Source organism: Streptomyces sp. NPDC058650, assembly GCF_042717315.1.
Lineage (GTDB): Bacteria > Actinomycetota > Actinomycetes > Streptomycetales > Streptomycetaceae > Streptomyces.
Genome location: NZ_JBHXRL010000003.1, coordinates 276,819 through 392,161, shown reverse-complemented (window position 1 = coordinate 392,161; position 115,343 = coordinate 276,819). Strand labels below are relative to the sequence as shown.

Here is a 115,343-nt window from a genome sequence, read left to right as displayed (position 1 = left end):
TGGTCAACGGCTTCGACGCGAACTCGCTCACGGCTTGGGGTAACCGGTTCCTCCTCGGAGCCGACGGGATCTCCTCCACCTCCACGCGGGCCACGATCTACGGCGGCGGGGGCGGTGGCGGCGACACCGGCGGTACGGCTCCGAACGGCTACCCGTACTGCGCCAACGGCTCCTCCGACCCCGACGGCGACGGCTGGGGCTGGGAGAACAACCGCTCCTGCGTCGTCCGCGGCAGCGCCGCCGACACCGGCTCCGGTGGCGGCGACACCGGCGGCACGGCTCCGAACGGCTACCCGTACTGCGCCAACGGCTCCACCGACCCCGACGGCGACGGCTGGGGCTGGGAGAACAGCCGCTCCTGCGTCGTCCGCGGCAGCGCCGCCGACCGCTGAGCGAAGGGTGCCCTCCCGTCCGTGCGGACAGGAGGGCACCCGGCTGTCGCGAGCGAAGCGGATGAGGCCGACGGCTACGGCCAGGCGGCCTGATCAACCGCCTGCGTGTCGCGCGTCAGGTTTTCCATGCCCCTCGTGCCGCGACGGTGCGGGCGTAGTCGGTGAAGTCGCGGGGCGGGCGGCCCAGCACCTTCTCCACGTCCCCGGTGACCGAGCCCAAGGCTCCCGTGCGGATGTGGCCGTACAGGTCGATGGTGAGCCGGATCCATTGCTCGGGCCTGAATGGGCTGGGTGTTGGACAAGTGCTCCGCCGGTCAGGCGTCCCAGGCACGAGGACGGTTCAGCTCTTCCCACTCGGGGCGGAGTAGCGAGAACACGGCGAGGTCATGGCGGCGGCCGCGGTGGAGGCAGGCGCTGCGGCTGACCCCTTCCTGGGTGAAACCGGACTTGGCAAGGACGGCGAGCGCGGGGGCGTTGTCGGTGTGCGTTTCCGCCGTAAGCCGATACATCGGGAGCTCGCCGAAGGCTAGGTCCACCACGGCGTCCAGGGCAGCGGTACCGTGGCCGTTCCCGCGATGTCGAGCAGCGAGCATCAGCTCGACCTGGGCCGTGCCGTTGACGATGTTCTGGCCGGTCAGTGCGATGTAGCCGACAGGGGTGCTGCCGGAAGGGTAGATGAGGAAGTCGTCGCGATCGTCGTCCTCGATGTTGCGCTCGATGCGCTCGCGCATGGCGGTGAGTGAGCGTGGCCAGATGCCTATTTGGTAGGCGGCTACGGGGTCGGATCTCCAGCTGTGCATGAGCTCGGCGTCGTCGATGTCGAGTGCTACGAGGCCGACGGACTTGGCCCGCCAGGAAAGCTCCCTTTCAGCCTCTGCGTCATGCTCGTCGACTGCAAGCCTGATGTTCTCGGTCATAGGCGGATGCTATGGGTGCCTTCGGGCCGGGACCACCGCGTTTCTCCGCTCAGTGGCCCGTCGTCATGTCTGGTCAGCGACGAGCCCGGATGATGTCTCGGCGTCGAAGCCAGGCGGGCGGCCTCCGGCGCGGCCTCGGCGTAAGCGGTGGCCGACCTGGTCCGCGGGCTGCGGAATGACGGCCCGGATCCCTCGGCGACGGAGATGCCCACGGATCGCGCGGGAAGAACAGGCGCGATCAGCGAGGACAGCCGCGGGCCGGTTTCTTGGTCTGCCGACCCCGCTTCGTGGGATCCGGATTCCGGCCATGACCGCCTCGAAGGCCGGCGCGTCACCGGCCTGGCCCGCAGTGACATGGATGGACAGAGGTCGTGCCCGGCTGTCACTGGGCCAGGTGGACCTTCGTACCCAAGCCACCACGTGAGCGTCCCAGAGCGTGGCTCAGACCGGCCGGGCGGGCGACGATCACACCGACCAGGGCGAGGACCGTGGCCAGGTTTCTCATGGAATTCCCTTTCGCTCGGAGGGAGGGAATCGCGAGAAGAACCGGGCGCGGCCGGGGCCACTCACCCGGCGGTTCATTAACCGGTTAACTTCAAGGGAGCCGTCGCGAGCACCCACCGAGTGATGCCGACGGGTTCAACCGGCCATAGAAGAAAGGGAAGTTGAGGCATCGAGAACCGAGCCCGACCCTCGTCTCTCCGTGCCGCCCACCTCGTGAAGGTAGGGTCGGGGTATCGAGGGTTCAGGATGGAGCTGGGGTGGCAGTGAAGCGGCCGACGATGACGGACATCGCGCGTCGGGCGGGTGTGTCGAAGGTCGCGGTCTCGTACGCGCTCAACGGCCAGCCCGGGGTGTCGGAGACCACGCGCGCCTCCATCAAGAGCATCGCGGAGGAGCTGGGCTGGCGCCCGAACAGCGCCGCCCGGGCTCTGACCGGCGGGCGGGCTCAGGCGGTCGGGCTCGTCGTCCGGCGGCCGGCCCGGACCCTCGGAGTGGAGCCGTTCTTCATGGAGTTCATCAGCGGTGTGGAGACCGTACTCGCCGAGCGTTCGTACGCCTTGATGCTGCAGATGGTGGCGGACCAGGAGCAGGAGATCGAGGTCTGTCGGCGCTGGTGGGGCGAGCGGCGGGTCGACGGCGTCTTCCTGATGGACCTGCAGACCGACGACGGTCGGATCCAGGCCGTCCAGGACATCGGCCTCCCCGCGGTGGCCATCGGACCACCGGACGTCTCCGGGGCCCTGCCGGCCATCTGGTCGGACGACGCCGAAAGCGTGCATGAGATCGTGCGGTACCTGGCGACGTTGGGACACCGACGGATCGCGCGGGTCGCCGGCCCCGCCGACCTCGCGCACACGGCCGTCCGTGACGCCGCGCTCCGCGACGCCTGCCGGGACGCCGGTCTCCCCCCGGCCACCGTGATCCACACCGACTACACGGGAGACGAGGGCGCGCGTGCCGCGCGAGCCCTGCTGATCGCGCCCGAGCGGCCGACGGCGATCGTTTTCGACAACGACATCATGGCGGTCGCCGCGCTCTCGGTGGCGCAGGAGCTGAACCTGACCATCCCCGTCGACCTGTCGGTCGTCGCCTGGGACGAGTCGCCGCTGACCCAGGTGGTCCGTCCGACGCTGTCGGCCGTCACCCGTGACATCCCCGCGTATGGCGCCCATTCCGCGACCGCGCTGCTCGCCGTCATCAACGGGGAGGAGGTCGGCGACATCCGCGAGGGACACGCCCGCTTCACGCCCCGGGCCAGCACCTGCCCGCCGCTGCCGAAGCCGACCCCCACCTGACACGGCCACACGCGGGCGGGGCCGGCCCGTCCCCTCGTACGGACCGTCACCTCGTACGGCCCCGCCCCTCGTACGGCCCGGCCCCTCACCACGGTCCACCCGGCTATTTGGTGGCGCCCTGGGCGAAACCGTTGTAGATCCAGCGCTGGAGCAGCAGGAAGATGATCAGTGTCGGCAGGATGACGAGGATCGCTCCGGCCGAGATCGCCTCCCAGTGCGCTCCGAAGGGCCCCTTGAAGCGGAACAGCGCTGTGGAAATCGTGCCGAGGTCCTCGGAGTGCATGTAGAGGAAGGGAATGTAGAAGTCGTTGTAGGTGGTGATTCCCTTGATGATGACGACGGTGGCGATCGCCGGCTTGAGCAGCGGGAAAATGATCTTCCGGTAGATCGTGAAGGCGTTGGCGCCGTCGAGCCGCGCCGCCTCGTCCAGCGACGTGGGAATGCCGCGGATGAACTGCAGGAAGACGTACACGGAGACGATGTCCGTACCCATGTAGAGCAGGATCGGGGCCCAGCGGGTGTCGATCAGGCCGAAGCCGTTCATGACCTGGAAGGTCGCGACCTGAGTGGTGACGGCGGGGACGAGCGTCGCGACGAGGAAGAGGGCCATGACGAGCTTCTTCGCCCGGAAGTCGAAGCGGTCCACGGCGTAGGCCGTCATCGAGCCGATGATCACCGTGCCGCCGATGGAGAAGAACAGGATGAAGGCGGTGTTCCCGAAGGCCATGAGCATGTTGCCGTCGGTGAACGCGGTGACGTAGTTGTCGAGGTTGAACCAGTTTCCCGGCAACGAGAGTGCACCGCCGTCGTCGAGCTCCTGCGATGTCTTGAGGGAGGTGAGGAAGACGACGGTCAGCGGCAGCAGGACGACCACGGCGGCGGCGAGCAGCGACACATAGGTCAGCACGGTCCCGAGGGGGAGGCGACGCCGCTGCCGGGAGACGCGGGCGGGAGCCGGGTCCGCGGTGCGGTCGGGGACCGGGGCGGTGCGGTCGGGGACCGGGGCGGTGCGGCCGGGGACCGGAGCGGTGCGGTCGGGGGTCATACGAGGTCCACCTTGTCGTCGGGCACGAGGCGGCGCTGGATCCAGGTGATCAGGAGGATGATCAGGAGCAGCACCACGGCGGCGGCCGAGGCCAGGCCGGTCTTGTTGAACTGGAAGGCGAGCTTGATCGTCTGGATGACGAAGGTCTGGGTGCCGGTCGCACCGCCGGTCATGATGTAGGGGATCTCGAAGACGGACAGGGAGCCGGAGATCGCGAGGATGACGCTGAGGCTGATGACGGGCTTGATGCTCGGGGCGATGATGTGCCGGAACTGCCTCCATCTGCTCGCACCGTCCAGCTGGGCCGCCTCGTAGAGCTCGCCGGGGATGGACTGGATGGCGCCGAGGAAGAGGACGAAGTTCAGTCCGGTGAAGCGCCAGACCGAGACGCCGGCGAGCGAGACGTTGGCGGAGGTCGGATCGCCGAGCCACGGGTGGTCGGTGCTGACCCCGAGCCAGGCCAGTACGGAGTCGAGGGTGCCGCCGTCCTGGAAGAAGTACAGGAAGACGAAGCCGATCGCCACGCCGTTGACGAGGTAGGGGAAGAAGAGGATCCCCTTGAAGAAGTTCCTGAACCGCAGGTCGAAACTGAGGAGCACGGCGAAGTACAGCGCGACCGCGATCTGCACCACGGACGCCGCCAGGTAGTAGCCGCTGACGAAGAAGACCCGGAAGAGCTCGGGGCGCGTGAAGATCTGTACGTAGTTGTCGAAACCGACGTTCTCCCGGTCCGGACTCACCCCGTCCCAGTCGGTGAAGCTGTACGAGATCATGCTCGCCACGGGGACGTACGTGAACGTGATCAGCAGCGCGAGCGGGCCCGCCAGGAAGAGCCAGGGCGTGATCCGGCGGAGTGGTGATCGTCGCCAGGAACGCGGCGGTCCCGCCGCGGGGGCTCGGCGCCGGCGCGACGGCCGGAGTCCTCTGCGCGAACTGCTTCCCTCGTCTGTCTTGTCCGTGGCGGATCGCCGGGTCATCGCGGCGCCTCCGGGGGCGGTGTCGGTTGTCTGGGTCATGTCGGCCTTTCGTGTCCGCGGCTGCGGGAGGTCCAGGGAGCCCCGGCCGGTGTCGTACGGCCGGGGCCCACTCCACCGGTCCGTCAGGAACCGGTGGTCTTCGCCGCCTCGTCCCACCGTTTGTTCAGGTCGGCGAAGAAGTCCTCGGCGCTGCCCCGCGCCGCGCCCCGCGCGGTGTCGATCAGCTTCTGCCGGTAGTCGGGCTTGTTCAGACCGATCTCCGCCGCGTCGTCGATGTCGTTGACCGCCGCCGTCTTCGACTCGGAACGGTCGAAGAAGATGACATCGTTGTCAACGTAATCCTTGAGCGTGCCCGGCATGGGAGCGGACTTGACCGCGGACACCACACCCTCCTTCTCCGGGAAGCCGGACTTCTCGGTGAACCAGTCGACCCAGGCGCGCGCCGCGGGCTTGTTCCCGGAGTAGGCGCTCACGGCCTGCTGGTAGTCGGAGACGAGGGCCGCGCAGAACTTGCCGTCCTTCTGGACGGGGAACGGCATGAAGCCGATGTCCTCCGCCTTGAGACCGGCGTCCTTCGCCGCGCCCTGCATCTGCGTGATCGACCAGGAGCCCAGCATCATCGTGGCGATCTTGCCCTCCGCGAGCAGGGCCTTGGAGGTCTCCCAGTTGGTGGTGGTGGGGTCCTTCTCCGAGAGCCCCTGCTTGGCGATGTCGTAGAGCAGGGTGTCGATGGTGCGGAGCTCGCCGCCGTCCTTCCAGGGCGAGACCGGCCCGGCGAGCTTGTTGCTCGCGTCCGCGTCACAGCCGACCGAGCCGTTGTTGGCGGTCCACTGGACCAGCGGCCAGCCGTCCTTGAAGTTCGTGTAGTACGGGGTCGCCCCCGTCTTCTCCTTGATCGCCTTCAGCCCCGCGAGGAACTCCCGCGGCGTCTTCGGCCACTCGGTGATGCCGGCCTTCCTCCACAGCGCCTTGTTGTAGACGAAACCGTTGGCGGTGCCGAACTGGGCGATGCCGTAGACCTTGCCGTCCACCTCGGCCTTGTCGCTGAAGCGGTACTTCGACGACAGCTCGGCGGTGGTGCCGAGGGGTGCGAAGAACTTGGGGTAGTCGTTCTTGGCCACCGCGGCGGGGATGAGGAGGACGTCACCGTACTCCTTGGTGTTCATCCGGATCTTCACCTCGCCCTCGTAGTCGGTGATGCCGTCGAACGACACCTTGACCTTGGGGTAGATCTTGTTGAACTCGGCGGCGTAGGCCTTCATGACCCCCTTCTGGACGAGGTCGGTCCGCTGCGTGAGGACCTTGATCTCGCCCGAGACCTCCTTCGGGTCGGACGGAGCGGCCGCCGTCTCCCCCGTGGCGACCGCGCCTCCCCCGCTGCACGCCGACAGGACCAGCATCGCGGCGGCCAGCACAGCGCCCGAGAGCACCGGCGTCTTCTTGTTCCCCATCGCCAACTCCTTCAAAGTCACGGCTCAGGTCATCGGTGGGATGTCGGCACTATGTCAGCCGTTCGTGAACCGGTAAAGTGCTCATTTCCAGCGTGATGCTCAATCGTTACCACGGCCCGCCGGGCATCAAGATCTGAGGAAGCCGCGCGTGCGGCTTGACACTCGCCGTTGAGCTCTGGAGCTTGACCGGTTCATGGACAGTTAAGTAAATGTACGACTAGCTTGTCGGCCCGTATACGCATCCCGCCCCCCTGCCAGGCGATTGGAGCCGCACACAATGAAGGACGTCACAGAACTGCACGAAGGCTGGAGCCTGCGCCACGAGGACGCACGGCTCCCCGCCCAGGTGCCCGGCTGTGTCCACACCGACCTGCTCGACGCCGGGGTGATACCCGACCCGTTCCTCGGCCTCGGCGAGACCGAGATCGCGTGGGTGGGGCGGCGGGCCTGGTCGTACGTCACCGACCTCGCCCACGACAGCGGGCACGAGCGGTCCGAGCTGGTCTTCGAGGGCCTGGACACCGCCGCCGAGGTACTGGTCGACGGCGAGTCGCTCGGCTCCACACGGAACATGCACCGCGTCCACCGCTTCGACGTGACCGGGCGGACCGGTCCGCTGGAGGTGCTCTTCACCTCGGCGTACGACGAGGCCGAACGGGTCCGCGCCCTCACCGGCGACCGGCCCAACGTCTACCCCGAGCCCTTCCAGTACATCCGCAAGATGGCCTGCTCGTTCGGCTGGGACTGGGGTCCCACCGTCGTGACGGCCGGCATGTGGCGCCCGGTCCGCCTGGAGCACTGGTCGACCGCGCGGCTCGCCGAGGTCCGCCCGCTGGTCACGGTCGACGGCACGGTCGACGGCACGACCGGCGGCGTCGAGCTCCGCGTGCGCGCCGCACGCACCGAGACCGGAACCGGCCGCCGACTGACCCTCCGAGCCACCGTCGGGGGCTCGACCGCGGAGACGTCGTTCGAAGGCGAGGAGACGGTGCTGCGCCTGGAGGTCTCCGAGCCGGAGCTGTGGTGGCCACGCGGGTACGGCACGCAGCCGCTGTACGGGCTCGATGTGACGCTCCTCGACGAGGACGGCGCCCCGCTCGACCACTGGTCGCGGCGGATCGGCTTCCGTACGGTCGAGGTCGACCGGTCCGCCGACGAGCGCGGCACCGGCTTCACCTTCGTCGTCAACGGCGTGCGGATCTTCGCGCGCGGCGTCAACTGGATCCCGGACGACGTCCTGCCCTCCCGGGTCACTCCCGACCACTACCGCACCCGCCTCACCCAGGCCGCCGAGGCCAACATCGACCTGGTCCGCGTCTGGGGCGGCGGCATCTACGAGGACGACGCGTTCTACGACGTCTGCGACGAGCTCGGCCTCATGGTCTGGCAGGACTTCCTCTTCGCCTGCGCCGCCTACCCGGAAGAACAGCCACTGCGCGGCGAGGTCGAGGCGGAGGCGCGTGACAACGTTGTCCGCCTGATGCCGCACCCCAGCCTGGTCCTCTGGAACGGCAACAACGAGAACCTCTGGGGCTTCCGCGACTGGGAGTGGGAAGCGCCCCTCGCCGGTGACTCCTGGGGCGAGGGGTACTACCTCGGGATCCTGCCCCGGATCGTCGCCGAGCTGGACCCGACCCGCCCGTACACCGCGGGCAGCCCCTGGTCCGGCTCCTGGGACCACCACCCCAACGACCCCCGCCACGGCACCCACCACTCCTGGGAGGTGTGGAACCGCCAGGACTACGCCGAGTACCGGGCCGACGTGCCCAGGTTCTGCGCCGAGTTCGGATGGCAGGCCCCGCCCGCCCTCGCGACACTGCGGCGCGCCCTCCCCGGTGAGGAGCTCGCCCCGGACTCCCCCGGCATGCTCCACCACCAGAAGGCCGAGGACGGCAACGGCAAGCTCGACCGCGGCATCGAGCGCCACTTCGGCTTGCCGGAGAACGACTTCGACCGCTGGCACTACCTCGCCCAGGTCGTCCAGGCCCGGGCCGTCGCGGCGGGCATCGAGCACTGGCGCGCCCACTGGCCGGTCTGCGCGGGCACAGTCGTGTGGCAGCTCAACGACTGCTGGCCGGTGAGCTCCTGGGCCGCGATCGACGGCGACGGCCGCCTCAAGCCGCTCTACCACGAGCTGCGCCGGGTCTACGCCGACCGCGTCCTCAGCCTCGTACCCGACGGGGAAGGCCCGGTCCTCGCTCTCGACAACCAGTCCGGCACCGCCTGGAAGACCGCGGTCACCCTGCGCCGGCTCGACGCGGACGGCACGGTGCTCAAGGAGGCCGCGCTCGACCTGGAAGCGGAGGCGCGAACGGTCGTACGGCTGGTCGTCCCTTCCTCGCTCCTCCCCGAGAGCGGCTCGTCGAAGGAGCTCCTCGTAGCGGACGCGGACGGGCTGCGGGCCGTGTATCTCCCCGTGTACGACAAGGAGTTCGCGTACCCGGAACCCGTGTACGACGTGCTGATCGAGCCGCGCGCCGAAAGCGGTGCGGTGGACGTGGTCGTCACCGCACGGACCCTGGTACGGGACCTGCTCCTCCAGGCCGACCGTCTCGCCCCGACAGCCGGCGCCGACCTCGGCCTGGTCACGCTGCTGCCCGGCGAGGAGGCCCGCATCACCGTCACCGGATGGACGGGCACCGACCCGGAGGCCGTCCGGGCGGCCCTGTTCAGCGTGGGAGCGGTGTGAGCGCCTCAGCCCCTCGCGTCCCCGGCCCGCGCGTCACGATCAATGACGTCGCCGCGCGGGCGGGGGTCTCCAAAGGAGCTGTCTCCATCGCCTTCAACAACCGTTCGGGAGTGTCCCCTTCGACCCGGGATCGCATCTTCGAGGCCGCCAGGGAGCTCGGCTGGAGCCCGCATCAGGCTGCGCGCAACCTCTCCGGACGCCGGGCGGGCATCATGGGTCTCGCGCTCTGCCGACCTGCTCGGCTCCTCGGACTCGAACCGTTCTACATGGAGTTCATCTCCGGCATCGAGGACGTCCTCGCCGGACGCTCCTGCTCCCTGCTGCTCCGCCTCGTCCGCGACCTGGACGAGGAGACCGCCCTGTACCAGGAGTGGTGGCGCAGCCGGACCGTCGCCGGGGCGATCCTGGTGGACTTCCGCCAGGACGACTCCCGGATCCCTCCGCTGCGGGCCCTCGGCATGCCCGCCGTCGCGGTCGGGCATCCGTCGCTGACCGGCGGGTTCCCGTCCGTCTGGACGGACGACGCCTCGGCGGCGGCCGAGGCGGTGCGGTACCTGGCGGCGCTCGGCCACCAGCGGATCGCCCGCGTGGGCGGCCTCTCGGGGCTCGGCCACAGCGGGATCCGGGCTGCGGCCTTCGAGGCCACCATGGCGGAACTGGGTCTGGACGGGCGCCGCCAGGTGTCGACCGGCTTCGCGGGTGAGGAGGGGGCACGGGCGACCCGCAGTCTCCTGATGTCTCCGGACCGGCCGACGGCGATCGTGTACGACAACGACATCATGGCCGTCGCCGGGGCCGCGGTGGCCGCGGAGATGGGGCTGTCGGTCCCCGACGACGTCTCCCTGCTGGCCTGGGACGACTCGCAGTTGTGCCGGCTGACGCACCCTCCGCTGTCGGCGATGAGCCATGACGTCCACCAGTTCGGCGAGGTGGTCGCCCGAACCCTGTTCGGGGTGATCGAGGGCACTCACGAGGGCGCCTTCCAGGTGCCCACGCCGTCCCTGACGCCTCGGGGGTCCACGGGGCCGCCACGCCGTGCGTAGCCGGTTCCGTCACGACGATGAGGGGCTGCCTCCCCGTGGGGGAGGCAGCCCCTCATCGTCATGATCCCTTCACCGGGTGCGGCAAGGGGTCAGCCCTTGACGCAGGAGACGCCGTCGAGGCTGAAGGAGGTGGGCACCGCACCGGCCCCCGTCACGTTGACGCCGAAGCTCACGGCACCTCCGACCGGGATGTCCTCGGTCCAGGACTGACTGGCGGCGCGGACCCGCCGGCCGTCCTGGGCGACGGTGGCGTTCCAAGCGGAGTTCACCGTGCGGCCGTTCGGGAGGTCGAAGCCGAGCTTCCACCCCTTGACCGGCTGCTCGCCGGTGTTGCGGACGGTGACGTCGGCGTTGAAGCCGGTGCCCCAGTCGTCGAGACGGTAGGCGACGGCGCAGCCGCGCCGGTAGACACCGGCCTCGTGCGAGGTCCGGCGGATGCCGTCCGGACCGTTGAACAGCCGCTCGCCCCAGGCCGTGAGCTGCGTCGCGTCGAAGTCCCGTCGCGAGGTCGAGGTACTCGACGCCCCCGCCGTTACCGCTCCAGGACCAGCCCAGGTAGCCGATGTCCAGCCTGCGCGCGGTGGCCATGATGGCGTCCTCGTCGGGGTTGCCGTCGGAGTGGTCGTATCCGAACTCGCCGACGAGGATCGGGAGTCCGCGGTCGGCGAAGCTGCCGAGGTACTCCTCGACCTCGGCGGCGGTGTCGTAGACGCCGTACATGTGGATCGAGAAGAGGGTGTTGCGGTCGGGGTCCGAGGCGAAGACGGCGGGCGCGTTCTCGCGCATGGTGTTCGACCAGTCCTGGCCCCAGTTGGGGGCGTCCACCATCAGGGTGTGGTCGAAGCCGGCCGCGCGCAGCCGCCCGATCGCGTCCTTGGTGTCCTGCGTCCAGGCGGTGTAGCCGGCGTTGCCGTGCGGCTCGTTGCCCAGGTTGACGATGACGTACTTCTCCTGGCCCTTGAGGGCGCTCGCCACCTCCAGCCAGTAGTCGACGGCCTCGGAGAGCGAGGCGGCACCGCCCTGCTCTCCGTAGCCGGTGGTGTCGTGCGCCTCCAGGACACAGACCAGACGGTTGGCCTTGCACTGGGCGACGACGGTCGCCACGTCCGCCGCGTCGTTCTTGGTCCAGCGGGTGCCGGTACTGAGCACCACCCGGGCCGAGTTGGCTCCGAGTGCCTTGATGTCGGACAGGGACTGCTCCGTCCGGCCGGTGTACCAGGTGTGGGCGTGGTTGACGCCCCGGAGGACGAAGTCCTTGCCGGTGGCGTCGACGAGCCGTCCGTCCACGACACGGAAGCCGTCGGAGCGGTCGGCGGCGTGGGCCGTGACGGGGACGGAGGTGATCGTGGCCGCGAGAGCGAGCGTCGTCGCTGCCGAGAAGACCCGTGTCCTGTTCATGTGGTGCTCCCAACTCGGTGCCGCGTCGAGGGCCCGGAGGCGTCGGCGCGGCCATGCCTGACATGGAGTGAGATCGCGGCCTGTCGGGGTCGGTGTGCCCCCGGGCGGGCCCACGGGTGGTGGGCAGACCGCCGCCGGGCCCCACTGCTCGGCGTATTGCTGCGGCTCGTTCCGAGCAGTGGGGGTGACCGCCGGCGGTCAGGTCAACGCCTTTGGTCGATCAGCGTGTGTTCCTGCCGGTTCCTGGCGGCCGAGTTGAGGCTAGATGCCTGAATGGCTGATAACAATAGCCACAACATAACCGGTTAAGGTTAGTTCTGGTTTTGTTGTCGCCGACATGATCACCCGACGGCGCCGGCAGTCCCCGTCGTGGCACGGAAGGCGATGCCGACGCCCTGTAGGGCGGCTTCGGCACCTGCGGGCAGGTACACGGACTGGCCTGCTCCGATACTGAGCGCCTCACCGTCAGAGGAAACGGCGACGGCGCCTTCGGTGCAGAGAACGATCTGCGGGGCGTCGAGCAGCAGGGGCCTCGGCGGCTCTCCGGCCCTGACGGCGTACCGCGACAGGCGGAAGTCGTCGACCGGGGCCGGATACACCCCCTCACCCCCGTCCTCGCGGGGCGTGAGGACGCGTGTCGGCAGCGCGCCGAAGCGGACGACGCGGACGAGCTCGTCCGCGTCGACGTGCTTGGAAGTGAGTCCACACCGCAGGACGTTGTCGGAACTCGCCATGATCTCCACGCCGAGACCGGAGAGATATGCGTGAGGAACGCCGGCGCCGAGGAACAGCGCTTCGCCAGGGAACAGTTCGACGTAGCGGAGCATGAGCGCGGACAGCAGGCCGGGGTCGTCCGGATGGGCGCGTGCGACGGCGGCGTACGCGTCGACGTCGGAGGAGGCGTCGACACCGGCCCCGCCCGAGCCGGCGGCCGCCACCAGCGCCTGCGCGACGGCGTCCAGCAGCCCCGGGATCGGGCGGAGAAACGCGCGGAACACCTCGGCGAGGGCTTGCGCCTCGGGGACGACGCGCAGCGTTTCGGCGTACGGCCGCAGGGCCGGAACCTTCAGGGAGTCGAGGAGATCGGCGCAGTCCTCAGGAGTCCGGAATCCGCACAACCCGCGGAAGGGGGTGAGGGCAACGATCATCTCGGGCTTGTGCTGGGCGTCACGATAGTTGCGGTGCGGCGCATCCGCGGGCACCCCGAGAGCGTTCTCGCGCGCGTACCCGGCCTGCGCCTGGGCGAGGTCGGGATGCACCTGCACGGAGAGCGGCGCGTCGGCGGCCAGCAGCTTGACCAGGAAAGGGAGGCGGGGGCCGAACCGGCGCATCGTGGCCGCTCCGAGCTCGGGCTCCGGGGCCTCGGAGATGACCTGGTCCAGAGGGACGGCTCCCTCGCCCCTCACGACCCGGGACGGTGCTGCCGGATGGGCACCCATCCAGAGTTCGGCCTGGGGCGCGCCGGTGGGCGACAGGCCCATGAGCTCGGGCAGCAGCGTGGTGGAGCCCCAGTCGTAGGGCTGGACGGTGTTCTGAAGAAGATCCACGTACTTTTCCTGGGACGCGTACGGATGAAAGGGAAGGAACGCGACGCCGCCGCGACACAACGACTCCCCGCGACCGCACGCGTGCGGCGGGCCGGGACGTGACGACTGCCCGGCACCGCGATCCGGCGGGGGCGCCGGCGGCAGCCGACCGTCAGATGGCCGTCCGGCCCGTCGTGCAGATGACCGTCCGACCCGTCGTGCCTGCTCCCGCACGCGTCAGGCCGGTCGCGGCGGCACCGGCGGCAGCCGCGCCGATCAGTCCGGCGTCGAGAGCCAGTCGGGCGGGCACGACAGGCACGTCACGCGTGAAGTCGAGCACGGCGTACGACTTCAGGTGCTGCCGCAGCGGGGCGAACAGCGTCTCGCCCGCCTGGGAGACACCTCCGCCGATGACGACCAGGTCGAGCTCCAGGAGCGCCGAGGTCGCCGCGATGGCGGCCGCCAGGGCGCGGCCGGCCCGATCGAACGCCGCGAGGGCCCTCGGGTCACCCGCACGCGCCGAAATCTCGACCTCGCCGGCGGTGGCCGGGCGGCCGACCGGGGGGATCCAGCCGGATTCCAGCGCATGCGCCGCGATCGCCGTGCCGCTGGCGTACCGCTCGACGCACCCCCGGGCTCCGCATGGACACACGGGTCCGTTCTGGTCCACGGTGATGTGCCCGATATGACCGGCGTTCCCCGTCGTCCCCTTGTGAACGGAGCCGCCGAGGATCAGACCGCCGCCCACGCCGGTCGAGACGACCATGCAGAGGGCATTCGACACGCCCTTCGCCGCGCCGATCCAGTGTTCCGCCGCCGTCATCGCGACCGCGTCACCGATGAGCGTCGGCCTGATGCCCCGCGGAACCGCAGGATGGCGACTTACCCCCTCCACCAGAGGAAAGGCACGCCACGCAGGTATGTTCACCGGGCTCACCGTGCCCGCGACCGTGTCCACGGGCCCGGCGCTCCCGATACCGAGGCATGACAGCGAGGCCCACTCGGGATGCGCCGCCAAGTCGTCCACGACCGAGGCGACCGCGGCCATCAAGGCATCGGCGGACTCGCGTGCGGGAGTCGGCCGCTGCGACCGCACCACCACGCGCCCCTCGGCATCGACGAGGGCCCCGGCGATCTTCGTACCCCCGATGTCCAGTGCTCCGTACACCATCACGCCAACCTCTCCGAACCGACCGTCACGTGAAGCAACACTGTGCCCCGCTGATGACAACGTTGTCCAGAGACTAACGGACCCGGTTAAGTTCCCGATCTCGGGCTCACTGCGACACCCCACCTCGGATGGCATATTGATAATGAGACCCGTTTTCATATAGCGTGCGCAGCGCCCTTCCCACCCATGCCAGGAGAGACTGATGGCCGTTCCCAAGCGGAAGATGTCCCGCAGCAACACCCGCCACCGCCGCGCCCAGTGGAAGGCAGCGACCCTCAGCTGGTGCCGATCACGGTCGACGGATCGGTGTACCAGGTGCCGCAGCGCCTGGTGAAGGCATACGAACGCGGCCTGATCCGCCCCGAGGGCTGAGCGGCTGATGACGACGCACGACCGACTGCCCGTGACCGTGCTGTCCGGGTTCCTCGGCGCGGGAAAGACCACGCTGCTCAACCACGTCCTCGGCAATCGCGAGGGCCTGCGGGTCGCGGTCATCGTCAACGACATGAGCGAGATCAACATCGACGCCGCGCTCGTCCGCGGTGGCGAAGCGGAGCTGTCGCGCACCGAGGAACGCCTGGTCGAGATGACCAACGGATGCATCTGCTGCACCCTGCGCGACGACCTCCTCGAGGAGGTCGACCGGCTCGCCCGCGAGGGCCGCTTCGACTACCTGCTCATCGAGTCCAGCGGCATCTCGGAGCCCATGCCGGTCGCCGCGACGTTCTCCTTCCCCCGCGACGACGGCGCCACCCTCGGCGACCTCGCCCGCCTCGACACCATGGTCACGGTCGTGGACGCCGCGAACGTCCTGCCCGAACTCGCGGGCGGCGACGAGCTCGCCGCCCGCGGCCTCGACCAGTACGAGGACGACGAGCGAACCGTCAGCGATCTCCTCATGGACCAGATCGAGTTCGCGGACGTCATCGTCCTCAACAAGCTCGACCTGGTCGGGCCGAACCAGGCGGCACGGCTGCGTGCCACCCTCACCCGCCTCAACCCCGACGCCCGGATCGTGCCCGCGGTCCGGGGACAGGTGGCCATCGAACAGGTCCTGGGCACCGGACTGTTCGACGTCGAACGGGCGCAGCAGGCCCCCGGCTGGGTCAAGGAACTCAACGGCGACCACGTCCCCGAGACCGAGGAGTACGGCGTCTCCTCCATGGTCTTCCGCTCTGACCTTCCGTTCCACCCTGGCCGACTGTGGACCTTCGTCACCAAGGGCCTCGACAGCGGCACCTTCGGCCACATCCTGCGCTCCAAGGGCTTCTTCCGGCTCGCCAGCCGCCCCCGCGTGACCGGCCTGTGGTCACAGGCCGGGGCGGTGGCCCGCTTCGAGCCCTCGGGCGCCGTCGGCGCGGACACCGCCCAGGGCCAGGAACTGGTCTTCATCGGTACCGGTCTGCGCCCCAATGCACTGCGGGCGGCCCTTGAGGCCTGCCTGCTCGGCCCGGGCGAAGTCGCCCCCGCCGAGGACGACTTCCCGGCCTGGGAGACATACGGAATCGACGACGCCTGCGAGCACGATCCGGCCGTCGGCGCGGTGGCCTGAAGCTTCCGGGTCGACGGTGGTCGCAGCCACGACATCATCCGACCCGGTTCGTCTCCGGCCCGGTCCCCCGCGGGGGACCGGGCCGGACTGCGTGGTCAGCACCTCGGTCGGCCGCGCAGGAACCGGTACCGGCACTGAGATGGCGGGCACCGGCCCGCCAACGTCACCAAGCGGCTCGCCGTCGACGCCTCCTACCTCGTCATCCGAGGGCAGGGCACGGACCCGACGCACGGCGCCCGCATCGTCTTCAGCCCGGACACCGCGACCCGCTATGACACCCTCTACGAGGGAAGCCGCTGGAACCAGGACACGATGCGCCACGAGTGTCCGGGCAAGCTCGGGTCGATCATCGGCACCGGCGTCCTGTGGGTGGGCGCCGCGAACAGCGTGAACTTCTATGCAAGCCAGCAGATCGACATCGAGGCCGCGCAGGAGAAGTACCCGTCGAACCTGCACATGCGCCTGCAGGTCTTCACCATCTCCTCGGTCGACGCCGACGGTCACACCGTGACCATCGACAGGCCTCTGGAGTTCGACGTGCCGGTCAACTCGATCTCCGACGGCTCAGCGCCTGTCCGTGATGGCTACCTCAATCCCTACCCCAGCAAGGTCACCCCGCTCAGGATGATCACGGACGTGGGCTTCGAGGACCTCACCTTCACTCAGCGACTCGACGGGATGCCCAAGCTCGACGGCGGAACCTACCAGGCCGATCCGAACTGCACGGTCCAGGCACCGACCTGCCCCGTCCACAACTACGGCAACCTCGCCCCTGAGTACTCGATGCACGGCTTCGTCTTCAAGTGGGCCGCGAACTCCTGGGTCCGAGGGGTCCGAGGCGAAATGACCGGCTCCCATCCCATCGTCACCGAGGTCGCCAAGAACCTCCAGATCGAGAACAACACCTTCGACGGCTCCTGGAACAAGGGCAAGGGCGGCAACGGCTACCTGCGCGGCTCACGCGTCTGGGATTCCCTCTACGCCTTCAACACCACCCGCAACCTGCGCCACTTCACCTTCCAGTGGTCTTCTTCGGGCAACTTCGCCGTCGCGAACGACTTCGACTCCGACCTCAACCTGCACGGCGGATGGGAACGCCGCAACCTCTTCGACAACAACGTCGTCCACGTCCCCTTGGCACACGCCTCCAAGAGCTGCGCCGTCAACTGCGGGGGCGAGGGAGGCGTCAGCGACAGGGGAACCTGGTGGCCGATCTACTGGAGCGCCGGCAACAAGGCGGTCAAGTGGTCCGGATCCAGCGGCCCTCAGAACGCCTTCTACAACAACCTGCTGTCCAAGCAGACGACGGCGTCCGGCCCCTACGTCCCCTACCAGCCCTACTCCACCTTCGGGCGGGTCTACCAGTTCGGGTCCGACGCGGCCAATCCCACCCGGTTCAGGCACCTCGCCTCCGGCGGCGTCGCCATCAACGACTGGGCCGAGATGGAGAACCGCATCTATACCGGCGGAAACGGTGTGGACAACTCCTACGAGGCAGCAACTGATTGCTTGACGGAAGGAGGTGGCCCTCCAGGCGCGGAGGGCCACCTCTCGGTCGGTTCACCGGCGTGCGGCCGTCACGCCGGGCGGTGGTGCGACGGTGTCGCTACGGGGCGACCTTGAGCAGCTTGTTCGCGGTGCCGGCGGAGGGGTTCTTGATGGCGTCCGCGGTGGCCGCCCCGGTCAGCGCGGCGGCGGTGTCGGCGGGCGTCGCGGACGGGTTGGCCGCCAGGTACAGGACGGCGGCGCCCGCCACGTGCGGGGCGGCCATGGATGTGCCGGAGATCGTCTTGGTGCCGGTGTCGCTGTCGTTCCAGGCGGAGGTGATGTCCGAGCCGGGCGCGTACAGGTCGATCACCGCGCCGAAGTTCGAGAAGTCCGACTGCTGGTCGTCCTTGGTGCTGGACGCCACGGTGAGTGCTTCCGGCACCCGGGACGGCGAGCCCTGCCCGGCGTCGGAGGACTCGTTGCCGGCCGCGACCGCGAAGGTCACGCCGGAGTCGACGGCCCGCTTGACCGCCGCGTCCAGCGCCTCGTCGGCGCCGCCGCCGAGGCTCATGTTCGCGACCGAGGGCCCGGAGTGGTTCTGGGTGACCCAGTCGATGCCCGCCACGACCTGCTCGGTGGTGCCGGAGCCGTTGTCGTCCAGGACGCGAACGGCGACGACCTTGGACTTCTTGGCGACGCCGTGGGAGGTGCCGGCGATGGTGCCCGCGACGTGGGTGCCGTGACCGTTGCCGTCGTCGGCGGTGTTGTCGCCGTCCACGGCGTCGAAGCCGTGGACGGCCCGGCCGCCGAAGTCCTGGTGCGAGATCCGTACGCCGGTGTCGATGACGTAGGCGGTCACGCCCTCGCCGCCGTTGTCGGGGTAGGTGTACTTCTGGTCGCCCTCCGCGTCGGCCTGGTCGATCCGGTCCAGGCCCCAGGACGGGGGCTTCTCCTGCGTCTCGTTGATGCTGAACCGCTTGTTCTGGACGACCGTCCCGACGGCCGGATCGGCGGCGAGGCGCTTGGCCTCCTCGACGCTGAGGCCGGACGCGGAGAAGCCGTTGACCTCGGAGCCGTAGGAGCGCACGAGTGTGCCGCCGTACTTCTTCGCGAGGTCCGCCTTGTTCGCGGTTGCGTCGAGGATGACGACGAAGCTGCCGGCGACGGCGCCCGGGGCGCCGAGACCGTGCACGGTCCCTTCGGCCGGGGCGGCCGCTCCGGCGATGTTGCTCGCGAACAGCGCCGCAGCGGCAGCGCCTGCCACACCAGTGGCTATGGCCGCGTTACGAAGACCGTGGGATCGTTTGTGAGTTGCCATGAAAGGGGTCTCTCCTCGTGTTGACGTGTGGGGCGTCAAACGTTCGAGAGAACCCTGTGCGGATTGGCAGGAGCAAATCAAGAGCGAACCCGGGGGTCGGGCTTATTCAACAAGGTTTCTTAATGATCTCTCCGCATCGTCTCCACACCGCACACGTCGTCTGGCGAACTCCCGTCTGAAATGGGCACGTTCTCGCTCCGCCGCACGACGGCGGGCCAGGTCCTTGTCGCACGATGACAGCAGGGCTTCACGCCTCCGGGCTGTTGCCGGACGGCTCCGAGGATTTCGGCACCGCGAGATGCCGACGCGGGCCGTCTTGATGGTGGCGACGGAACCGGCACCGAGGCGTTGCCGAACCGGTGCCTGGTTACGAGGACTTCGCATGAGACTGCCGGTCTCTGGGGAACGATCCCCTGGCCGGCGACCTGCCGTCGGACGTCCAGGACCTAGGGTCTGTCGTTTGGATCAGGCCGGATCAGGGAGCGGCGTCTGGTGGCGTGCATCGCAAGGCGGAGGAGGGAGTCGACGCGGAGCGTCGGCGAGTGACGACAACGCGGCGAGGCGCGGTGCCAGGCGCCGCGAGCCCGGCATGATCCAAACGACAGGCCCTAGGATGCCTGGGTTCGATCGTGCGGGACATCGGGGGTACGTGGCATGAGCGGTTACGGCAGCGGTGGGTACGGTGACCCGGCGGACAGCAGCGGCGCGCACCTACCTCAGGGACACACCCAGACTCCTCCGGTCCCCCCGGGGGGACATCCGCACGCCCAAGCCGGTCCGCCGCCGGGGTACCCGTATGCGCAATCCAGCCCTCCGCCGGGGCACCCGTACGCCCAACCCGGTCCGCCACCGGGGCACCCGTACGCCCAACCCGGCCCTCCGCCCGGATACCCGTACGCACAATCCGGTCCGCCGCCGGGATACCCGTACGCACAATCCGGTCCGCCGCCGGGATACCCGTACGCCCAACCCGGCCCTCCGCCCGGATACCCGTACTCGCCGACCTACACACCGGTCCCGCCGCCGCGCCCAGCACCCTCGCGGGCCCGGAACATCCTGCGCGGCCTCTACAACCCCCTGTACGCCGCCCGGCGGACCTTCCGTCCCTCACGCCCCGAGATCGTCAACGATCGGAAGATCCGCAAGCTCCAGTTGTGGCGGACCGGGCTGGGACTCGTCGCCTGGGTGGGTTTGATGCTCACCTACAACGCCATCGCGAGCGCCGATGACGTCCAGGGCGTGGCGAGCGAACGCCTCGACCAGAGCTGGTCCAGCGTGCTGGTTCTCGTCTGCACCTTCCCCGTAGTGGTCGGCGCCTTCGTGGCGGCCGCACGGGGCGGCCTGCGCCGGGTGTACCTGCGCCGGGCTCTGCGCCCCTTCGGCTCGGTACTGGCCATCATGGCGTCCATGGGCACCTCCGCCCTCGCCATGGCCCCGGAGTCGGCGGGACTGCGGGACGCCGTGGGGCTTCCCGGCAGGATCATCATCGTCGTGCTGTGCCTGTGGTCGATCGGCTTCGCGCTCTACGGCATCGGACTGTCGTTGATGCACGTGTTCCGCACCGCCGACATCCACGAAGTGCTACCCCCGATCCTCGCCGGCGTCCTGGTGTGGGAGATGGCCCTCCTGGATGTGATCACCGAAACCTACGCCCAGGTCCCGACGGGTGCCCGGATGATCTTCATCCTCGGCGCCCCCGTCACGGTGACGACCCTGTCGTGCTGGGAGCTGTACCGGCTGCGGCGCAACCACGGACTCACGCTCCGAACGGCCCTGCGCCGCTGACACGCTCCCGCCGTGCGCGTTCACACCGTCCCCGTACCAGCACCACCGAGATCGGCGGTTCTCCCCGGGCGGAGCGCGAGGGAAACCGCGGTCGGCCCCGAGCGCGTGGAACCGGTCGATACGCCCGCCGCCGGCCAGCCGACCGCTGAGCGGAGAAGGAACCCGTCCTGACCGCCCTGTCATCGGCCCCAGGCTCGACGGCGGAGGATCCGACGTCGAGTCTGGACCAGCTGACTACCTGGGGTTGACGGCGAGGCTGTCGCAGGGCCGGCACGCGGAGGCTCGCCGGTGCTCGCCCCGTACGTCGCGACGGGGTGCTGGAAGGCGACCGAGACCATGGCCGAGCAGAAAGCCGACGGACTGCTGGCTGCCCGAACCCAGGCAGGAGGCTGCTGCGGCACCTCGTCGGGCAGCCTCCACAGCGTCGACCCCTTCCATGCCGTCGGCCTGCTCGCAACAATGCGCGAACGCCATGGCCACGTCGGCGACGCCGTCGCCGTCGACGGCGCCCAAGGATGCAGCACGAGTACCGCGGGGGCCGAGGCCGGTGTGCCGGCGCGTGGGCCGTCAGCCAGGCTTCCGCAGAGCCCGGGAGAGGCGTTCGCCGACCGTGCGATCCATGCCCGCTGCGGAGTCGATGCCCAAGGCGGCCGCCAGGTCGCGGACGTGCAGGTCGGCCAGGGCCTCGGTGAGTTCGGCGAAAGCGTCCGCGGCGGCCCGGCCTCGGCGGACGCCCGCGGCAACGGCGGTGGCCCCGACCAGGGCGGCCGGCCACCACCACACGCCCAGCACCAGATATCCCGCTCCCCAGGCACACAGGCGCGCCGCCGCGCCGAACCGTACGCGGGCGGCGTGCAGTTCGGCGCGGGTGCCGTCGGCGGCGAGGAGCCAGAGGTGGGGCCAGGCCGCCGCCAGGTCCAGGCGGTACACGCGCCAGAGCCGTTGCCCGGGTGCGGCAAGCCGGTCGCCCATGCCGAAGGGGTGGCGCGGCGCGGCGGCCGCGATACGGCCGCGGTCGGCGAAGTGGCTCTCCGCGAGGCCGGCGAGCCGGTCGGCGTCGTCCGCCCGGGCGATACGGGCCCGGCCGGCCGTGACCAGCGCGGTGCGGAACGCGGCGTCGGCGGCGCGCCAGCGGCGCAGCCGACGGTCGGCGAGGCGCCGCAGCAGGGGCCCGCGGGGCTCGGCACACCAGAGGAGTTCCACTCCGGTGCCGAGAGTCTGGGCGGCCGTACCGATCGCGGCCGCGCCGAGCAGCACCCCCAGCGCCACGAGAGCGATGGTGCCGGCGCTCCGGGACGCGGGGGAAGCGGCCAGCGTGTCGAGCCAGGTCCGCAACTTCCCTACGTCGGACCAGTGTTCGTGCCCCAGCACCATCGCCGTGGTGACGGCGGCGATGAAGAACAGTCCGGGCAGCGCCAAGAGCGTCAGCCACCGCTCGGCGATCCGGCCCCCCAGCGCGCTGAGGAAGGCGCTGGTCACCGGAGAGGCACCACTGTCAGCGGCCGGCCGAGGATGCCGCAGGCGGGCTGATCCGGGGCGTCGGCGTCCGGTGCCTCCACGCGCCCGCACCGACCCGAGGGACAGGCCAGGACGTACAGAGCGGGATGCCCCGGCCCGGCCACCGGCAGACTTTGGAAGCCTGGGGCGGGGAGCGGGGGCGTCGTGCGGTACGAGCCGAGCCCGGCACTGTGTCCCGCGGCCAGCAGTAGTTCTTCCAACTCATCGAGGTGATCGTCGAGTTGCTGGGGAGAACGGCCCTCGCGCAGGGCGGAGACGATGGCCTCGACGAGCCGCGCCCCCTGCTCGCCCAGAGCGCCGAGCTCCGGCGAGGACGAGGGGTCCGTGAGCCGGCGGCAGAGCTCCCCGAGCCGCGCGTCGCCTGCGCCCGCCCCGTCGGCCGTGTTCGCCACGCTCCCGCTCCCCTCGGACTCCGGTTGCCACTTCGTGGTGATTGTACGGGCGGACCTCGGCGATCCGGTGCCTCCTTGGCTATCGTGAACACGGGCCGCAATCGTGGAAGATGCACGGTCCGGGGCGGCGTCAACCGGGGGTGGTCGTGGTGAGCGCGGCAGATGCGAGGGCAACCGGAGGATCCGGCGCACAGTCCTGTGCTGATCAACTGCTTCTGCGCCATCAGGCGACGGGCGACCGCGGGGCGCTCGACGAGGCCATCCGGTCGTACCGCCAGGAGCTCGCGGTCACGCCGCCCGGCGACGCCTCCGTGCCGGGCCGTGCCGGCAATCTCCTGATCGCCCTGTACTTCCGGTGGCAACTGACGGGTGAAACGGACGATTTGGCCGCCTTGATCGCCCTCGGCCATGAACGGGTGTCCGTCGATCGCGTCCGCCCCCAGGACGTGATCCTCCTCGCCCTGGCGTACCGTCAGCGCTTCGACCTCCACGGGCAGGCGAGCGATCTCGACCAGGCGGTCGAGCTGTTCGACCGGGCGGCCGACCTGCCCCAGGACGCCGAGACCGGCGCGCAGACGCTGGGTTCGCTGGGCGAGGCCCTGCAGGAGCGGCAGAGGAACCGCGTGCGCGGTGTCCTCGAGGACCCCGGGACGGGAGACGAGACGGATCTCGAGCGGGCGACGAGCGCCTTACGGGACGCACTGGAGATCCTGCCGCCCGGTTCGCCCGACCGGCCCGGCTACCGCAACAACCTCGCCACGGCGCTGCACAGCGCCTATCAGCACAGCGGCGACACCGCCGCCCTGCGCGAGGCCCTGGACCTGTGGCGGGCCGTTCTGCGCGAGAGCCCGCCGCGCAGCGAGGTGCGCCGGCTCGCGCTGGGGAACCTCTCCCAGGGCCTTCGCCAGTGGCACGAACACGACGCCGACGAGGCGGACCGGGCGGAGATGCTGGACGTGCACCGTACCGCCCTGGCCGAGACCCCTGCCGGCCACCCGGGCCGCCCCGAGCGGCTCGCCGGTCTGGGTGTCGCCCTGCGTCTGGCCGCCGAAGGCGACGGCGACCCCGCGTTGCTGCGTGAGTCCGCGCAACTGCTCCGCGAGGCCCTGCCGCTGTACGCCGCCGGTGCCCCCGAGCGGGCCACCAGGATGAACAGCCTCGGCAACACCCTGCACCGGCTGGCCCAGGCGACCGGGGACGAAGCGGTGCTCGACGAGGCGATCGCCGTCCTGCGGTCCGCCCTGGCCCAGCAGCGGCCGGGCACCGGCCCGTACTCCGACACCCTGGCGAACCTCGCCGTCACCCTGCGGGAGCGCGCGTTGCAGACGGACGATCTGGGGTCCCTGCGGGAGGCCACCCGGCTGGCCCGGGACGCGCTCGACGCGGCTCCGGCCTCCCCCGCCGCGCAGGTCGTACGCCTCGCCAACCTCGGCGTGGTCCTGCAGAGCTGGCACGACGTGACCGGCGACACGACCGCCGCCGACGAGGCGATCCGTGCGTCCCGCCAGGCCCTGGCACTGGCGCCGCAGAGCGGACTGGTCCGCGCGGACCGGCTGAACCACCTGGCCAACGCCCTGCGCGCGCGGTTCGCGGGGAGCGCCGACGTCACGGACCTCGACGAGGCGGTCGCCCTGCTGGAAGAGGCCACCGAGCACGCGCCGTACGGCGATCCGACGCTGGCGCTCGTGCTCTCCAACCTCGGATCCGCCCGTCTGACACTGCACCACCACGGCACCGGCGACGGGCTGCTGGAGCAGGCGGTCAGCGACCTGGGTCGCGCCGTCTGGTCCGCCCCGGCGGGCGGCTCGGCCCACGGCTTCTATCTGCGGGCGTACGGCGACGCGTTACGTGCCCTGCATCACCAGGACGGCGACCCGGGGGTGCTGCGGGCCGCCGAGGACGCATACCGGCAGGCCGCCGGTACGAAGGCCATGCCCGCCTACGAGCGAGTTCTCGCGGCCTGGGACTGGGGAGCCGCCGCGGCGGCCGGCCTCCGCTGGGACGAGGCACTGCGCGGTCATGAAGTGGCCCTGGACCTCCTGCCGTTCGCCGCTTCCGGTCGGCTGGCCCGCAGCGACCAGGAGCGCGGCCTGTCACGGGTGCGGGGTCTTGCCGCCGAGGCCGCCGCGTGCGCGGTCAACGCAGGGCGTCCAGAACGCGCGGTGTCACTCCTGGAGCAGGGCCGGGGTGTCCTGTTGGGGCGGGCCATGGCCACCCGGGACGGGCTCGGCCGGCTGCGCGGCGCCCATCCGGGTCTCGCCGAGCGGTTCGTCTCGATCCGCGACCGGCTCGACGCGCTGGAGGCCGTGGACGTGGCGGAAACGGCCCTGGGCCGGCTGGCGCCCACCAACGCGGACCAGCGGCACACGCTGGCGAGCCACCTGCAAGAGCTGGTGGCGGAGATCCACGAAGAGCCGGGCTTCTCCGACTTCCTCGCCGCGCCGGACGAGAGCGCCCTTCTCGCGTGCGCGGAACACGGCCCGGTGGTACTCGCCTACTGCAGCGGCTACCGCAGCGACGCCCTCGTCCTGCGTCCGGGGGGCGTCCTGCTCGTACCGCTGCCGCGGGCCACGCCGGGCGCGGTCGGTGAACAGGCGGACCGGCTCCAGCGCGCGCTCGCCGACGCGATGGACCCCACCCGCGACAAGGCCGCCCAGCGGACCGTCGCCGAGGTACTGGCATGGACGTGGGACCACGTCACCGGCCCCGTGCTCGACCGGCTCGGGCTGTCCGATACTCCCCGGACGGGGGACGAGCTGCCCCGGCTGTGGTGGTCGCCGGGCGGGCCTCTGGCCGCCCTGCCCCTGCACGCGGCGGGTCACCACGGCGATGGTGCCGGTGCCGTGCCGCAGCGGGAAGGTGGTGGGCCCGGGGCAGGGCCACGGACCGTCATGGACCGGGTGGTCTCCTCCTACACGCCGACCGTCAGGGCTCTCCGGTACGCCCGAGGCCGGGCCGCCGCCCCGCGGCCGTCCGGCCGGCTCCTCGCCGTGGCGCTCCCCGACACCCCGGGAGCCCGGCCGCTCGGCGGGGCGCGACGTGAGGTGGAGGCGCTGCGCGCGCTGCTGCCGACCGATGTGCTGTCCGGGGAAGCGGCCACCTTCGACCAGGTCATGGCCGCCCTGCCGGATCACCCTTGCGTCCACTTCGCCTGCCACGGAGTCAGTGAGCCCACCGACCCCTCGGCAGGCCGGCTGCTCGTGCACGACCATGCGACGCGGCCGTTGACGGTCCGGCAGATCGCCCGGCTCGACCTGCCGGCCGCGCGACTCGCGGTGCTCTCGGCCTGCGAGACGGCTCGCGCCGACGGGGACCTGGCCGACGAGTCCATCCACATCACCTCCGCGTTCCAGCTCGCGGGATATCCCCACGCCGTCGGCACGCTCTGGCCGGTGCACGACGCCGTGGCCGTCCGTGTCACGCGCCTCCTCTACCGGGGGCTGCGTACCGACGGCGGCGACGGCGTGCCGACGCTGGACGACAGCCGGACGGCGGCCGCGCTGCACCACGCGGTCCGGGAGTGCCGCGCCGCGTTCGCCGCCAGCCCGAGCCTGTGGGCCGCCCACGTACACGCGGGTGCCTGAGGCGCTCACACGGACGAGAGGAGACAGTCGCGATGAGCCGGTGGTGGCGGCGCAAGGCCGCACAGGGGGACACGGAGAACGGCGCGGACGTCACGGCCGACACGGCGGGACCGTCCGGACAGAGCCAGAGCCGCGAACAGGAACAACAACAGCAACAGCAACAGGAGGAGGATCGGGCCTGGCGGCCGATCGGCGGGCACATCACCATCACGGAGGTGACGGAGGGCAGTCCGCAAGAGGAGATCGCGCGGATCGAGATCTCCCCCGAGGAGTGGCACACCATGCGCGCCCGGGCCGTCGTTGAACAATTGGGCCCCGAGCACCCGGACGCGCTCAACGCGGTACGCGATCTGGCTCGAGTGCTCGGATCGACCCCCGGACGCGGCGAGGAGGCGGTGACGTACTACCAGCAGGTGGCCCGAGGCCAGTGGACCGTCCTCGGCCCCCGCCACGAGGAGACCCTGCGCACCTCCGCCGAACTCGCCGACGTGCTTCACCAGACCGGACAGCTGCAACTCGCCGAATCGGCCTGGCGCGACACCTTCCGCGGCCAGTCGGACACTCTTGGACGCGATCACCCCGACACCCTGCGCAGCGCGGCCGGGCTGGCCGCCGTCCTGGAGGACCTCAGGCGCGCTCCCGAAGCCGAACCGCTACAGCGGGACGTGCTGGAGCGGCGCACCAAGCTGCTCGGGCCCGACCATCCGGACGTGCTGACCGCCGCCAACTCCCATGCTGCCTCGCTGCTCAAGTGCGGCCGGCACAAGGAGTCCGAGCGGGCGCTGCGCAGGCTCGTGCCCCGGCTGGAGCAGCGTTACGGGTCCGACCACGAGCGCACCGCGGCAGCCCGGGCCAATCTCGGTGCCGTACTCGTCCGGTTGGGCCGCCACACCGAGGCGGAGGCGCAACTCCGAGCCGTCATCCGGTCCTTCGAGGCGACCGTGGGACCCCACCACGAAAACACCCTCGCCGCGCGCAACAACCTGGCGGCCGTCCTGCACGCCATGGAGCGTTACGCAGACGCCGTCCCCGTCCTGCGGGACGTACTGACCGGCCGGGTCGCCCTGAACGGCGAGGACCACCCGACCACCGTGTCGACCAGGGACAACCTCGCCAACGTGCTGATCGACGTGGGACGGCACGCCGAGGCGGCCGCACTCCTCGACCGCTGCGTCCGCGACTACCGGCGCATCTACGGCCCGGGGCACCCCCGCGAGCAGACCGCCCAGGAGAAACTGGCCTGGCTGCGGGACGACGCCCGGTAGGGCGACACCGGACGGCCCGACACCCGGTGTCCGCCCAGATCCTCGGCTGAGGTGGTACGGCACAGCCCACGCGCCCGTTCAGGGGCCTGGGTCTTGGCTGGACGTCGCACCACACGACGGCCGGCCCCGAGCAGGCGGTTGCTCACTGAGTGCAGCGGCCCGGCCATCGTCAGGTCCTGTCCGTTGGATCGGAAGACCACCGAGTACGAGGTGACGCTCACCGCCTCGTCGAACCGGGCACACCCCGTCGGCGAGGCCGGTCGTACGGGTCACGGTGTCCGAGGCCGCTGATAGCGTGCCGCTTTCCGGCGGATCGATCTTGAAAGGGCAGCACTCGTGCAGGAAGTGGCGCATCACGACGTGAGCGAGGGGCGCATGGCCCAAGCGCTCGACGACATCGAGGGGCGGGCCTTCGGGCGGTGGCACAGCATGCGTTACGGCAGCTTCCGCCTCGACCGGCTGCGGGAGATGGCCGACGAGCTGCTCGATCACGTCGCCGCTCGCGCGCTGACGGAACCCGGGCTCGACGAAGCCTCGCGCCTCGCGCTGCTGACGGCCGCGGAGTGCTCGTTGGGCGTGATCAGCCTCGGCTGTTACCCCAACGGCGACCAGGAGATCACGTTCCCCCTCGTCCGCGAGGAGCTGACCAGCGAGAAGATGGCGTTCCAGGACGTCGTCGACGAGGCTCCCACGGCCCGTACATGGCTGGACACGTTCGCAGCCGTCGTGGTCAGCGGACTGGTGTGGGACTGGCAGCGGGTCACGGGACTGGTACTGCGCGGTGGCTTCGCCCGCGCGATCCGCGACGGAGTGCCGTACTCGAAGCTGACCTCGACGTCGGAGCCGGCCGACCTGGCCGCGATGGAGGCGCTCTGCCCCTACCTGACCGAGGCGAGCGGGCACCTGCCCCGCGACTGGCCGACCGTGCCGCTGCGCAAGCCGGACCCGCAGGAGCGAGCCGACGCCGCCGAGCGACTCGACGCAGCCGCAGTGACGCTGACGCCGGATCAGCGACTGCTGCGCGTCCTGCTCGACGACGACCGGCACGCCTTCGAGCAGGCCCTGGCGGCCCGGCTCGTCGTCCACCGCGAGAACGTGGGCACGGACCCAGCCCCGCGCACACTGCTCCCGCTCGACGCCCTCGCCCTGGCGGCACTCGCCGTCCAGGTACACGGATGGGAACTGGACGTCCGCTCCGCGTACCTGCCGCACGGCATCGTGGGCCGCTCGGACGCCCTCCGGCGCGCCGCGGACGCGGGTGAGAACAACCTCGGCTACTGGTACGCGAAGTAGGCGGGGGGCAAAGGCCGTCGGAGCCAGGCTCACAGCCAGACGCCGATCAGCAGGGCGCCTCTCATCAGGGGCGCCCTTCGTCGTGCTGAAGGGCGCCGCCGCCTCGTCGAGCGCTGCCCAACTCGCCCCGCGTCGACGCTGAGGCGGGATGGTCGGCAGTCCGCGTCTCAGCCGTCCGGGACGATCCGGTGCTCCGCGGGCACCAACAGGGCCCGCCGCCACAGACAGGCGATGCCCGCCCGGTCCGCCAGAGACTCCTGACAACCCCTACACGTGACAATGCCACGCCCCACCGACATGCCAGGACCGGACGATCGAACCCCCCGCCCGGCGTGAGTCCGATCACCTTGCCCGCGATCTTTTTGAACATGTACGTTCAAACGGCGGTCGCCGGGGTGGGTCTACTGGCCGCAATTCCAAGGAACGTTCCTTGTCCTAGGTCGAGTTCAGTCTCCAGAGGGGGTCGGGGGCATGATCGTCCTCGCGTCGGCTCGTGCGCGCGTCAAGAGCTTGCTGGTGACCTTGGTCATCGTGTTGCCGACGCTGGGGGTGGTACCGCCGGGGTGGGCCACGGAAGCGGGATCACAGGCAAGTGCCGACTCCGCGGTGAAGGGCCCCGAGCACCCCGAGGGCACGTCGTTCAACCCGAACCAGATCAAGGACATCAAGGCGGCCGACCCCGGCTCCGGGGTGAACCTGATCGAGGCTCCCTCGGCCAACAACATTGGTGACGCGCGGTTGTCGTACCCGCTGGAAGTGCCGAAGGGCCGCGCGGGCCTGGAGCCGAAGCTGGCCGTCACCTACAACTCGTCGGGGACGAACGGGTGGCTCGGCGTCGGGTGGGACGTCGTCACACCGGTGGTCACGGTCGACACCCGGTGGGGTGTGCCGCGCTACGACGCGGGGCTGGAGACCGAGACCTACCTCCTCAATGGTGAGCAGCTGACCCCGGTGGCGCACCGGAGCGCGTTGCGGGCGCGCACTGCGGAGAAGGTGTTCCACTCCCGGGTGGAGGGCCGGTTCGACCGGATCGTGCGCCATGGCGACAGCCCCGCGAACTACTGGTGGGAGGTCACCGACAAGCGGGGTGTCCGCACGCTCTTCGGCGGCACGGCCGACAGCACGCTGGCCGACGGCACGGGCCGCGTCGCCACCTGGGCGGCGCGGGAGGTCCGCGACGGCAGCGACAACGTCCTGCGCTACCGGTACGCCAAGGTGGCCGACGGCGGCACGGCGGACTCCGCGGCGCCGGGCAGCGAGCTGTACCCGCAGAAGATCACCTACACCGGCCGCGGCGACACCGACGGCAGGTACTCGGTGACGTTCGTCCGGGACCGTGAGCGCGGCGAGCCCCGCCGGGCGGACGTGCGGATCGACGCCAGGTACGGGTTCAAGAAGGTCACCGCCGACCTGCTGCGGCGCGTCGAGGTCAAGCTGGACGACCAGCTGATCCGCGCCTACGAACTGAACTACCGGACCGGCGCGTTCGCCAAGACGCTGCTCACCTCGGTGTCGCAGTTCAGCGAGAGCAACGAGCTGTTCAACACCCACACGTTCGACTACTTCGACGACGTGCGCGACCAGTCGGGCAACTACAACGCCTTCGCCACCGCGGCGGGTTGGTCGGTGCCGGATGACGACCTGGGGGTGAACATCCGCGAAGGCGAGGCCAGCGCGATCTCGGCGAACACGTCGGCCGGCTTCGGCGCGCACCTGTTCGCGGGCTACAACGTGCAGGGGCTGCCGACCAAGGAGGGTGCCGTCGGGTTGAAGGTCGGGTTCAGCGCGGGCCAGTCCGACGGCCTGTCGACGCTGACCGATGTGAACGGCGACAACCTGCCGGACAAGGTGTTCCGCAAGAACAACGACGTGTTCTACCGGCCCAATCTGGCCAAACCTGGTGGTGAGCCGAAGTTCGGCGACACGCCGATCAAGCTCACCAACCTCCCGGGAATCTCGACCGAGCGCACCCTGTCCGGCACCATCGGCGTCGAGTCGTACGTCCTCACCACCTCGGCCCAGCTGGACTTCGTGGGCACCACGACCACCTCGGACCGGTTCTTCAGCGACGTCAACGGCGACGGCATCACCGACCTGGTGAACAACGGCGGCGTGCTGTTCGGCTACCTGGACGCGAACGGGCAACCCGCCTACAGCGCGGACTCCACCCGCACCCCGGCGCCGATCGGGGGCGGCGCGGTGACCGGCCAGATCGTCGGAGACCAGACCGCGCAGTTCAACCAGCAGGTGGACAACTCGCCGCTCCTTGACACGGTGCGCCGCTGGGTCGCGCCGTTCGACGGCAACGTCCGCGTGGACGGCAGCGTGCAGCTGACCCAGGACCCCTCCCCGGCACGGGAGGCCTACACCAAGGCCGACGGCGTGCGGGTCACCATCCAGCACAAGGACGCCGAACTCTGGGCGCAGCGGATCGGCCCCGATGACCACACCGAGTTCGCCCCGGGCAATGTGGCGTCGATTCCGGTGAAGAAGGGCGACGCGCTCTACTTCCGCACACAGTCCATTCTGGACGGCACGTACGACACCGTGGCGTGGGACCCGGCGATCACCTACACCGACCTGCCGGCCGGCACGGACGCGAACGGGTTGGCGAACACCGTGTTCCGCGCGTCGGCCGACTTCACCTACGGTGGCAGGCCGTCCTTGGTGACCGTGCCGGTGAACGGCACGTTGCGGCTGACCGGTGACGTGGTCAAGTCCAAGGCGACCTCGGACGACGTGACCGTCGTGATCGAGAAGGGCAACGGCGTCCACCCCGGCGCGGAGGTGTTCCGCAAGGTCCTGCCCGCCGCGTCGACCGGCACCACCGCGATCGACGTGAGCATTCCGGTCAGCATGTTCGAGAAGATGTCGTGGAAGCTGAAGACCGACTCGCCGATCGACGCCTCGGCGGTGAGCTGGGCGCCGAAGGCGCACTACACGGCCGCGCAGGGGGTCGAGTCGGTCGTCGACGCCAAGGGCGATCCCACGCTGGTGATCACCCCGCCGTACGACATGACCATGTTCCCGGCGGACACCCTCACCGCGCCGCAGCAGTCCTACAAGGCGACCAAGACCGGCCAGATGAAGGTGCGGCCGAAGGTGTCCCTCAACTTCGGGCTCCTCGGTGACGCCAAAATCGCGCTCACGGTGAAGAAGCGCGGCGGGCAGCTGATCGGCAAACGGATCTTCCAGGCCAAGGACACCTACTTCGGTGGCCCGAACCTGGACCTGACCGTGCCGGTCACCGCCGGCGACGAGCTCTACTTCGACTACTCCACGACGGAGACCGGACTGCTCGGCCTGCTCGTCTCGCAGTCCGCGTCGGTCACCTATGACGTGACCTCCAGCTGGCCGACCTTCACCCCGGCGCCCAGCGCCATGCACGCTTCCGTCGGGCAGGGCGCCTTCGCCCAGCCCTACCGCGGCTGGGGTGTGATCGGCTACCAGGGCAACCGCGACCGCGCCACCCAACCGCTCAAGCAGGCCGAACTCACGCTGGACCAGAGCTTCAAGGACGCGCTTCCCAAGGAGCCCAAGGAGGCGGACGTCGCGCCTTTCGCCGCGAAACCCCGGCTCGCCATGCCGCGCCTCGCGGTGTTCGCCCCCGTTCCCGCCAAGGGCGGCTGGGCCGCTCAGGACGAGTCCTCCTGGATCACCTCCGCGATGGCGACCAGTTCCCGCCTCGGCGCGGACACCATCGACATCGTCACCGACGCGGACGTGGCGGGCGACCGGGCGGTGATGCGCCGCGGTGTCACCGGCCAGGTGTCGGCCACCCTCGCGGCGGGCCCGTTCGGCGGCACCGTGGTCGGCGGGATCACCGCGGGTTCGGTGGACTACCTCGACCTCAACGGCGACGGCTACCCCGACGTCGTGGGCGCCAAGGAGATCCAGTTCTCCGACATGACCGGCGCGCTCGGCGCCACGCGCGGCACCCTCGGCGGCAACGTCCGCGAGGCGGACAACGTCTCCGGCAACGTGTCGCTCTCCGCGGGCAGCGAGACCGCCACCATCGCCAGCGCCCTGGGCATGGCCGCGCCCGACGCGGGCACCAGCGCCGACACCGCCACCACCGGCGCGGTCCAGCCGTCGCTCGGCATCGGCGGCAGCCTCGGCGGCGGCGAGTCCGACGCCCGCGTCGACCTGATCGACATCAACGGGGACGGGTTGCCGGACAAGGTGTTCGGCAACGGCGACGCCCAACTGAACCTCGGCTACTCCTTCGCCGCCCGCGAACCCTGGGCGGCCGGACCGATCAACGACGCGTCCACCCGCAACGTCGGCGTCAACCTCGGGTTCAACGTCGACCGCTACGGCTTCGCGGGCGGCGTCTCCGCCGAGCTGGGAACCTCGTTCACCAACGCGAGCATGACGGACGTCAACGGCGACGGCCTCACCGACCGGGTGTTCACCGACGGGGCCAACCCGATCAAGGTCGCGGTCAACACCGGCACCGGCTTCACCGCGCCCGCCCCCTTCCGCGGCAGCTTCCCCGACATCGCCGTCGACAAGAACGCCAGTCTCGGCGCGGGCGTCTACTTCACCGTCGGCCTGCCCACTCCCGTCGGCGTCTTCGTCTTCAACCCCGGCGCCAGCGCGTCCACCGGCATCAGCCGGGCAGAGACCACCCTGCGCGACGTCAACGGCGACGGCCTCACCGACCACGTCAAGTCGACCCGCGACAACGAGATGCTGGTCGCCACCAACAAGACCGGGCGCACCAACCTCCTGCGCACGGTGTCGCGCCCGATGGGCGCGCGGATCGACCTGGACTACACCCGTACGGGCAACACCCAGGCCATGCCCGAAAGCCGCTGGGTCCTGTCCCGCACCACCGTGTTCGACGGTCGGACCGGCGACGGAGCCGACAGGCAACTCACGACCTACCGCTACGAGAACGGCACGTACGACCGGTCGGAGCGCGAGTTCCGCGGTTTCGGCAAGGTCGTCTCGGAGGTCCGCGATCCCGGTGCGGACGATGCCCTCTACCGGTCGGTGACCGACGCGTACAGGACCGACAGCGTCTACACCAGGGGCCTGCTCGCCCGCACTCTCACCACCGACGGCGCGGGCCGCCCGTTCACCGAGACCGTCAACACCTACCGGCTCCACGACATCGCCACGGGCACGGCGGCCGATCCGGCGAGCACCACCGCGGCGGTGTTCCCGAAGCTGACCCGGGTGGACAAGAAGTTCCACGAGGGTGCGCAGGAACCCGCGAAGACCACGCACACCGTGATGACCTATGACGAGCACGGCAACCTGACGGGATCGTTCGACGCCGGGGACGACGGCATCGAAGACGACGTCCAGACCGACTTCGAGTACACCGCGTCGGACCAGGTGTGCCGGGACCGCAACCTCGTCGGGGTGGCCAGGTCCGTGTCCCAGCGCGCGACCGCGACGGACACCCCGCTCCGGTATCGCGAGGCCACGGTGGACTGTGCGACCGGGGCGCTGCGGCAGATCCGGGAGTACGCGACCCAGACCGACATCGCGGTCACGGACCTGGAGTACCACCCGGACGGGAACCTGCGGTCGGTGACCCGTCCGGCGAACGAGTCCGGTCAGCGGTACAAGCTGGAGTACGGCTACGACACCGTCGTCGGCGTACACGTCGAGTCCGTCGTGGACAGTTTCGGGTACCGGTCGACCACGACGCACAACCTGAAGTACGGCCTGCCGGAGCGGAGCACCGACCAGAACGACCAGCCGCTGTCGAGGTCGTACGACAGCGTCGGCCGGCTGGACTCGGTGACCGGACCGTACGAGGCGGGCAGCGACCGGGTCACGATCGACTTCGAGTACCACCCCGAGGCGGTGGTCCCGTACGCCACGACGAAGAACCTGGACCGGGACGCGGGCGGCGCGCGGGCGGACACCATCGACACCGTCACGTTCGGCGATGGTCTGAAGCGGGTGCTGCAGACCAAGAAGGACGCGTCGGTCGCCGCGTCGCCGGGGACGGCGCCGCAGCCGGTGATGACGGTGTCCGGGCGGCTGACGTTCGACTTCCTCGGCCGCACGACGGAGAAGTACTACCCGGTGACCGAGCCCAAGGGCGCGGCGAACACGACGTTCAACGCCGCCTTCGACACGGTGGCCCCGACGAAGGACTCGTTCGACGTCCTGGACCGGCCGGTCAGGACGGTGCGGCCGGACGGGACCAGCACGACCAACGCGTACGGATTCGGGTCGGACCGGGCGGGTGTGACGCGGTTCGAGAACACGGTGACCGATGCCGACGGCAAGCAGCGCCGCATCTACGCCGGCATCCGCGACACGACAGCGGCGGTGAAGGAGTTCAGCGGTTCGACGGCTGTCTGGACCAGCTACGCGCACGACCCGCTCAACCGGATCACGGCGATCACCGACGACAAGAACAACGTCACCCGCGCCGAGTACGACGGCCTCGGGCGGCGCACGGTGTACGACAACCCGGACGCGGGTCGGACCGAGACGCGCTACGACCTGGCCGGCAACGTCACGGCGAAGACCACCGCGAACCTGCGGGCCGTGAGCCGGACCATCGAGTACGACTACGACTACTCGCGGGTGAAGGCCGTCCGGTACCCGACGTTCCCGGCCAACGACGTCACCTACTCCTACGGCGCCCCGGGCGCGGCGGACAACGCCGCGTCGCGAATCACCGAGGTCCGGGACGCGGCCGGGACGATCACTCGCGGCTACGGGCCGCTGGGTGAGCTGACCAGGGAGACGCGCACGATCAGCGCCATCAGCGGGTCACCACGCACCTACACGACCGCGTGGCGCTACGACGCGTTCAACCGCGTGCTGCAACTGACCTACCCCGACAGCGAGGTGCTCACCTACGGCTACGACTCCGGTGGCCAGGTCACGCGGGCGACCGGGGTCAAGGGCGGGACGGACTACACGTACCTGGAGCGCCTGGACTACGACAAGTTCGGCCAGAAGACCCTCCAGGAGACCGGCAACGGGGTGCGCACCACCTACACGTACGACGCCGAGGACCGCAGGCTGGCGACGCTGAAGTCCGAGGCAGCCACCGGGCCGGCGTTCCAGGACATGAGCTACACCTACGACGACGCGGGCAACGTCACGTCGCTGGCGAACTCCGCGCCGCGGAACGCGGTGATCGGCGGTCCGAGCTCCCAGTCCTACGGCTATGACGACCTGAACCGGCTGACGTCGGCGTCCGGGCAGTACACGGACAGGAACGACAAGGTCAACAAGTACACCCTGACGCTGGGCTACGACTCCATCAACAACACGACGAGCAAGTCCCAGCTCCACGAGATCACCGGCGGAGTCCCCGCCTTCCCGGTCGGCACCGGGTCCCCCGGACCGATCGAACCGGTCGACGACCCGTCGAACCCGGCCGACGTGCAGGACAGGACGAGCTACGACTACGGCTACACGTACGACGGTGACAAGCCGCACGCACCGAGTCGGGTCGGCCCCATCACCCAGGCCTACGACGCCAACGGCAACCTCACCGCCACGGTGAACACCGCCGCGGCGGGCAAGCGCAGGCAGTACGTGTGGGACGAGGAGAACCGCCTCGCCTGCAACCAGGACACCACGGCCTCGACGGTCGAGCAGAGTCCCGCGGGCTGCGAGGGCGCCACCGCGTCCTACGTGTACGACGCGGCGGGCCGGCGTGTGGTCAAGAAGGGCGAAAGCCTGTCGCTGTACCCCAACCTGAACTACAGCGAGCGGGACGGCACCGGGTACAAGCACGTCTTCATCGGCGAGAGCCGCCTGACGACCAAGACCGTCGCGGACGGAGTCGAGAACACGCGGTCGTTCTTCCACACCGACCACCTCGGGTCGTCCGGGTACGTCACGGACGCCTCGGGCGCGGTGACCGAGCACCTGGAGTACTTCGCGTTCGGGGAGACCTGGGTGGAGGAACGGGCCGGGCAGGCGGACACGCCGTACCAGTTCACCGGCAAGGAACTCGACAGCGAGACGGGCCTCAACTACCACGGCGCCCGCTACTACAACCCGCGCACCCAGCTGTGGGCGAGCGCCGACCCGGCCCTGCCGGAGTACCTCGACACCAAGCTCGCGGGCGGGATCTCCGAACCCCGCAACCTCGCCGCCTACACGTACGCGCACAACAACCCCGTCAAGCTGGTCGACCCGACCGGACGGGCGCCCGAAACGCCCTACGAGAACATCAAGAACTACATGGCCCAGGAGATGTGGGGCAACTCCCGCTCCGAGCAGGTACAGGAGATGAGGTCCCTCAACATGGACCCCAGCCGGGCACGCTGGCTCAAGCCGGGCTACTGGGGCAACAAGAAGGAAGCGGCGAGCATGTGGAAGGAACTCGTCAAGACCGGCGGCCCCTGGGACCACAAGGGCGAGATCAGGGCGAGGAACGGGGACAAGGCGTTCGACTGGACCGACATCACCGGGTCAGCCGAGAAGACCGGGTACGACCTCCAGATCCGGGACGACTTCTGGTCCAACGCCCACTACGGCTACGTGGGCACGGCGGCGGGGTTCGGCCGCCAGATATTGCAGGGGGCCGCGCTCGCGGTCGACCTGTGGGAAAATCAGGATCTTTCCAAGGCGGACATCGAGGCCATCGGGTTCGGTATCGACCTGTTCAACCAATACGGGTACGACGTGACCCCCGAGATCCTCCACGCCGAGATCCTGCGCAACTGGGAGATCATGGAGGTCATGGGAGTGGTCCGGAAGCGGCCGTAACACCTGTCGGTGGGCGTGAACCACGCCCAGGGGCGGCCGGCACTCCCCGGCCGCCCCGTCGCCTCTCCGGCACCGCTCAGCGGAGCAACGGGATGATGTCGGAGCCGTAGGCGTCGATCGTGCCCTCCCGGTTGTCGTGCCCAGCCACCACACCTGACGTCGGCTCATCGCCTTCCGGGCTTCCTTCCTCCCGAGTCGGCCGTTCCGGGCCTGTCGGGGTGGTGTGCGGCGGACTCTGGGCTCGCAGGGCCGCGACTTCGCCCCGTAGCTCGGTCAGTTCCCGGTGCAGTGCCTGGATTGCGACGACGGCCACCCCGTTGGCGTCGGTGCAGCAGATCGTCCTGTCGTTCTCACCCACCCCGAACGCTTTCCACCAGTCCTGCGCCATGGGTCCCAGGTGGCGTACGTGCGGAGGGTCCCAGTGATACCGCCACGTGCTGACCGGCAGCCGTACCACCTGTTCCAGCACCTGGTAGCCGTTGACCGGATCGCTGCCGCACACCGCCCCCGACACGGCCCCCGACGCCAGGCCGGCCGCGGAGGCATCCTGCCGCAGACGCCTCCTGACCAGGGCCGGCATCCACATCCTGGCCAGGATCCCTCTCAACCGCCGGCCGCTCATCGCTCCCATACCACCGCGGTGACCTCGGTCTTGAGCGCACGATCCGAGAAGAGCAGGCTGCCACCACCACCGCGGTTGGCGGGGTGGTCCACCGGCAGCTGGACGAGACCGTTCCCCAGCCCGCTGCTGTAAGCGGTCTCACCAACCGCCGTGATGTCGTGGTCTTTGTTGATCATCGTGGTGTCGTACGCGCCATTTCCGACCGCCAGAACGTTCGTGCTCGCCACGGCCGGAACGCTCAAGGCGCCGGTGCAGGTAGCCGCCGTGGCCGACAGCACCAGCAGACGACGGGTAACGCGCTTCGTGGACATGGAGGATCCTTCCTGCCGGGACGCCGAATGCGTCCGCGACACCCCTAACGGCCTAACGCCCCGAAAGGTACGTGGCCTTCCGCACTCGTCCCCGCGGGTTCTCTGGGGCAAGAGTGGAGGCCTGGTAACGCGAACCACCGCCGGGGCCGACGTCCACCGGTCGACGGCTTCTTGCATCGCGAGACGACCGGTCGATGTGCTGTCCGCCACGCTCCGCGCCGGTGCCTCCTGCGGACTCCGCCACCCCACCTGCTTGGCCAACCGACAGAGGCGGGCTGCCTGGGCTGAGCTGCTGTCGGGGCAACCGGAGCGGGCCGCCGAACACGCGGCCGAGGAGACGGCGCGCGCTACTCGGGCCGGCGAGCGCCTCTCGGAAGCCGAGGCACGCACGGTGCACGCCGCCGCTCTCGTGGCCCTGGGCCGACGGCGGGAAGCCGAGGAGGAGTTCGACAGGGCCGCGGGCCTCTGGGCGAGACTCCACTACGCGGACGGTGTCCTCAGAGTTGCCCAGGCCCGCAGCCTGCGGTTCCGTCCATAGCGGCTCGGATACGCCGCAGGACAGTGGAGGGCGACGTCCGCGGAGCCGGCGGACGCGTACGCAGGCTCAGCCCGCCAGCCCACTGATCGCGTCGCCGATGTACTTGGCGCCGAGGACGATCAGGACGGTGGTCATGATGGCCGCGTTGTGGGCGGCCATCCATGCCTTCCACTCACCGAGCACCTTCGCCGACTTCTGGCCGCCGAGGAGGTAGACGCCGAGCGGCAGCAGGGTGCACAGGGACGCGATCAGCACCATCAGGACGGCGGCGACCGTCTTCCCGCCGGTCGAAGCGGTGCTGGAGGCGATGGAGACGGCACCGCCGACCGCGAGGACCAGGTTCTTGGGGTTGGCGACGGCGAGCGCGGCGGCGAGTCCGGCCGATTTGCCCGGGGTGAAGGTGTCGATCGCCTTCATCCAGCCCGGCGGCTCGGCCGCGCGCCCCTCCCTCGGCCGGTCCTTCCACTGCTTGACGCCCATGAGCAGGAACAGCACGCCGAGCCCCAGCTTCAGCCACAGCGTCCAGGAGGCCGGGCCGTCGTCGTCGCCGGAGGCGTCGCCGCCCGAGCCTGCCAGGACGACGACCGTGACGAGCACCGCGAGCGAGACGACCCAGCCCGCCGTGAACGCGATGCCGTTGCCCCGGCCCTTGGGGGTGGCCAGCATGAGGATCACGGCGATCAGCGGCAGGGGGCTGATGGCGATGCCGACCGCGGAGGCGAGCATCTGTCCAACGGCGTCTCCCACGGCGGCCTCAGCCCTTCGCCACGATGGGCGGCAGCTGGTAGGTGCCGTCGAGGACGGTCTGCCCGGGTGTGTAGAGGCGGATCATGGGCCGGAAGTCCCCCTCCGGGGCGGGCAGCCAGTTCGCCGCCTCGGCCGGATCCTCGGGCCGCTCCCGCTGGATGACGACGGTCAGCGAGCCGTCCTCGCCGTATACGAGGCCGGGGGTGCGGTCGCCGAGCGAGTAGCGGCCGGCCGGGTTGGCGACGAGGTAGTAGTCGGGGGTGTCGTACATGGTCACCGACCAGAACGACTCGACGGGCGGCAGCTGTTCGAACCGCAGCGTGTAGGACCGGGAGCCGTTGAGCTGCTTGCCGTCGGCGTCGGTGAAGGTGTGCGCGTACACCGCCTCGTAGCCGTGGTTGCCCCACAGCGCGGCGCGCGCTGCAGCGGCCCGTACGAGGTAGGACGCCTGTCGGTCGGCGATCTTCCACTGCGGCGAGTCGATCGTCCCGATGCCGAGGTGGTCGAGGTTGTAGTCGAACAGGTGCGGGTCCGTCTCCCAGGCGCCCGGCGGACGTTCACCGTCGGCGGGCGGATTCGACGCGGCCTCGACCCGCGCCTTGCCGGCCGCGAGTCCCTCGGTGAGGGCCTTGACGAGGGCGGGGTCGGCGTTCACGTACGGCGAGGGGCCTTCTTCGAGGAGGCCCAGCGGCTGGAAGCGTTCCTGGTAGTCCTGGTCGGGGCCGGCGGGCGGGTAGTCCGCCATCCAGACGCGCAGCTGCTCGTAGAAGCGCAGCTCCTCGGGCACGTCGGGGTCCGGCGCGGGCAGGCCGGTGCGGTGGGGGGCCGCGTCGAGCGGGGTGAGCGTGAGTCGCTGTTGCAGGGCGTGGACCCGGGGCATGTCGTCGGGGCCGTCGCAGGCGTTGCGGCCGACGATGGAGATCACGGCGGTCGGGGCGTCGATCACTCCGCGCACCCCGTCGGGTGCGGTGCCGGACCAGCCGGGCGGGACGACGAGCCAGTCGCCTTCTTCCGTGCCGGTGGCGCGCTTTCCGAGGTACGCGAAGTTGTTGCTCCACACGTCCACGAACTGCAGGACGTAGTACGCGCCGGCGGTGTCCGGGACGTGGAGCAGGACCGGGCCGCCGGAGAGGTCGACCTGGGCGATGGAGTACACGGTGTCGTTGTTCACGGACACGAAGTGGGCGTCGGGGGTCGCCAGTTTGGTGGAGTGCCCGAACCGGTTGAACGGGGTGGGCGGCAGCGAGCCGAACCCCTCGTGCATGAACGCGGAGATCATCGACACGTCGAAGACGAGGGGATAGCCGTAGACGTACGCGTCGGCGGCCAGGGCCGGAAGGTCATTGCTGTGGGTCACGTACGGCTCCTTCAGCCTTCGTCGACGCTCAGGGCGGGCAGGGTCCAGGCGCCGTCGAGGACCGAGGACTCGGGGCCGTACACGCGGATGGCGATGGTGAAGGGCCCGTCGGGGGCCGGCAGCCAGTTCGCCGCCTGCTTCGGATCGGAAGGGCGGTCCTTGCGCACGTAGAGGGTGAGGCCACCGTCGTCGTCATACACGAGCCCCGGGGTGCGGTCGCCGATCGAATAGCGGTCGATCTCGTTGGCGACGAGCAGCCGCTCGGGCAGTCGGTACATCGTCGCGGACCAGAAGTAGCGGGCCGGCGGCAGCGCGCCAGGGGCGAAGCGGATGACGTGGTCGTGCGTGGAGGCGTCGGGCGGCCGGTTGCCCCGGTCGTCCTGGAGCCAGCCGGCGTACCACGCCTCCGCCGCCGGCAGGCCGTACAGACCCTTGTCGACGCCGACCGCCCGGGTCAGGTAGTCGGTGCCGTGCTCGGCACGGGTCCCGAACCAGTGCCTGGAGTCGGCGGCGTCCTTCTTCGCCTCCTCCAGGCGGGCCCGGGCGTCCGCGATGCCCCGCTCGACCGCGGTACGGATCTCGGGCTTCAGAGCGGCGGGCTCGAACTCGCCGCCGCCCGTCACGCCGAGCGCGGCGAGCCGGTCCCGCAGCTCCCGCTCGCTGCCGAGGACGGGGAAGAACTGGAGCAGGAAGTCGAGAAGGGTGAAGAACTCGACGGTGCCGAGGTCCTCCTCCCGCCAGACCGGCCACACCGGCTCGTCGACCGGGTGCGGTGCGGCGGTGTCGGTGAACTCCGACAGCGGGCGGAGCCGGTACTGCTCCTGGATCGCCCGCAGGGCGGGTACGTCGTCGGGCCCGGCCAGGTACGTACGGCCCAGGATCCCTAGGAGGAACGTCTCCGCGCGCAGCACCCCCGCGATGCCCTCGGGGACGACGCCGTCCCAGCCGGGCCCGGCGACCAGGTAGTCGCCCGCCCCCGAGCCGGTCGTACGGGCTCCGATGTAGCCGACGTACGAGGTGTCCAGGTCGTGCAGCGGCAGGACGTGGTACCGGTCCATGGCCGGCACCGAGATCACGTAGGGCTCGGCGCGCAGGTCCAGCCAGGCCCACGAGTACGGGGTGTCGTTGTTCGGGGTCACCACGTCGGTGTTGGCCGGGGTGAACGGCTCCGAGTAGTGGCGGAAACGGCCGAAGCCCCCCACGTACCGAGGGTCGTCGGAGTCGATCGCCTGCGGATACATCGTCCGGTAGTTCTCCAGGAGCGCGAACCCCCATACCCAGCCCTCGGCCGCGGTCCTCCGCGCCTCCTCGACGGTCAACTCCGGCACGTCGGCCTCCTCGCCCATAGCGCGCATTTCGCTCCAAAGTGTCACGCTCCCTCAAGCAGCGCATCCGCGGGCACCGCCAAGATCGGAATCTCGTCGAGCGCCCTGTACCGCCGACCTGCCGATGGGCTGGCGGGCCGAAGGTGTCGACCGCGGATCCCCGGAGGAACGTTCCATGCCGCAGCCGACTTCACGTCCCTCCCCGGGTGTACGACCACGGTCGGTTCCTTCCGAGGAAGGGGACGCTCGGCCACGTCATGGCTGCCCGGCGAGCGACTTCGACCACGTCAAGGACGAGACCCTGAACGCGCCGGTTCGGGCGCATCACCAGCCCGTCGTCGGTACCTCACGGACACCTGGGTGAAACCCTCACGCAGCCCTGCCGCGACCGCAGCCGGGCCGGCCCTGTGGTGTTCGGCCGACAGGTGGCGCGCAGCGCTGAGGCTGCTGGCGCTGAGAATGCGGCGCGGTTTTGAGACCCTACGGCTCCGCCCCGCGCCCCTTCTCGGCGGACTCCCTCCCGAGTCTCCGATGGCCGCCATCTCGCCGTCGTCACCCCCGGCTTCGCCGCGCTCGCTCCTCGGTCGCGGCCAGGGCTTGGTCCAGGGCGCCGAAGAGGTCGGGGGTAGCGGGGACGATGCCGTCGGCTCCGAGGAGGTCGGCGAGGCCGGACCGTTCCAGGAGTCGTACCAGCGGGGGCTGGACGCCGCACAGGACCAGATGGCCGCCCTGGTCGGAGAGCTTCCCGGCGTACCGTTCGAGGAGTTTGAGCATCGCGGAGGACGGCACGTCGGGCAGGGCCCGTACGACGAGGATCAGGACCGCCCCGCGGGCTCCGTCCACGCCCGGGAGCCTGCTCTCGATCCGGGGCAGTTCGGCGAAGAACGACGAGCCCGCGTAGTCGAGGACGGTGACCGAGCCGGGGGTGAGGGCCGTGGGCGGTTCGGCGGTCTCCCAGCGGCCGTTCTTCCCCCGTACGAGGGCGACGAGCCGGACCTGGCGGGCGGCCTGGACGCAGTACAGCAGGAGAGAGAGGACGGCGCCGAGGACGATGGCCTGCTGGAGGGGGAGCTGGGTGCTGGCGAGGAAGGTGAGGACCATCGCTCCCGCCGACATCCACGAGGTACGGAACACCAGCACGATGTCGCGACGCTTGCCCCAGATCAGTTCGCCACCCACGACCAGGATCAGACCGCCGATGACGGGCATGGGGATGTGTTCGGCGAGTGGGGCGCACACGAGGACGACGAGGGCCAGGAAGACGCCGGAGATGATGCCGGCCCACCGGGTGCGCGCTCCGGCGGAGACGGCGACGCCAGTGCGGGACATCGACCCGCCCGAAGGCAGAGACTGGAACAGTCCGCCGGCGAGGTTGGCGTAGCCCTGGGAGCGGAAGTCGCCGTTGATGTCCGTGCGCGAGCCGTCCGGGTTGGGCATGGAGGGCGCGATCCCTGCGGCCTGTGCGAGCGCGACGAGGGCCACCGAGACGGCGCCCCAGGCGAGGTCGGGGACGGCGGACAGGTCAGGTGCGGTGAGCGAGGGCAGGGCGGACGGGATCGCGGCGATGCCCTTGACGAGTTCCACGTCGACCGACAGGAGCGCGACGGCGACGCTGACGGCGACCATCGCGATGAGAAGGGCGACCGGTTCAAGTCGTTTCACCGCGCGGGCGAGGGCCCAGACGACGATCGTGGCGAGGGCGGTGAGCGTGGCGGCTGCCTTCCAGTCGCCGATGTGCCACAGCCAGTCCCCCAGTTGGTGGAGCTTGTTGTGGCCCTGGGGCGCGTAGCCGGTCGCGTCCTTCAGGACACCGGTGATGATCTGGAGCGCGATGCCGGTGGAGAAACCGGTCATCACGGCGTTCGAGACGAAGCTCATCACCGCGCCGAGCCGCAGCACGCCCATCAGCAGCATGACCACGCCGACCATCACGGTCAGGACCGCGACGTTGCCGGCGTCCTTCGGGTCCAGGCCCGCGTCGGACAGGACGCTCTGCGAGGTGAGCGCGATCGCGCTGGTCAGGGTGGTGACCATGAGGACCGTACGGGAGGTGAGCGAGCCGACGACCGCGGGCACCACGCCTGCGTAGAGTCCCGCGACCGGGTTGAAACCCGCGATCGCCGCGTACGCCATCCCCTCCGGGATCGAGAAGAGCCCCGTCACCGCGCCGGCACCGAGGTCGGACGCCTTTGGGCCTCCCAGCCGTCTCGGCCACGCGCGCAACCCCGCACCCCTCTCCTCTGCTCCCCGTGAACTTCGAGCTTGCTCGCGCATATGGATGAGCACCACGCGGGTGCGGCCATACGGGTGAGCGTGCTCGCCCACCACCAGCGAGGGTGCGCCGCGAGCACTGTTCAGCCGTTCGGGTGAGCGGCGGCCGGAGGCCGTCCGTGGGCGCGGGCCGTCCCCGGGCGCGCGACCACGCGCCCTGCCGCCGCTGTCAGGCGTGGCAGGGCGCTTTTCAGTGGCTGACGGGGACCCCGGTGGCCGGGGCCTCCGGGACGCCGAGTCGCTGGGCGTCCCTTTCCGGGCGCATGAAGAGGGCCGCCAGGAGGCCGGTGACCAGCAGCAGGGCCGCCGTGACGAGCCAGCCGTTCTGGTAGCCGATCGTGGCTGTCGACGCGCTGTCCACGATCCAGCCGAGGGCCAGGGGCGAGACGATCCCGCCCAGCGCGAAGACCGCGACCAGTGCGCCGAGGACGACACCGCGCTGGGAGGGCGGCGTGATCCGGGCGATGGCCGTCTGTGCGACGGTGATCATGACCAGGGCGAGGGCCATCGGGCCGAACATCATCGGGACCTTGATCCAGAGCACGTCGACGGTGGCGAACACGGTCACCGCGAGCGACGAGGCCACCAGCAGCAGCCCGGCACCGGCGCCGGCGGGCAGTCTTCCTCCCGTGGCGCGCCGGGCGGCCCGGCGAGCCAGCAGCCCGTGCGCCAGGAGGACCGCGCCGTTGGCGACGGCACCCCCGCCGACCGCGGTACTGGCCTGCTTGAGGTCCCAGCCGACAGCCGTCTGGAGGTAGTCCGGCAGCCAGGTGAGCTTGGCGCTCATCACCCAGTAGGCCGCGAACGCTCCCAGGGCCGCCGCGATGAACGTGCCGGAGAGGAACACGGACCGCAGTGGTACCTCCGGGGACCCGGGTCCGGCGTTCCCAGTGCGCGCCTGACGGCCCACGGGCGGGGCCAGTGGCCCCTCCTTGCCCTTCACCGTCCACACCGCCGCCCACAGCAGCCCGGCGATCCCCGCCGCTCCGAAGGCCCATCGCCAGCCGAAGTGGGAGATCACCGCCCCCAGGGTCGGCGCCGCCACCGCGACTCCCGCGGCCGCGCCCACCATGAGGATCGCGGTCGGCAGGGTGCGCTCCCGCTGCTCGAACCAGCCGTGCACGTGATGGACCGCCACGGGCGCCGCGGGCCCCTCGGCGAAGCCGAGCAGCACGCGCGTCGCGATCAGCGTCCCGAAGCCCGCCGCTGCCCAGAGCATCGGCAGCTGGGCGACCGACCACAGCAGGCCCATCACCAGGAGCAGCACCGAGGTGCGCACCTTGCGCGTCAGAAACGACACGCCGAGGGCGGAGAGGGAGAAGAGGCTGAAGAACGCGGCCTGGGCGGTGCCGAACTCCTGGCGGCTGAGACCGAACTCCTTCATGATCTCCGGGCCGGCCAGCCCCAGGACGGCCTTGTCAGCGAAGTTCACCAGCATGAAGGCCAGCAGCAGCCAGGTGGTCGTCCACGCCTGCCGGCCGGCAGGCGGCACGGTCTCCGGACCGGTGTGCCGCGCTGGGGCATTCTTCGTCTCCACGGTCATGCCCCTTGCTGTGCGTCGCCGTCGTCCAGGGGTGCGCCGCATCCGCAGCTGTCGTCGTCGACGACGCCCACGCTGATGGCTCCCGCGGCCCGCCGCCGCCCCTCGTCGCTGCGGGTCAGTTCGGTGGCGACGTCCGTGCCCTCGGCGACGGCGGCGGATTCGGCCGCCGCCCAGTTGAAGACGCCGCGCGCCATCGTCGAGGTCTCCCGCGCGGCCCGGCGGGCGAAGACCTCGGCCCGGATCCTGGCGACCTCGCGGTCGGCCGGTGCGGCCAGCGCGGCGGTCTCGGCGAGGTGCGCCGCCAGGCGCAGTTCCCCGCGGCCGAGCAGCTGCTCGGCCCGGTCCGCCAGCGCCCGCGCGCCGCCCGCCGCGTCGGCGAGTTCGGCGGCGAGCGCCGCCTCGGGGGCGGGCTTGAGGTTCGCCGGGTTCTGGTCGTACCAGCCGCCCCACAACCGCCAGAGGTTGCGTACGACGAACTCCGGCTCGTCGTACGCCGGGTGAAGGTACGGCTTCTCCAGGAGGCCCGGCGGAACCTTCACCCCGTGCAGCACCTCGTCGAGGCGTGCGCCGGCGTTCATCAGGTCGCGCGTCTGGTCGCACAGGGACTCCAGGAGCTCCGCCGTGTCGCCGAGTGCCTGGCGGATGCGGTCGGAGCCGAGGATCGGCACACCGTGCCCGGGGAGCAGCACCTCGGCGCCCAGCTCCTGCATGTCGCGCAGCGCTCGCGCCCACTCCACCGGATAGCGCTGGACCTTCTGCGGGTTGCCCGCGTTGGGCGAGTTCCAGATGAACAGGTCACCGGTGCACAGGGTGCGCAGTTCCGGGATCCAGACGTACGTGTGGTCGTCCGTCTCCCCGCGCGCGTGCACCAGCTCGAAGGTCAGCTCTCCCCGGCGCACGGTGAGCCGGTCCCGGTAGGTCGTGTCCGGGTAGCGGTACTCCGTCGGCCACTGGAGGGACGGGACGCCGAACTGGCGCCGGTTGATCCACGTGTTGTACCCGGCGGTCGCCCGGTAGCGGTCGAAGCGCGCTGCCAGCGCCTCGTGCGCGAAGACCTCGGGGCGGCGCGTCCCGGCGTCGGCCGCCTCCTTGTCGAACGGCGCCACGCCGAAGACGTGATCCACGTGGCCGTGGGTGTAGACGACGGCGCTCACCGGATCCGCCGAGTGGTCGCGCACGGACTGGTGCAGTTGGGCCGCCGTACGGAAGTCGCCCGAATCGACCAGTACCAGGCCGTCACCGGTGTCGAACACCGCCACGTTCGCGAAGGCAGGGAAGAACGCGGTCCGTTCGCCGACCGCTACGAGACCGCCGCTCGCGAACTCACCCGTGAAGTGAGCCAGCAGCGTCTCCTCGCCGGACCAGACGCGGTCCGCGTATGCCATGTAGCCGCTGGAATTGTGTTCTGTCATAGCGTCCGGCTCCTAGCGATCGCGCGTGGGCCGCCGTCCTGCCCGCTGTGGCGGCCCGCTGATGTGCGTAGAGTCTGCGTCGGAGGCGGACGGAGGGACATCCGTCGTCCTCACAGTCGAAAGCGACGGACCTTGTGATCTGTCACAGGACGAAGGGAGAGCTGGTGCCGAGCGTCCCTACGCCCGGGCGCCACGGGGCGTATCCGGCGCTGTCTCCAGCAGCGCAGGCTCTGGCCGCGCGCTGCGAGAGCCACGTCAACGAGCTCGCCCGCCACATGGCTCGCGACGCGTTCGAACGGCTGCCGGGCTACTCCGACCTCCCCGCCGACGTGAAGGACGTGGAAGTCGCCGCGACGGTCCGCACCGGCCTACGCCTCTTCCTGCGCCGCGTACAGGATCCCCAGGGGCGTGCCGGGGACTACAGCACCTTCCGCGAACGCGCCGCCCAACGCGCCGAGGAAGGCATGCCCCTGCACACGCTGCTGCGCAGCCACTCCACGGCCGTCTACGTCCTGTGGCAGGCCCTCCGGGACGAGGCCACCGACGAAGAGGCAGGCGCGCTCATCGAGCTCGTCGACTTCCTCCTGCGCAGCCACGAAGCCGTCATCGGCGCCGTGGCCGAGACCTACCTCGTCGAGCAGGCCACGCTGTCAGCGGAACGTCACGAGCATCACCGCTCCCTGGTGCGCGGCCTGCTGGACGGCTCGATGTCTCCCCAGCGTGCTTTCCAGGAGCTGGGCCTCGAAGGCCCTTGTCTCGTCGTGCACCTGCATCTGCCTCGGGAGGAGGGGCCGGCGACCACGAGCGTCGCGGACCGCCGCTTGGTCCGCCGCGTGCAGGCCGCCGTGGACCGCAGTCTGGGCACTGAGTCCGTGTCGCTGCTCGGCGTGGACGGCGGCCATGTGGTCGTTCCCCAGCAGGCCGACGACAGGGACGGCATCCGTACCTGCGAGGAGCTGCGCACCTCGCTGAGGCAGCTGTGCGGCGACGGCGTCAGACTGGCCGCGGTCACCGCTGCCACCGCCCAGGACGTCCCAGCCGCCGCCCGCACCGCCGTCGAGATCGTCCGGATCGCCCGCGCCTGCGGCCGTCCCCCGGGGTTCCACCTCATGCACGACGTCCTGCTGGAGTACCACCTCTCCCGGCACGACGAGAGCAGCGACCGCATCGCCGCCCTGCTGGACCCCATCGAGGACCGCCCCGACCTCATCGACACCCTGCGCGTCCACCTCGAACACCGGCACGACCGGCGCAGCACCGCACGCCACCTCGGCCTGCACCCCAACACCGTGGACAACCGACTCGCCAGAATCAGCGAACTCACCGGCCTCGACACCGGCTCCGCGCGTGGAAACGCCCTTGCACTGGCCGCCTTGCTGTTGCGTGGCAACGCACCGGGGTGACCGCCGCACGACAGTGACAGTCGGCGGTCCCTGGGGTGGGTGTGGTGGTTGCCCCCCACGTATGACGCCGACCTCAAGGCCATCAGGGTGCCGCGCGGCCGAAGGGCCTTCCGCATCGCGCGGACAGGCCAGGGGGCGCGGGACCGTGGTTCCCGGTCGGCACATGGCATTGCCGACCACCCCCGCCGTTCGTCATCGTCATCGTCATCGTCCGAGCAGGGCCCGGGCAATCGCGTCGGAGATCGGCTGGGCCGTGTGGTCCTCGTAGAAGCTGTACGCGGGGCTGGGGTTGACCTCGAAGCAGAAGAACTCGCCGTCGTCCGTGAGGACGAGGTCGATGCCGGCGAGGGCGAGGCCCAGCCCGGTGGCGAGGTCCGCGCAGCGCAGCGCCAGTTCGGGGGGCGGGGTCCACGGCGTGAGGTCGGCGCGGCCGCCGTACCGGCCGGCGTAGCGGTAGTCCACCTGGTCGGTCTCGATGCGGGTGGCGAAGACCTCGCCCGCGACGACGTGCACGCGGATGTTCACGCCGGGGACGTAGCGCTGGAACTGGACGGGGCACGAGCGGATCCGCGGGAGCCTGGCGGCGGCCTCGTCGTCGAGGGGCCGTACGATCGAGCGCACCGCGCTGATCGACTTGTAGACGACCCTGCCGTACCGGTCCCGAAAGGCCAGGGCGGAGTCGGGGTCGTCGGTGACGAGGGTCTCCGGGACGCGGAACCCGGCACGGCGGATCAACTGGGCCTGGTAGGGCTTGGAGCGGTTGGTCGCCGTCGCGGAGGCGCGGTTCATCACGCGTCCCGGCGCGATCTCGATCCAGGTGCCGAGGGCCTCGTGCCAGGCCTGGCAGTGCCTCAGCGTCTCCTCGCCCGCGCCCCGCGCCTCCGGCAGCAGCCGCCAGTCCATGAGCCGGGTGTAGATGCCGGTGACGTCGGAACACGGGACGGTCCGGCCGTCGCATCGCAGGTGCCCGCGCACGTCCGTGCCGTCGACGCGGACGTCGATCGGGGTGTCCGCGAAGCGGCGCTGGTGCAGCACGGCGTGCGGCAGGCCCCGGCGTCGCAGCGCGTCGGTGACGAGGGCGATCGGGCGCTCGCTCGCGATGCCGCAGACGATGATCACCGGGGCCTCGCCAGCAGCCGGGTCAGGTACGAGTGGAGGCCGTCGAGCATCGGGGCGCCCGCGATCCGCAGGTCGGGCAGGAGCGTCGCCCCTGCGAACCGCGCGCCGTGCCGGGCGTGTGCGTCGGGCCTCAGGTGGATGCCCAGGAGGTCGGCTCCCGCGCTGCGGGCGAGGCGGAGGCAGGCCGGGGAGAGGCCGTCGAGCGCTTCGCCGTCGTGGACGCCGTAGACGTCGTCGCCGAGGACGAGCAGGGTGCGGGTGGGCCGCCGGTCCGTGGACCGTTCGTGTGCGGTGTCGTCTGTCAGCCTCAGCGACGACACCGCCAGCCCCGCAGCGGCGGCGAGCACGGTCCACTCGGCGGGCGAGCGGAGGGTACCGGACAGGCCGAGGGGACTGGGGCGGTTCACCGTCACGGGAGCGAGGCACTGGAGCCAGCTGAGCACGAGCGCGTCCCACTCGGCCGCCGCGTAGGACGTGTCGGCCGGGGAGGCGAAGCGGAGGTGGTCCAGGGGTGCGTAGGTGAGCCGGTTGAGCACGCCGTGGACGGCGTCGCTCGCGAGGCTGCGGGCGCCGGGCAGGGTGAGCTCGAAGCTCGCCCGCTCGTGGCCGGGAGCCTCGTCGCCCGTGCGGGCTTCCTCGAACCTGTCCCGCCGCTCGTCCCGGCCCTTCCCCTCGCCCCGGCCCTGCCCCTCGCCCCGTTCCTCGATCCGGTGCGTGGACCGTACGGTGCGGGTCAGCGTCCCGGCATCGACGACCTCCACCGGGTCGAGCCCCCGTTCGCGCAGCCCGGCGGCGGCCCAGTGGGCCGCCCGGTCCCCGGCGTCGCACAGCACCAGCCACATGACGACCGCCTCCACGCTACGGCGCCGGGTCCTCGTGGACGAGTGCGCTCGTCGACACGTCGGGGCGCAGCTCCGGCGGGATGAAGTGCACGTGCGGGGAGGCGGCACCGGTCCAGGCGACGAGCGGTGCGAGGGGCGTGGGGAAGAGGTCGCCGACCATCATCAGCTCGTCCGGCGTGTCCTTCCCCTCCTTGTCCTTGTGTTCCTTCCCCTCCTTGTCCTTATTTTCCTTCTCCTTCTCCTTCTCCTTGCCGAGCTTCTCGGAGACGCTGAGGTGGAGCGTCCGCTCCTCCTCGTCGCGGGTGTTGGCCTCCAGGGTGAAGTCGGTGAAGCGATGCGTGTGTCCGGCATCGAAGGGGATGAACTCGATGGGAGGGACCTTGATGGTGAGGTGCCCGCAACCGTTGGGCGGGACGGTCGGCGTCACCTCGTCCAGGAGGAAGCCGTCGCCCAGGTCGGCGCCCGCCGCGGTGTCGATGATCAGGTCTCCCGTGCCGACGTTGGCCACGTTCACCACGATGTCGTCGGGGGGTACTCCCTGGACTTGGAGCCGTGTGTGGGAGCGTGGCATGAGGAGCCGCGGTTGATGGGTGTCCTCCTCGAGGTCCGACACGACCCAGACGAAGGAGAGCTCCTTGTCCGCGTTGTTCGTGAGCCGCACGTGCCACGGCAGGGCGGACGGCTTGGTGATGTCCAGCCTCACGAGGAACATGTCCCTGGGTTCGGGGGTCCAGCACGCCGTGCCGACCGGGGTCAGGGAGTCGTCTTGGATCGTCACGGTTTCGGGGTTGCGGGGCACGGTGGCGAACTTGCCCACCCCCACCCGCAGTTCGATGGTCGGGTCCGCTTCCCCGGGCGGTTCGCAGTTCCGTCCCGAGGCGATGACGCAAAGGAACACGCCCGTCTTCGCAGCGCCCACCTTGAAGGCGACCGGAGCACTGGGAGGCGGTCCCGCGGCGAGTCGCAGCGGCCCTTCCTCGGGGAACATCTGGAAGACCGGGTCGACCATGGTCACCACACTCCAAGGGGGACGATGTCGGCGTAGACCAGCCGCCCCGGGCCCTCGACGGCGGATCCCGTCTCGTTCGTGGCGGGCGGATGCGTCTCGTACTCCTGGACGACGATGCGCTGGGGGCGGTCCCCGGTGGCGGGGAGGTCGAGGTCACGGGCCTCACCGAGGGGCCCGGAGGTCCGGAAGACGGTGCTCCAGCCCGCGCCGCCGCCCGCGGTCGGGTCGGAGCCCACCTGGAGTTCGGTACGGACGACGTTCGACCGGGGGCCGGCCGGGCCGAGGCCTTCGACGAGCACGGTGGCCCGTCCCGTCGTGCGGGTGACGACGAGGCGTCGGTGGGGCGGGAGCTGGACGGGCTCCGTCCGCACCGAGGGGGACAAGGTGGGCACCCCGTCGACGGTGTGGGCCTGGTAGCGGGACAGGGCCAGCCGGACGAAGGGGAAGTAGGAGGCGGTGACGAGCGGGGACAGGTCGATGTCGGCGTACCAGCGGTCGGCGTCCTCGTCGAAGCGGACGGGGTACGCGATCACGTCGAGCGCGCGTTCCAGCTCCGGCAGGTCCGCCCGGTCGCCGCGCGGTGCGACGACGTCGCTCTGGCTGAGGACCGGGGGCGGGGCGCCGGTGGTCCAGATCGGGTCGCGGCCCGCGACGCTGACGTACCGCAGCACGTCGGCTGGGGCGGACGGTCCGGGCCAGGTGAGGACGGCGAGGCGTTCGTCGTCGCCGGAGACGTACCAGGGACGTTCGAGCAGGACCCGCAGGCCGCCTCCGTACCGCCACCGGGTGAGCGACTTCTGGCCGTCGTGCGAACGGGACCAGCGGAACGTCGGCACGGCGTGGAGGACCTTGGGCGCGGGCGGTCGGGCGGAGCTCGGCACGTCCGTGACCTCCAGGACACCCTCGCTCAGGCAGGCCTGGGAGTCTGCGGCGGTGGCGCGAGGGAAGCAGGCCTGGAAGCGGGAGACGGCGGTGGCGCGGTACGTGACGTGTCGGCGGCGGGTGTCGCCGAACTCCTGGCGGATCGTGGGGAACGCCTCGTGCTGGGGGGCGCGCTGGATGTCGTACGGGCCGAGGAACGCGGTCTGCCGGCGCTCGGCCGGCTTCTGCGGCGGGAGGTCCTCGTGGTCGTTCCACTCGGCGCGCAGGTCGAGGCGGCCGGTGCTGGCGATGTGGATGCGCAGGTCGTCGGTGCGCAGGACGGCGCTGGTGTCTCCGGTGGTCCGGCGGGCGGCGAGCAGGCCGGAGGGGATCGCCAGGGGGCGCTGCACGGCGTGGACGAGCGTGACGGTGCGCGGCGGTGTGACGAGGCGGTTGCGGCCCTCGACGATGGGCGCGAACGCGGAGGGGTCGGTGGGGTCGATGCCCAGCCAGGTGACCATGCCGAACAGCTGGACGCTGCGGGTGCCGGGGCAGGAGGGGATGTCGAAGGTGACCTCTTCGGCGGGGCCGAGCGCGACGGTGAAGGTGCGCTGGTCCGGGGAGCGGGTGAGGGTGCAGCCGCCGGGGCCACCGACGAGGCGGAGCGAGATCGGCGCGTACGCCGGCCAGGTGCCCTGCCACGCGCCGGTTCTCTTGTCGCCCACGACCGTTCCGTACTTTCCGGATTCGGGGTCGACGGGCCTGCGGCGTGGGTTCAGGGCGAGGTGCGAGGTGGCCGGGTCGGGGAGCCAGGGCAGGGAGACACCCGTCTCGGGGAGGACGACGTACGGGGCGGGCACGGTGGAGCCGGTCTCCGTTCCCACGACCTTCGCGCCGGCGATGTCGGCGACGGAACGGTCGGCTCGCTTGGCGACCTCGAAGAACTCCTTCACCTTCGCGGTCGGTACGTCGGGGCCGAGGGCGGCGTCGAAGGTGCGCTCGTGCTGGAGGGCCAGTTCGAGGGAGCACGCGGGGGCGAGGAGGTGGCGGAGGTCGAAGGCACGGTGGCCGTGGGCCGCGGCGTACGCCTCCACCGTCGTGTCGCGGTCGCTGCGGATGACCATCAGGTCCAGGGTCTCGCCGTCGGCCAGTTCGCGGGTGGGGACGAGTTCCGGGGGCGGGAGGGGCTCGAAGCGGTGGTGCCGGAAGACATTCGTCCGTTCCTCTTCGGGTCCGGTCTCGTCGGGGCGCAGTCCGCCCCCGGCGAGGTCGGCGATCCGGACGCGGAGGCGGTAGTCGCGGCCGAACCGCAGGCGGGGCAGCGATCCCGGGTCGGTTTCGACGACCGCGTCGAAGGGGGGCGGGTCGGCCGCCACCGGCATCTCGTCCCCCGTGTCGACGATCCGCTCGGGTCGCTCCACGACGGGGCTCCAGCCGTCGAAGCGCAACACGATCTGGTGGAGGTACAGGGCGTCCAGCGCGCCGGCTCCGGTCGTCGACGCTTCGGGGCGTACGAATCCCTCCTCGAGGAGGCCGGCGGGGCCGCTGCCGTCGGACGCGTCGTGCCCGATCGTCACGTCGCCGATCTTGTAGCGGACGCGCCTGCGGCAGAGGGGGAACCACTGCCTCCTGGCCACGTCGAAGACGTCCACCCGGTAGCCGCCGAGCAGAGAATCCGCCGTCACCGGCTGGGAGGTGAGGCCGGCGGCCGTGGCTCGTTGGGCGGCCCGCCGGAGCTGCCTGCCGTGTTCCTGTACGCGGTCCCGCTCGACGAGGGCGAAGCCCATCGACCGCAGGGCGGGCAGCGCGCCGACGTCGGCCCGGTCCTGCGAGGCCGTCCGGGCGCGGTCCGACTCGGCGACGCCGACCATGCGCAAGGCGGCGCCGTCGACGTCGAACGGCATCACCTCGTACCGCGCGGCGGTGTCGGAACCGGTGGGCGACGCCACGCCGGCTCCGGCCAGGGGCAGCATGCCGCGCTTGAGTTCGGTGGCCGCCGGTCCCGGCAGTGACGCGGTGACGAAGCGCTTCCCCTCCAGGAGGTAGGCGGTCTTCGGAGACAGGTCGTCCTGGGTGGCGTGGGACCAGCCGGGCGGCACGGAGCCGTCGGGATTCGGCCAGCGCGGGACGACGCGCAGCTCCTGCGCGCCGCCGGCTTCGGTCAGCGGAACCGTCTCCACTGCCAGGTCGATCAGCAGTCCGAGCGCGCGGAGGAGCAGCGGATGGTCGGCGAGGCGGGAGACGGTCTCGTGGAACTCGTGCACGGGCGCGACGGTGGGCGGCGGCAGCACCGTGAACGCGTCGGAGTCGCGCTGGTAGAAGGCGTACGCCTGGGCGATCGCCGACCGGGGTGCGGACGGGTCGTCCTCCGCCGTGCCGCCCAGAGGCACGAGTCGTGCCTGCCACATCGCGGTCACCCGGCTCAGCGCGGCCCGCAGCTCTGGATCGGTCTCGGGGACCCCGCCGTCGTGGTCGAGGTGGACGCGGGCCGTGGCCGTGTACGCCTCGCGTACCTCGGTGGCGGCCTCGGCGGCCGGGAACTCGCGGACGTCCCGTTCGTCGTAGGAGGTCGTCCGGTACGGGGTCACCGGCGAGTCACCGGTGAACAGGGCTTGCCATGCGGAGAGTTGGCGGGCGGTGGTGAAGCGGACCTCTTTCTGCTCGATGGTGAGGTGCGGGACCTGGTGGGAGACGACGGGCTGCGTTCCTCGGAAGACGTCGAACCGGAGGGCGGCGAGCCGTTCGGGCCAGGTCTGCATGCCGAAGTCCGACAGCTTCCGGTCTCCCGGGGGACCCAGCAGCCGGGGGGTGAGGAGGACGGACAGCAGGGCCATCGGGGTGGAATGTCCCGGGACGAGGGCGACCCGCCCGGCCGGGATCGGGGTCCAGACGAACTGTCGCCGCAGGTCGGAGACCAGCATGGGTCACTCCTTCGCGAAGGCCCGGCAGTACGTCTGCCACGGGAACGAGGAGCCCTGGGAGCCGAGCGCGGCCTCGACGGTCGAGGCCGACAGGGCCGCGTCCTCGGAGGGCTGCCGTGCCTCCACGGACGTCAGGGCGTCCCGGGGGTCGGCGGCGAGGCTGGGGCCCTTGAAGCTCTTGTGGCATTCGAGGGTGACGGAGGTGGACCAGAAGGTGAGGTCGACGGTGATCACGAGCCGGGCGGAGCCGTGCAGCTCGTTGCGCTCCACGTCGTAGGTGAGGCTGAGCGTCAGCTCCACGGAGACCCGGATCAGGCCCAGGACGGAGACGCTGCCGCCGATCCGCAGATAGCCCGTGATCTCGATCGTGCTGCCCTTCTTGACGAAGACGACACCGCCGAAGACGTGGACCTCGCCGGCCGCGATGCCGAAGTTCATGGCGACGCTGGCGCCGAACTCGATGCCGCCGACGAACCGCTGCAGTCCCCCGTCGGGTTCTCCGGCGCTCACTCCGAGCTCCAGATAGCCGCCGCCTCCGAAGCCGCTGACGGTGACGAGGAACGGCCGTTCTCGGGTGGCGAAGGCGAAGTCGATCTCGATGGGCCGCTGTTCGAGGGAGAGAGTGAGGCCGGTGCGGATGGCCAGGTTCTGCACGGTGAAGACGCCCATGGCGAGGGTGGGCACGGCGATCGTGTAGGTGGCCCTGATCTGGACCGCCGAGGTCTCGACGCGCGGTCCGCCGCGGCCCTCCTGTGGGATCTTCTCCGCCAGCGTCTTGACGAAGTTCAGCTTCCCGGCGAGCCGTGCGTCCGCGAGCTCGAAGGTCAAGGAGGGGGTCTCTCCGGAGTTGCCGGTGAAGCGGACCTTCTTGAAGGAGAGGACGACGAGGGCGGAGGCGCGGGTCGGGATCTCCAGCGTGAAGTCCGTGACCTCACCGGTCGTGCGCAGCCGGGGCCGACCGGCGACGAACTCGGAGAGGACCTCCAGGAAGACCGTGGAGGTGGGCGTCTTGGGGTGGAAGGGTTCGACCTCCGTCGTCAGCTTCTCGCTCCACGTCAGCTTCGCGGACGGCGCGCCGACCACATCGGACCACGTGATCTGCGGGCGCGAGGTGATGACGGACACGATGCGGCGGAGCGAGATGACGCCGAAGAGTCTGGCATCCTCGGCGAACATGTCCTGCGGTCTCGGCGGGAAGGGGCCGCCGGCGATCGGTCCGGCCAGCCGGGAGATCTCGGTGACGGCCATGTTCGGCGCGGCCACCATGCCCGTACGCGCCCCGGACGCGGCGAAGTCGATGACCTTCGGCTCCAGGAGGGCGAGCAGGACCTCGGGCCGCTGGCCGCCCGTGGCCGTCAGGAACGCCTTCGAGAACTCGGCCGGCACCGTCGGCGACGATCCGATCAGCTGGCGCACCGCCGGCAGCGCGACCTCCATGCGGGTGACGCGGGGGTGGAATCCGACGCCGTTCGCGGCGAGGGCGGCGCCGGTGCCGCCGAAGGACATCGACCGCACTTCCTGGACCGCGCCTTCGAGCGGCTGGGTGGCGGTCTTCATGGCGAGCGCGATCCTGCGGCCGATCTCTCGCGTGGGTTGTCCCGTGGCGCGCTGGACGCCCGAGCGCGGTCCGCGGGCGTACTCGGCGTCGTGAGAGGCGGCGTGGGAGGTGCCGACGGCCGCGTCGTCGACGAACAGCATCGGCAGCCGGAAGTCGACGACCTCCCGGTCCGCCCGCGCGCGTACGGTGAACTCGACGGTGGCTCCCGACCGCGTGGGCCAGAACGCCTTGCCGGGCAGCCACACCGCCGCGTCCAGGTCCGTCAGCTGCCGGGGCTCGACGGACACCTCCTGGAAGGGGAAGGCACGCTCGTACGCCTTTCCGGCGCCGTCGCCGATCCCGTAATGCCGTGTCGGCTCGGTGACGATCAGCGTGCGCGTCGTGCGGAGCGCCGCCACGGCCGGGTGCTGCCGGTCGAACCGGCGCTCGGTGACCTCGACGAAGGCGGCCCGGTGTCCGAAGGGGAAGAGCGCGCCGCGGGTGAGGACGCGGACGTAGTAGTCGCGGCCCATCGCGGTCTGGTGGGTCCAGTCGAGTGTGGGCCATGAGGCGGAGGCGTCGAACCAGGCGCCGAACGCGCTGAGGATGAGCCGGTCGACCGTCACGGGCGGATCGGCGGACTGCACTCCGAGGGCGGCGATCGTCGCCGTGTGGTGGCCGAGCGGGGTGGCGAGGGCCGGCTCGTCCGGGAGGGCCTTGACGGGCCTCACCCGCAGCGCGTCGGCCCCGTCGGGGCGCGTGATCCGGCTGTGCCACAGCTCGGTGGTGCCGTTGTGGCCGACGGCGGGCAGGGCGTGGTGCGTGCAGTGGGCGCCGTTCGGCAGCTGCAGGAGCAGCCGCCAGGGCAGTTCGAGGCGGGCGCTGTCCGCTCCCGCGGTCTCGGGCGTCGCGACCAGGGGCAGTTTGCGCATGGCGGTCAGTACGCCGTCGACGGTGAGCGGTACGGCCTCCTGGCCGATGGCGAAGGCCAGCCGTGAGGGTCCCGCGATCCGCGCCTGACTGGTCGTGCCCGTCTCGGAGACGGTCTCGGCGATGTGCTGCGGTGGGAACTCCACGATGAGCCGGGCGTCGGACCGGGCGGCGACGAATTCCACCACGCCGTCGGCGCGGACTCGTTCGCGCAGTCCGCTCCCGCGGACGGTCAGTGCGACGAGGTCGTCGGGGCGCAGCGCCTGGTAGGTCCGCACGTCGGCCCAGATGTCGACGAGCCGCCAGTCGGACCAGGTGCGGTCGAGCTGCCGGTGCATCAGGGCCGTACCGGCCCAGACGGCGAACACGTGGGTGGACCCGGCCTCGTCGTGGGCGGCGGCGATGTGGGGGGCGGTCGTGTCGTCGGTGGTGAGGTCGCCGCCGAGGTCCTCCCATGCGGTGCTCTCCGTCCACGTGCGGTGCCACAGTCTGTGACCGGCGACGGCGAAGAGGTCACGTTCCGTCGTGGCGAAGGCGGTAGGGCGAGGGTCGACGTCGGAACGTCGACCCTCGGAGAGCTGCCTGCGGAGGAGCGTCCACTGCTCTTCCGTCGGGAGCGGGTCGGTCGCCGCGGGCCGCGCGGCGAGCGGGTCGGGCGACGTCCACGGGGTCCAGCCGTGGCCGGCCGCGTCACCGAGGACATCGTCGACGGCATCGCCGACGACATCACCGGCTCCGCCGCCCGCCTCGGCACCGGCGGCGTCCCCGGCCTCGGCACCGGCCTCTTCGAGGCCCGTGTCGAGGGCTCCGTCACGGGCCGCCGCGAAGAGCCTGTGCTTCGTCCCGCGACCGCTGTCCAGGGCGAGGAGCTCGATCCGGCCGGGGCCGGAACGCACGGCGGTCAGCCAGCCGGTGTGCTCCGGCGCTCCGGGCGAAGGCCACGGCCGGCCGAGCGAGTGCCACGCGCCCCAGCGGCCTCGGAGCGCGTCGGGGGGCGTCGTGCGCGCCCTGTGCCATACGCCGCCGTCACCGTCGCCGACGAACAGGTCAAGGCGGCCGGGGGCGGCCGAACAGGCGGTGAGCGCGCTCACCGTGGAGCCCAGCATGGGACGTCACCTCATACGGCGGTCACAGCGTCTGGTAGGCGGGCTTCCCGGACCCCTGCACCTCCCGGATCGGTTTGGCGGACGCCGGCGCGGCGCCGAGCGGGGAGTCGGCGGCCATGCGGCCGTAGAACCACTGCACGAGGTCGATGTAGTAGTCCCACGGGAAGTACGGACCCGGGTCGGTGTGGCTGTTGTTGGGCACGTTGTAGTGTCCGCCGAAGCCCGTGAACCAGTCGCGCTCGTTCGGGGCGAGCGGCACCTCGACCGGGATGGCGTACGTGTGGCACAAGTACGCCGACAGCTCCGCCGAGGACTCCATCATCTCCGTGGTCCAGTCTTGGGGGCCGGTCGCGCCTGTGTACCCGTACTCGTGCTCGATGCCGATGTAGCGGGTGTTTCCTCCCTTGCAGTGCCAGGCCGTGTACCGCCCGTCCCGTGGGCCGTTGGTGTCGGGGTCGGGCAGCGGGACCATCTGGATGCGCCGGCCGTTCCTGGCGACGATGAAGTGCGCCGAGACCTTGGACGCGGGGTTCTGGAAGTGGCCGATGGCTCCCTCGTACTTGCCCTGGGTGTAGTGGACGACGATGCCCCGCGGGACCAGCGGACCGTACGCGTCACGGTTCGGACTGTTCGTGTACGGAATACCGAGGCTCCGCAGGTTGCCCAGGTCCTGATGGAAGGCCAGACCCGATTGCTCGGGCGCCTCGCCGTCCGTCTGCACGGCGTACGTCGACACCTCCCCGCAATTCGGGCAGGTGAACTGCATGTTCTTGATGGTCATGTCGCTCTCCGGAGACTGATCCGGCTCAGGGAGATTCCCTCCACACAGGGGAGGAGAACGATCGTTGATGTGACAACTTCTCAGCCGTGACGGACGATTCCTGTCCGCACTGAGCTGTCTCCTTCCATACTCGTACGCATTCGGCAACCGCTCAACCGGGGAGCCGTGAGCGAGCGCGCGGGGGACGAGACCGCACCGCATGAGCGAACGATCCGGTGAGTACGGGACGGTGTTCCGGACGGCCGCCGGCCTGGTGCGCGGCAGGGAAGCCGACGCCGGCGGTGTCGTCGCCGTTCCCGGAGTCCCTTACGTCGCCCTGCCGTTCGGCGTCCGGCGCTTCGTCGAGCCGCAGCCCTCGCGGGCCTGGGAGGGGTCCGCGACGGTACGGCGTTCGGGCCCGTAGCCCCGCAGTCGGCGGAGCTTCCCGGGGCGCCACGCGGGCGCCCCGCGGACGAGGACATACTCAGCGTTAACGCATGGCCCCTAGGTGTACGGAGTGTGACGAACTGCCGGTTTCCTTCCGGATCCACGATGGGGCCAGCACCTTCGGGTCCGCCGCGCAGCCCGACGACGACGGCGCCGCGCCTTGCACGTACCGCACTCGTCGTCGTCGGCAGCAACTGCCGTGTGGGGCACGAGGGTTACGGGCACGTGCTCGGCGCCGTCCCGACAACCGCGGGCTGCTCGACCAGGCGGCCGCGCTGTCCCGGGTCCAGGAGAACATCGCGGCGTGCGGCGGCGACCCCACGAACGTCACCCTCGCCGGGCACTCCTCCGGCGGCAGCGCGGTGGTCTGCCCGACGGCCATGGAGCGGACGCGGGGGCTGTTCCGTCGTGCGCCGACGATCCGGTGGCCCCGATCCACGCCCACGCGCCGACGGTCTTCCAGCCCGTCGTGGACGACGAGGCGCTGCCGACTGATCCGCTGACCCCGCTCGGCTCGGGAGCGGCGCGGGACTTCGAGCTGCCGGTGTGCCAGGCGGCGGAGGAACAGTAGTTCCTCCCCACGGTCGGAGCCGTTCGGGAGGTCGCCCCAGAGGCGGCGCTCGCGGAGTTCACGCAGGCGCCGCGGCTCCCCGCCCGCCTGGTCGACGGCTGCGCCGGGACGATGCCGGACGCCCCCGGTCCTCGACCGGTACCTGGCGCCCTTCGGCGACGCGCAGTTCGGCGAGTACACCACCCGGCTCGTGCCCTTCCCGCCGATCTGAGCGCCCAAGTCCGCCCGCCGGCCGCATCGCACCCCCACCGAAGGGCCGGCGCCGCAGTGCGGCGCAGGCCCATCCCCCGCGCCGCACTCCCCAGTTGTGTGTGGCTATTCGGGAGATCGTACGACTCGAACCAGTCTCCACGGACGGCTATCCGATCCACTGGACCAGTGCAGATGTCGAAGTTCAACGCAGCGTAGTCAGCGCCAAGTCAGCACGGGAGTCAACACCGCACCACCGAAACGTGCGGGTTCAGTGCAGCCCGGACACCCCCTCTCCCGGCCCCTCTCGGGTGACGGCAGGGCCGACATCACCGCCCGCGACAAGGCCGGCGTCCTCTGGCTCTACAAGGGCACGGGCGACTACAAGGCGCCGTTCGCGGGCCGTACGAAGATCGGCGGCGGGTGGAACGTCTACGACCGGCTGCTGTCCCTCGGCGACAGCGACGCCGACGGCAAGGTGGACCTGCTGGCCCGGAAGACGACGGGCGAGCTGCTCCGGTACTCGGGCACGGGTAACGCGGCGCGGCCGTTCACTGACCGGTTTCCTTCGTCTCGCGTACGGCGGTACGAATGACCAGCAGGGCGAGTACGACGGTCACGCCGGCAATGCCGGGGCCATGCCCTGTTCATTCATCCGGAGCTGCCGGGCCGCGCGCCGGACTGGTAGATGTCGGGGATTCCGTCCGCGTCGTCGTCGCGTTCTTCGTCTTCCCACAGCTGCTTGTAGATGCGGTTGCGGCGGCGCAGGAGGACGGCGGCGAGCGCTGCGGCGATGAGGGAGCCGACGAGGACGGCGGCCTTGATGTGTTCGGCCTGAGCCGGTTCGGGGAAGGCGAGTTCGCCGATGAGGAGGGCGACGGTGAAGCCGATGCCGGCCAGGGTGGCGAGGCCGAAGACGTCGGCCCAGGCGAGGTCGGGATTGAGCTCGGCGCGGGTGAAGCGCGCGGCGAGGTAGGTGCCCAGGAAGATGCCGAGGATCTTGCCGGCGACGAGGCCGATGACGACGCCGAGGGGTTCGGGGTCGGTGAAGACATGGCCGAGCGCGCTACCCGAGACGCTGACTCCGGCGGCGAAGAGGGCGAACAGCGGGACCGCGATGCCGGCGGACACCGGGTGCAGCAGATGCGAGGCACGGGCTGCGGGTGACGTCTTCTCGCCCTTGTCACGGGTGGTGCGCAGGATCAGGCCCATGGCGACGCCGGCGACGGTGGCGTGGACACCGGAGTTGTACATCAGCGCCCAGGTCGCGAGGCCGAGCGGTACGTACCACCACCAGCCTCGTACCCGGAAGCGCTGGAGCAGGTAAAAGACGACGAGCCCGGCGAAGGCTGCGCCCAGGGCCCAGAAGTTGAGGTCCGAGGTGAAGAAGACGGCGATGATGAGGATGGCGCCGAGGTCGTCGACGACCGCGAGGGTCAGCAGGAACGCGCGCAGCGCGGAGGGCAGGTGGGTGCTGAGGACGGCCAGGACCGCGAGCGCGAAGGCGATGTCCGTGGCCATCGGCACGGCCCAGCCTTCCATGCTGCCGTCGCCGATCGTGACGGTGAGCGCGTAGAGGGCGGCTGGGACGGCCATGCCGCAGAGGGCGGCGACGACGGGCAGCGCGGCGGTGGCGGGGGTGCGCAGTTCGCCGACGACGAACTCGCGTTTCAGCTCGATGCCGGCGACAAGGAAGAAGACGGCGAGCAGGCCGTCGGCGGTCCAGTGGCCGACGGAGAGGTCGAGGCCGAGGGCGGGTATGCCGAAGTGGAAGTCGCGCACGGACTCGTACGCCGCACTCCACGGGCTGTTCGCCCAGGCGAGCGCGACGACAGCCGCGGCGAGGAGGACGAGCCCTCCCACGGTTTCCGTGCGGAGGGCTTCGGTGATCGCCTGCCGTTCGGACCAGGGCAGCAGGCCGAGGATCACCTTGCGTGGGCGTGACTGCGTCATGGGGGGAAGGCCTCCGGGGCGGTTGGCGAGCGGGCACACTGCCCCTCGGACGCCGACCAGACTTCCCGGCACACCAGCGCGTCGCATTGACGCGTTCTTTACACCCTATCGGGCACCGGGGAACGTCGCCAGGGCGTCTCTCAGCTGCCGAGACGGGGTGAAGGGCCCTGCTTCTCACCAAGGCGCGAGGTGAGGGCAGGGCCCTTCGGGAGCCGGGCCGCCGGGGGCGGTCAGACGGTGGTCTTCACCGGCTCCTGGTCGGTGTTCTCGTCCGTGTCGAGGCCGGCGTCACGCCGCTTCACGAAGGCGAGGAAGGTGTTCAGCTCGCGCTTGACGACGGGGGCGAGGAGGTAGAGGCCGATGATGTTGATGACGGCGAGCATGAAGAGCACCGCGTCGGCCATGTCGATCAGCGTCTGCAGGGTGAGCAGGGAGCCCGCGACCGCGAAGAGGGTGTAGAGGACCTTGAAGGTCAGCTCGCTGGTCCTGCTGCGGCCGAAGAGGTGGGTCCAGGCCTTCATGCAGTAGTAGCCCCAGGTCAGCACCGTGGAGATCGCGAACAGCATCACCGCGACGGTGAGGATGTACGGGAACCAGGGCATGACCGTGCCGAAGGCGTCGGAGGTGATGGTGACGCCGCCGATGGACTCGCCGCCGTTACGGAGCTCGACATAGCTGGCGGGGTTGGCGATGACGATGGTCAGGGCGGTCATGGTGCAGATGACGACCGTGTCGATGAACGGCTCCAGCAGGGCGACCAGGCCCTCGCTCGCGGGGTGCTTGGTCTTTACCGCGGAGTGGGCGATCGGGGCGGAGCCCAGGCCGGCCTCGTTGGAGAACGCGGCCCGCTTGAAGCCGATGATCAGCGCGCCCAGGACACCGCCTGCGACGCCTTCGGGGTTGAAGGCGCCCTCGATGATCGTGGAGATCGCGGAGGGGACGGCGGAGGCGTTGACGGCGATGACGACGAGGCAGGCGGCGATGTAGATGCCGGCCATCGCGGGCACGAGCTTGCTGGTGACGGAGGCGATGGAACGGATGCCGCCGAGGAGCACGATGCCCACGAGGGCCGCGATCAGGATCCCGAAGAACAGCGCGCCGGCCGAGGAGCCCAGGGCGCCGTCCTCGCCGCCGGTGACGGAGACGAGCTGCGCGTAGGACTGGTTGACCTGGAAGAGGTTGCCGCCGAAGAGGCCGAAGAACAGGATCATGAAGGACGCGAGGACGGCGAGGACCTTGCCGAGGGTCTTGCCGTTCTTGCCGAAGCGCTCGGCCAGGCCCTTGGGGAGGTAGTGCATGGGGCCGCCGGAGACGGTGCCGTCGGCGTGCACCTCGCGGTACTTCACGCCGAGCGTGACCTCGACGAACTTGGTGGCCATGCCGAGCAGGCCGCACAGGATCATCCAGAACGTGGCGCCCGGGCCGCCGATGGAGACCGCGACGGCCACACCGGCGATGTTGCCGAGTCCGACGGTGCCGGAGACGGCGGCGGTCAGCGCCTGGAAGTGGTTGACCTCGCCGGCCGACCCCTTCTCGTCGTACTTGCCGCGCACGACGTCCACGGCGAGCCGGAACTTGCGCAGCTGGACGAAGCCGAACCAGCCGGTGAAGACCAGACCAGCGACGACGAGCCAGGCGACGATCAGCGGGAGCTGGGTGCCGCCGACGGGCACGGAGTAGAAGACGATCTCGCCGAGCCAGGTGGCTATCGGCTCGAAGAAACCGCTGACCGCCTTGTCGACGGACTGGGTGAGGGAATCGAGTGACACGGTGGGGGACCTCGGAAGCGCAGGACCGGCGCGCGGGAGGCAGCGCCAGTGGGGGTGCGGTCTTTGAGCGAACGCCGTTGTCCGGTCGGCGAGCCGAGGGATCGACGTCCGTGGACGCGGAGCGTGATCATCTCGGTCGGGCTGCCGGTACGTGCCCGGCATCCCGCAGGAAGGGCGAGGGGTGGTGCCATCTGCGGAGTTGCGCATTCCTACCACAGCAGCCCACCCCCACCACGTGACGCACATCACCTTACTTACGGTGATCTACGAAAAGCGCAGGAGCCGTGACGCGACCGTTATCCGGACAGACTTATCCGTTCACCGTGCACTTATTCCCCTGGTCAGGAGCTCGCGACAGGACACTCCTGTCGCCTGGCGGGATGCGGCGGCAGCGGCTCCATCGACCCCCTACCCGCCCTCCGGTCCCCGCGGTGCCTGACGGCCGGCGGTGAAGGGATGCGTGTCGGCATCGGCTTCGGCCGCGTCGGCAAGTGCCTCGGCAGCGGCTTCCGCTGCCTTCGCCGCGTCGTCCGCCGCCTGGGTGGCGGCCCTGTCCTCCGTGGACGTCTCCCGGGTGGCCGGCGACTGGGGCAGCACCTCGTTGAAGGCGCGTGACACCCCTTGCAGCGCGGAGGTGACCTCGCTGGGGATCACCCAGAAGGTGCTGCCCGCGCCCTGGGCGAGCTGGGGCAGCATCTGCATGTACTGGTAGGCGAGGAGCTTGGGGTCCGGGTCGTTGCGGTGCACGGCTTGGAAGACCTCGTCGATGGCTCGGGACTGCCCCTCGGCCTTGAGGATCTCGGCGGTGCGGTTGCCTTCCGCCCGGAGCACGGCGGCCTGCTTGTCCCCCTCGGCAGTCAGGATCTGCGACTGCCGCTGCCCCTCCGCTCCCAGGATCGCCGCCCGCTTGTCGCGCTCGGCACGCATCTGCTTCTCCATCGCGTCCTTGATGGACTGCGGCGGGTCGATGGCCTTGATCTCCACCCGGTTGACCCTCAGTCCCCACTTGCCGGTCGCCTCGTCGAGCACGCCACGGAGCTGGTTGTTGATGGTGTCGCGGGAGGTGAGGGTCTTCTCCAGGTCCATGGAGCCCACGACGTTGCGCAAGGTGGTGACGGTGAGCTGTTCGACGCCCTGCAGGAAGTCGGCGATCTCGTAGGCGGCGGCTCGTGGATCGGTGACCTGGAAGTACAGGACGGTGTCGATCTCGACGACCAGGTTGTCCTCGGTGATGACCGGTTGCGGCCTGAACGAGACCACCTGTTCCCTCAGGTCGATCACCGGATAGACGCGGTCGACGTAGGGGATGACGAGGTTGAGGCCCGGCCTCAGGGTGCGCCGGTAGCGGCCGAGGCGTTCGACGTTGCGGGCCCGGGCCTGCGGCACGATGCGTACCGCCCGTACCACGGTGAACACCGCGAGCGCCGCGAGGATCAGACCGGCTATGAGCAGTCCCGGCACGTCCATGACTCACTCCCGGGGATAGACGACGGCGGTGGCGCCATCGATTTCCATGACGTCGACGGTCGCCCCCGGAGGTATCACCAGCGTCTCGTCGTAGGCGCGGGCCGTCCACTCCTCGCCACCGATGCGGACTCTGCCGCCCAGCCCCGTCACTTCCGACACGACATGGGCGGAGCGGCCCACCAGCGCGTCCGTGCCGAATCGCTCGGCCTGCGGCTTGAGCAGATGGCGCACGGCGACGGGCCGCACGAACAACAGGCTGACCCCGGCAAGAGCGGTGAAGACCACGAGCTGCAAGGGCGGCGAGAGCCCCAGTGCGGCGGTTCCCGCAGTGACCGCCGCGGCGACGCCGAGGATCCCGAGCGCGGCAGTGAGGGTGAAGATCTCCGCCACCGCCAGCGCCCCTGCGGCGATCAACCAGATCAGCCATAGGTCCATGGCCCTCTCCCGGCAGGTACGACTCCACGCAGGACCGAAAATTGCGCCCTTTTGGCGTTTCTACCCCTTTTCGCGAGGGAGCACGCTCAGGCCGGCTCGTCCGCCCACTCCGAGCGCGTTTGGAGGGGGTCGGCCTGCCTCAGCGTTCCCGGTTCTGCCGGTACGTCCTGAGGGCGGGGTTGACGAACAGGTGCACATGACCGCACGACCAGCAGATCAGCCCGGTCGCCGACTCGTTCGCCCACGCCATGTTGAAGAACTCCATCCCCGTGCTGTTCAACAGCACCTCCCGCTTCCGGAACCCGTCGTTGCCACACACCAGGCAGAGGATCGGGTGCTCCCCGATCGCCGCGTGCAAGGGCTTGGCCATTGCTGTCTCGACCCTTCCTGTGTCAGTTCTGGCGGTGGTCGGGAGCGGTGACGTCAGCGGGGTGTGCCGCGTGCCGTCCTGCGGGCCGCGCGAGGAGGTAGCGCGGATCAGTGGCACGGGTGATCGCCGCTTCGACGGCGGTGATGCGGTCGGCCAGTAGGCCGAGGGCGGCGACCGCCCGGGCGAGGGGGTCGTCGGCGGAGCCGCCGAGTGCCTGCGTACGCGTGTGGGCGGCCGATACCTCCGTCCAACGAGCGGCCTGTGTCGGGGTGAGGGTGCCACGGAGTTCGGCGAGCTTGAGGAGGTTGGCCTCGGCTTCGGTGGTGAGGGTCTGGGCCTCTGCCGTGTAGTGGTCGTCGATGACGGCGGCGAGCTCGGCGTCGTTCATGGCCGGTGAGATACGGGCCGCAATCTTGTTCATGGTGCGGTACGACCCCTGGAGCCGGAAGGGCGGTTCGGTGCGGGCCTCGTCGGCGGTGGCAGCCGAGGCGATGTACGCCTCGTTGACGGCGAGCACGGTCTCGCGGGCGGTCTGGAGGTGGCGGAGGACGGCGAGGACCTGGTCGAACTCGGCGGGGGCGTAGGGGTGGGCGAGCCGGTCACGGCGCGCTGTCGGGTCGCCTGCCGCCAGCCTGGCCAGGAGCTCCAGGTCGGTGCGGTCGCGGCCGGCGAGCGGGGCGAGGACGCGGTGGGAGGTGAGGGCGTTCTCGACGAAGCTGAGTGCGAAGGCGTCCTCCTTGCCGGTCAGTACGTCGCCGAGGTTCCACACGTCGGCCCGGTTGGCGAGCATGTCCGGTACGCGGAAGGCCTGTCCTGACTCGGTGTAGGGGTTTCCGGCCATGCAGACGGCGAAGCGCTTGCCCCGCAGGTCGTGCCCGTTCAGGGTCCGGGTGGCGTCGCAGAGGGGGATGAACTTCTGCAGGAACTCCGGTGAGGTGTGCTGGATGTCGTCGACGTACAGCAGGACGTTGTTGGCCGCTGCCAGGGCGAAGGCGATCTTCTCCAGTTCCCGGCGGGCGGTCGCGTCGGGCGCCTCGGCGGGGTCGAGGGAGGTCGTCCGGTGTCCGAGGGCGGGTCCGTCGATCTTGACGAGGAGCAGGCCGAGGCGGTCGGCGACGTACTCGATGAGCGTGGTCTTGCCGTAGCCGGGCGGGGAGAGGAGCAGCAGCAGGCCGTGGGAGTCAGTGCGCTTGGCGTCTCCGGCCGCGCCGAACTGTTTGGCGAGGTTGTCGCCGATGAGGGGGAGGTAGACCTCGTCGACGAGCCGGTTGCGGACGAAGGACGACATGACTCGTGGGCGGTACTCGTCGAGGCGGAGCCGGGCGCGCTCGGTGGCGACGAGTTCCGCGCGCTGCCGCTGGTAGGCACGGAAGGCGGGCACGTCCTGGGACACGAAGATCCGCGTCCTGGCCAGGAAGTCGTCGAGCCTCAGCTCCAGTGCTCGCGCCCGCACGCGGGGGTGGCTGCCGAGGAGGCCGATGACCGTCGTCGTGGTCGGGGCCGCGACCTCGTAGCGGTCGAGTCCGGTGCAGAGTTCGACGGCGACGGCCTCGGCGAGCACGCCCTCGTCGGGCCGTGCCCCGGAGGCCGACGCGTAGGAGGTGAGCCATGCCTCGACGAGCTGTCGCCGCGCGCCCGGCTCCGTGAGGGAGGTGAGGGCGTCGTCGTACGCGGAGGTGCCGACAGCGCGCCGGAACTTGTCGAGCAGAGTCCGCGCTGCCTCCGAGACTGCGAAGCCCGGTGGACCTGAGGCGAGTTCCGCGATCAGGTAGCCGGCGGAGGTCGGGTCGCCGATCTCCTCGGCCAGCTCTTGCCGCAGGCCGTCGAGAGCCGACTCGGTGCCGAAGAGGTCACGGGCCCGGGTCAGAGCGACGGCACGGTGGGTCCACTGGTCGCGGGCGTCGGCCGCGGCGGAGTGGGCCCAGAAGATCTGGGCAGCCGCACGCGCCGCACCTGGGAACCTCAGCAGCCCGGCCCCTTCGCCGAGGACCAGTACCGCTTTCAGGATCATCGCCGCGTCGTGGTCATGGACGCCCCGCTCGTACCCCTCGTCATAGGCGGCCTCTGCCGCTTCCCGTGCGAGCGCGGACAGGTCCTGGCCCGCCAGACCGTCCGCGCCGTGCTCGGACAGCAGTCGTGCGGCCAGGTGTTCGGACCGGTAGACCTCCGGCGATTCGGAGGGCAGGGTCCGGTCCCAGAACGGGCGGGTCGCGGCGAACTCCGGGTCGGTGACGGGCACGCGGTAGTCGGTTCCCGTCAGGGCCAGGGCGAGGGTGTCCTCGTACGGGACGAGGGTCAGCTCAGGGGTCTGCCTGTTGACGGCGAACCGGTGCCGGCCGAGCCGGATGGTGTCGCCGCCGTCGGAGAACAGCTCGGTGCGGTCCCGCAGCGCGCGCCCGGCCTCCTGGCGGGCGGCGCCGAGCCTGCCCTCCAGCTCCTCCGCCCGTACCTGGTGGCCGAGTTCCCGCAGCTCCTCGGCGATGCGCCGGACCTTGGTCACCATGGGGTCGGAGGCGAAGTACGTGTGCACCTCGTCCAGGCCGGTCAGCGTCGTTGTCCGCCGGACGATCGCCTCCAGGACCCGGCCCGCCGAGCCGGCGAGCTGCTCGGCGCGGCGGGCGTGGGCGTCCTGGAGGGACTGCTTGCGGGCGGTGAAAGCGTCGTAGATCTCGGTGCGCTTCTCTGCGATGTCGGCGAGGAAGCCGTCGTGTTCGGCGAAGCGGGACTCCACATTCTCCAGTTGGAGGAGGAGTCGGCCGAGCTGGTCGTCGCAGTGGTCGGGGGTGTCGGCCGCGGCCAGTGCTCCGGTGACGGCCTGGCCGAGCAAGGCGGACTCGGCTGCGAACTCATCCCGGCCCTCTTGGTCGAGGAGCTCGGCGCGACGGGCGACGAGGAGGGCGCGGGCGCGGTTCAGCGCGCCCATGACGTCGGCGATGCGCGTCAGGATCGAGGTGCGTACGGTGGCGTCGCCGATGTCGAGACCGGCGATGATCTCGCTGAGGGTGCGCAGGCCGGCGGTGTGCGTGTCGAGCCGTTCTGCGACCGGGCCCGTCTCGGCGACGGTGGTGACGGCCCCTGCCTCCCCCGCCAGCCGTTCCGCCTCGGTGTGGTGGGCGGTGAAGGCGTCCTCGCGCTGGAGGAAGGCGACGGCCCGCCGGGCGGCCGAGATGATGTCGGCCTCGATGTCCCGGGCGAGGATGTCGATGGCGTCCGTGTCGGCGTAGCGCATCTCCTTCAGGGTCACCAGGTGGCCTTGTGCCTGGCGGAGTTCGGTGATCCGGGAGATCCACTCCTCGGCTGTGGCGGGCGCCTCGCCCCGGACGCGCCTGACCAGTCCACCGATCCGCTGCGTGGACTCCGCGAGTGCCTCTGCGGCCTGCCGGGTGAGGGTCGTCACGGTCTCGAACTCGTCGAGGACCTGCGCGGCGGTGGCCCGGAGCTCGGTCAGCGGAGCGCTCAGGTCTCCGGCTTCCGGGTCACCGAGCCAGTGGTGGACGTCGCCTGCTCTCCCGCAGGCGGCGACGAGTGCCTCGTACACCTCGCCTGCGGGGGTCAGCTCGGTCGCCTGACGGGCGATCGACAGGCAGTCGGCGATCCCCCGGACGAGATCCGCGTTGCCGATACGAGCCAGCGGACCGTCCCCCACGGGAGCCACGTGGGTGTCGGAGACGTACGGCGTCCGCCAGATCTGCACCGGGTGGACCCGGCCGGGCTCACCCGGCTCTCCGCGCAACACGGCCATCGTCCCGTCGTCGAGCAGCGCGTACCCACGGCAGGCGACCGGATTCGCGATCTCCTTGCGGATCAGGTTGTACGGAAGGAGCAGGCTGTGGCCCTCCGCCTGGGCGTGGAAGACGAAGAGGGAATCCTCCCCGTCCGGGGAGCGCACCACCCGGTCGAAGGCCAGCCCCGACGTGTCGGCCCCGAAGGTCTTCACCGCACCGGAGGACAGGCAGTAGCCACCGGGGAACACGATCCCCTCGTCCTCGGGCAGCCGCAGACACGCCTGCCCGATGCCGTCCAGTCTGACCACGGTCCCGGTAAGCGCGTTGAAGACGAGGTGGCGCTTGACCTCTTCCTTGTACGGGCGGACGCGCACCAGGATCAGGGCGCCCACGACCGCGTACGCGACCTCGGCGTCGGCCAGTGCCTGGAGCGGCTCGTCGACCGGCTCCACGTACACGCCCTCGGCCGTCTCGGCGTCGTTCTCCGTCTTGACGGTGAGCGTCCCGCCGACCGTGGAGACGAAGAGGCGGCCGCCGAGTGAGATGTGCGGGTGCCTGCCCTGGACGTGGTCGTCGCGGGTCGTCTCCACCCAGTCGACATCGCGCGAGGGCGGAAAGACATGGTCGCGTTCTCCCAGGGCGTCGAGGAACCGCGTCTCGCCGGACGGCCCGACCGACCAGCGCAGGACGCGGATGTCGTCGGCCTTCCGCCCGGTCCGGAAGACGGCGAGGAGCCGGCCCTCCACGCGCCTCAGCCGGAGCAGGCGCGCGCCTCGGAAGTACCGGTGCAGCGCCGAGAACTCCCGTACGAAACCGGGGTCGTCGAGGAGGCCGGGCACCGCGTCCTCGGACAGCGGGTTCAGGTCCCGGTCGTGAAGGGTGAAGACGTCGGCGACCGACGGCTCGGCGCTCCCCGCGGAGGCCGGGTGGGAGCCGAACAACAGGACGCCGTCCCCGACAGCGGCGACGTCCAGCAGTACCCCGGCACCCTCGGTACGGACGCTGCCGGTGCCGGTGAGAGACAGTCCACCGGAACCGAAGGCGGCGGTACGGGCGGTGTTGAGCGCCTCGGCGCGCCCGGCCAGTTCCCTGGCCTGCGCCGAGAGGCGGTCGCGCAGCACCGCGTACGTGTCCTGGTCGATTCCGGTGCTCATGTCGATCCGCTCCTTGTCCCGTGATGGATGCGGGTCCGGCGCCGACAACCCCCGTATGCCGGCACCGGACCCGCTGTGACCGCTCCCCCCGGGGCGGTCAGTTCGTGACCGCGCCGTTCAGCGCGGCGGTCTCGGCCGGGGCCGCGGTGGCAGGGCCTGGTACGGGCGCGTCGAGCACGCCGGACTTCATGACCTTCGCCAGCAGGGCGGAGACGCTGAGGTTCTGGACGTCGCCGCTGGAGAGCGAGCCGAGCACCTTGGTGAGGTCCTCGGTGAAGGAACCCTCGCCGTTCAGCCAGGGCCCGGCGAGTGCCTGCGCGGTCTGGGAGTGGTCCATGAAGCCGTCGACGGACTTGCCGAGGGCGATCGACTGCACGAGCCGGTCGAGGAAGACCGACTCCCCGCCGACGATGTTGATGTCGGCGTGCTCCAGACCGGTGGCGAGCACGGTGGCCTGCGCCTCGGCCACCTGGCGCTGCACGTCGAGGCCGGCGAGCCGGATCTCCTTCTCCGCCTCCAGGCGGAGCCGGTACTCCTCGTGGGTGCGGGAGGCCTCGTCGAGCGCGGCCATCGCCGCCGCCTTCTCCGTCAGACCGGCGGCCTCGGCCTTCAGCTTCTCGCCGATCGCGGTCGCCTCGGCAAGCGCCTTCTCCCGGGTGCCGACGGCCTCGGCACGCAGTCGTGCCTCGGTGGCCTCGGCCTCCGCGCGACCCGTCTTCTCGATCGCGTCGGCCTCCTTCTCCCGGACCTGCACTGCCGCGAGCCCCTCGGCGGCAACTTCCGCCTGTACTCCCTCCGCGAGGCGGATCTTGGCGCGGGCGTCCAGATCCGCGGCCTTGTTGCGGGCCTCTGCGAGCGTGAGTTCCTCGGCGGCGCGGTGCACGGCGGTCTGCTCGGCCGCCTCAGCCGCCTTGATGTCCTTGACCAGCTTCTCCTGCGCCTCCGCCTCGGCGGCGATGACGATCGCCTGCCGGGTGCGCTCGGCCTCCTCGACCGTACGGAGCCGCTTGATGGACTCCTCCTGCTCGGCGACCGTCCGGTCCACCGCGATCCGCTCGCGGATCACCTCGGCGATGTCCCGGCGCTCGGCCTCGACCTCCTTCTCGGCGGAGATCCGGGTCAGTTCGGTCTCCCGGTCGCGGGCGATGACTTCGAGGAGACGGTCCTTCTCGATCCGCTCGTTCTCGACGGCGATGACCCGCTCGCGGTTCTTCTGGGCAACCGCGACCTCACGGGCCTGGTTCTCACGCTGGATCCCGAGCTGCTCCTCGGTCTTGAGGAAGGCGCTCTGTGCCCGCAGCCGCTCCTCCTCGACGACCCGAGCGGTCTCGGCCTCCTCCCGGGCCCGTACGGTGTCGACCTCGCGCTTCTGCTTGATCTCCGCGTCGGCCTGGCGCCGCTCCAGCTCCAGGATCGCCTCGCGGGCGTCGACGTTCTGCCGGGTGATCTCCTTCTGCTCGTGCTGACGGAACTCGTTCGTCCGGACGTTCTCGACCGCGGTCAGCTCGGTGATCTTGCGGATGCCCTGGGCGTCGAGGATGTTGCCGGGGTCGAGCTGGGCGAGCGGAGTCTGCTCCAGGTAGTCGATGGCCGCGTCCTCCAGGCTGTAGCCGTTGAGGTCGATGCCGATGATCTCGATGATCCGGAAGCGGAGCTCCTCGCGCTTGGTGTAGAGGTCGGTGAAGTCGAGCTGCTTGCCGACGGTCTTGAGCGCCTCGGAGAACTTGGCGTTGAACAGCTCCTGCAGCGTCTCCTTGTCGCTGGCGCGGGCGGTGCCAATGGCCTGCGCGACCTTGATGACGTCCTCGACGGTCTTGTTGACCCGGACGAAGAACGAGATCCGGATGTCGGCGCGGATGTTGTCCCGGCAGATCAGACCGTCGCGGCCCGTCCGGGAGATCTCGATGGTCTTCACCGAGATGTCCATGACCTCGGCCTTGTGCAGGACGGGCAGGACGACCTGCCCGGTGAAGGTGACGTCGACCTTCCGCATCTTGGAGACGATCAGCGCCTTGCCCTGCTCCACCTTGCGGAACAGCCGGCTGACCGCGAAGAGCAGCGTGAGGGTGACGAGCAGGACAACGGCGACGAGCACGCCGATGCCCACGGTGATGGCATCCATGAGAAACCCCGTGTCGATGGAAGAAGCAGGAGCCGCAGCTCGGGCGGTGTGATGGGAGGGCGAGCCCCGAATGGCGGGCAGGCCCGAAAGGAGTGCTACCTGCGTCGCCGTGTGCGTACAGGCGCGCGGTGCTGTCCGAAGGCGGCGGCTCGGTGCAGCTCGGGTGGCCCCGGCGGACCGGGGACGTCCTGCCGGGACGGCCCGGGTTCATCGGGGAACAGCTTCGCCAGCGGCCGCACGAGTCGCCGGGTCACCCACCATGACGTGACGGGAGCGAGTACGAACAGGGCGAGCGAGAGCGCAGCGAACAGGGGACGCGGCCCATCGAAGAGGCCGAGGAGTACGGATCCGGTGACGCTCACGATCCAGCCGGCCACGATGAACACGGAGGCCGCCACCGAGACAGGTACCCGGCCGAAGCGCAGAGCCTCCGTGTCCACGTCGCCGTCGAAACAGTCGCGCCTCAGGGCACCGAACAGCACCAGCAGCCAGTACATCGCCACGGCGAGCACGGCCGCGCTGAACGACAGCGAGGGGAAGCCGAAGGCGGCGTTCAGGAACTCCCCCATGGCTATCCCCCTGACACGTCTCGGTTTCCGCTTCCCGGCATCATGGCCACGGCCGTGTCCTCCGGTGGAGCCATCCTGAAGCAGAAGCCCCCTCTTCTGCATTGCCGTAACCAGGCAGTCTTTGACGTCTTCTTGATGCCGGTTGCAGGCCCCGGCGGATGGCGTGTCAGTCTTGGCCTCCGCGCGTCGAAGGGCCCTGTGGGTTCCGTACCCTGCCATGCTCGATGTCCCGTATGAGCTCGACGAGCATGTTGCCTGGCTGCTGTACGAGCGCCGCCGGGCCCGCATGAAGCCCCGACCGGGCGGGGGCGAGAGCGCCGCGGCGAGAGCTGTGGGGGGCGACCAGTCGCCGGCCCCGTCGCCCGCTACACGATCCGGATCGACGTCGCCCCCTGCTCCGGCGGCCCTGAACGCTCCCGAACCGCTGTCGGGCCCGCCCTCTGGTCCGGAGCGAACTCGCGTTCACCGCGACCTGCCTCGGAGGGTGGTGGTGTCACCGGGGGCGAGCCGGTCGCCCGACTCGTCCCACGGGACACCATCGAGGATCGAAGGCCTATGAACTGCTGCCTCGAACAGAGCAGTTCGAGAGCGGGAACGGCACCGGCGGGCAGCCTCTCAAGCTGCCCGTAGACCGTGGTCTCGGCGAAGAGAATGCCGCGTTCTACCGCAGGATCCCCACGTCGGGTGGCGGGACGACCTTCGCCACAGGGGCCGTACGTCGTCCAGCCATACGCGGTAGACGCTGTCGAACCAGCCGTCTGTCAGCTCGGTCGGCGTCCGAGGCCGGACCCCCCCAGCAGGCTGTCCCTCGCACGTGGGCAGCCCAGATCACCTCAGCCTACTCGGCGTGTCTGTCCGTTACCGCCTTCAGGGCGGCCGCCGCTTGGGTCACCTCCTCCGGCGTCTTCACAACGAGCCGGGCGTCTCGCGCCGTGCGGATGGCGTCGGAGAGTTCTCCGGCGTCGGGGCTGGGCGGCGTGGTGGACGTCACCCGGTCCAGGACGATCTGCGCCTCCGCGATCGCCACGTCGATGGGCGTGGTGTTCGCCGCATACGTGATCTCGACCGTGCGGAGCCCGTCGAGTACGCAACTGTTCCGCATGAACATGCGCCAGAGGAGGCCGCTTCGGTGGTTCTCGATCGACACCAGGGCGGCGCCCTTGTCGAGTGCGAACTCCTCGTCCGAGACCCACTCGGGCTCCTCGAAGTTCAGCGCGTTCAGGAACCCGTACGTCCCCCACGTCTCGGGGTAGTTGTAGTAGCAGTTGTTCAGCACGCGGGTGACCGCCTCGGGGTCCATAGCGAGTGACCCGCCGGCGCCGTCCGGGGAGACCGTGCCGTCGTTCTCGTGGCTGGCGTTGGCGTACCCGGAGGGCGGCGCGCCGACCTTCGAGCTGTACTTTCCGGTCGGTGTCATACACGCGCTCATACCCCACATGTCGGGGCCGAACGTCTGGAACCCGTGCTCCCGGGCGGCGTACTCCTTGTGCGTCTTGGTGGCCAGGACGGCGTTTCTCCACCAGTCGACGCCCTCCCTGTCCTTCGAGTGGCGGAGGTCGGCGAAGATCTCCGCGAACTGGTACGTGAACAGCGATCCGAACCAGGTGTTGATGAGAGGCGGGTAGGTTTCGCCGTAGGCGGCCTCGTGTCGCTCGAAGTCGTAGAACATCTCCTTGCCGACCGCGTGGCCCGGTGTCGGCGAGCCGGCGCCGAGCACGTACATCAGCTTGGCTTCGGACGAGAACGTCCAGTGGTACTTGAAGCCGGCGATGTTGTCGAAGTAGCTCATGTAGTACTGGTTCTTGCTCGCGTCGACGAACGAGGCCCAGTTGATTCTGCTGTAGAGCTCGTCGGCCTTCGCCTTGACCTCGCCACCGAAGTACTCGCCGGCGACGATCACGCCGTTGAGCATGAGCTGTGTGTCGATGAGGCCGACTTCGCTCCGGCCCGCGTCCTCCCAGCACCACACCGCGCCGCTGTTGCGGTCGTAGTAGTGGTACAGAACGCCGAACCGGTGCTCCAGTCGAAGCAGCGTGTTCAGTGTCGCGAGCGCGCGCGCCTCGGCCTCCGCGCGTGACTTCCACCCTCGTTCGGCACCGACGACCAGCGCCGCCAGGCCGAACCCGGTACCAGAGGTACTGGTGGGCTCAGGAGCGGTCGGATTGGTGGGATCGTGCCTGCTGGTCGCCTCACTGACGAGGCCGAAGCCTCTGCTCCCCTGCTGGGTGTTGGCCAGCTCCCAGAAGTAGTCGAAGCTCTTCCTCGCCTCGCGCTCGAGCACCGTCTCGGCTCGGAGCGGGGCGTACGGTTCGTACTCACCGCAGCGGACGCGGCGCGGGTCAAGACGGGCACCCGGGTCTCGGTCGAGCTCCCGGACGGCACGCGGGCACCGGGCAAGGTGTCCTCGGTCGGCAGGACCGCCACGACGGGTGACGATCCACAGGACCGCACCCCGAAGATCGACCTCACCGTCTCCTTCGACAACCCGAAGAAGATCAAGGGCGTCAATCAGGCACCGGTGGTCGTCCACCTCACCGGAGAGACCCACAGAAACGTTCTCTCCGTCCCCGTCACCGCGCTGCTCGCCCTGCCGGGCGGCGGCTTCGGCGTCCAGGTCGTGGAGAACGGCACGACCAGGGACGTCGACGTCGAACTCGGGATGTTCGGGCAGGGCCGCGTCGAGATCAGCGGCAGCGGGCTCCGCGAGGGCATGAAGGTCGGGGTGCCGTCACCATGAGCACGGTCGTACGGCTCCACGGAGTCACCAAGGAGTACGCGGGCGGCGTACGCGCCCTCGACGCGGTGGACCTGCACGTCGGCGAGGGGGAACTGCTCGGTATCGTCGGCCCGTCCGGCTCCGGCAAGTCCACGCTGCTGCACATCGTCGGCACCCTGGACCGGCCCAGCGCCGGGACGGTCGAGATCGCCGGCCACGACGTGGCCTCACTCACCGACCGGCGGCTGTCGGCCCTGCGTGCCCGCCACATCGGCTTCGTCTTCCAGGCCTTCCACCTGGTGCCCGGGGTCGGCGCGCTGGAGAACGTCGCCGAGGGGCTGCTGTACTCGGGACTCCCCCGGTCCCGGCGCCGGACGATGGCCGCCGAGGCGCTCGCCCGGGTCGGGCTCGCCGACCGGATGACGCACCGGCCGCACGAGCTGTCCGGCGGGCAGAAACAGCGCGTCGCCATCGCGCGCGCGGTGGTCGGGGAACCCGATCTGCTGCTGGCGGACGAGCCGACCGGCGCACTGGACTCGGCGTCGGGGGAGGCGGTGATGGGCCTGCTGCACGACCTCAACGCTCAGGGAGCGACGATCGCGGTCATCACCCACGACACGGAGATCGCGGAACGGCTGCCCCGGCAGGTCCGCATCCGTGACGGCAGGATCGTGGCGGACACGGCGCTCGGAAGGGTCGCCGTCTGATGCCGCGCGCACGCAGGCCGCTGAGGGCCGCGCGGCTCGGGCCCCGCGACGTCCTCCACGTCGGCTCGGCCGGGCTGCGGAGCCGCCCCGTGCGAGTGGTGCTGTCGGCGCTCGGCATCGCCATCGGGATCGCGACGATGATCGCCGTGGTGGGCATCTCGGCGTCCAGCAAGGAACAGCTGATGCGCCGGCTCCACACGCTCGGGACGAACATGCTGGTCGCCAAACCGGGCAAGGACATGTTCGGCGGCGAGGAGATCAGACTCCCGAAGGACGCGGTGGGCATGGTCCGCCGGATCCACGGTGTCGAGGACGTCGGCGCGACCGGGGAGCTCCCGCACTCGGTCCGGCGCTCCGAGAAGGTACCCAAGGGCGATACCGGCGGCATCGCGGTGAAGGCCGCCACGGAGGGGATGCTCGACGTGCTGCGCGGCAGCATGGCCGCCGGCACCTGGCTGAACAGCGCCAACAGTCGTTATCCGTCCGTCGTCCTCGGCCATGTGGCGGCCGAGCGCCTCGGCATCACCGAGCCGGGCCGACAGGTCTGGATCGACGACCGGTACTTCACCGTGGTCGGCATCCTCGACCCGCTGCCGCTCTCGCCGGAGATCGAGCGCTCGGCCCTGCTGGGCTGGGAGGGCGCCCGGAAGGTGCTCGGCTTCGACGGGCATCCGACGGCGGTGTACGAGCGGTCCACGGACGCCTCCGTACGCACGGTGCAGAAGCTGCTCGCCCCGACGATCGACCCGCGCAATCCGCACCACGTGGCGGTCGGGGACCCGTCCTCCGCCCTCCAGGCGAAGGCGGCGACCGAGGGGGCCTTCTCCTCGCTGCTGCTCGGCCTCGGCGGGATCGCGCTCCTGGTGGGCGGTGTCGGTGTCGCCAACACCATGATCATCTCGGTGCTCGAACGCCGCCACGAGATCGGTCTTCGGCGCTCCCTCGGCGCGACCAGGGGCCAGATCAGGATCCAGTTCGTGACCGAGTCCCTGATGCTGTCTGGTCTCGGCGGCCTGGCGGGTGCGGCCTTGGGCGGGGCAGCGACGGGTGTGTACGCGTCGACGGGCGGGTTGCCCTGGGTGGTGCCGCCGTGGGCGGTGGGCGGCGGCATGGGGGCGACGCTGGTGATCGGTACGGTGGCTGGCCTGTATCCGGCGGTACGGGCGTCCCGCCTGTCGCCGACGCTGGCGCTCCAGGCGTAGGGGCGCTCGGCGTAACCCGCCCCGCCTCCGGAACTGCCTCCCGGAGGCGGGGCGGCGCCGTCGCCCCCACCCACCTCGGAGCAAGAAGATCTGAGCGCACTTCCCGGGTGCTGCACTCGAGTTCAGGGCACAACGACATGCACCTCCCGGTGCGAAGGCCCGCGGCTACTTCTTCCAACGAACCCGCCGCAGGCCGACATTGATCTCGGGAGGCACAGCATCGGGGACTTGTCCGGCCGATCATGTGACTACTCCGTGTCCGGGTCGTTCCCGCGGGCAGAGAGCGGGGCGATCCGAGTGCGCCCGACACCTTCCACCAGGGCACGGGCGGGGCCCTGATGCTCGACAGCGGCACGGCCTCGGCCCCGCTCGTGGCGGTGCTGACGGCCGCCGGGCTGCCGGTCTAGCCGCGCGACGACATGCTGCTGGTCCAGCACGCCAAGCTGCTGATGAACCTCAACAACGCGGTGAACGCGCTGTCCGGCCTCCCGCTGCGGGAACAACTGAGCGCGCGCCCGTAGCGGGCGTGCCTCACTCTGTGCCAGGAGGAGGCGCTGGCGGCGTTCGCCGCGGCAGGAGTCCGCCCGGCTCGGTCCCGGCCCGGCCCGGCTCATGCCACGGATTCCGCGCCTGCCCGACGTCCTATTACGTCGCATCGCCGCGGCAAGCCTCCGGGTGGACGTGCATGCGCGGTCCTCGATGTGGGACGACCTGGAGCACGGGCGGGCGACGGAGATCTGCGGCCTCCAGGGCGAGGTCGTGGCCATGGCGGAACGGCACGGCCTGACGGCACCGGTGAACGCGCGGCTCATGGCCCTGGTTCACGAGGCAGCCCGCGTTCCCCTGCCCGATGTCCCTGCGTAAGGGGCGGCGGTCCTGGACTGGCGAAGTGGCCAGGAGCCCTGCTCGCCCCTGACCGGCGCTGACACCGGCACCTCGGGTTCAACGATGCGAACGGCCGCTTCTACCGGCTGTCTCAGCACCGCTGCCCTGAGCCACTGCGCACCGGCGACGCGAGCCTGCTGCGTCCCAGCGACGTCGACGCGATCATCAAACTCTCCCTACGCTGGGCTTTCCGATCACCGGATCGTCGATCCTCAGGCGTCGGCGTTGTCACACCGGGAGCGGCGAAGCGACATCAGATCGCCCGTTCAGCCGGGCGGGCACGTCGCCGTCACTCGAAGACGATCATGGTGGTGGGAGGGCCGGGGACCGGTGGGGGCTGGCGCAGTTCGCCGCTGATCAGTGCGTCGCCCAGTGCATGTTTCACCGCGATGACCGCTTCGCCGCGGTAGTCCGGGAAGCGCGGCGTGGCGAGGACGAGGAGCGAGCCGTTCGGAAGTGGTTCGACGGCGTGGAAGGCCATGGAGGATTCGAGGGCGCGTCGACCGCCGAGGGCTTGGGCGATGTCGGCGGAGATGATGCCGAGCCAGGAGTAACCCCGGAGTCGGGAGCGCCACAGAGGGGTGTTGATGCTGGGAACGCGGCCGGGGCCGCGGGTGTAGCGCTCCAGTTCCGTGGCGCCGCCCGCGTGCTCGTACGAGGTGTGGGCGAAGACGATGTCGAAGCAGTGGGCGGCCCAGCGGATCGTGTCCAGGAGCCGGGTGTGGGCGGCGGGTGCGGTTGACGGGGTGGTGAGCTCGGCTTCGTCGACCGTGTAGAGGAGCTTGACGTAGTCCGGCAGGTCCTCGTCGAAGGTGACCCAGAGGCTGATGCGACGGGTCTCCTGGCCGGTGTGGGGGTCGACCGTTCCGATCCGTGCGCCGGCGGATTCGGGAGAGCGGGCGAGGTGGTCCCTCAGCCAGGGGAGGGCGGCGGCGGTGTAGGGGTTGTAGAGGACGTCGAAGGTGTCCGCCGGGGAGACGTCGAGGAAGCCGAAGACTCCGGTGCGCTGGGCGGCGGCCGATGCGGAGATCTTCTTGGACCCCGCCGCGGAGACGCGCGGGGTGGCCGGCAGAGCGGGAAGGAGCCCGTCCGTGTCGGCGGTGGAGACGCCTTCGGTGAGCCACTGGAAGGCGATGTCGGCCCTTCGGGAAGGGTCGGGCTCGTGGACGGTCAATTCCACGCAAAGGTTGTGGCTCAGGCCTGCGTTCATCGACGCGAATGCGTCCATCGGGGCGTCCTCCATGCTCTTCGTTCGCTCGGGAGTATAGGTCGCACGCCGAGGCGGGCCGCCCCCGTGGGGGCGGCCCGCCTCGTAACCGGGTGGTGTCGTCAGGGAATGGGGTCGGCGACGATCCTGCCGGCGACATAGAGGAAGGTCAGGGCGACCGCGCCCCAGCCGATGGTCTTCGTCTGCTCGGGTGTGGGCTGCCAGGCCTGGATCGGGATGGGGGCCCAGACGGGGACGGGCTCCATTCCCGGGGGAGCCTTCTTGCTCTGGTTCCGGGTCCACCAGCCGACGACGCCCTTGTATTCCGCTCCGGCGCGGTTGGTGTTGGGACGGCTACGGGTGGACTGGGCGACGAGCATGAGGCGTGGGTCGATGGGGTCGACGGTGGCGACCTGCGGGAGTTCCCAGCCCTTGTGGACGGTTCGACCGAACGTCTTCTTCTGCTCGATCTTGTTCAAGGTGTTGACGTAGCGGTCGAGCTGGGCGGGGCCGGCCTCCTCGGCCGTCTTGGCGGACTTCACTTCCCAGATGTAGATGTCCTCGTTGAAGTACATGACGATGTCCGCGAAGCCGTCCCCCTTGGGGCCCGCGCCGGGAATGTGGACCTCGGTCTCGACGCGCACCTCGGGGTTCTTGGCCCAGAGGGCCCTCAGGAAGGCGGCCATGGCCTGTACGGCCGCGTCGTGGCGGAGCTTGTCGGCGGCCATCTCCGCGCCGGTGCGCCCCTTGGTGGGCTTGTCCGTCGTGCCGGTCCCCTGCCCGGTGCTGCCGGTACTGCCGGTACTGCCGGTGCTGCCGGTGCTGCCGGTGCTTCCGCCGCCCTGGCTGGCGCCTGGGTTCTGTCCGTACCCGTCGCAGATGTCCTTCGGGCAGAGCCCGGTGGGGTCGGACTCGGCGATGGGGCTGTTCCCCGCGTAGGCGTAGCCGTTGATCTGGAGCGGGTCGTTCATCTCCATGACCGGGTCGACGGAGACGAACCGGCCGGTGCTCTGGTCGTACTCGCGGGCACCCAGGTGGGTGAGGCCGGTGGCGGTGTCGTCGACGCCGACGCCGAGGTAGCCGCGCTTGTTGGGCCACGAGGACGGCTTGGTGCCACGGGATTCGCCGTAGGGCTTGGACTCCCGCCGGGTGACCGTCTGCGCGCCGGTGAGCTCGACGGCCGTGTGGGCCGTTCCGAGGTTGTCGGTGATCAGGACGGTGAGTTTGTGCCCGGTGGTGGCACCGTTGAGTGCGGTGCGCACCACGTTGGGGGCGCCGGTCTGGTTGTAGAGGCGGGAAGCCCGGGTCACCTTGCCGGTTGCGTCGGTGGTGACCTCGGTCTCGCCCAGGTACAGGGTCGCGCCCGTGGGGGAGGACTCCAGGAGGCGGTTGCCCTCGGGGTCGTAGACGTAGGTGGTCTTGCCTGCGCCGGTGGTGGCCGTGGCGAGCCGGTTCTCCTGGGTCCAGGTCAGGTCCTGGGAGCCGGAGGGGAGATCCCGGTCCGTGGTGTTGCCGGCGCTGTCGTAGACGTAGGTGCTGCCCGTTCCCGTCGGCGTGGTGACGATCCGCTGGAGGGTGTGGGGCTGAGCGATGGTGGCGGGCCCGGTGCCGTTGCCGGTGACGGTCCTGCCGTAGGTGTAGGCGGAGGTCGTGTCGGTGGCGCCGTGTTCGACGAGGGAGGCCCGGTTGCCGAGCCAGTCGTAGGTGAACGACTGCCAGTAGGAGGCACCGCCGGAGGCGACCGTGCCGGACGCCGGTGCGGCGGAGGCCAGGGTCGAGGTCAGCGAGGCGTCGGGGCTGCCGCTCGTGTCGGCCGCGGTGTCGGCCGCGTCCGCGCCGCCCGCGCCGCTGGCTTCGCCGTCGGTGCGCGGGCCCCACACCGTACCGGCTGCGGACTTGCAGCCGACGCCTTTGCCGGTGACCGCGATGTTCGAGGTCCAGGCGTTGACCAGTTGGCCGAGGCGGTCGTAGGTGAAGCACTGGGTGTCCCAGGTGGATCCCGACGCGCCGGTGAGTTCCCGGGCGTGGGAGGAGACCAGCCCGGCGGAGTCGTACGAGTAGCGGCTGTCCGCGATGCGGTGCGGGCCGCTGGTCTCGCGGTCGGTGACGCTCCGTTCCAGACGTCCGGTGTGCTCGTCGATGAAGTTGGTCGACCAGACGCGTCCCGGCTGTGCGCCGCTGACCACACGGAGCGGCTCGCCGAAGGGCGAGTAGGTGACGTCGGAGGTGTACCAGTCCTGGCCGGAGGTGGACTCCTCGAGTCCGTCGCCGTCGTAGCGTGTGACGACCCTCTCCGCGGCGAGGCCGCCCACCGCGGGGAGCGTCACCGCCAGCCGCTTGCCGGTGGGCGTGTACTCGTAGCCGTAGGTGTAGGTGCCGGACAGGCCCTTGGTGGCAGTGGTGTCCGGGATGACGAACTGCTTCCCGGTGGGCCGGTATTCGGTGTCGTAGCCCGTGACGCGGCTGGTGTAGGTGGTCGCCCCCTGGTACTGGACGGAGGCGGCGGGCTTGCCGACGGCGCCGGCCACCGTGTCGTAGGTGAACTCCTTCACCAGGGTGGCCTGGGCCGGGGCCTGGGCCGGGGTCGTGGTGGCATTACCCTCGCGTACGAAGGTGGTCCGGCCGAGCACGTCGTACTCGGTGAAGATCGATTTCGCCGTGGCCTCGTTCGTGCTCTTCACACGCCGGCCGGCGTCGTCGTACTCGAAGAGGGAGGTGCCGGAGTCCGGGTCGGTCTGCGAGACGAGCTGACCGCGCGCGTCGTAGGTGTAGGTCCACGCGTTGCCCGCGGGGTCGGTCACCTTGTTGCGGTTGCCTCGGGCGTCGTAGCCGTACGAGGTGACACGCTTGGCGGTACCGGCGGCGTCGGTGTAACTGCGGACCGAGGAGACGCGGCCCAGGGCGTCGGTGTACGTGTCCGTCACCGGCACCGTGGAACCGGGCTTGTCGACCTTGGTGTAGTTGTCGCCGTAGGTCGTGTAGGTGGCGTACTTGAAGGTGGAGCCGAAGTACGTGGAGACCTGGACCGGCCGTTCCATGCCGTCGTAGCGCGTGCGGGTCTTGCTCGGCACGACGCTGTCGGACCTGGGCTCGAAGAGCGCCGTGGTGGGGCTGCCCTTGGCCAGGTACTTCCCGCTCTTCTCCTCGACGAGGCTGTGGTCGTTGTAGAACGTGTCCACGACGATGCGCCCCGGGCCGAAGGCGTCCTCCTGGGACTGCACCTCGCGTCCGAGCCCGTCGTACAGCGTGACCTGCTTGTGGTAGGTGCCGTCGTCCTGGAGCGTCTCGGTGGTGACGGCGGCGGGCTTGGTCGCGCTGCTCGTGGCCACGGCCGGCTGGTAGCCGAACTTCACGCTCGGCGTCTGGTTCCCGGAGGAGCGCGAGGGAATCCATCCGGCGGTCAGTCGTCCCAGCGCGTCGTACTGACGCCGCGTGACGCGGCCGTTGGTGTCGGTCACGGTCAGCGGCAGCGCGCGGCCGGGGTCGAAGGTGGTGGTGGTCGTGAACTGCCGGCCGCCGACCGTCTGGACCGACGTGGTGGCGGTCACGGGGCCGCCGTCCGCCGGGGTGAACCGGGTCTCGACGGTGCCCTCTCCGGGCTTGGCCACCGTGCGCAGTCGCCCCAGGGCGTCGTACGTGCTCGTGGTGACCAGCGCACAGCAGTTGCCCGCGCCGTCGTTGACCGCGGTCGAGGTGGCCAGACCCTTGACCGGGGTGGCTCCGAAGGCCAGGTGGTCGTAACTGCTGCGGGTGACGCTGACGACCTCGGTCGCCGGGTCGGCGGTGGCGTGACCGGTGCACGGCGTGGCCGTGGTCCTCGTCTGGGACGGGAGTCCGATGAGCCACGCACTGGTGTTGTGCACGTAGGAGTAGGTGGTGCAGCGCTGCTCGCTCAGAGTCTCGCCGGTGCCGTTGGGCTTGACCACCGAGGTCTCCGACCGCGTCGGGAGCCCGTAGGTGGTGTCGACGTCGGTCGTGGTGCGCACGCTCTGCCAGGAGGCGCCGACCGTCTGGACGGTGTCGGTGCGTGCCGTTCCGGTCCGGTACGCCTTCAGCGGTTCGAGCGCCGTCCCGTCCTCGCCCTCGCGGGGGCGCGAGGCCGTCTCCTTCACCCAGGGGAAGGTCAGGACGCGCTTGACGACCCGGCCGGCGGTGCGATCGTAGGAGAGGGTCTCGGCGGTCTGCCCGGCGAACGGGCGGGCGTCGTCCGCGGCGAGGGTGTACTTGCCCGCGGAGTCCTTGACGGCGCCGCCGACGCCGAGGAAGTACCGGGTGGTGGAGGTGGACTGGGCCTGCGGGTCACCCACCTTGATGTTGTTCTTCTTGCCCTTGACGGTGGTGACTTCGCGGTAGCCGCGCCAGTCGCTGTACGTCCTCAGCGAGGGCTTGGTGAACTCGTCGTCACTCTGGCTCCACGCCGGTTCCTTGTACGAGTACTGGGTGTAGACCGGCACGCCGTGCGTGGTGACCTTGTCGGTCTCGACGACGCTCGCGACGATGTACTTGTTGAACCAGGCCTTGGCCGGCTTCTTCTCGTCGCCGTCCGGGGACCAGCGCACGGGGAAGCAGGTCCCGTTGGCGCTTCCCTTGTCCGTCGCGGGTTCGGCCGCGCAGCCTCCCGTGTACTTGACCTCGATGTCCCCGCCCTCTTCGGTGGAGACCACGCCGATGCGGGGACGCGTGAAGCCGGGGCGATGCGGGTCGCCCGCCACGAGGTTGGGCAGCTGGCGGTCGCGCAGCCTGCTCTGCAGGGGGTCGCGGGGGCCCACCTGGTACTGCGCGAAGCTCACGCCGTCGGACGACTCCGGCGTGCCGGTGGTGTCCCCCGGCCCGAAGCCGCGACGGGTGATGGAGTTGAGCCACAGGCCCGGGGAGGTGTCGTACCACTCGGCGGGGAAGGACTGGTGGAGCGTGTACGTGTCCACCTTGCCGAGTCCGGTCTGGCCCGGACGCTCCGACTTGGTGGTGATGGACTCCAGGCGGCGCTGGGTCCAGAAGGAGGGGAACGGCGGGCAGAGGTCGGAGCCGGACTTGCAGTTGAGGTTTCCGGGCGTGTCCCACCAGGGGCGGTAGGCGCCGGGGTCGTCGGTCTTGTCGAAGTTCGTCGCGGCGCACAACTCGACGGACTGCAGGCAGCGCTGCTGCGTGGCGAACTCGACCACGCCCGCGGGCTTGGTGAGGTCGGCGAGCCGCAGACCGTACTCGATGCTGGAGGCGTAGGCGTAGCGGGAGTAGCGCTCGGGCGTCTTGAACTTCTTGCGGACCGCGTAGTAGTTGGTCTCCTGGGTCCAGTTGACCACCATGACGTTGCCGTGCACGTCGACGATCCGGTCGAGACCCCAGCGCCAGGCCTGCTGCTTGCCGGCGCCGCACCGCGAGTCGGCGAAGGCCGTGGCATGGCACGGTTCACCGGGGTGGTTGCCGAAGACCGGCACGGTGGAGACGGAGTTGGTGTCCGCGTGACCCGCACCGACCTTGTTCAGGCCGAAGTGGTAGGCAGTGCCGTCGACGGTGGTGACGACCCAGTACTCGCCGTTGTCGTCGCCGTTGGTACCACCGGTCTTGAGCTCGATGCGCGTGCCGTCGTCGGTGGCCGGACGGTAGGTGTCGGCGTCGACGCGGACCAGTTCGGTGGTCGAGCCGTTCAGGGACATGACGGCGTTGTACGAGACCCAGCACAGGTCGGACGTCTTGTTGTCCGATCCCACGTTGTTCGGCTTGCCCGCTGCCATGTCCTTCGTGTCGTCCTGACACGAACGGTAGCGGCGCTCGATGTGGCCGGGCTCGTAGTTCCAGCCCTCGCCGATCCACGAGGCCTGGGGCGAGGTGACGGCCGTCCGGCCGTCCACCGTCTGGGAGTTGTAGTCGAGCGAGATCTTCGGCGTGGGGCCGGCGGGCGCGATCGGCACGGCGATCGGGTACGACCAGGTGAACGCCCCGGAGGCACCGGTGGTGGCCCACTTGCCGCTGGCGGCGAGCGGGCTCGCCTTGAACGTTCCGCCCGCGCCGTCACCCGAGTCGACCACACCGACGGCGGCCTTGTCGCCCGCCGGGTCGGCCGCTGCCGAGGTGCTCATCAGCTGCGTCGAGACCCCGCCGGCGGCCGGGGCCTCGACGGTCGCGGCAGCGGCGTCGATGGTCGCGGTGGCCGTCTCGGAGTCGGTGTCGTTCTCGGTCGCCAGCTCGGTGTACGCCTGGCACTCCTCGAGCTCCGGGGTGCTGAGGTAACAGTCCGGGAACTGGACGAACTTCAGCCGGGAGGCCCAGTCGGCCCCGTAGAGATTCTTGAAGGCGGAGTAGTCGAGCCGGACGTCGACCGGGACGGAGCCGCCCGCCGGCGTGTCGATCTCCAGGAGGACTCCGTTCACCCCCTGGGCCAGCGCACCCGCGTGGGAGTCGATCGAAACGCTCCAGGTGCCGGCGGGTGCCGCCTGGCCCTCGGCCTGCCCCAGCCCGACGGGCAGGTCCTCGACCGGTGTGACGGTGCCGCCGCCGGCCGCCATGGCAGCCGGTGCGGAGGTGGCGAAGGTGACCTGGCCGGTGTCGGCGCGCGGCGCGACCGAGGTCCCCGCAGGCGCCTCGGCCTGATCGGCCGGGACCTCGACCTTGAGACGGTCCAGGCGCTTCTCGAGGCTCTTGCCCTCCAGCGGAAGGTCCTGCTGGAGGCTCTCCAACTGCACGGCTTCCCTGCCGACTTCGACTCTCGCGGGATCCGGAGGAAGCGCGAGAGCGGGGGCAGGCAACAGCCCTGTGAACAGTGCCGCACCCAGGAGTGCGGCAACGCCTCTTCGGGTGGAACGCAGGCGCGCACGCCTCAGACGACCAGACACGGTGAAGGTCCCCCCGGACCACATTGGGCGGGACCCGAGCTGGACCACGCGTGACGGCAGATGGCGCAGATTCTGTGGCCTCCCTATGAAGATCCGCCACACAACAGGGGGTGGTGTGGTGATCATCACCGCGCATAGGTGGCGCACCCTCCCAGAGCGACCCCAACGCGACTCTTGAACCTATTCAGATGGCGCGTAACTTCCGCTCACTAAAGGGGTATTCAGGCTTAATTACCTAGATTCCCTCCTCAACTCCCTTCATTTCATGCGGTGTTGTCGTGTTTTGCGGAGCCACAAACAGGCCATGCTGTGCCGGAGGGCTCTGTTCCGTCGGTTCGGACGGCTCACCACACCCTTGTGCGCGCCGCGTGCCCTCCCGCGGCCGGGTCGGCGGGCGGGGTGACGGGCACGTCTCGATGGGCCATGATCTGCACGCTGCCCACCCCGCCATGCCCTGCCCACACCCCCGTCGTCGTTCGCCGGCGGTGTCATGGCCGGTGCCGCAGCGCACCGGCGCGACCGTGCTGCCGGCACGAGGGGGAAGGGGAGCAGTCCCGTATGAAGGGCATCTGGCGCCGACGACCTGGGCGTCGCACCATCGCCGCGGCCGTGGCCACCGCCATCGCCGCGACCGGCATCACCTGGGCCGGTCTCGGCGGTGGCGAGGACGGCCACCCCGACGCATCGCCGCCACGGCCCGTGGTCAAGGAGGTCACGACGGCCGTGGCGATGAGCCGGGCCGCCCGCACCGGCAAGCCGGTCGAGATCACCGAGCTGCGCACCCCGAGTTCCAGTACGTTCGCCCGCCCTGACCGGCTGCTTGAGCGACGCCAGTACGTCTCGCCGATCCGCGCGAAGGTCAACGGCTCGTGGAAGCCGATCGACACCACCCTGCGCCGGACCGACGCGGGCTGGGAGCCGGCCGCCACCAACACCCACATGGTGTTCTCGGCGGGAACCGCCCACACCGCGGGCCACGACGACCGGGCCTCGCGCGTGGTCCGGCGGGTCTCCCTCGTACGGGGTGCCCTCGCGCGAGCGGAGGACACGCCCAGCCCGCTGGCCTCCCTCGACATAGGCGAGGGCATCGTGCAGCTGACGTGGCCCGGACCGATCCCCACTCCCATCGTCGACGGTTCGCGCATCCTCTACCCGGAGATCCTGCCGGGCGCCGACCTGGTGCTGACCGCCGACGACGGCGGGTTCGCCCAGCTGCTGGTGGTCAAGAACCGGCAGGCCGCCGCCGACCCGCGCGTCGCCCAGCTCACCTACGGCCTGACGTCGCCGACGCTGCTCTTCCGCGTCGACCCGCTCTCCGACATCGTGTCGGCCGAGAACAAGAACGGCGACGAGGTCGCCTTCTCCCCCTCGCCCCTGATGTGGGACAGCTCGGGTCAGCCCGCGGTCACCGACGGCCAGGTCGGGGCGAGTTCGCAGCCGACCGCCCCGGAGGCGCCCCCTACCTCCACGCCGAGCACCGAGCCGGAACCCACCGCGACGGCCACGACCGAGGTCGACGTCGAGTCCGATGAGCAGACCGACGCCGAGTCCGAGGTCCTGCCCACCGTCTCCGAGGAGCCGGCGCCCACCGTCTCGGAGCCGACGCTTCCGCCGGTCCCCACCGAGCCCACGCCCGCACCCTCCCAGAGCGGCTCCGCCGCCACGCTCGCGCTCCCCTCGCTCGACGGTCCCGGCCCGGACACCCGCGGCGCCCTGGTCGAGGCCGACCTCGCCGCAGACCAGTGGACCTTGACGCCCGACCCGGACTTCCTGACCGATCCGGCCACCGTCTACCCCGTGTTCATCGACCCCTCGGTGACCAAGCACACGCAGAACTGGACCACCGCTTACAGCCGTCACCCCCAGGCCACGTTCTACAACGGGCGCAACTTCAACAAGGGCGGTACGCACGAGGCACGCGTCGGGTTCGAATCCGACTCCTGGGGCACCTCCCGGTCCTTCTTCACCGTCGACTTCGACCCCTCGCTGCGGGGAACGGTCATCTCCAGCGCGAAGCTGCGCCTGCTGGAGACGTACTCCTGGTCGTGCAGCGCGCGCCAGATGACCGTGCACCTCTCCGGGAAGATCAGCTCGAAGACGAACTGGAAGAACGCCCCGAAGCTGCACGACGGGAACCAGATCGCCGCGCGCAGTTTCGCCCACGGCTACAAGTCCGGGTGCCGCGACGCGTACGAGACCTTCGACGTGAAGAAGACCGCTCAGCAGGCCGCCGACGGCAGCTGGAACAGCATCACCTTCGGGCTTCGCGCGGGCAACGAGAAGTCCCAGTACGCCTGGAAGAAGTTCCAGGCCAACGGTGAGAACGGTCCCGTCCTGGTCCTCGTCTACAACCGCAAGCCGACGCCGCCGACCAACCTCGATCTCGGCCCGGAAGCCAAGTGCACGACGACTCCGCCGTACGTCCGCATGGGCTCCGGCACCGTGTACTTCACTGCGAAGGCCACCGACAAGGACTCCAACCTCAAGGAACTCGACTTCGACCTGTGGCCGACCGGCCAGTGGGACACCACCAAGGACCTTCTCAAGGGTGCCGGCACCGTTTCCGTCGGCGGCAGCACGTCGGAGGCCCTTCGCACCACGCCCGCGTTCTCCACGACCAACCTCACCAACAACACGCTCTATTCATGGCGGGTCAGGGCCGTCGACGCCGCGAACGCCACCTCCTCTTACTCCCCCGCCAATACGCCCTGCCGCTTCGTCCTCGACACCGCGGCCCCGAAGCCTCCCAAGGTGCGCTCGGACGTCTTCCCGAACGCCGACGTCAAGGAGAACGGCTTCGCCAATGACGCCGAGGACAGCATCTGGAGCACCGTCAAGTTCGGCTCCCCCGGCACCTTCTACCTCCGGGCGCTGAACAGCGACGTCGTCAAGTACGAGTACAGCTTCAACAACGCCGCCTACAACTTCTCCAAGGCCCGCACCGCCGGTACGTCGCCCAGCGTCGAGACCGCCGTCACCGACCTCAAGCCGCCCACCGCCGGCCCGAACGTCCTCTTCGTGCGCACCATCGACCAGGCGGGCAACGTTTCCGAGGCGACCAAGTACTTCTTCTACGTCACCCCGCGCGACGAGGCCGACACACCGGGCGACTTCACCGGTGACAAGCTCCCCGACCTCATGGTCGTCACAGAGGGCGGCAACCTCGCCCTCTACCCCTCCCTCGGTCAGACCGCGGACATCACCAAGCCCGGCGGCAAGCTCGGCTACTCCATGTCCGGTGCCTATCGCGGCAACCCTGACAAGGACCCCAACGGTGACACCCTGCCCGCCTATGTGGCCGCGCCCAACGGCCACTTCAAGAACAACCCGCTGATCACCCACAATGGCGACATCTACGGCGCCGACGGTCTCCAGGACCTCGTGGTCCGGCTCGGCGACAAACTGTGGGTCTATCCCGGTGACGGATACGGGGCAGTCAACATCGACGAACGCCGGGAGATCCTGCTGCCGGCCAACGCGCCCAGCCCCAGCACGTTCACCCAGATCATGTCGGCCGGCGACATGACAGGCGACGGCAGAGCCGACTTCCTCGTCACGGCCGGCGACGTGCTGTGGGCCTTCACCGGGTACCACGGCGCCACCGTCCAGCAGGCCCAGCAGATCGCCTCCACCCCGTGGAACACCCAGGACATCGTCACCGTCCTCGACGTCGACGGTGACGCGGTGACCGACCTCGTCTTCCGCCAGGACTCCGGACGCCTCCTCCTCCGCAAGGGCAAGCCCGCCGGTGGCGGCGTGGACCTTGCCTCTCTCGCCACGGCGGCAGCCTCCAAGGACGGAACCGACACCGTCTACGGCTCCGCCGGCTGGTCCAGCACCAGCATCCCGCGCCTCATCGGCACCCCCGACGTGACGGGCGACGGAATCCCCGACGTCTGGACCGTCCCCGCCAACGGCAGCGTCCGGCTCTACGCGGGCGCCAGGACCGTACTCCCCGGCTCCGGCACGGAGATCATGTCGCCGAGGAACTACTGGCAGACCCGCCTCGCAATCGGCTGACAACAGATCCCCGCCGGCCCTTGCCCGACGAGTAGGCCGTCGCCCCAAAGGGCGGCGGCCTACTCGCTGCTCTGGCTCCGTCCAAGATGCAACCCGCCGGCGACCATCGCACACCCATCGGAACCCCGTCTGTCGCAGATGCCGGGTTCAACGCTGCGTAGTCAGCACCAAGTCAGCACGGGAGAGGTCGGCAGGGGTACTGACATGGGACTTCAGTCAGCACCAAACCAGCACGGGAGTCGGCACCGCACCACCAAAACGTGCCCGATCAATGCAACCCGGACAGCCCCTCTCCCGGCCCCTCTCGGGCATTCGGCAGGGTCGCGACAGCAGGCCATGGAGGCCGGGCGCACACGGCACACCCGAACTATGGTGTCCCACCACATACGACCCTGACCTGCGCCTTCCTACGGTATGGCGACACCGAATCGTCCCCGCACTTGCCTGGAAGTGGTGCACATGGCCGCCGCAACACCCTCCCCGACGCCACCCAACTCCCTCAAGAGGATCGTCGCCGCCAGTCTCATCGGGACCACCATCGAGTGGTACGACTTCTTCTTGTACGGGTCCGCCGCGGCGCTCGTGTTCAACAAGCTGTTCTTCCCCGAGTCCGATCCGCTGGTCGGGACCCTGCTGTCCTTCCTGACGTACGCCGTCGGGTTCGCCGCCCGGCCGCTCGGGGCGCTGGTGTTCGGGCACTACGGGGACCGGCTCGGGCGGAAGAAGCTGCTCGTGCTGAGCCTGCTTCTGATGGGTGGGGCGACGTTCGCCATCGGGCTTCTGCCGACCCACGCGACCGTCGGCTCCGCCGCTCCGGTGCTGCTGACCGTCCTGCGCCTCGTGCAGGGGTTCGCGCTCGGGGGTGAGTGGGGCGGGGCCGTGCTCCTCGTGTCCGAGCACGGGGACGCGAAGCGGCGCGGGTTCTGGGCCTCGTGGCCGCAGACCGGCGCGCCGGCCGGGCAGTTGCTCGCGACCGGTGTGCTGTCCGCGCTCACCGCGCTGCTCTCGGACGCCGCCTTCGTCTCCTGGGGCTGGCGCATTCCCTTCCTGCTCTCCGGTGTCCTCGTGATCGTCGGCCTCTGGATCCGGCTCTCCGTCGACGAGTCGCCCGTCTTCAAGGCCGCCCTCGCCGCCGCCGAGGAGCGCAAGGCGGTCGGCGGACAGGTCGAGAAGATGCCGCTGGTCGCGGTCCTGCGCCACCACTGGCGGGACGTGCTCATCGCCATGGGCGCCCGCATGGCCGAGAACATCTCGTACTACGTCATCACCGCGTTCATCCTCGTCTACGCGACGACCCAGGTCGGCCTCTCCAAGCAGACCGCCCTCAACGCCGTCCTCATCGGTTCCGCCGTCCACTTCGCGGTGATCCCGCTCTGGGGCGCGCTCTCCGACCGGCTCGGCCGCCGCCCCGTGTACCTGATCGGCGCGATCGGTGTCGGCGCCTGGATGTTCCCGTTCTTCGCGCTCATCGACCGGGGCACGTTCGGTTCCCTGCTGCTCGCCGTGTCCGTCGGCCTGGTACTCCACGGGGCGATGTACGCGCCGCAGGCCGCCTTCTTCACCGAGATGTTCGCGACCCGGATGCGCTACTCCGGCGCCTCCATCGGCGCCCAGTTCTCCTCCGTGGCCGCCGGCGCACCGGCGCCGCTCATCGCGACCGCGCTGCTCGCCGACTACGGCGACTCGACCCCGATCGCCCTGTACGTGATCGCCGCCGCGCTGCTCACGGTCGTCGCCATCGCCTGTGCCAAGGAGACCCGCGACCGCGATCTCGGCGACATCGCGGAGCGGACCCCCCGGGAGCCCCGCGTCGGTGCCGACGTCTGACGGATATCGAACGTCGAAGAGCCTCGTGCCCCGCTCGCTCCTGGCGGGGCACGAGGCTCTTCGCTCGTCACTTCCCCGGGACCGCCGCCGCGAGCGCGTGCAGGCGCAGGGCCAGCTGGATCTCCAGGGCGCGGGCCGGGGACTGCCAGTCGGGGCCGAGGAGCCGGCCGACCCGTTCCAGGCGCTGGGCCACCGTGTTGACGTGGACGTGGAGCTCGTCCTTGGTACGGGCGGGACTCATGCCGCTCGCGAAGTACGCGTCCAGGGTGCGGACGAGATCGGTGCCGCGGCGGCGGTCGTAGGCGACGACCTGGCCCACGGTCCGGTCGACGAAGCCGTCGATGTCCCGGCTGTCCGCGAGAAGCAGCCCGAGGAAGCCCAGATCCTCGGCGGCCGCGCCCTGGCCGGAGCGGTGCAGGAGCCGGAGCGCGTCGAGGCAGCGGCGGGCCTCCTCGTACGCGACGGCGACCTGGTCCGGGTGGTCGAGGGGTGCTCGTACGGGGGCGGAGGCGCCGACGGTGACCGGCTCGCGCAGGGTGCCACCGAGGTGACGGGCCGTCTGGCGGGCCAGGTCGGCGGCGCTCTCGCCGGGGCCGAGCGGCAGCAGCAGGACCGTACCTCCGTCGCGGGCGGAGGCGAGTCCGTGCCGGGTGGCGGCGAGGTGCGAGGCGGCCGCCCCGAGGCGCCGCCGGTCGGCGCTCTCCCGGCGGTCGGCGTCGGTGTCGGCCGCGCCGCCCGCCCGGTCGACCCGGGCGGCGAGCACGACGTGGGGCGCGTCGCTGTCGGCACGGAGCCGGGCGGCGCGCTCGCGCAGCAGGCGGCGGTCGCGGTCGGGGGCGTCGAGGAGGTCGTCGAGGAGTTCGCCCCGTACGCGCTGTTCGGCCTCGCCCGCCGAGCGGCGGGCGAGCAGCAGCAGGGAGGTGACGAGCGCCGCCCGCTCCAGGGTCCGCTGGTCGACGGGGTCGAGGTCGGGCCGGCCGCTGAGCACGAGGGCGCCCAGGCTCTCGCCGCCTGCGGAGACGGTGGCCACCCAGTCGTCGCCCTCGCGGACGGCGTGGCCCTCCGCGCGGCGGACCGATCCGGCGTCCGCCTCGGTGAACTCGACGGCGCCGCCGAGGACCTCGGAGACCGCGTCGGCCACGTCGTGGACGCCGCCGCCGTGCAGGACGAGCTCGGAGAGCCGGTCGTGGACCTCGGAGGCCCGCTCGATGACACCGCTGTGCTCGCGGATGATGTCGTTGGCCCGCTCCAGCTCCGCCAGGGCCGAACGCGTCTCGGCGAGGAGGTTGGCCGTGTCGATGGCGACGGCGGCGTGCGCGGCGAAGGAGCCGAGCAGCGCGACCTGTTCCCGTTCGAAGACCCTGGCCCTGCGGTCGGCGGCGAAGAGGACGCCGATGACCTGGCTGCCGAGGCTGAGCGGCACGCCGAGGATGGCGACGAGGCCCTCGTCCCGTACGGCCGTGTCGATCGTTCGGGTGTGCTGGAAGCGCGCGTCGTCGAAGTAGTCGTCCGTGACGTACGGGCGGGCGGTCTGGGCGACGAGCCCGCCGAGTCCCTCGCCCATGCCCAGCCGCAGCTGCTGGAAGCGCGCGGAGACGGAGCCCTCGGTGACCCTCATGTAGGTGTCGCCCGCGGACTGGTCGTTGAGGCTCAGATAGGCGACCTCGGTGCCGAGGAGCGAGCGGGCGCGCTGGACGATGGCGCGCAGCACGGCGTCGAGGTCGCGGAGTCCCGCGAGGTCGTGGGCGGTCGCGAAGAGCGCGGACAGCTCCGCCTCGCGGCGCCGCCGCCCCTCCAGCTCGGCCCGGACGCGCAGGGCGAGCAGCTTGGCCTCTTCCAGCTCGGCCAGCGCCTCGGGGCCCGCGCCGCTCGCACGGGCGAGCAGCACGGGCCGGTCGTAGGCCTCCGTCGCGGCTCCCCGGGCGAGGAGTTCCAGGTAGGAGACGTGTTCGTGGGACATGGACACAGGGATACCTGCCGAACGTGTGGTCGCACCACCCCTGTGGACAACCTTCACCGCGGCATCCGCAGGGGCGTTCCTCAGTGGGCGGTCCAGCCGCCGTCGAGGGTGAGCGAGGTGCCGGTGATGAACGAGGCCTGCGGGGTGCAGAGGTAGAGGACGGCCTCGGCGACCTCCGCCGGTTCGATGAGCCGCTTGAGCGCCGAGTCCTTGAGCAGGATCTCGGCGAGGACCCGCTCCTCGGGGATGCCGTGGGCGGTGGCCTGGTCGGCGACCTGCCGCTCGACGAGCGGGGTGCGTACGTAGCCGGGGTTGACGCAGTTGGAGGTGACGCCGTGCGGGGCGCCTTCGAGGGCGGCGGTCTTCGAGAGGCCTTCCAGGCCGTGTTTGGCGGCCACATAGGCGGACTTGAAGGCGGAGGCGCGCAGCCCGTGGACGGAGGACAGGTTGACGATCCGGCCCCAGCCCTGGGCGTACATGTGCGGCAGCGCGCCCCGGATGAGGCGGAAGGGTGCCTCCAGCATGACCGTGAGCACGGTGTGGAAGACGTCCGGCGGAAAGTCCTCGATGGGGCGGACGAGCTGGAGTCCCGCGTTGTTCACGAGGATGTCGGCCCCCGCGGCGGCGCCCTCGGCCGCGTCCAGGTCGGTGAGGTCGAGGAGCCGGGGTTCGACGCTCCCGGGGAGGCGGGCGGCCTCGCCCGCCAGGGTCTCCAGGCCCTCGGCCGCCCGGTCGACGGCTCTGACCCGGGCCCCGGCGGCGGCGAGCCGCAGCGCACAGGCACGCCCGATGCCGCTGGCCGCGCCGGTGACGAGCGCGGTGCGGCCGATGAGGTCGAGGGCAACGACCCCGGGCAGGGGGGAGGGGGAGGCGGAGACCGAGACGGATCCGGACTCGGGCTCGGACTCGAACTCGGACTCGGAGCCGAGGGCGGTGATGGGGGCGCTCATGCTCCGCACCCTATGAACCGGCCACTCCCCCACCCATGTGGTCTCCGCCCATAGTTCAGCCAGTCTCTGTGGTGCGGAACCATGCGGGGTCGTCGGCGAGCGCCTTCTCGATCCGGAGGTACGAGAAGCGCTTCATCTCCGGCAGGTCGTCCACCGCGAACCAGCCGACCTCGGTCGACTCGTCGTCGTTGACCCGGGCCTCTCCCCCCACGGCACGGCAGCGGAAGGCGACGTCCATGTACTGGCAGGTGTCGCCGTTGGGGTAGACGACGGGCTTGCGCAGGGTCTCCACGAGGAGGATCCGCTCCGGCACACAGTGCACGGCGGTCTCCTCGTACACCTCGCGCACCGCGCAGTCGGCGGGCTGCTCGCCGGGCTCGACGATGCCGCCGATGACCGCCCACATCCCGTTGTCCGACCGCCGGCCGAGCAGGACCCGGCCCAGGTCGTCGAAGACGACGGCGCTCACCCCCGGCAGAAAGAGGAGCTGGTGTCCGGCCGTCTCGCGCAGCGTACGGATGAAGTCAGGGGTAGCCATGACGCCGACCCTAGATCATCGGATCATCCGCGATCCGAGACCGGCGCCGGGCGCGTACGGAGCGGAGCGCCGACCAGCCGAGGCCGGCGGCCGCGAGTGCCACGAGCAGGGCCTCGGGCAGGGTGCCCATGCGGGTCGCCGGGGTGAGCGAGGAGCGCAGCGGCACCTTCTCGACCAGGACGTCGGGGGTGAACATCTTCGTCTGCGCGACGATCTCGCCGTCGGGGCGGATCACCGCGCTGACCCCGCTGGTGACGGGCACGACGACCGACCGGCTGTGCTCGACGGCCCGCACCCGGGACATGGCGAGCTGCTGGTAGGTCATCTCGCTGCGGCCGAAGGTGGCGTTGTTGCTGGGGACGGTGATGAGCTGGGCGCCGTGGGTGACGGTGTCGCGCACGGCCCAGTCGAAGGCCGCCTCGTAGCAGGTGGCGAGGCCGACCTTGGTCCCGGCGAGGTCGAAGACGCCGACCTTCGAACCGGGGCCGAAGTCGCGGCTGACCCGGTCGACGTTGCTGTTGAAGAGCCGGACGAAGGACCGCATCGGGATGTACTCGCCGAAGGGCTGGACGTGCCGCTTGTCGTACGTGGCCACGGGGCCGCGCTCCGGGTCCCATTCGATGAGGGTGTTACGGAGCTTGCCGGTCGGCGGGGAGACGACCGCGCCGATCACCGTGGGCACCCCGACGGCCCGGACGGCGCCGTCGATGACGTCGGCCGCGTCGGGGTTCGCGTACGGGTCGATGTCCGAGGAGTTCTCCGGCCACAGGACGAAGTCGGGCTGCGGCTCGCGGCCCGCCTTGACGGCCTCGGCGAGCTCGCGGGTCCGGGCGGCGTGGTTGTCGAGGACAGCGCGGCGCTGGGAGTTGAAGTCGAGGCCGAGGCGGGGCACGTTGCCCTGGACGGCGGCGACGATGGCTGTGCCGTCCTCGGCCGTGTCGTCGACGAGCGGCAGCGCGGCGACCGCGCCGGTGACCGGAAGGAGCACGGAGAGCGCGGCGACGGCGAGCGGGCCGCGGGGGACGGTGCCGGTGGCGCGAGCGGCGCGGAACCGCCGGTACGCCTCGTACAGACCGAATCCGCACAGGGCGACCGCGAAGCCGAGCACGGGGGTGCCGCCGACGGCGGCGAGCGGCAGGAAGACGCCGTCCGCCTGCCCGAAGGCGATCTTGCCCCAGGGGAAGCCGCCGAAGGGCACGCGCGCGCGTGCCGCCTCCCCGAGGACCCACACCCCGGCCGCGAAGAAAGGCCACCACGGAAGCCGGGAGACGGCCGCGATGCCGAGGCCGGCGGCGGCGACGAACAGCGCCTCGATCGCGGCGAGGGCGACCCACGGCACCGGGCCGACCTCCGCACCGGTCCAGACGAGCAGCGGGAGCATGAAGCCGAGACCGGCCAGATAGCCGATTCCGAACCCGGCGCGGAGGCGGCGGCCCCGCAGGGTCCAGCCGAGCAGCGCGAAGGCGGGCAGGGCGAGCCACCACAGGGGGCGCGGCGGGAAGCTCAGGAAGAGCAGGAGCCCGGACAGCAGAGCCGTCGCGGGCCGCACGAACCGTCGCAGCGGGGAACCCGGCGCGGGCGAGCCGTCGGCTCCGGACGCGGGGGTGGGTGCGGGGGTGTCGGTGGTGGTGGCGCTCACCTTGCGGAGTCTACGGGGCGTCCCTGTCGACACCGAGGCAGGTGCGGGCCCGGTGACCGGGTCGTCCCCTCGCCGGCCGGCGGGTGGCCGGCACCGGGGCTCAGACGCCCGTCGCGGCGGGCGGACCCGGCGGGGCCGGGTGGCGGAGGCGGTCGCGGATGACCCTGACCGCGGACTCGGCGTCGTCGACCGTGACCGTGAACGTACGGCCGTCACCGAGGCGCAGGACCAGGCCCTCGCCCCGCCGGACGATCACCGCCGTGCCCTTCTCCGGACGCCAGCGGTAGCCCCAGCCGCCCCACTGGCGCGGCGTCACGCTCGGGGCGAAGTCGGCGCCGACGACGTGGGAGAGGGGGATGCGCCGGCGCGGCAGGCCGATGTGGCCGCAGCGGACCTCCATGGCGCGGTCGTCGACCCTGACGGCCACGTGCACGAAGGCGAGCGTGCCGAAGAGGACGAGGAGTCCGGCCGCCACGCAGCCGATCACCGCCATGAGGAGGGCCGCGATGCCGGAGGTCCAGGCCGACTCGACGGCGATCGTGATGCCCAGGGCCATGCAGGCGGCGCCCGCCGCGGCCGCCAGCCACTGGAGGCGGTTGGTGGCGCGGCCGGTCCAGACAGCGGGTGTCCGCTTGTCGGCGCGCTGGTCCCGGGGGTACTGCCTCATGTCAGGAAGCGTACCCAGCGTCGCGGGAAACAGCGCGCCGGAGCGCGCTCGCTCCCTCACGGTCAGTGAGCGGGTGCGGTGGCCCCGAGGAGGCGGCTTTCGGCGTAGCCGAGGGCGGTGGCGGGGAGCTGTCCGGGCCGGCCGCTGAGCAGGACGGAGAGGCCGCCGGTGGGGTCCGCGTCGGGCGCGGGCTCGGCGCCGATCCGGCGCAGCGCCTGCGCGGCGACGGCGTCGGCGGAGCCGTGGAAGACGATCGGCGGCAGCCCGGCCCGGCCGCGCGCCTCCAGGGCGGCGAGGATGCGCTCCTCGACGAGCTCGTAGTGGGTGCAGCCGAGGACGACGGCGCGGACGTCCGCCGGGGTGAGGGCGGCGGCCGCGGCGACGGCCCGGTCCACGGCGTCCCGGTCGGCGTGCTCCACGGCGTCGGCGAGCCCCGGGCAGGGCACCTCGGTGACCTCGGCGCCGTCCGCGAACTCGCGGATGAGTCCGCGCTGGTAGGCGCTGCCGGTGGTCGCCGGGGTGGCCCAGATCGCGACCTTGCCGCCACCGGCGGCGGCGGGCTTGATGGCGGGGACGGTGCCGATGACGGGGATCTGCGGTTCGAGTGCGGCGCGCAGGGTGGGCAGGGCGTGCACGGTGGCGGTGTTGCAGGCCACGATGAGCGCTTCCGGCCCGTGCTCGGCGGCGGCGAGGGCGACCGCGAGGGCGCGCCCGGTGAGGTCCTCGGTGGTACGCGGACCCCACGGCATGCCGTCGGGGTCGTTGGAGAGGAGCAGATCGGCGTCCGGCCGCAGCCGGCGCACCGCGGCTGCCGCCGGGAGCAGGCCGATTCCGGAATCCATGAGCGCGATCTTCACCCGGTCACCCTAGCCGATGGGCCTCGCACACCCGGCGATCTGGGGCAGACTGCGGCGAATGAGCATCTTCGCCTGGTTCGCGATCGCTTCCCTGGCCGTCTGGTTCTGGCTGCTGCTCGGCCAGGGCTTCTTCTGGCGGACGGACCAGCGTCTGCCGCCGGTCGACGAAGGCCGGGGGGTGCGCGCCGGGGGCGGGTGGCCGCGGGTGGTCGTCGTCGTACCGGCGCGGGACGAGGCCGAGGTGCTGCCCCTGAGCCTGCCGTCGTTGCTGGCGCAGGACTATCCCGGCGAGGCCGAGGTGATCCTCGTCGACGACGGGAGCACGGACGGCACCGGCCGACTCGCCGCCGAACTGGCGGAGCGAGCCGAGCGGGCCGAGCCGGTCGAGCGGGCCGAGCCAGTCGAGCGGGCCGAGCCGGTCGAGCGGGCCGAGCCGGTCGAGCGGGCCGAGCCGGTCGAGCGGGCCGAGCGGGCCGAGCCAGTCGAGCGAGCCGAGCCGGTCGAGCGGGCCGAGCCGGTCGAGCAGGCCGAGCCGGTCATCTCCGGCGAGCGCGCGGCGGCCGTCGGGCCGGGCTCGCGGGCCAAGCCCGCCGAGCGGTGCGGTGGGCTGCCGTTGACCGTCGTGTCGCCGGGCGAGCCGGAGCCCGGCTGGACGGGGAAGCTGTGGGCGCTGCGGCACGGTATCGCCCTGGCACGCGCGCGTGAGCCGGAGTTCCTGCTCCTGACGGACGCGGACATCGCCCATGAGCCGGACAGCCTGCGGCTGCTCGTCGCGGCGGCGCGGGCGAACGACCTGGACCTGGTCTCGCAGATGGCCCGGCTGCGCGTCGCGAGCCCGTGGGAGCGGCTGGTCGTGCCCGCGTTCGTCTACTTCTTCGCGCAGCTCTACCCCTTCCGCTGGATCAACCGGGCGCGGCCCCGCGCGACCGCCGCCGCGGGCGGCTGCGTGCTGCTGCGGACGGAGACGGCGGTGGCGGCCGGCGTGCCGGAGGCGATCCGGCGGGCGGTGATCGACGACGTGTCGCTGGCGCGGGCGGTACGGCGCGCGGGCGGGCGGGTCTGGCTGGGGCTCGCGGAGCGGGTCGACAGCATCCGCCCCTACCCGGGCCTCGGCGAGCTGTGGCGGATGGTGTCGCGGAGCGCGTACGCGCAGCTGCGGTACAGCCCGCTGGTGCTCGCGGGGACGGTGGCGGGTCTCGTGGTGGTCTATCTGGTGCCGCCGGTGGCCCTGGCGGCGGGCGCGGTGACGCGGGACGCGGCGGCGGCGTGGGCCGGGGGTGCGGCCTGGGCGGTGATGGCGGGGACGTACGTGCCGATGCTGCGCTACTACCGGCAGCCGCTCTGGCTCGCGCCCCTGCTCCCCTTCACCGCGTTCCTCTATCTCCTGATGACCGTGGACTCCGCCGTGCAGCACTACCGCGGCCGGGGGGCGGCGTGGAAGGGACGCACGTACGCCGGCAATTACGTTTCCCGACACGGGGAGTAGCGCCGTCAATTCGGCGCGTGCGCATCGCCCCCGGTTCCCTCGGATTGACGCCTAAGCATGCCCATGATCACTTCCTCCACGTCTTCCCGGCACCATTTCTTTATCCGCTCTTCACGCCGGGGTACGCCGGGGGCCTCGCGGGGCCGGAACCCGCCGGTAACCCCCTCCGAACTCGGCTTTTACACGATCTTGGTGCTGCGCGCCGCCCGTTTTTGTCACGTTCGCTCGGATTGGGGATCCACCTGTTCACGAAGCCCGTCAAACAACCCTCTAATCAGGCTCCCCATCCAGCACATCGTGGGCTTAACTTATGTGCCATGACCTCCCCCCGCTCCACCTATGGAGGCGGTTACCACACCGCGCCGTCCTTCCCGGACACCCCGATCTACGACTCCCTGGTCGCGGAGCGGGGCACGCCTCAGATCGCCCCGATCCGAGTGCCCGCCGCCTACGACACCGGCAGCTTCCCCGGAAGCGGTTCCTATCTGCCGGCGCTCCCCGCGGCCCTGCCCGCCCTTCCGGCGGCGCCCACCCCGCACCCCGCCCCCGCCTACGGCGGTGGGTACGGCTATCCGCAGCCCTCCCCGCAGATGGCCCCCGCACCGCTCCAGCACGCCCCCACCCCGTACATCCCGCAGCAGCCGGTCGCCCCGCGCGGCTACCAGGGCGGCGGGTACCCGCAGCAGCCCCGCCCGGCCGCCTCGGGGTACGAGGCGATGCGCCCGGCGGCCCCGCGGCCCGTACCGGCTCCGGCGCCCGTCCCGGCCCCGGCACCGGCGATGTATCAGGACCCCTACAACCGTCCCTACCAGGGCGGCGGTTACTGACCGGGGCGGAGGCGACCGCCGAGGGCACCGGCCGACGAGGTCCGGAGCGGCTGGCAGGATGACGGTATGTCCACACCTGTACTCCGCTCCCTCCACGTCCACCCGGTGAAGGCCATGCGCGCGCTGGCCCCCTCGGAGGCCGAGGTGGAGCCCTGGGGGCTCGCCGGGGACCGTCGCTGGGCCGTCGTCGACGCCGCGAGCAAGGTCGTGACCCAACGCCGTCACCCCCGGATGGCGTTGGCCACGGCGGAGCTCCTGGCGGACGGCGGCGTCGCGCTGTCCGCGCCCGGCCGGCGGACGCTGACGGTCGAGGTGCCGTCCCCCACGGCCACGGTGACGATGGAGATCTTCGACAAGTACGTGGAGGCGGTCCCGGCCGGTGACGAGGCGGCCGCCTGGCTCTCCGCGCACCTGGAGACGGACGCCCGGCTCGTCCACATGGACGCGCCCGAGCACCGGCGGCCGGTCGACCCCGCGTACGCGCTGCCCGGCGAGACGGTGAGCTTCGCGGACGGCTATCCGCTCCTCGCCGCCACGACGGCCTCGCTCGACGCGCTGAACTCCCTCATCGAGGACGGCGACCGCGCCCACGAGGGGCCCTTGCCGATGAACCGGTTCCGCCCGAACCTCGTGATCGAGGGGACCGACCCGTGGGCGGAGGACGGCTGGACCCGGCTGGCCGTCGGCGCGGTCACCTTCCGCGTCGCCCGGCCCTGCGGGCGCTGCGTCGTCACCACGACGAACCAGTTCACCGCCGAGCGGGGCAAGGAGCCGCTGCGCTCCCTCGCCCTGCACCGCAAGCGCGACGGCCGCGTCATCTTCGGCCAGAACCTCGTCCCCGAGCACCGCGGCACGGTCCGGGTCGGCGACCTCGTGAAGATCCTCGACTGAGACGCCGCCGGGACTCCGCCGTCCCGAGCGGCCCGGCAGGCGGGGAACGCTCACCCGGGGCACACTCGTCGGAACAGCGGCGAACGACGAGGGGGTCCCCAGGTGCGCGCAGCCACCGGTGTCTGGCGCTGGCGCCGCAATCCCCTGCGCCGGACCACGGATCTGGTCGAGGCGTGGGTCGCCTTCACGGCCGCCGCGCTCCTCTGCCTCCTCGTGCCCCTGGCCGGCTGGGCCGCGGGCTCGTCCGCGCACGGTTCGCTCCAGCGCGCGGTCCGCGCGCAAGCGGAGCAGCGACTGCCGACGACGGCCCGGGTCGTGCGCCTCGCGGACGGATCCGCGAGCGGCCCCCGTACGACCGAGACCGCCGGGGAGGAGCGGCTGCGCCGGTCCGTGGTGGCGCGCTGGACCGCCCCGGACGGCACGGCCCGGACGGGAACGGTGCCCACGGCGCGGCGGCTCTCCACGCCGGGCGACGCCTTCACCCTCTGGACCGACCGGGACGGGCGCCCGGTGGCGCCGCCGATGCCGGCGGGCACGGCCCGCGCGCACGCGACCATCGCCGGTCTGATGGCCGCGCTCCTCACCGGCCTGCTCGTGGAGACCGTCCGCCGTCTCGCCGTACGCCGCCTCGTCCTGCGGCGGTACGCGAGCCTCGACCGCGCGTGGGCCTCGGCAGGCCCCGACTGGGGCCGCGCGGACACCGGCAGCTGACCCGTACCCCCTCCCCCGTACCCCGTAGTGGTGAGCCCTCACGACCCGTCAGCCCTCAGGGGGTGTCGAGCCGATCAGGCCGGGCTCGCGGGGTCTGGCACCGCGCCTCGCCGCGTTGCCGTCACTCGCCATGACTCCCTCCTCCACCGTGCGATCCGCGGCACCGGACCCCACTCCCTGATCCGGCCTGATCGGCTCGACACCCCCTACCCATCGCGCGCGCTACGGTGGGGCATCGGAACAGCGGCGAGGCATCAGGCGGGGGCAGGGCACACCCATGGCACAGGGCACGGTCCAGGTGACGCACACCGGCACATCGCGGTGGCGGCGCCGCACGGGTGAGTACGCCTCTCTCGCCGCCGCCCTGGAGGCCGCGAGCGACGGGGACGTCCTCACCGTCGCGCCCGGCACCTACCGGGAGAACCTGGTCGTGCGGCGGGCCGTCACCCTGCGCGGCCCCGAGGCGTCGCTCGGCTCGGTGCGGATCGCGCCGCCGGACGGAGTGGCGCTGACGGTCCGCGCCTCCGTCACCGTCCAGGACCTGCACATCGAGGGGCAGGACGTCGCCGCGCCCGCGCTGCTCGTCGAGGACGGCACGCCCGAGCTGCTCGACCTGCGGATCATGACGCGCTCGGCCGCCGGGATCGAGGTGCGGGGCGCCGCCCGCCCGACGGTCCGCCGCTGCACGATCGACAACCCGGCCGGGGTCGGCATCGCGGTGGTCGACGGCGCGGGCGGGGTGTTCGAGGAGTGCGAGGTGGTCTCCGCCGGGCAGGCGGGCATCTCGGTGCGCGGCGGGGCGCATCCGCGTCTGGAGCGCTGCCGCGTGCACCACGCCTCCGGCGCCGGGATCGCCGTCACCGGCGAGGGCAGCGGCCTTGAGGGCGTCGGCTGCGAGGTGTACGAGATCAAGGGCGCCGGTATCCAGATCGCGGCGCGCGCCACCGCACACCTCACCGACTCGTCGGTGCACCGCACGTCGGCTGACGGCATCACCCTCGACACGGACGCGGTCCTCACACTCTCCGACTGCGACATCCACGACGTCCCGGAGAACGCGGTCGACCTGCGCTCGCGCTCGGTGCTGACCCTGACCCGGTCGACGGTCCGCCGGTTCGGCCGCAACGGTCTGTCGGTGTGGGACCCGGGCACGCGCGTGGACGCCAACCAGTGCGAGATCCACGACAGTACGGGCGACTACCCGGCGGTGTGGGTGAGCGACGGCGCGACCGTCGTCCTCGACGCCTGCCGGGTGCACGACGTGCCGGACGCGCTGTTCGTCCTCGACCGCGGTTCGCGCGTGGACGTGGTCGACAGCGACCTGTCGCAGGTGCGCAACACGGCGGTGTCGGTGAGCGACGGGGCGACGGCCCAGCTCGACGACTGCCGGATCCGGGAGGCCTCCACGGGCGCCTGGTTCCGGGACCACGGCAGCGGCGGCACCCTGGCGGGGTGCACGATCGACGCCGTGCAGACCGGGGTCATCGTCACCAAGGGCGCCGACCCCACGATCGACCGGTGCACGGTCACCTCGCCCGCCGAGGCCGGTTTCTACGTGTCGGCCGAGGGCCGCGGCACCTTCCACGGCTGCCGGGTCACGGGCAGCGGCGGATACGGGTTCCACGTGACGGACGGCTGCCGGACGAGCCTGCGCAAGTGCCGTACGGAGCGGTGCGCGCGCGGCGGGTACGAGTTCCCGGAGGAGGGCGCGGTCGCGGAGGACTGCACCAGCGACGAGAGCGCGGTCCGCTCCTCCGTGCCCGACGGCGGCGCCGCCCTGACGGCCACGCAGTCCGCGGGGCTCCTCGGGTCGGTTCCCGTGCCCCGTACCCAGCCGGCCGCCGCCCCGGCGCCGGTGGTTCCGGTGCCCGAGGCCTGCTCCTCGCAGGACGTCCTCGGCGAACTGGACGCCCTGGTGGGCCTGGAGAGCGTGAAGCACGAGGTGCGGACGCTCACCAACATGATCGAGGTGGGGCGTCGGCGTCAGGAGGCGGGCCTCAAGGCGGCCTCGGTCCGCCGCCATCTGGTCTTCACCGGCAACCCCGGCACCGGCAAGACGACCGTGGCCCGGCTCTACGGCGAGATCCTCGCCTCCCTCGGCGTCCTGGAGCGGGGCCACCTGGTGGAGGTTTCCCGGGTGGACCTGGTCGGCGAGCACATCGGCTCGACCGCGATCCGTACGCAGGAGGCCTTCGACCGGGCGCGCGGCGGCGTGCTGTTCGTCGACGAGGCCTACGCGCTGTCGCCGGAGGACTCGGGGCGGGACTTCGGCCGCGAGGCGATCGACACGCTCGTGAAGCTGATGGAGGACCACCGGGACGCGGTGGTCGTCATCGTCGCCGGGTACACGGCGGAGATGGAGCGCTTCCTCACCGTCAACCCCGGTGTGGCGTCCCGCTTCTCACGGACCATCAGCTTCGGCGACTACGCGCCGGACGAGCTCCTGCGGATCGTGGGGCAGCAGGCCGACGAGCACGAGTACCGCCTCGTACCGGGCACGGACGAGGCGCTGCTCACCTACTTCACGAAGCTGCCCAAGGGTCCGGCCTTCGGCAACGGCCGTACGGCGCGGCAGACGTTCGAGTCGATGGTGGAGCGGCACGCGGGCCGGGTCGCCGCGCTCGCCGAGCCGAGCACGGACGACCTGACCCTGCTCTATCCCGAGGACCTTCCCGAACTCCCCTGACGATCTTGACGGTCGCCGGCGTTCGGCCCACGCTGGCGGGGCAGGGCAGGCAGCAGCTGGTCGAGGAGCGCGGAGCGCCGCTGGGCGAACGCCGGGTCGGCCTGGTAGTCGGAGTGGCCCAGGATCGGTTCCGGCAGCGGGTGTTCACGGGTGCGGCCGTACGCGACGGGGTCGAGCAGGACGTCTTCGTCGACGGCCGGCCGGTCCGCCTCCGCGGGGACGCGGACGGGGCCGCCGATGGGGTCGGTGGCGCGGTGGAGGTTGCTCCAGCAGTGGACCGTGCGGTGGAGGGACCGGAGCGCCTCGGGGCCGAAGTAGGCGGGGAACCAGCGCCCGTAGAGCCGCTCCAGGGGTGAGCCGTAGGTCAGGAGCGCGACCCGGCCGCGGGTGGCGGGCGGGAGCTGCCAGACGGCGGCCGCGGCGAGGACGCTGCCCTGGGAGTGGCCGGAGATGACGAGCCGGCCGCCGGTGCCGCGGGTCCAGGAGCTCATGCGCCAGGTGAGGTCGGGGACGGCCCGTTCGGCGTAGCAGGGCGGGGCGAAGGGGTGGGCGGCGCGCGGCCAGAAGGTGCCGACGTCCCAGAGGATGCCGATGGTGCGACGGGCCGAGGCGTCCTTGTAGGCGCGGCGGCCCCAGGTGACGAAGAGCAGGAAGCCGAAGCCGATCATCCAGGAGCCGAGGGCCTGGGCGGCGGAGGCGGTGGAGGCGATCGCGGGGTGGGCGCCGTCGAAGGCCCGGCCGGGGACGTTTCCGCTGGCCCAGGCTCCGGCGACGGACGCGGCCCCGAGGAGCAGGGTCGCGCCGGAGACGACGCCGACGAGGACGGGCGCGGAGTCGGTGAGCGCCGCGCGGGCCCGGCCGGACGCGATCTGTCCCGTGCGGACCGGGTCCGGTTCGCACGCGGCGCCGTAGTCGGCCTCGACGGCGGTCCGCAGCCGCCGCGCGTCGAGCACGGTCCGTGCGGCGAGGAGGGCGGCGGGCACGAGCAGCAGCAGGAGCAGCACGGGGATCACGGACGCCTGCCAGCTGAGCAGCACGGGCGGGCCGATCCGGGGTCCGTGCGCCCCGCCGGGGCCGTCGAGCCAGTCGGCGACGCGCTGGGCGACGCCTCCGGACATGACGCCGGCGAGGGCGCAGGCGAGCATGGCGACGGCGGGGCCGCCGAGTCCGCGCAGCGCGGTGCCCGGGTCCCTGCGGGGGCGCTGGAGGAGCAGGGCGACCACGCCGAGGGCGACGACCAGGCCGCCCTGGGCGACGGTGAGGGCGCCGAAGGCGGCGTCCCCGGGGAGGGTCCCGCGGGAGACCCAGCCGGGGCGGGGCCGGCAGGCGTGCACGGCGGTGAGGACGAGCAGGGCGAGGGCGGAGCCGGGCAGCCAGGACACGAGGGCGCGCTCGACGCGCAGGTCGAGGCGCCGCTCGCTGCGGCCCCGACGGCAGACGACCCACAGGACGACGGCGCCGAGGGCGACGAGGCCGGCCTGGAGAGCGAGGCCGAAGGCCGCGCGCTCCCCCGTGTCGTGGCGGGCGGTGACGGTGGCGAGGGCCGCGGCGACGGTGAGGAACCCGGCGGCGGTGTGCGCGCCCCGGAGCCGGGCGACGAGGCGCCGCCCGTACCAGAATCCGGGACGGCCGAGGGCGGGGCGGGGCTCGGCGGGGGTGGGGCTCGGGGGGCCGGTCTCCTCCTGGTCGGCGGTCTCCGTGTCGGCGTGAGCGCCGGTGCGGGCGGCGGCTCGCGTCTCGGCTTGCGTCTGGGCTCGCGTCTCGGCTCGCGTCTCGGCCTTCGGCTCCGGCGCGGGGGCGTCGTAGCCGGTGGGCGGGCGCTGGGCCTCGTACGCGCTCCAGGTCCGGTGAGACAGGTACCAGAGCAGACCGACGAGCGCCGTCGGCACGACCGCGGCGAGGGCGAGTCGGCGCCCCGGCGCGGACCACCAGCCGCCGCGGTCGGCGGCGAGGAAGCCGAGCCAGGAGTACGCGTCGGAACAGGCCGCGGTGCCGGCGCACTGCCAGGCCGTCAGATCGAGCGCGACCTCGCAGGCAGCGGCGGTGAGGAGCACGGTGAGGGTGAGGGCGACGAGCCGGACGAGGACCCCGTACAGCCGGACGAGTCCGGGCCGGCCCTGGGCGGGCGGGCGCATCCAGTGGGCGAGGTTGGCCACCATGAAGGGCAGGAGCAGCAGCCACAGCGCGCGGCTGCCGTCGCCGGAGGTGAGGTTGGACCAGCAGTACGCCTCAGGTACCGGCCGCGCGGCGTACCGCTCGGGGTGCTCATCGGCGTCGAGGTCCTCGGTCCGCCGGTACACGGCGGCGGTCCGGTCGCCGGTGACGCGTACGGTCCTGGGGTCGTCGAGCATGGACTGCGGGGTGGCTCCGCCGACTCCGTGGACGAGGAGTTCGAGCGCCGCGCCCCCGGTCTCCGGGGCGGGTGTGGCAGGGGACACTTAGGGGACTTCCTCTCTGAGTGGGAGGATGCGACGTCGGAAACAGGATCGCGGACGGCCGTGCGACCGCGCACGGTCTCTCACCGAATCCGACACTGATCCCCTCGTCCCCTGCGGAAGGACCGGCCCCGGCGGTGACTGACAACCAGAACCTCCTCGCGGAGCAGCGGCGCGCCCTGATCCTCGACGAGGTCCGGCGGCGCGGCGGTGTACGGGTCAACGAGCTGACCCGTCGGCTGAACGTCTCGGACATGACGATCCGCCGCGACCTGGACGCCCTCGCCCGGCAGGGCATGCTGGCGAAGGTGCACGGCGGGGCCGTGCCGGTGGTCGAGGCGAGCACCCATGAGCCGGGCTTTGAAGCCAAGTCGGTGCTCGAACCGAGCGCCAAGGACGAGATCGCGCGGGCCGCGGCGGCCCTGGTCGCGCCGGGCACGGCGATCGCCCTGTCCGGCGGGACGACGACGTACGCGCTGGCCCGGCATCTGCTCGACGTCCCGGATCTGACGGTGGTGACCAACTCGGTGCGGGTCGCGGACGTGTTCCACGAGGCGCAACTGGCCGGCGGTGGGGGCGAGGTGCGCCGCGGGGCGGCGACCGTCGTCCTCACGGGCGGGGTACGCACGCCGTCCGACGCGCTGGTCGGGGCGGTGGCGGACCGGGCGGTCCGCTCGCTCCACTTCGACCTGCTGTTCCTCGGGGTGCACGGCATCTCGGTCGAGGCCGGCCTGTCGACGCCGAACCTCGCGGAGGCGGAGACGAACCGCTGTCTGATGCGGTCGGCGCGCCGGGTGGTGGTGGTCGCCGACCACACCAAGTGGGGGACGGTGGGCCTGAGTTCCTTCGCCGACCTGGGTGAGGTCGACACCTGGGTGACGGACCGCGGCCTGGGCGAGGGGGTACGCGGCGAGGTGGCCGAGCACCTGCCGGGGCTCGTGGTGGCGGGCGAGGAACCGGCGTGACCCTGTTCCGGGTCGAGCGGACCGTACCGCTGGCACCGGACGAGGCGTGGCGGCGGCTGACGGACTGGCCGGCCCACGGCCGCCAGGTGCCGCTGACCCGGACGAGGGTCCTCACGCCGGGGCTGAACGGGGCGGGGACGCGGTTCACGGCCCGGACCGGGATCGGCCGGCTGGCCTTCGACGACCCGATGCGGGTCGTGCGCTGGGAGCCGCCGGAGGCCGGCCGGCCGGGCGTGTGCCGCCTGGAGAAGTCCGGTCGGGTCGTGCGGGGTTGGGCGGAGGTCGCGGTGTCGGTGGCCCCGGACGGCGGCTGCCGGGTGCGGTGGACGGAGGAGCTCGCGGTACGAGGACTCCCGCGCGCCTTCGACCCGGTCCTGGCGCGTGCCGGGCGGGTCCTGTTCGGCCGGGCCGTGGACGGCTTGCTCCGCCGCTGACGGGCGTCGCGCCCTACGGGCGTCGCGCCCTACGGGCGGAGTTCCGCCGCCACCAGGGCCGCCGCCCTGGCCACGAGCGGGTTGTCGGCCGCCGCGTCCTCCTCGGGCTTGGCCGTCAGGACGGCCAGCAGGACCGGGCCGCCGGTCGGCGGCCAGGCAACGCCCGCGTCGTTGTTGCCGCCGTACCGCCCGCCGCCTGTCTTGTCGGCGAGGATCCAGTCGGCGGGCAGTCCCTTGCGGAACCGTTCGCCGCTGGTGGTGTTGGCGAGCATCCAGCCGGTCAGCCGATCGCGGTCCCGGGGCGTCAGGGCGTCGCCGAGGACGAGGCGCCCGTAAGTGCGGCCGATGGCACGCGGGGTGGTGACGTCGGTGCGGCGCCACGGCTCGGCGGAGTTCAACTCCGGCTCCCAGCGGTCAAGACGGGTGACGTCGTCCCCGATCGACCGGGCGAACCGGGTGACGGCCGCCGGCCCGCCCAGTTCGCGCAGGAGCAGATTCGCGGCGGCGTTGTCGCTGTAGCGCAGGGTCGCGTCGCAGAACCCGGCGACGGTCATCCCGTCGGCGAGGTTCTCCGGCAGCCCGGTCCTCGGTGAGAAGCCCGACCGCCTGACCAGCGCCTCCGTGTAGCGGATGCGCTTCGCCAGGAAGGTGCCGTCGTGGTCGAGGTCGCGCAGGACGGCCGCGGCGGCGAGGGTCTTGAACAGCGAGCACATCGGGAAGCGTTCGTCGGCGCGGTACGCCAGCGTCCGGCCGGTGCGGACGTCGTGCGCGAACACGCCCAGCCGGGCGGCGTGTTCGCCCTCCAGTTCCCGCAGCCGGGTGGCGAGGCGGTCCCGGCCGCCTCGGGCCGTCGAAGCCCGGGCCGTCGAAGTGCGGGCCGTGGAGGCGCTGGCCGTGGAGGCGCTGGCCGTCCCCCCGAGTGGGAGGACGGCGGCGAGCGCGGTGCCGGCGCCGAGTGCGAGCGCGGTGCGGCGGGACGGGCGTGGCGCTGTGGTGGACAAGGTGGTTCCCCTTCCGGTCCGGCGAGATCCTTGTGCAGTCCATCATGCGCGGCGGCCGTTGGCACCCTGTGCCATTGACATGCCGTCAGCTAGGGTTCACTTCCGCGTCCGTCCTGGGGAGGTTCGGTCCATGGCACGCCGACTGAGGCCGGTGGAGCTCGACTTCACCGCACACGCGCCCGTCCGACTCGTCTACACGGCGACCCTGGCCGCACCACCATCGGCCGTCTACCGGTCGGTGGCCGTGGAAGTGGGCAGTATGCCCTCGTGGTTCACCGCCGTCACCTCCGCCGTCCCGACGGGGGACGGGGCGGGCCGGACCATACGGCTGCGGGGCGGAATAGTCTTCGAGGAGACGATCCTCGCCGCCGAGCCCGACGTCCGGTACGGCTACCGGGTGGACCTGACGAACGCCCCCGGCGTCACGGCACTCGCGGAGGAGTGGTCCCTCTCCCCCGCCGGGAAGGGCACGCGCCTGCGATGGACGATGGCCGCCGACGGCGCGGCTCCGTTCCGCCTCGCGCTCCTCCTCGCCCGCCCCGGCGTCGGGCTGTCCTTCCGGGACGCGGCGCGCCGCCTGGACCGGCGGCTCACTCCGGCCAGGCCCCCGTCGCCAGGAACCGCTCGATAGCGGCGCTGTACGGCGTGATGTCCAGGCCCTGGGCGGCCAGCCAGTCGTCGGAGTAGTACTTGTCGAGGTAGCGCTCGCCCGGGTCGCAGATCAACGTGACGATGCTGCCGGTGCGCTCCTGCTCGACCATCTCGGCCACGATCTTGAAGGCGCTCCAGAGGCCGGTGCCGGTGGAGCCGCCCGCCTTGCGCCCTATGGCCGTCTCCAGGGCACGGACGGCTGCGACGCTCGCGGCGTCGGGGACCTTCATCATGCGGTCGATCGCGCCGGGGACGAAGCTCGGCTCCATGCGGGGGCGGCCGATGCCCTCGATGCGCGAGCCGCAGTCGGCGGTCGCGTCGGGGTCGTTGTGCGTCCACCCGTCGAAGAAGCAGGAGTTCTCCGGGTCGGCCACACAGATCCGGGTGTCGTGCTGCATGTAGTGGACGTACCGGGCGATGGTGGCCGAGGTGCCGCCGGTGCCCGCGGTGGCCACGATCCAGGCGGGCTCCGGGTAGCGCTCCAACGTCAGCTGCTGGTAGATCGATTCGGCGATGTTGTTGTTACCGCGCCAGTCGGTGGCCCGCTCGGCGTAGGTGAACTGGTCCATGTAGTGGCCGCCGGTGCGCGCGGCGAGGGCAGCGGACTCCTCGTACATCGTTCGCGAGTCGTCGACGAAGTGACACTCCCCGCCGTGGAACTCGATGAGCCGGCACTTCTCGGGGCTGGTCGTGCGGGGCATGACCGCGATGAAGGGGACGCCGACGAGCTTCGCGAAGTACGCCTCGGAGACGGCGGTCGAACCGCTGGAGGCCTCGATGACGGGCTTGCCCGGCCGGATCCAGCCGTTGCAGAGCCCGTAGAGGAAGAGGGAGCGGGCGAGCCGGTGCTTGAGGCTGCCGGTGGGGTGGGTCGACTCGTCCTTGAGGTAGAGGTCGATGCCCCACTTCTCGGGGAGCGGGAAGCGCAGGAGGTGGGTGTCGGCGGAGCGGTTGGCGTCGGCCTGGACCTTGCGGACGGCCTCCTTCAGCCAGGCCCGGTACGCCGGATCGCTGTGGTCGACGTCGAGGGTCGGCGGTGCGGTGGTCCCCGGTGCCGTGGTGGCCGGCGCCGCGGTGGCCGGCGCCGCGGTGGCCGGCGCCGCGGTGGCCGGCGCCGCGGTCGTCGGCGCCGCGGTCGCGCTGTTCTCCGTGGTGCTCATCCGTCCCACTCCTCGCTTGCTGCCCCTGCTTCCCGATGTTGACAATACCCCTCCCACCTGGGCAAACGTTCCCTTTGATGTCCCATAGGCATCCCTTGTGGCGGGGCTACTGGTGCGGTCACGGGCCGCCCGGCACACTGGTGGGGCAACCGGGTGAAAGGGGTGGACCGGCATGGCGGAACCCGAGTTCAGTGCGCGGGGCGTACGGATCGCACGCTGGCCGCGCGCCTTGACGCGCGCGGGAGAGGTACGGATCGAGGACGGCCGGCTCGCGCTGCTCACGAGCTACGGCAGCGAGATCGACAGCGCGCCGGTGACCGCCGTACGCGCCGGGCGGCCGTGGTTCGCCAAGGCCGACGAGACGGTGGCGACGGTGAACGGGACCCGGTACCGGCTGACCCTGCACCACGGGGACGGCGACGGGACCGAGGAGTCAGGGAGCTTTCTCGCGGCGCTGAGGCGGGCTGCGGGGCGCTGACCTGCCACGGCTCGCGGCAAGTTGCGGCCCGGTCACCCCTGGTTCACGCTGGAACCACCTCACCGAGGGTTCACAGGTGGTGACGTTGTGCTTGGGTCGCCACCCCGCCGTACCGCTGTACCGCATGAGAGATCCGAATCTTCGTCTTCTTCCGGACTACTTCGGGGAGTCGCAGCCGTGATCAGCGAGCCGAGCAGGTATTACGCGGTGGAGCTCCACGCCCTGCCGTCGCGGATCGGACAGGTCCGCAGAATCGTCTCCGCGCATCTGCGCCACTGGCATCTCGACGCTTTGATCGACCATGCCGCGCTCGGTGTCACCGAGCTTCTGACCAATGTCCATCGACACGCGCAGCCGGACAAGCGCTGCACGGTCGAGATCGAGCTGCTGCTCGACCGGCTCACGGTCTCGGTCAGGGACCACGACCCCCGCATACCGGAGGCCGGCACCCTCGTCGACGGTGACATCGACGGCGACGGACTCGACGCGCTCGAGGCGCTCGCCACGTCCGGCCGTGGCCTCGCCATCATCGGCGCGGTCAGCGAGAGTTGGGGCGTCCGCCCGTGCGGCGCCGACGGGAAGGTCGTGTGGTTCACGCTCGCGGCCCCGGCTCCCCCGGTCCCGGTGGACGTGTGCCGGGTCGCCGTGCGGGACGTCCTGCCCGCGAGTTCCTTCCCGCGGTACGACCGGCTCCCCGGCGTCCCGCTCAGCATCCCCGCCGATCCGCTCACCACCGATCCGCTCTCCGGCGATCCGCTCACCGTCCCCGCAGCCGATCCGACGCGCGCGCCCGCGGTGGCCCTCTAGGGGTGATCCGCCGGACAGGGGCCAGGGCTGTCCAGCCGGTCCTCCGGGGCGGCCGGGCCCTCCGGTGTCCTCACTCCGCGGCGATGGCCCGGAGGATCTCCAGGCGCCCGGC

75 protein-coding genes and 5 pseudogenes (2 of these 80 cut by a window edge) are annotated in these 115,343 nt (G+C 71.1%); 34 read left to right on the top strand and 46 right to left on the bottom strand.

All coding sequences use genetic code 11. The features are described from left to right. Positions 1–392 carry the end of a cellulase family glycosylhydrolase gene (locus ACFWWU_RS07790; protein ID WP_384140459.1) on the top strand. The gene continues 907 nt to the left of window position 1, outside the view, so only the last 392 of its 1,299 coding nucleotides appear in the window; the start codon falls outside the window, past its left edge; the stop codon is at positions 390–392. Positions 393–706: 314 nt separating this feature from the next. Here ACFWWU_RS07790 and ACFWWU_RS07785 read toward each other — a convergent pair whose 3' ends face one another. Both ACFWWU_RS07785 and ACFWWU_RS07780 read right to left on the bottom strand, forming a co-directional pair. Next, positions 707–1,309: a GNAT family N-acetyltransferase gene (locus ACFWWU_RS07785; protein WP_384140456.1), complete on the bottom strand. Its 603-nt coding sequence runs from the start codon at positions 1,307–1,309 to the stop codon at positions 707–709. Between the two features lie 96 nt (positions 1,310–1,405). Continuing rightward, positions 1,406–1,760: pseudogene (locus ACFWWU_RS07780) on the bottom strand (transposase); the annotation flags it as partial. Between the two features lie 316 nt (positions 1,761–2,076). On the opposite strand from ACFWWU_RS07780, the gene ACFWWU_RS07775 reads away from it, so the two are divergent. Beyond that, the gene (locus ACFWWU_RS07775; RefSeq protein ID WP_384140673.1) at positions 2,077–3,108 is read left to right on the top strand and encodes a LacI family DNA-binding transcriptional regulator; all 1,032 of its coding nucleotides are present in this window, start codon (positions 2,077–2,079) and stop codon (positions 3,106–3,108) included. A gap of 103 nt (positions 3,109–3,211) precedes the next feature. Here the strand turns inward: ACFWWU_RS07775 and ACFWWU_RS07770 are convergent, their stop codons facing one another. From ACFWWU_RS07770 to ACFWWU_RS07760, 3 genes are all read right to left on the bottom strand, one after another. Beyond that, positions 3,212–4,153 (bottom strand): carbohydrate ABC transporter permease, encoded by a 942-nt coding sequence (locus ACFWWU_RS07770; RefSeq protein ID WP_384140453.1) that lies wholly within the window; start codon positions 4,151–4,153, stop codon positions 3,212–3,214. Beyond that, positions 4,150–5,130, bottom strand: coding sequence for a carbohydrate ABC transporter permease (locus tag ACFWWU_RS07765; protein ID WP_384140670.1), 981 nt, complete (start codon positions 5,128–5,130; stop codon positions 4,150–4,152). The genes ACFWWU_RS07770 and ACFWWU_RS07765 overlap by 4 nt, the downstream gene beginning before the upstream one ends. A 122-nt stretch (positions 5,131–5,252) precedes the next feature. Then, positions 5,253–6,581, bottom strand: coding sequence for an ABC transporter substrate-binding protein (locus tag ACFWWU_RS07760; RefSeq protein WP_384140450.1), 1,329 nt, complete (start codon positions 6,579–6,581; stop codon positions 5,253–5,255). Between the two features lie 277 nt (positions 6,582–6,858). Here ACFWWU_RS07760 and ACFWWU_RS07755 point away from each other — a divergent pair, with 277 nt between their 5' ends. Further along, positions 6,859–9,270 carry a glycoside hydrolase family 2 protein gene (locus tag ACFWWU_RS07755; protein WP_384140447.1) on the top strand — a complete coding sequence of 804 codons (2,412 nt, stop codon included), beginning with the start codon at positions 6,859–6,861 and terminating at the stop codon, positions 9,268–9,270. Further along, the gene (locus ACFWWU_RS07750; RefSeq protein WP_384140444.1) at positions 9,267–10,313 is read left to right on the top strand and encodes a LacI family DNA-binding transcriptional regulator; all 1,047 of its coding nucleotides are present in this window, start codon (positions 9,267–9,269) and stop codon (positions 10,311–10,313) included. Before ACFWWU_RS07755 ends, ACFWWU_RS07750 begins: the two co-directional genes overlap by 4 nt. A gap of 89 nt (positions 10,314–10,402) precedes the next feature. Here the strand turns inward: ACFWWU_RS07750 and ACFWWU_RS07745 are convergent. The 3 genes and pseudogenes from ACFWWU_RS07745 to ACFWWU_RS07735 all read right to left on the bottom strand — a co-directional run bounded on the left by ACFWWU_RS07745 (position 10,403) and on the right by ACFWWU_RS07735 (position 14,408). Then, a pseudogene (locus ACFWWU_RS07745) lies at positions 10,403–11,711 on the bottom strand (cellulase family glycosylhydrolase). 341 nt (positions 11,712–12,052) lie between these two features. Beyond that, entirely contained in the window at positions 12,053–13,258 is a 1,206-nt protein-coding gene (gene manA / locus ACFWWU_RS07740) for a mannose-6-phosphate isomerase, class I (RefSeq protein ID WP_384140441.1), read from the bottom strand. A 151-nt stretch (positions 13,259–13,409) separates the two neighbouring features. Further along, positions 13,410–14,408, bottom strand: a complete 999-nt coding sequence (locus ACFWWU_RS07735; protein WP_384140438.1) for an ROK family protein — start codon at positions 14,406–14,408, stop codon at positions 13,410–13,412. Positions 14,409–14,610: 202 nt separating this feature from the next. Between ACFWWU_RS07735 and rpmF the strand changes: the two are divergent. The 3 genes and pseudogenes from rpmF (at position 14,611) to ACFWWU_RS07720 (ending at position 17,583) form a co-directional block, all read left to right on the top strand. Next, positions 14,611–14,780, top strand: a pseudogene (gene rpmF / locus ACFWWU_RS07730) (50S ribosomal protein L32). A gap of 7 nt (positions 14,781–14,787) precedes the next feature. Beyond that, on the top strand, positions 14,788–15,960 hold the full coding sequence (locus ACFWWU_RS07725) for a GTP-binding protein (RefSeq protein WP_384140435.1): 1,173 nt from the start codon (positions 14,788–14,790) through the stop codon (positions 15,958–15,960). Positions 15,961–16,272: 312 nt separating this feature from the next. Beyond that, positions 16,273–17,583: a hypothetical protein gene (locus ACFWWU_RS07720; RefSeq protein WP_384140432.1), complete on the top strand. Its 1,311-nt coding sequence runs from the start codon at positions 16,273–16,275 to the stop codon at positions 17,581–17,583. On the opposite strand, the gene ACFWWU_RS07715 is transcribed toward ACFWWU_RS07720, so the two are convergent. Beyond that, the gene (locus tag ACFWWU_RS07715; protein WP_384140429.1) at positions 17,567–18,766 is read right to left on the bottom strand and encodes a S8 family serine peptidase; all 1,200 of its coding nucleotides are present in this window, start codon (positions 18,764–18,766) and stop codon (positions 17,567–17,569) included. The genes ACFWWU_RS07720 and ACFWWU_RS07715 overlap by 17 nt on opposite strands. 1,194 nt (positions 18,767–19,960) lie before the next feature. Here ACFWWU_RS07715 and ACFWWU_RS07710 point away from each other — a divergent pair. Further along, the gene (locus ACFWWU_RS07710) at positions 19,961–20,551 is read left to right on the top strand and encodes a hypothetical protein (RefSeq protein WP_384140426.1); all 591 of its coding nucleotides are present in this window, start codon (positions 19,961–19,963) and stop codon (positions 20,549–20,551) included. 567 nt (positions 20,552–21,118) lie between these two features. Here ACFWWU_RS07710 and ACFWWU_RS07705 read toward each other — a convergent pair. Both ACFWWU_RS07705 and ACFWWU_RS07700 read right to left on the bottom strand, forming a co-directional pair. After that, positions 21,119–22,030, bottom strand: coding sequence for a hypothetical protein (locus ACFWWU_RS07705; protein ID WP_384140423.1), 912 nt, complete (start codon positions 22,028–22,030; stop codon positions 21,119–21,121). Next, positions 22,027–22,461, bottom strand: a complete 435-nt coding sequence (locus ACFWWU_RS07700) for a hypothetical protein (RefSeq protein WP_384140420.1) — start codon at positions 22,459–22,461, stop codon at positions 22,027–22,029. Before ACFWWU_RS07700 ends, ACFWWU_RS07705 begins: the two co-directional genes overlap by 4 nt. 149 nt (positions 22,462–22,610) lie before the next feature. Here ACFWWU_RS07700 and ACFWWU_RS07695 point away from each other — a divergent pair, with 149 nt between their 5' ends. The 4 genes from ACFWWU_RS07695 (at position 22,611) to ACFWWU_RS07680 (ending at position 37,309) form a co-directional block, all read left to right on the top strand. After that, complete coding sequence (locus ACFWWU_RS07695; protein WP_384140417.1) at positions 22,611–26,045, top strand: CHAT domain-containing protein; 3,435 nt, start codon at positions 22,611–22,613, stop codon at positions 26,043–26,045. A 32-nt stretch (positions 26,046–26,077) separates the two neighbouring features. After that, positions 26,078–27,310 carry a tetratricopeptide repeat protein gene (locus ACFWWU_RS07690; RefSeq protein WP_384140414.1) on the top strand — a complete coding sequence of 411 codons (1,233 nt, stop codon included), beginning with the start codon at positions 26,078–26,080 and terminating at the stop codon, positions 27,308–27,310. A 336-nt stretch (positions 27,311–27,646) separates the two neighbouring features. After that, positions 27,647–28,603 carry an immunity 49 family protein gene (locus ACFWWU_RS07685; protein ID WP_384140411.1) on the top strand — a complete coding sequence of 319 codons (957 nt, stop codon included), beginning with the start codon at positions 27,647–27,649 and terminating at the stop codon, positions 28,601–28,603. Positions 28,604–29,209: 606 nt separating this feature from the next. Continuing rightward, a complete protein-coding gene (locus ACFWWU_RS07680; protein ID WP_384140408.1) occupies positions 29,210–37,309 on the top strand; it encodes a SpvB/TcaC N-terminal domain-containing protein in 8,100 nt (2,699 codons plus the stop codon). 76 nt (positions 37,310–37,385) lie between these two features. On the opposite strand, the gene ACFWWU_RS07675 is transcribed toward ACFWWU_RS07680, so the two are convergent. Both ACFWWU_RS07675 and ACFWWU_RS07670 read right to left on the bottom strand, forming a co-directional pair. Further along, positions 37,386–37,889 carry a hypothetical protein gene (locus ACFWWU_RS07675; protein WP_384140405.1) on the bottom strand — a complete coding sequence of 168 codons (504 nt, stop codon included), beginning with the start codon at positions 37,887–37,889 and terminating at the stop codon, positions 37,386–37,388. Between the two features lie 38 nt (positions 37,890–37,927). After that, the gene (locus ACFWWU_RS07670; protein ID WP_328486095.1) at positions 37,928–38,242 is read right to left on the bottom strand and encodes a hypothetical protein; all 315 of its coding nucleotides are present in this window, start codon (positions 38,240–38,242) and stop codon (positions 37,928–37,930) included. 253 nt (positions 38,243–38,495) lie between these two features. Between ACFWWU_RS07670 and ACFWWU_RS07665 the strand changes: the two genes are divergently transcribed. After that, the gene (locus ACFWWU_RS07665; protein ID WP_384140402.1) at positions 38,496–38,780 is read left to right on the top strand and encodes a hypothetical protein; all 285 of its coding nucleotides are present in this window, start codon (positions 38,496–38,498) and stop codon (positions 38,778–38,780) included. 66 nt (positions 38,781–38,846) lie between these two features. On the opposite strand, the gene ACFWWU_RS07660 is transcribed toward ACFWWU_RS07665, so the two are convergent. From ACFWWU_RS07660 to ACFWWU_RS07635, 6 genes are all read right to left on the bottom strand, one after another. Continuing rightward, positions 38,847–39,527, bottom strand: a complete 681-nt coding sequence (locus ACFWWU_RS07660; RefSeq protein ID WP_384140399.1) for a GAP family protein — start codon at positions 39,525–39,527, stop codon at positions 38,847–38,849. A gap of 7 nt (positions 39,528–39,534) precedes the next feature. Continuing rightward, positions 39,535–40,884 carry a DUF1254 domain-containing protein gene (locus ACFWWU_RS07655; protein WP_384140396.1) on the bottom strand — a complete coding sequence of 450 codons (1,350 nt, stop codon included), beginning with the start codon at positions 40,882–40,884 and terminating at the stop codon, positions 39,535–39,537. An 11-nt stretch (positions 40,885–40,895) separates the two neighbouring features. Beyond that, entirely contained in the window at positions 40,896–42,212 is a 1,317-nt protein-coding gene (locus tag ACFWWU_RS07650) for a DUF1254 domain-containing protein (RefSeq protein ID WP_384140394.1), read from the bottom strand. Between the two features lie 549 nt (positions 42,213–42,761). Next, positions 42,762–44,483: a SulP family inorganic anion transporter gene (locus tag ACFWWU_RS07645; RefSeq protein ID WP_384140667.1), complete on the bottom strand. Its 1,722-nt coding sequence runs from the start codon at positions 44,481–44,483 to the stop codon at positions 42,762–42,764. A 187-nt stretch (positions 44,484–44,670) separates the two neighbouring features. After that, positions 44,671–46,017 carry an MFS transporter gene (locus ACFWWU_RS07640; protein WP_384140391.1) on the bottom strand — a complete coding sequence of 449 codons (1,347 nt, stop codon included), beginning with the start codon at positions 46,015–46,017 and terminating at the stop codon, positions 44,671–44,673. A 2-nt stretch (positions 46,018–46,019) separates the two neighbouring features. Next, positions 46,020–47,435, bottom strand: a complete 1,416-nt coding sequence (locus ACFWWU_RS07635) for an alkyl sulfatase dimerization domain-containing protein (protein ID WP_384140388.1) — start codon at positions 47,433–47,435, stop codon at positions 46,020–46,022. Between the two features lie 164 nt (positions 47,436–47,599). Between ACFWWU_RS07635 and ACFWWU_RS07630 the strand changes: the two genes are divergently transcribed. Further along, positions 47,600–48,838: a PucR family transcriptional regulator gene (locus ACFWWU_RS07630; protein ID WP_384140386.1), complete on the top strand. Its 1,239-nt coding sequence runs from the start codon at positions 47,600–47,602 to the stop codon at positions 48,836–48,838. A gap of 204 nt (positions 48,839–49,042) precedes the next feature. Here ACFWWU_RS07630 and ACFWWU_RS07625 read toward each other — a convergent pair whose 3' ends face one another. From ACFWWU_RS07625 to ACFWWU_RS07600, 6 genes are read right to left on the bottom strand one after another with little or no spacing between them, the layout of a single operon-like run. Then, entirely contained in the window at positions 49,043–49,957 is a 915-nt protein-coding gene (locus ACFWWU_RS07625; RefSeq protein WP_384140383.1) for a RimK family alpha-L-glutamate ligase, read from the bottom strand. Continuing rightward, a complete protein-coding gene (locus tag ACFWWU_RS07620; protein WP_384140380.1) occupies positions 49,954–50,814 on the bottom strand; it encodes a hypothetical protein in 861 nt (286 codons plus the stop codon). The genes ACFWWU_RS07625 and ACFWWU_RS07620 overlap by 4 nt, the downstream gene beginning before the upstream one ends. Before the next feature lies 1 nt (position 50,815). Beyond that, on the bottom strand, positions 50,816–51,808 hold the full coding sequence (locus ACFWWU_RS07615) for a hypothetical protein (RefSeq protein WP_384140377.1): 993 nt from the start codon (positions 51,806–51,808) through the stop codon (positions 50,816–50,818). 2 nt (positions 51,809–51,810) lie between these two features. Continuing rightward, on the bottom strand, positions 51,811–55,590 hold the full coding sequence (locus ACFWWU_RS07610) for a hypothetical protein (protein WP_384140374.1): 3,780 nt from the start codon (positions 55,588–55,590) through the stop codon (positions 51,811–51,813). A 3-nt stretch (positions 55,591–55,593) separates the two neighbouring features. Further along, entirely contained in the window at positions 55,594–59,163 is a 3,570-nt protein-coding gene (locus ACFWWU_RS07605; RefSeq protein ID WP_384140372.1) for a hypothetical protein, read from the bottom strand. Positions 59,164–59,185: 22 nt separating this feature from the next. Continuing rightward, entirely contained in the window at positions 59,186–59,944 is a 759-nt protein-coding gene (locus ACFWWU_RS07600; RefSeq protein ID WP_384140369.1) for an N-acetylmuramoyl-L-alanine amidase, read from the bottom strand. Positions 59,945–60,143: 199 nt separating this feature from the next. On the opposite strand from ACFWWU_RS07600, the gene ACFWWU_RS07595 reads away from it, so the two are divergent. From ACFWWU_RS07595 to ACFWWU_RS07580, 4 genes and pseudogenes are all read left to right on the top strand, one after another. Beyond that, positions 60,144–60,347 carry a carboxylesterase family protein gene (locus ACFWWU_RS07595; RefSeq protein ID WP_384140366.1) on the top strand — a complete coding sequence of 68 codons (204 nt, stop codon included), beginning with the start codon at positions 60,144–60,146 and terminating at the stop codon, positions 60,345–60,347. Between the two features lie 73 nt (positions 60,348–60,420). Next, positions 60,421–60,723: pseudogene (locus tag ACFWWU_RS07590) on the top strand (carboxylesterase family protein); the annotation flags it as partial. A gap of 71 nt (positions 60,724–60,794) precedes the next feature. Continuing rightward, positions 60,795–60,941 (top strand): hypothetical protein, encoded by a 147-nt coding sequence (locus ACFWWU_RS07585; protein WP_384140693.1) that lies wholly within the window; start codon positions 60,795–60,797, stop codon positions 60,939–60,941. A 463-nt stretch (positions 60,942–61,404) separates the two neighbouring features. Beyond that, on the top strand, positions 61,405–61,725 hold the full coding sequence (locus tag ACFWWU_RS07580; protein ID WP_384140363.1) for an FG-GAP repeat domain-containing protein: 321 nt from the start codon (positions 61,405–61,407) through the stop codon (positions 61,723–61,725). Positions 61,726–61,781: 56 nt separating this feature from the next. Here the strand turns inward: ACFWWU_RS07580 and nhaA are convergent, their stop codons facing one another. The 9 genes from nhaA to ACFWWU_RS07535 all read right to left on the bottom strand — a co-directional run bounded on the left by nhaA (position 61,782) and on the right by ACFWWU_RS07535 (position 76,975). Continuing rightward, entirely contained in the window at positions 61,782–63,083 is a 1,302-nt protein-coding gene (gene nhaA, locus ACFWWU_RS07575) for a Na+/H+ antiporter NhaA (protein ID WP_384140360.1), read from the bottom strand. A 230-nt stretch (positions 63,084–63,313) separates the two neighbouring features. After that, on the bottom strand, positions 63,314–64,852 hold the full coding sequence (locus tag ACFWWU_RS07570) for an alanine/glycine:cation symporter family protein (protein WP_384140357.1): 1,539 nt from the start codon (positions 64,850–64,852) through the stop codon (positions 63,314–63,316). A 408-nt stretch (positions 64,853–65,260) separates the two neighbouring features. Continuing rightward, a complete protein-coding gene (locus ACFWWU_RS07565) occupies positions 65,261–66,319 on the bottom strand; it encodes an SPFH domain-containing protein (protein ID WP_384140354.1) in 1,059 nt (352 codons plus the stop codon). Between the two features lie 3 nt (positions 66,320–66,322). Continuing rightward, positions 66,323–66,754: an NfeD family protein gene (locus tag ACFWWU_RS07560; RefSeq protein WP_384140351.1), complete on the bottom strand. Its 432-nt coding sequence runs from the start codon at positions 66,752–66,754 to the stop codon at positions 66,323–66,325. A 139-nt stretch (positions 66,755–66,893) separates the two neighbouring features. After that, entirely contained in the window at positions 66,894–67,124 is a 231-nt protein-coding gene (locus ACFWWU_RS07555; protein ID WP_384140349.1) for a hypothetical protein, read from the bottom strand. Positions 67,125–67,146: 22 nt separating this feature from the next. Next, positions 67,147–72,003, bottom strand: coding sequence for a DNA repair ATPase (locus ACFWWU_RS07550; RefSeq protein ID WP_384140346.1), 4,857 nt, complete (start codon positions 72,001–72,003; stop codon positions 67,147–67,149). 97 nt (positions 72,004–72,100) lie between these two features. Continuing rightward, positions 72,101–74,125, bottom strand: coding sequence for a flotillin family protein (locus ACFWWU_RS07545; protein ID WP_384140343.1), 2,025 nt, complete (start codon positions 74,123–74,125; stop codon positions 72,101–72,103). A gap of 95 nt (positions 74,126–74,220) precedes the next feature. Next, the gene (locus ACFWWU_RS07540; RefSeq protein ID WP_384140340.1) at positions 74,221–74,694 is read right to left on the bottom strand and encodes a hypothetical protein; all 474 of its coding nucleotides are present in this window, start codon (positions 74,692–74,694) and stop codon (positions 74,221–74,223) included. 838 nt (positions 74,695–75,532) lie between these two features. Beyond that, positions 75,533–76,975 (bottom strand): glucoamylase family protein, encoded by a 1,443-nt coding sequence (locus tag ACFWWU_RS07535; RefSeq protein ID WP_384140338.1) that lies wholly within the window; start codon positions 76,973–76,975, stop codon positions 75,533–75,535. Positions 76,976–76,981: 6 nt separating this feature from the next. Between ACFWWU_RS07535 and ACFWWU_RS07530 the strand changes: the two are divergent. The 4 genes and pseudogenes from ACFWWU_RS07530 to ACFWWU_RS07515 all read left to right on the top strand — a co-directional run. Next, a pseudogene (locus ACFWWU_RS07530) lies at positions 76,982–77,431 on the top strand (efflux RND transporter periplasmic adaptor subunit); the annotation flags it as partial. Next, positions 77,428–78,117, top strand: coding sequence for an ABC transporter ATP-binding protein (locus ACFWWU_RS07525; RefSeq protein ID WP_384140335.1), 690 nt, complete (start codon positions 77,428–77,430; stop codon positions 78,115–78,117). The pseudogene ACFWWU_RS07530 and the gene ACFWWU_RS07525, both read left to right, overlap by 4 nt. Then, the gene (locus ACFWWU_RS07520) at positions 78,117–79,319 is read left to right on the top strand and encodes an ABC transporter permease (RefSeq protein ID WP_384140332.1); all 1,203 of its coding nucleotides are present in this window, start codon (positions 78,117–78,119) and stop codon (positions 79,317–79,319) included. Before ACFWWU_RS07525 ends, ACFWWU_RS07520 begins: the two co-directional genes overlap by 1 nt. Positions 79,320–80,000: 681 nt before the next feature. After that, the gene (locus ACFWWU_RS07515) at positions 80,001–80,183 is read left to right on the top strand and encodes a ketopantoate reductase C-terminal domain-containing protein (protein ID WP_384140329.1); all 183 of its coding nucleotides are present in this window, start codon (positions 80,001–80,003) and stop codon (positions 80,181–80,183) included. Positions 80,184–80,493: 310 nt separating this feature from the next. On the opposite strand, the gene ACFWWU_RS07510 is transcribed toward ACFWWU_RS07515, so the two are convergent. Both ACFWWU_RS07510 and ACFWWU_RS07505 read right to left on the bottom strand, forming a co-directional pair. Then, positions 80,494–81,384, bottom strand: a complete 891-nt coding sequence (locus tag ACFWWU_RS07510) for a hypothetical protein (protein ID WP_384140327.1) — start codon at positions 81,382–81,384, stop codon at positions 80,494–80,496. Positions 81,385–81,533: 149 nt separating this feature from the next. Further along, complete coding sequence (locus ACFWWU_RS07505; RefSeq protein ID WP_384140324.1) at positions 81,534–88,265, bottom strand: RHS repeat domain-containing protein; 6,732 nt, start codon at positions 88,263–88,265, stop codon at positions 81,534–81,536. 534 nt (positions 88,266–88,799) lie between these two features. Here ACFWWU_RS07505 and ACFWWU_RS07500 point away from each other — a divergent pair. Together ACFWWU_RS07500 and ACFWWU_RS07495 are read left to right on the top strand one after the other, a co-directional pair. Then, the gene (locus tag ACFWWU_RS07500) at positions 88,800–92,261 is read left to right on the top strand and encodes a DNRLRE domain-containing protein (protein WP_384140321.1); all 3,462 of its coding nucleotides are present in this window, start codon (positions 88,800–88,802) and stop codon (positions 92,259–92,261) included. A 459-nt stretch (positions 92,262–92,720) separates the two neighbouring features. Continuing rightward, on the top strand, positions 92,721–94,088 hold the full coding sequence (locus ACFWWU_RS07495; RefSeq protein ID WP_384140318.1) for an MFS transporter: 1,368 nt from the start codon (positions 92,721–92,723) through the stop codon (positions 94,086–94,088). Between the two features lie 67 nt (positions 94,089–94,155). On the opposite strand, the gene ACFWWU_RS07490 is transcribed toward ACFWWU_RS07495, so the two are convergent. From ACFWWU_RS07490 to ACFWWU_RS07465, 6 genes are all read right to left on the bottom strand, one after another. Beyond that, positions 94,156–96,048 carry a helix-turn-helix domain-containing protein gene (locus tag ACFWWU_RS07490; RefSeq protein ID WP_384140315.1) on the bottom strand — a complete coding sequence of 631 codons (1,893 nt, stop codon included), beginning with the start codon at positions 96,046–96,048 and terminating at the stop codon, positions 94,156–94,158. 80 nt (positions 96,049–96,128) lie between these two features. Further along, the gene (locus tag ACFWWU_RS07485) at positions 96,129–96,998 is read right to left on the bottom strand and encodes a 3-hydroxybutyrate dehydrogenase (RefSeq protein WP_384140312.1); all 870 of its coding nucleotides are present in this window, start codon (positions 96,996–96,998) and stop codon (positions 96,129–96,131) included. A gap of 55 nt (positions 96,999–97,053) precedes the next feature. Then, complete coding sequence (locus tag ACFWWU_RS07480) at positions 97,054–97,536, bottom strand: NUDIX domain-containing protein (RefSeq protein ID WP_384140309.1); 483 nt, start codon at positions 97,534–97,536, stop codon at positions 97,054–97,056. Between the two features lie 10 nt (positions 97,537–97,546). After that, positions 97,547–99,175 (bottom strand): apolipoprotein N-acyltransferase, encoded by a 1,629-nt coding sequence (gene lnt, locus ACFWWU_RS07475; RefSeq protein WP_384140306.1) that lies wholly within the window; start codon positions 99,173–99,175, stop codon positions 97,547–97,549. Between the two features lie 100 nt (positions 99,176–99,275). Then, on the bottom strand, positions 99,276–99,842 hold the full coding sequence (locus ACFWWU_RS07470) for a hypothetical protein (RefSeq protein ID WP_384140303.1): 567 nt from the start codon (positions 99,840–99,842) through the stop codon (positions 99,276–99,278). 62 nt (positions 99,843–99,904) lie between these two features. Then, positions 99,905–100,699, bottom strand: a complete 795-nt coding sequence (locus tag ACFWWU_RS07465) for a glutamate racemase (RefSeq protein WP_384140300.1) — start codon at positions 100,697–100,699, stop codon at positions 99,905–99,907. Positions 100,700–100,757: 58 nt separating this feature from the next. Here ACFWWU_RS07465 and ACFWWU_RS07460 point away from each other — a divergent pair, with 58 nt between their 5' ends. The 5 genes from ACFWWU_RS07460 to ACFWWU_RS07440 all read left to right on the top strand — a co-directional run bounded on the left by ACFWWU_RS07460 (position 100,758) and on the right by ACFWWU_RS07440 (position 107,300). Further along, on the top strand, positions 100,758–102,185 hold the full coding sequence (locus ACFWWU_RS07460) for a glycosyltransferase (protein ID WP_384140297.1): 1,428 nt from the start codon (positions 100,758–100,760) through the stop codon (positions 102,183–102,185). A 317-nt stretch (positions 102,186–102,502) separates the two neighbouring features. After that, a complete protein-coding gene (locus tag ACFWWU_RS07455) occupies positions 102,503–103,012 on the top strand; it encodes a DUF6643 family protein (RefSeq protein WP_384140294.1) in 510 nt (169 codons plus the stop codon). A 66-nt stretch (positions 103,013–103,078) separates the two neighbouring features. Beyond that, positions 103,079–103,903 (top strand): MOSC domain-containing protein, encoded by an 825-nt coding sequence (locus tag ACFWWU_RS07450; protein WP_384140291.1) that lies wholly within the window; start codon positions 103,079–103,081, stop codon positions 103,901–103,903. Positions 103,904–104,005: 102 nt separating this feature from the next. Next, a complete protein-coding gene (locus tag ACFWWU_RS07445) occupies positions 104,006–104,614 on the top strand; it encodes a hypothetical protein (protein WP_384140288.1) in 609 nt (202 codons plus the stop codon). Between the two features lie 277 nt (positions 104,615–104,891). Continuing rightward, a complete protein-coding gene (locus tag ACFWWU_RS07440) occupies positions 104,892–107,300 on the top strand; it encodes a right-handed parallel beta-helix repeat-containing protein (protein ID WP_384140285.1) in 2,409 nt (802 codons plus the stop codon). Here the strand turns inward: ACFWWU_RS07440 and ACFWWU_RS07435 are convergent. Next, on the bottom strand, positions 107,270–109,738 hold the full coding sequence (locus ACFWWU_RS07435) for a hypothetical protein (protein ID WP_384140283.1): 2,469 nt from the start codon (positions 109,736–109,738) through the stop codon (positions 107,270–107,272). The genes ACFWWU_RS07440 and ACFWWU_RS07435 overlap by 31 nt on opposite strands. Before the next feature lie 134 nt (positions 109,739–109,872). Here ACFWWU_RS07435 and ACFWWU_RS07430 point away from each other — a divergent pair, with 134 nt between their 5' ends. Beyond that, complete coding sequence (locus tag ACFWWU_RS07430; RefSeq protein ID WP_384140280.1) at positions 109,873–110,700, top strand: DeoR/GlpR family DNA-binding transcription regulator; 828 nt, start codon at positions 109,873–109,875, stop codon at positions 110,698–110,700. Continuing rightward, entirely contained in the window at positions 110,697–111,134 is a 438-nt protein-coding gene (locus ACFWWU_RS07425) for an SRPBCC family protein (protein WP_384140277.1), read from the top strand. Before ACFWWU_RS07430 ends, ACFWWU_RS07425 begins: the two co-directional genes overlap by 4 nt. A 29-nt stretch (positions 111,135–111,163) precedes the next feature. On the opposite strand, the gene bla is transcribed toward ACFWWU_RS07425, so the two are convergent. Continuing rightward, the gene (gene bla, locus ACFWWU_RS07420; RefSeq protein WP_384140274.1) at positions 111,164–112,135 is read right to left on the bottom strand and encodes a class A beta-lactamase; all 972 of its coding nucleotides are present in this window, start codon (positions 112,133–112,135) and stop codon (positions 111,164–111,166) included. Between the two features lie 130 nt (positions 112,136–112,265). On the opposite strand from bla, the gene ACFWWU_RS07415 reads away from it, so the two are divergent. Next, positions 112,266–112,766: an SRPBCC family protein gene (locus ACFWWU_RS07415; protein ID WP_384140271.1), complete on the top strand. Its 501-nt coding sequence runs from the start codon at positions 112,266–112,268 to the stop codon at positions 112,764–112,766. Here ACFWWU_RS07415 and ACFWWU_RS07410 read toward each other — a convergent pair. Beyond that, positions 112,726–113,946, bottom strand: a complete 1,221-nt coding sequence (locus ACFWWU_RS07410) for a PLP-dependent cysteine synthase family protein (protein WP_384140268.1) — start codon at positions 113,944–113,946, stop codon at positions 112,726–112,728. The two genes, ACFWWU_RS07415 and ACFWWU_RS07410, sit on opposite strands and share 41 nt — an antisense overlap. A gap of 172 nt (positions 113,947–114,118) precedes the next feature. Between ACFWWU_RS07410 and ACFWWU_RS07405 the strand changes: the two genes are divergently transcribed. Together ACFWWU_RS07405 and ACFWWU_RS07400 are read left to right on the top strand one after the other, a co-directional pair. Further along, positions 114,119–114,424, top strand: coding sequence for a hypothetical protein (locus ACFWWU_RS07405; protein ID WP_384140265.1), 306 nt, complete (start codon positions 114,119–114,121; stop codon positions 114,422–114,424). 177 nt (positions 114,425–114,601) lie between these two features. Next, on the top strand, positions 114,602–115,231 hold the full coding sequence (locus ACFWWU_RS07400; protein ID WP_384140262.1) for an ATP-binding protein: 630 nt from the start codon (positions 114,602–114,604) through the stop codon (positions 115,229–115,231). A 70-nt stretch (positions 115,232–115,301) separates the two neighbouring features. On the opposite strand, the gene ACFWWU_RS07395 is transcribed toward ACFWWU_RS07400, so the two are convergent. Beyond that, positions 115,302–115,343, bottom strand: the end of a protein-coding gene (locus tag ACFWWU_RS07395) for an ABC transporter ATP-binding protein (RefSeq protein ID WP_384140664.1). It continues 699 nt past the right edge of the window; the window shows 42 of its 741 coding nt (coding positions 700–741); the start codon falls outside the window, past its right edge — the gene reads right to left on this strand; its stop codon occupies positions 115,302–115,304.

Coding starts and splice junctions, on each gene's coding strand:
- ACFWWU_RS07785 (WP_384140456.1), bottom strand. CDS start 1,309: ATGACCGAGAACATCAGGCTTGCAGTCGACGAGCATGACGCAGAGGCT.
- ACFWWU_RS07770 (WP_384140453.1), bottom strand. CDS start 4,153: ATGACCCCCGACCGCACCGCTCCGGTCCCCGGCCGCACCGCCCCGGTC.
- ACFWWU_RS07595 (WP_384140366.1), top strand. CDS start 60,144: ATGAGCGAACGATCCGGTGAGTACGGGACGGTGTTCCGGACGGCCGCC.
- ACFWWU_RS07460 (WP_384140297.1), top strand. CDS start 100,758: ATGAGCATCTTCGCCTGGTTCGCGATCGCTTCCCTGGCCGTCTGGTTC.
- ACFWWU_RS07605 (WP_384140372.1), bottom strand. CDS start 59,163: ATGCTGGGCTCCACGGTGAGCGCGCTCACCGCCTGTTCGGCCGCCCCC.
- ACFWWU_RS07495 (WP_384140318.1), top strand. CDS start 92,721: ATGGCCGCCGCAACACCCTCCCCGACGCCACCCAACTCCCTCAAGAGG.
- ACFWWU_RS07720 (WP_384140432.1), top strand. CDS start 16,273: ATGCGCCACGAGTGTCCGGGCAAGCTCGGGTCGATCATCGGCACCGGC.
- ACFWWU_RS07485 (WP_384140312.1), bottom strand. CDS start 96,998: ATGAGCGCCCCCATCACCGCCCTCGGCTCCGAGTCCGAGTTCGAGTCC.
- ACFWWU_RS07550 (WP_384140346.1), bottom strand. CDS start 72,003: ATGAGCACCGGAATCGACCAGGACACGTACGCGGTGCTGCGCGACCGC.
- ACFWWU_RS07470 (WP_384140303.1), bottom strand. CDS start 99,842: ATGAGGCAGTACCCCCGGGACCAGCGCGCCGACAAGCGGACACCCGCT.
- ACFWWU_RS07525 (WP_384140335.1), top strand. CDS start 77,428: ATGAGCACGGTCGTACGGCTCCACGGAGTCACCAAGGAGTACGCGGGC.
- ACFWWU_RS07440 (WP_384140285.1), top strand. CDS start 104,892: ATGGCACAGGGCACGGTCCAGGTGACGCACACCGGCACATCGCGGTGG.
- ACFWWU_RS07725 (WP_384140435.1), top strand. CDS start 14,788: ATGACGACGCACGACCGACTGCCCGTGACCGTGCTGTCCGGGTTCCTC.
- ACFWWU_RS07555 (WP_384140349.1), bottom strand. CDS start 67,124: ATGGCCAAGCCCTTGCACGCGGCGATCGGGGAGCACCCGATCCTCTGC.
- ACFWWU_RS07690 (WP_384140414.1), top strand. CDS start 26,078: ATGAGCCGGTGGTGGCGGCGCAAGGCCGCACAGGGGGACACGGAGAAC.
- ACFWWU_RS07560 (WP_384140351.1), bottom strand. CDS start 66,754: ATGGACCTATGGCTGATCTGGTTGATCGCCGCAGGGGCGCTGGCGGTG.
- ACFWWU_RS07735 (WP_384140438.1), bottom strand. CDS start 14,408: ATGGTGTACGGAGCACTGGACATCGGGGGTACGAAGATCGCCGGGGCC.
- ACFWWU_RS07500 (WP_384140321.1), top strand. CDS start 88,800: ATGAAGGGCATCTGGCGCCGACGACCTGGGCGTCGCACCATCGCCGCG.
- ACFWWU_RS07545 (WP_384140343.1), bottom strand. CDS start 74,125: ATGGATGCCATCACCGTGGGCATCGGCGTGCTCGTCGCCGTTGTCCTG.
- ACFWWU_RS07455 (WP_384140294.1), top strand. CDS start 102,503: ATGACCTCCCCCCGCTCCACCTATGGAGGCGGTTACCACACCGCGCCG.
- ACFWWU_RS07600 (WP_384140369.1), bottom strand. CDS start 59,944: ATGACCATCAAGAACATGCAGTTCACCTGCCCGAATTGCGGGGAGGTG.
- ACFWWU_RS07670 (WP_328486095.1), bottom strand. CDS start 38,242: ATGTCCACGAAGCGCGTTACCCGTCGTCTGCTGGTGCTGTCGGCCACG.
- ACFWWU_RS07450 (WP_384140291.1), top strand. CDS start 103,079: ATGTCCACACCTGTACTCCGCTCCCTCCACGTCCACCCGGTGAAGGCC.
- ACFWWU_RS07760 (WP_384140450.1), bottom strand. CDS start 6,581: ATGGGGAACAAGAAGACGCCGGTGCTCTCGGGCGCTGTGCTGGCCGCC.
- ACFWWU_RS07490 (WP_384140315.1), bottom strand. CDS start 96,048: ATGTCCCACGAACACGTCTCCTACCTGGAACTCCTCGCCCGGGGAGCC.
- ACFWWU_RS07520 (WP_384140332.1), top strand. CDS start 78,117: ATGCCGCGCGCACGCAGGCCGCTGAGGGCCGCGCGGCTCGGGCCCCGC.
- ACFWWU_RS07635 (WP_384140388.1), bottom strand. CDS start 47,435: ATGACAGAACACAATTCCAGCGGCTACATGGCATACGCGGACCGCGTC.
- ACFWWU_RS07415 (WP_384140271.1), top strand. CDS start 112,266: ATGGCACGCCGACTGAGGCCGGTGGAGCTCGACTTCACCGCACACGCG.
- ACFWWU_RS07615 (WP_384140377.1), bottom strand. CDS start 51,808: ATGGTCGACCCGGTCTTCCAGATGTTCCCCGAGGAAGGGCCGCTGCGA.
- ACFWWU_RS07540 (WP_384140340.1), bottom strand. CDS start 74,694: ATGGGGGAGTTCCTGAACGCCGCCTTCGGCTTCCCCTCGCTGTCGTTC.
- ACFWWU_RS07610 (WP_384140374.1), bottom strand. CDS start 55,590: ATGCTGGTCTCCGACCTGCGGCGACAGTTCGTCTGGACCCCGATCCCG.
- ACFWWU_RS07565 (WP_384140354.1), bottom strand. CDS start 66,319: ATGGACGTGCCGGGACTGCTCATAGCCGGTCTGATCCTCGCGGCGCTC.
- ACFWWU_RS07715 (WP_384140429.1), bottom strand. CDS start 18,766: ATGGCAACTCACAAACGATCCCACGGTCTTCGTAACGCGGCCATAGCC.
- ACFWWU_RS07645 (WP_384140667.1), bottom strand. CDS start 44,483: ATGCGCGAGCAAGCTCGAAGTTCACGGGGAGCAGAGGAGAGGGGTGCG.
- ACFWWU_RS07755 (WP_384140447.1), top strand. CDS start 6,859: ATGAAGGACGTCACAGAACTGCACGAAGGCTGGAGCCTGCGCCACGAG.
- ACFWWU_RS07675 (WP_384140405.1), bottom strand. CDS start 37,889: ATGCCGGCCCTGGTCAGGAGGCGTCTGCGGCAGGATGCCTCCGCGGCC.
- ACFWWU_RS07410 (WP_384140268.1), bottom strand. CDS start 113,946: ATGAGCACCACGGAGAACAGCGCGACCGCGGCGCCGACGACCGCGGCG.
- ACFWWU_RS07765 (WP_384140670.1), bottom strand. CDS start 5,130: ATGACCCGGCGATCCGCCACGGACAAGACAGACGAGGGAAGCAGTTCG.
- nhaA (WP_384140360.1), bottom strand. CDS start 63,083: ATGACGCAGTCACGCCCACGCAAGGTGATCCTCGGCCTGCTGCCCTGG.
- ACFWWU_RS07405 (WP_384140265.1), top strand. CDS start 114,119: ATGGCGGAACCCGAGTTCAGTGCGCGGGGCGTACGGATCGCACGCTGG.
- ACFWWU_RS07710 (WP_384140426.1), top strand. CDS start 19,961: ATGCTCACCTACAACGCCATCGCGAGCGCCGATGACGTCCAGGGCGTG.
- ACFWWU_RS07480 (WP_384140309.1), bottom strand. CDS start 97,536: ATGGCTACCCCTGACTTCATCCGTACGCTGCGCGAGACGGCCGGACAC.
- ACFWWU_RS07505 (WP_384140324.1), bottom strand. CDS start 88,265: ATGTGGTCCGGGGGGACCTTCACCGTGTCTGGTCGTCTGAGGCGTGCG.